A 113,678-nucleotide genomic window follows, 5' to 3' on the forward strand; every position below is an offset into this window, starting at 1 on the left:
GTCGAAGAACTGCGGGCGGAACAGCACGCTCTCCACCGTCTCGTCGCCGCCGCGCCAGTACACCGCGGAGAACGAGCGCACCACAGGGTGACCGGGCGCCACCGCGGCCATCGTCCGCAGGATCGCGGTGGCGGTGAACAGGTCGTTCGACGGTAGCTTCAGGAGGTTGACGCCCTTGGTGAGGGCGCCGCGCACGACGGACATCGCCGCGACTCCGGGCGCGTTGCCGGCGATGATGTGCACCAGGCGTGGCGGGAACGCGCGGACGGCGGCCGTCCGGTCATCGGGCAGTCCCACCTCGCGCCAGCCGTCGAGCACGTCCGTCCCGCCGAGTTCGTGGTCGATCTGGGCATACAGGTTGGGTCGTCGGAAGCTGCGCCACAGCACGGCGTAGGCGCGCTCGAGCACCTGCGCCGGCAGCGGGCTGACGCGGACCATACGCTCCAGCGCCTCGGCGAGCAGGCCCGCGCGGTCCGCGCGGAGGGCCTCGCCGGTCTCCACCAACAGGTCGACGATCTCCGCGACGGGCACCTGGAAAGCGGGGCCGGGTTCGCTGCGGGGCCACACCAGACGGTCCAGGTCGAGGGCCGGTGCGGTGAAGGCCGCGCCCGGGCGGCCGTGGGTGGTCTGGGCGCCGTGGTCGACCTCGCCGCGGACGATGTGGACGACAGCCACCGAACCCGCCGCAGTGCCGGCCACGCCGTCGAGCGTCGTGTCGCTCATCCGTGGATCATCCCCCGCACATAGGAGTCGAGAGTCGCGGCGCAGGTGATCTTGTCATCGCCGCCGAGGTCGCCGTAGCGCTGGATGTCCGGCAGGACGACCGGTCCCGCTCTGCCGCACTCGCACGGGGAGAAGTCCACCAGGACGCGGTCGCCGCTGATCAGCCCGCCCCAGCGGCCCTCCAGGGAGACGTCGAGGAAGGCGAACCGCCCTTCCACGACGCCGTGTTCGGCGTTCAGCAGTGTCTCGCCCGGCTCGTCGAGCACCAGGGGGATCACCCACGGCGGTATGTGGTACCTGCTCTTCTCACAGGCGAGGCAGGAGCCCTGGAGCTCCGTCATGCCGTAGCTGCGCACGCGCCGTACGCCGGCGTAGAAGGCGGCGAACTGCTGCTGGTAGTCGTCGGGCAGCGCGCGGCCCTTGTTGCCGCCGCCGCTGAGCACCAGCGTGTCCGGGTGGAGGCTCCCGTCGGGCACACCGCGGGCGCGCAGCGCCTGGATCAGCGAGAACTGCTGGTTGTTCATGCCGGCGATCAGCAGCGGCTCGTCGCGGTGCGCGGCGATGTCCTCGACGATCCGGGCCAGGGCCGCGCCCAGTTCCCGCTCGCGGGTCTCGGACGCGGACTCGAAGGAGCTGATCTCCCGGGGGGTCGCGGTGCCCTCCGCCATCCGGCGGCGCAGCAGCGCGCTGCTCATCAGCTCGGACACCCGCATCGGGTCCTCGGTCAGCAGCCGGGTTTCCTCGGGCCGCGCGAAGACCTCGGCGTGCCACCGGAAGCCGTCGATGGAACGCATCGGGCCGCTCGCCGGTGCGAGCAGATAGCCGCGGCGGACGGGCTTCGGCGGGAGCGGGTCCGGCCAGCAGGTGAGCTGCTCCAGGATGTCGTGCAGGAAACTCAGGTCGCTCGCGTCGCAGTTGAGGAAGGAGACCTTCCCGGAGGTGCCGCTGGTGATGTACGGGCGGTGGCCGGCGGCGGTGACACGGTCCGTCCATTCGTCGATGTCGCGCACGCCGTCCACGTCCACGTCGTCAGGTTCGACCGCCGAGACGGTGGTGTACCAGCGCAGGAGCCGGTCCCATCGGCCGGCGGTGATGAGGGAGACGGGGTACGACTTGTAGCTGGTGTGCGAGAAGAGCAGCGGCACGAGGTCGTCGAGACTCGTGATCTCGCGGACGCCGGTCTCCTCCGCCCGGGTACGCAGCAGCGGGATCCGCTCGCGATGGGCGGTGAAGGTCTCCCGCGCGGCCTCCAGCCGCAACTCCTTCAGCTCATCGGCGGGTTGGTCGAAGGGGTCGCCGGACAGTACGAGGGATCGGATCTGCTCGCGGGCGCTTGCCACGGCATTCACCTCAATCAGTTGCATGAATTGTCTTTTCCGCGAGGTACGACGACTCGATCGCGTCCAGGTCCGCGCGCAGTTCCGCCGGGGTGCCGGTCATGGTGACGCGGCCGCGGTGCAGGACATACACGCGGTCCGCGATGTCCAGCACCTTGCGCACGTGCTGTTCGACCAGCAGCGCTCCCATTCCGCGGTCCGCCGCCTCGCGTACGGCGCGCAGGAGCCGGTCGACCACGAGCGGGGCCAGGCCCAGCGACAGTTCGTCCGCGAGGAGCATCCGGGGGGCACGGCACAACGCGCGGGCCAGCGACAGCATCTGCTGTTCGCCGCCCGACAGCATGCCCGCGCCGGTCCTCAGGCGCTTCGCGAGCTCGGGGAAGAGCTCCAGCGCCTGCTCCGTCGTCACCCGGCCGACCCGCAGGTTGTCCGCGGTGTCGAGCCGGGTGAAGACCGCCCGCTCACCGACGTACGCCAGGCCCTGCCGGGCGCGGCGGTGCAGCGGTGCGCGGCTGGGCTCGCCCAGCCAGTGTGCCTCGCCGTGCATCGGGAGCAGGCCGCCGGAGAGCGCCCGGAGGGTGGTGGTCTTGCCCGCGCCGTTGGGTCCGAGCAGGGCGACCACCTCACCGGGGCGGACCTCGAGTTCGAGGTCGCGTACGACGGGTCGGCTGCCGTATCCGGCGGACAGGGCGCGGGCTTCGATCAGGGGCACATCGGTGTCGTGCACGGGCTCTCTCCTCAGCCGGACGACGCGGCCGTCAGCACCTTGCGGACGTCGACGAAGGTCGATCCGGCCTTGGCCCACTCGATCTTCCCGTCGTGGATGGTCAGTTCGGTGGCGGTGGTGTTGTGGATGCGGTTGAGACCCTTGATCGGCAGGGCCGTCGCCGCCTTCCAGGTCAGCGGCGGCGTCAGGCCTCCGGTGTCGATGCCCGACGTGGTGTCCAGCTCCTGCACCAGCGCCTTCGCCGTGATCGTCGGCAGCCGCTTCACGGCCTCGGTGAAGACCTTGAAGGCCACCCAGGTGGTCCCGTTGGCGCCGTTGGTGGTGTCGATGTCCTTGTCGCCCTTGGTGGCTGCGAGGAAGTCCTTCCAGGCGGCGTCGGAGGTCGGCGGGTAGTAGCCGGTGATCGCGGAGCCCTCCAGGGGGCTGCCGCTCCCGCCGGTGCTCTCGGCCAGCTGCGGGGTGAGGTTGCCGACGACGCTGCCGAGTCTCGTCTTGGCGCCGGACTGCACATAGGACTTCACGAACAGGTCCGAGTGGGTGCCCAGGATGACGCTCACGCAGTCGCTGCCCTTGGTCGCGGCGGCCACCTGCGGGGCGAGGTCGGTGGCGGTGACCGGCACCTTGAGGTCCTTGGGCGCCGATCCTCCGGCGGAGGTCACGCCGAGGGTGAGGAACTGCGAGACGATGGCGGCGGCCGCCAGGTCGTACCGCACCCCGGAGATCTTCTCGCAGCCCTGCTCCACCAGCTGACGGCCGTGCGCCGCGAAGACCACCGGGGTACCGCCGTTGACCGGGAACGACAGCGGGTTGGAGAACTCCGCCGCCGAGACGCCGGTCCCGCCGAGGTACGGGATGCCGGCCTTCTCCAGGATGGGCATGTAGCGGTCACCCGCGAGGCTGTACGACCCCACCACCGCGACCACCTTCTCGGCGACCGCCTGCTGCGCGCACTTCTCGGCCTCGTCCGGGTCGTTCTTCTCGTTGCAGGTGAGCACCTTGAGCGGGGCGCCCTTGATGCCGCCGTTGGCGTTGATCCACTTCTCGTACGCCTGGGCGGTGAGCCGGACTCCGGGCTGGGCGCTGCCCTGGGTGTCCTCCGGCGTCCAGACCATCACCTTGACGGGTGTGCCCTTGAGCGAGGAGGTCTCGGCCGAGCTGCCGGACGCCTCTCCCCCACAGCCGGCGGCGAGCAGGGCTCCGGTCACCGCGAGACAGCTCGCTGCGGCGGTTCTGCGTCGGCGTGAGTCGTTCATGGTTCCTCCGCGGGGCTCGTCGTCGAGATGGCGAACAGCATGGGGTGCGTTTTCGGGTTAGTGAAGTACTCTCGGCACAATTATTTAAATGAATGTGCTGTCTGGCCCCTGCTACTGGGAGGTTCCCCGATGGACGACATCCTGCGGTTCGCGCTGCTCGGCCTGGGGCTGGGCGCGCTCTACGCGCTCACCGCGCACGGCATCGTGCTGGTCTACCGGGGCTCCGGCGTCCTGAACTTCGCGCACGGCGCGATCGGGATGACCGGCGCCTACGTCCAGTGGGAGCTCGCCGGCCGGCAGGGCGTGCCGTACTGGCCGGCCACCGCGTGCGGCGTGCTCGCCTCCGCCACGCTGGGCGTGCTCACCCATCTGCTGGTGCTCCGTCCCCTGCGCAGGGCGTCCTCGCTGGCCCGGCTGGTCGGCACCCTGGCGGTGTTCATCGTGCTCACCGCGATCGCCGTCAAGCGCTACGGCGACAGCCTTCAGCTGGTACCGGGCAAGCTGCCCACCCGGCTGCTGACCATCGGCGGCGCGACGGTGACCGAGGACCGCGTCTGGCTGCTCGGCATCGCGGTGGCCGTGACCGCGGCCCTGCATCTCCTCTACAAGCGCACCCTGTTCGGCCTCGGCACCTCCGCGGTCGCGGAGAACGAGGCCACCGCCGCCTCCCTCGGCTGGTCCCCGGATCTGATCGCCACCGGCAACTGGGCGCTGGGCTCGGCGCTCGCGGGACTGACGGGCATCCTGATCGTGCCGGTCATCGGTCTGTCGGTGACCGGGCTGACGACCCTCCTGCTGAGCGCCCTGGCCGCCGCCCTGGTCGGCAGGTTCTCGTCGTTCCCCGCCACCCTCGCGGGCGGTCTGGTCATCGGGGTCGTGCAGTCCGAGCTGACCCGCTTCGGCTCCGACGTCACCGGGCTCGCCTCGTCGGTACCGTTCCTGTTCATCGCCCTGGTCCTGATCGCGCGCGGCCGGGCGCTGCCGCTGCGCGGCACGTTCCTGGAGCGTCTGCCCGCCCTGGGCACCGGCCGGGTGCGCCCCGTGCCGCTGGCTCTCGCCGCCGTGGTCGCGCTGGTGCTGGTGAGCCTGTCGACACCGCTGTGGGCCGACGCGATCACCACCACCCTGACGCTGTCCCTGATCATCCTGTCGATCGTCGTGGTCACCGGGTACGCGGGCCAGGTCTCCCTCGCGGCCTACGCCCTCGCCGGGACCGGCGCCTTCATCGCCGGGCATGCGGCGGCCGACTGGGGATGGCCGTTCGAACTCGCCCTGCTGGTCGGCGTGTTGGGCACGGTGCCGATCGGGCTGCTGTTCGCACTGCCGGCGGTCCGCACGCGCGGCGTCAACCTCGCCATCATCACGCTCGGGCTCGGCACCACGCTGGAGGCGATGGTCTTCCAGAACACCGACCTGTCGACGACCCCCGGCAGCGACGGCATCGCGGTGGGCAAGCAGACCCTGTTCGGCATCAGTATCTCCGGAGTCGACCATCCGCAGCGGTACGCCGCCGTGGTGCTCCTGCTGTTCGTCGCCACCGCGCTCGTGGTCGCCAACGTGCGGCGCAGCCGGACCGGCCGCCGGCTCGTCGCCGTACGGGCGAACGAGCGGGCCGCCGCCGCGCTCGGCATCGACGTCCGCGCGGCCAAGCTCTACGCCTTCGGCCTGTCCGCGGCCATCGCCGCGCTCGCCGGCGTACTCACCGGCTTCCGCTCGACCTCGGTGGTCTTCTCCGACTTCGCCAGCTTCGACTCCATCACCGCGCTCGGGCTCGCGGTCATCGGCGGCGTCGGCTTCCTCGTGGGCCCGCTGTTCGCCGCGACCTTCGCGGCCGGTACGGTCGGGGCCCGGTTCGGCGACCTGGTGCTGCCCGGTCTGAGCGAGTGGATGCCGCTGATCGGCGGGATCATCCTGGTGCTGACCCTGGTGGGCAACCAGGACGGCATCGCCAAGGAACTCGGCGGCCGGGCGGCGGGCGTCCGGCGCAGGCTGTCCCCGAGGCGGGCACCGATGGTCCGGCAGGAGGCGTCGGCCGCCGTCGCGGACGTGCCCCGCGCCGCGCCCCTCCCGCTCCAGGTACGTGACCTCACCGTCCGCTACGGCGGTGTCGTCGCCGTCGACGGGCTCTCGCTGGACGTGGAGCCGGGCCGGATCGTCGGGCTCATCGGCCCCAACGGCGCCGGCAAGACCTCCGCCATCGACGCCGTCACCGGCTTCACCCGGGCCGCGTCCGGCACCGTGCGCCTCGGCGACCGGGACGCGACCCGCCTCCCGGTGCACCGGCGGGCGGCGGCCGGGCTGAGCCGGTCCTTCCAGTCGCTGGAGCTGTTCGAGGACATGACCGTCCTGGACAACCTGTACGCGGCCTGCGACCGGCCCGGCCGATGGGCGTACCTCACCGACCTGGTCCGGCCAGGCAGCCGCCCGCTCCCCTCCCATGTGCTCGTCGCGGTGCGGGAGTTCGGCCTCCAGGACAGTCTGGACCGGCCGGTGGGCGACCTGTCGTACGGCGAGCGGCGGCTGCTGGCCATCGCCCGCGCGGTGGCGGCCTCGCCGTCCGTGCTGCTCCTCGACGAACCGGCCGCGGGGCTGTCGGACGACGAGACGCGGGAACTGGCCCGGCTGGTGCGGCGGCTGGCCGAGGACTGGGGCATGGGAGTGCTGCTGGTCGAGCACGACGTCGACATGGTCATGAGCGTCTGCGACCAGGTCGTCGTCCTGGACTTCGGACGCCGGATCTGCGCCGGACCGCCGGAGGAGGTGCGCCGCGATCCGGCGGTCCGGGCCGCCTACCTGGGCGACCTGGAACCGGAGGCGCTGTCCTGACCGCGGTTCACGCGTCGCGGAGGTCCGCCACATACGGCTGGTGGGACAGCAGTCCGCCGTCCACGCGCAGGGTGTGCCCGGTGATGAACGCCGACTCGTCGGAAGCGAGGAAGACGACCGCCGACGCGACGTCCTCCGGGCGCCCCAGCCGCGGTGTGAGGTGATGACGCAGCATCGCCTCCCGGATCGCCCCGTGCGCCGAACCGGCGCTGGCCGGCGTGACGATGAAGCCCGGCGCGATGGCGTTGCACCGGATTCCCTGCTTGCCGTACTGGGTGGCGACGTACTGCGTGAGGTTGACGAGGGCGGCCTTCGAGGCGCCGTACGCGGGGTTGCGCAGGTCGCCCGCGAGGCCCGCCCCCGACGAGGTGTTGACGATCGAGCCGCCGCCCCGGGCGATCATGTGGGGGACGGCGGCCTGGATGGCGACCATCGTCCCGCGGAGGTTGATCCGCATCGTGTCGTCCCAGACCCCCGGATCGGCCTCCACGACGGCGAGGTCCCGGCGAGCGGCCAGGTGCGTGGCCGCCGCGTTGTTGTGCAGGACGTCGAGGCCGCCGTACGTCTCGAACGCGGCGGCCACCATGGCCCGTACGCTCTCGACGTCACCGAGGTCGACGGGGACGGCCGTCGCGGTGCCCCCGGCGGCGCGGATGTCCTGCGTCACCGCCTCGGCGCCGTCGAGGTTCAGGTCGGCGACCACCGTGTGCGCGCCCTCGGCCGCCAGGCGACGCGCGGTGGCCGCGCCGATGCCGGACGCGGCCCCGGTGACCACGGCCACCTTGTCTTCGAGTCGTCCCATGGCCGAACCGCCTTTCTCAGTCGGTGAGTTCGCTGCCGACGACGGAGACGAACGAGACGCATTCACCGGGTCCGCCGCCGAGGTTGTGCGTCAGGGCGAGCGAACGCCCCTCGGCCACGGACCTGACCGTCCGCTCGGGCGGTGCCTCGCCCCGCAGTTGCAGCCAGGCCTCGAACATCATGCGCAGTCCCGATGCGCCGATGGGGTGGCCGAAGGCCTTCAGGCCGCCGTCCGGGTTGACCGGCAGCGGGCCGTCCAGGTCGAAGACGCCGCTGGTGACGTCCTGCCAGGCCTGCCCGCGTTCGGAGAAGCCCAGGTCCTCCATGAGCACCAGCTCCGTGGGCGTGAAGCAGTCGTGGACCTCGGCGAGGGCGAGCTCGGCGCGTGGGTCGGTGATGCCCGCCTGCCGGTAGGCCTCCCGCGCGGAGGCGACGACCTCGGGGAAGGTGGTGAAGTCGTACGCCGGGTCGAGGAGCCCGTCCGCGGGGCCGGCGACGAAGGAGAGCGCCTTCACGTAGACCGGCCGGTCCGTGTACTTGTGGGCGTCCTCGGCCCGTACGACGATCGCCGCGGCCGAGCCGTCCGAGACGCCCGAGCAGTCGAACACGCCGAGCATGCCGGCGACGATCGGGGCCGACCGGATGCGCTCCGGCGGGACCTCCTTGCGGAACTGGGCGCGGGGGTTGCGGGCCCCGTTGACATGGTTCTTCCAGGCGATGCGGGTGATGACGTCCTTCAGCTCGTCCTGGGCCAGTCCGTACTTGGCGGCGTAGGCGGGGGCGAGGAGGGAGAAGTTCGCCGGCGCGGTGATCTCGCCGCGGCTGTCGTCGCCGGCACCCGGGATGACGGTGCCGGACAGCCCGGACATGCCGGAGTCCTTGAGTTTCTCCACGCCGACCGCCATGGCCATGTCGTACGCGCCGGACGCGACCGCGTAGCAGGCGTTGCGCAGGGCCTCGGAGCCGGTGGCGCACATGTTCTCCACGCGGGTGACCGGCTTGTGGGGCAGGTGGAGCGCCCGGCTCAGGGTCAGCCCGGACACGCCGGAGGCCTGGGTGCCGAACCAGTACGCGTCGATGTCGTCGAGCGTGATGCCGGCCGAGGTCACCGCCTCGCCCACGGCATCGATCAGGAGGTCGTCCGCCGATCGGGTCCAGTGCTCGCCGAAGGGCGTGCAGCCCATGCCGACGATCGCGACCCGGTCCCGGATTCCGTGTGAGCTCATCCGCGTGCCTCCCCAGTCCCGCCCGCGCGCACCGGCCGGGCCTTCCAGAAGTAGTTGTGGACGCCGGCGGCGGTGACGGTACGCCGGAACGTCATCTCCACCCGGGCGCCGATGACGGCGTCGGCCTCGGTGGCGTCGGTGAGCTGGCAGCGGAACCGGCCGCCGTCGTCGTAGTCGACGACCACGACGAGCATCGGCGGACTCGGGGTGTGGGCCAGCCGGTCGACGGTGAACGTGGCGACCGTGCCGCGCACCTGCTCCATCGGCTCGGCGGTCATGGCGTCGACACTCCGGCAGGAGGTGCACACCCGGTCCGGCGGCAGATGCCGGGCACCGCACTTCTCGCAGCGGGAGGCGACGAAACCGTACTTCCAGCCGGAGCGGCGGTGCGCGGGCGGCGCGCAGGGGGGTTCGGGGTCCGGCCGGCGGGGTGGTTCGCGGTCGAGGAGGCCGCGCCAGGAGAGGTAGGTGGCGTACGGCATGGGGGCGCCGCCCGCGGCGATCTGGGCGGCGACGGGGCGGGCGCCGCGATGGGCGGGCAGCGCGTCGGTGGTGCGCAGCAGCAGGACTCCGGCGCCGTCGCCGAGCACCACGAGCGCGATGGTCTCGCCGGGCCGGGCCCGGTCGAGGACGTCGGCGAGGAGCAGACCGGGCTGGGCGGTGCCGGCGTTGCCGATCGTCCCGGTGAGGTCCGGGGTCACCGCCTCGGGCGCCACGCCCGCCGTGCGCCGTACCGACGCGCACGCGCGCGCATGCAGGCCGGAGACGACGAAGTGGTCGATCGCCTCCCGTTCCAGACCCGCCTGCTCGAGGGCGCCGCTCAGCGCCTTGTCCGCGAGGGACACGTAGATCTCCTCGGCGAAGCGTTCCTCCCAGACCCGGGAGGCGGGCGCGCCCGGCAGCCGCCAGCGGTCGAGGATCTCGTCGCTGACCGTGTCGTGGGCGAGCAACTCCGCCAGGACGGGGGCGCCGTTGCGGTGTCCGCCGAAGACGAACGCCGCGGCGCCGTCGCCGCCGGCGACCTCGTCGCCGCCGCCCGGCAGACCGGTGCGCAGATCGGACAGGACCGTCAGGGTCGCCACCGGGGAACGGGCCGCCGTCACCAGGGCGGCGAGGCCGGAGCGGACCGAACCCGCCATGTCGGCGGCGAGCACGTGCTCGTCCAGGCCGAGCGCGGCGTGCACGGCGGTCGCGTTCGTCTTGTCCAGGTAGGCGGGGGCGGCGGTGGCGAGGAAGAGCTGGCCGATGCGGGGGCGCAGTCCGTCGCGGGCGAGGGCGCCGCGGGCCGCCTCGACGGCCATGGACGTGGTGTCCTCGTCGTAGCCCGCGACCGCGCGGGTCCCCTTGCCCGCCCCCGTGCCCAGGACGGCGGCTACATCCGTCCGCGCGAGACGGTGGTACGGCACGTAGGCGCCGTATGCGATCAGTCCGGCCATGTCAGCGTCCTCCATGAGCGTTGGTTGCGTCCGTCGGCCGCGCGAAGACCGCGGCCAGGCCCTGGCCACCGCCGAGACACATGGTCTCCAGGCCGTATCGGGCCTGGCGGCGGTCGAGTTCGCGCAGCAGGGTGGCGAGGATGCGGCCGCCGGTGGCGCCGACGGGGTGGCCCAGCGAGATGCCGGAGCCGTTGACGTTGAACCGCTGGAAGTCGGTCTCGGTCAGGCCCCATGCGCGGGTGCAGGCCAGTACCTGGGCGGCGAAGGCCTCGTTGAGTTCGATCAGGTCGATGTCGGCGAGTTTCAGTCCGGCCCGTTCCAGGGCCCTGGCGGTGGCGGGCACCGGCCCGATGCCCATCGTCTGCGGCGGTACGCCGACGACGGCCCAGGAGACCAGACGGCCCAGCGGGCGCAGGCCGAGTTCGGAGGCCCGCTCGGGGTGGGTCACGACGCAGAGCGCGGCTCCGTCGTTCTGCCCGCTGGCGTTGCCGGCCGTGACGGTCGCCTCCGGGTCCTGGCGGCCGAGGACGGGCCGGAGCCCCGCGAGTTTCTCCAACGAGGAGTCGGGGCGCGGGTGCTCATCGGTGTCGACGACCGTCTCGCCCTTCCGCGTGCGTACCGTGACGGGCACGATCTCGTCGGCGAACCGGCCCTTCCGCTGGGCCGCGACGGCCTTCTCGTGTGAGCGCAGGGCGAGTCGGTCCTGCTCCTCGCGGGGGATGGCGTACGCACGGCGGAGGTTCTCGGCGGTCTCCAGCATGCCGCCCGGAACGGGGTGGTTGACGCCCCCGGAGGTGACCCGGCCGCGGGCCAGCCGGTCGTGCAGCGTGGTGCCCGCGCCGCGCACGCCCCAGCGGAGGTCGGTGCTGTAGAACTCGGCCCGGCTCATGGACTCGACGCCCCCGGCCAGGACGAGATCGCTCGCGCCGGTCTGCACCTGCATCGCCGCGGTGATGATCGCCTGGAGTCCGGAGCCGCACCGGCGGTCGATCTGGAGGCCCGGCACCTCCACCGGGAGGCCCGCGTCCAGGGCGGCCACGCGGCCGATGGCGGGAGCCTCGCCGTTGGGGTAGCACTGGCCCAGCAGGACGTCGTCCACGGCGGCGGGCGGTATGCCGGTGCGCTCCAGCACGGCCCGTACGACCGTGGCCGCGAGCTCGGCCGCGGTCACGTCGCGGAAGACGCCGCCGTAGCCGCCGACGGGGGTGCGCACGGGTTCGCAGATCACCGCGTCACGCAGGAGAGCGGGCATCAGGCATGCCTTTCATGAGTGATCACATGTACCGGCCGCCGGTCACCTCGACCACGGCTCCGGTGACGTAACTCGCCAGGTCGGAGGCGAGGAAGAGGACGACCTGGGCGACCTCGGCGGGTTCGCCCGCGCGGCCCAGGGGGATCTCGGCGAGCTTGGCGTCCCAGGCGGCCTCGGGCATCGCCTCGGTCATGGCGGTGCGGATCAGACCGGGCTGCACGGCGTTGACGCGGATGCCCGCCTTCGCGAGCTCCTTGGCGGAGGCCTTGGTGAGGCCGACGAGTCCGGCCTTGGCCGCGCTGTAGTTCGTCTGGCCGAAGTTGCCCACCTTGCCGGCGATGGAGGAGATGTTGACGATGCTGCCGCCCCGGCCGTGCGCGCGCATGGCCTCGGCGGCGTACCGGGTGCCGTTCCAGGCGCCGGTCAGGTGCACGTCGACAACGGCGCGGAAGTCGGCCAGGGCCATCTTGCGCAGGGTCGCGTCCCGGGTGATCCCGGCGTTGTTCACCATGACGTCGACCGGTCCGAAGGTGTCGGTGCAGTGGGCGACCAGGGCGGCGACCTCGTCCTCGTCGGTGACGTCGCAGCGCAGCGAGGTGGCGGCCACACCGCGCTCGGCCAGGCGTTCGGCGGCCCGCGCGGCGGCCTCTTCGTGGATGTCACCGAGGACGACGGCCGCGCCCTCGGCGCCGAGGACCGCGGCGATCTCCAGGCCGATGCCCTGTGCGCCGCCGGTGATCACCGCGTTCCGGCCGTCCAGCAGTCCCATGTCAGCCCGCTTCCGACTCGCCGCTATTCCCCTTAAATAGATAACCTATTATGCTGAAACAATCAATACAGCGATGAGCTGTGCCAGCGGGGCCGGACGAGGAGACAGACCAGGTGGACATCCGCTATCCCCCGGAGACCGAGACGTTCCGCACCGAGGTCAGGGCGTTCCTCACCGAGACACTGCCGGCGGACTGGAAGGGCATCGGCGCCCTCGACGAGGGCCCGGCCCGGGACTTCGCCCGCGACTGGCGCCGACGGCTCGCCGAGCGCCGGTACCTCTCCCTCACCTGGCCCGAGCGGTACGGCGGCCGGGGCCTGTCCAAGCTCCACCAGGTCGTCCTGATGGAGGAGCTCGCCCTGGCCGGTGTGCCGTTCGGGCTGCCGCAGGACACCTTCGGCGTGAAGATGCTGGCGAACACGCTGCTGCGCTGGGGCACGGAGGAGCAGAAGGCGCACTTCCTCCCCCGCATCCTCAGCGGCGAGGACACCTGGTGCCAGGGGTACTCGGAGCCGGACGCGGGCTCGGACCTGGCTTCGCTGCGCACCCGAGCGGTCCTGGACAAGGGGGGTGCGGGGAGCGAGGGGGGCGAGTGGGTGATCGACGGTCAGAAGGTGTGGACGTCCGGCGCCCATCACAGCGACTGGATCTTCGTCCTCGCCCGCACGAACCAGGACGTCTCGCCGCACCGTGGCATCTCCTTCCTTCTCGTCCCGCTCGGTCGGCCCGGGGTCGAGGTGCGGCCCTTCCGCATGATGAGCGGGCAGCTGCACTTCAACGAGGTCTTCTTCACCGGCGCCCGCACCCGTGCCGATCTCGTCGTCGGCGGCGTCGACAACGGCTGGGCGGTCGCCCAGAGCCTGCTGGGAGTGGAGCGCGGGGAGGAGGCGGCGACCAACCCGATCCTGTTCAAGGCCGAGGTCGAACGTCTCGTCGAGCTGGCTCGCCTGCACGGCAAGGACCGGGATCCCGTGATCCGGCAGCGGATCGCCTGGTGCTGGTCCAAGGTCGAGATCATGCGCTACCTCGGCTACCGGATCCTGACCGGCTGGCTCAAGGGCGCCGATCCGGGCCCCGAGTCGTCGATCGCGAAGCTGTACTGGAGCGAGTACCACACCGCGGTCACCGATCTGGCGATGGACATCATGGGTCTGCACGGCCAGGTGCCGGTCGGCCGGCCACCGCTGCGCACCTACCGCGCCGACGACCCCGGCGCCGCGAACTCGTCGGCGTCCTGGTCGACGACCTATCTGATCGCCCGCTCCGGAACCATCTACGCGGGTACCTCGCAGGTGCAGCGGAACATCCTCGCGGAGAAGGTGCTGGGGCTGCCGCGCGAGCCGCGGGTCACGAGTCCGTAGGCGGTTCGAAGGTGCTGAGCTCCGGGACCGGGCGCGGGCCGGTCCCCGGGAGCCAGCCCGCGTCGAGCTTGCGCAGGCCGACGCCGTCCGGCGCCCAGATGTGGCAGCTGTTCAGCACCCCGGCCGTGGAGCGCGGGCCATGGGCGGGCTCACCCGCGTCACGCCGCCGCGCGTTGGCGGCCATGGCCGCCTGCACGACCGCCGGGCCGAGCACCCGGGTGAGCTCGTAGAGGTGGGAGCAGCCGGATACCCCGCGAAACCGCTCCTGGATCGCCCGGTTGTACCCGGCGGCGACACTGCGCCCGACCAGGCCGTCGAAGACCGGGGTGACGAGCGGGCACTCGGCGTGCGGAAAGGTCCGCATGTCCGCGTCGGCGGCCACGACGACCATGTCCGCGAGCCGGACACGCACCGTGAGCGTCATCCGGTGCACGACGGCGGCCGACGGCTCCGCCCATGGCCGCTCGTCGCGCAGCTCCGCGGCCACCGAGATCTCGTCGCCGCCCTCCTCCTCGTAGGAGGTGACGGCGATGGTACGGCGGTGCAGCGGGGATTCGGCCCGGGTCATGACGCGGTCTCCGGCTCCGACCGGGACGCGGAGCCGCCGGGGACCGCCGCGGTCTCCCCCAGCCCCGCGAACTCCGGTGGCCGGCGCTCGATGAAGCTGAGGACGCCCTCGCGGTAGTCCGGGGCGCGCTTCGCCGTGGCCAGCAGCGCGGCCGCACGGTCGCGGCTGCCGGTGAAGGTCCGCGCCTGGTCGTCGGCGAGCTGCCGCTTGATGAGCGACATCGCGTACGGGCTGGCCGAGCGGGCCAGTTCGGTCGCGTACGCGAGTGCGGCCGGCAGCAGGTCCTCCGGTTCGGCCAGGCGGTTGACCAGGCCCATCGCCAGAGCCTCCGTCCCGGTGATCCGGCGTGAGGACAGCAGCAGATCGGCGGCGTTGCCGTAGCCGACCAGCCGGGGCAGGAGCCAGGACACGCCGTCCTCGGCCACCAGCCCGCGGGCACTGAAGGCGGCGGCGAACTTGGCGTGCGGCACGGCGAACCGGACGTCGCACATGAGCGCCTGATTGAACCCGATGCCCGCGCAGGCGCCGTTGACGGCCGCGACGACGGGCTTCGGGAAGGACATGGGGCGGGTGCGCGGAGGCAGCTGCTCCGTGGGCCACGGACGGGCGCCGGACGACGCCCCGTCCAGCACGCTCATGTCCATCCCCGGGCAGAAACCGCGTCCGGCGCCGGTGAGCACCACGGCCCGAACCCCCGGATCCGCCTCCGCACGGTCGAACAGCTCGTTGTAGAGCAGCTCCATCTCCAGCGTCCAGGCGTTGTGCCGGTCGGGCCGGTTGAGGGTGAGGAGCATGACCCCGTCGTCGGTGTACTCGGTGAGGATCACCGGGGTCGGATTCTCGGTCATCGAGGTCACTCCCACGGGCCCGTCGGCCTTGCGGCCGGCTCAGCTTATAGCTAGATGAATCATCTATATACCACCGGCAGCCCGGGCGCCAGATCGGGCCCGGACCGGCTGCCGCGAACAGAGGATCACCCATCCCTTGACCTGGTACCCTCGATGCACTAAGACGATTCATTTTGCTATATGAGGAGAGCCCACCGTGGCCGAGGCAGCCCGCGCAGCAGTACCGGCGACCGTGCCCGCCCCCTCCCGCAACCGGGTCGGACGCCAGGTCCGAGTGCCGAAGACCGCCGAACTGGTCGCCGCGCACCTGCGCCGCCAGATCGTGCGGGGCGAACTGAAGCCCGGCGACGCGCTGCCGCCGGAGTCGGGACTGATGGAGCAGTTCGGCATCTCGCGGCCGACGCTGCGCGAGGCGTTCAGGGTCCTGGAGTCGGAGTCCCTGATCACGGTGCGCCGCGGCGCCCACGGCGGCGCCCGGGTGAGCGCGCCCGACGCGGAGGTCGCCGCCCGCTTCGCCGGCCTGATCCTCGAGTACCGCGGCGCCACGCTGGGTGACATCTACCGTGCGGCGGCCCTCATCGAGCCGCCCTGCGCCCGCCAACTCGCCCTCAAGCACACGGCGGACGACATCGAGCGGCTGCGTGCCGCGCTGGCGGCCGAGAAGGCCGTACTGGACGACGCGCTCGACCTGGTGGACGCACAGGACGCCTTCCATGCCCTGCTGATCGAGCTCACCGGCAACCAGACGCTCATCCTGCTGTGCAGCATGCTGCGCAACATCATCGACCGGGCCAATGCCTCCTACACCGCGGGCGCCGCCGACGCCGACGCCCAGAAGGCGCAGGCCCTCAAGGGACACCGGGCCCATGTGCGGCTGGTCGGCCTGATCGAGTCCGGCAAGGCCGACGAGGCCGAGAAGCTCTGGCAGCGGCACATCTCCAGCGCCGACGACGTCGTGAACGCGGCCGGACCGAAGACGGTGCTCGAGCTCCTCGACTGAGCCCCGGCGACAAGCCGCCCTCACTCACCCCCGGCGACCCCTTGCGCTCTATAAACAGTTAGATAATTATAGAAGGCGTACTGAATAGCTCCTGGGGTCCGGAGGCGACGGCCATGGCCGAACAGCGCAAGCGCATCTTCGACTGCGACCAGCACATGTACGAGGAGCGGGACTCCTTCACCCGCTACCTCCCGAAGGAGTTCCTCGGTGCGGCGGTCGCACCGGTGACCCTGCCGGACGGGCGGGAGGTGATCCTCGCCGGGAACCGGATCGTCGTATGCCTGGAGCCGGAGTTCGGGCAGGTCTACCGTCCCGGTTCACTGAAGGAGATGCTCAAGGCGATGGCCTCGGGCAACCCGGAGGAGACGTACCAGTTCGAGCCGATGCACGAGTCGTACCAGAACCGCGACGCCCGGCTGCGGGTCATGGACGAGCAGGGCCTGGACCAGACGATCATGTACCCGGGCGGCTGGGCGCTGGTGGCGGAGGAGTACGTGAGCGGCGTCGAGCCGCTCTACGCGAACTACCACTCGTTCAACCGGTACATGAACGAGGTGTGGGGCTTCGACCACCAGGGCCGCATCTACGCCCCCGCCCTGCTCTCGCTGCGCGATCTGCCCAGCGCGGTAAAGGAGCTTGAGTACGTCCTGGAGCAGGGCGCCCGCTTCATCCTGATGCCCACCGGCCCGGTGTACGGCCGCTCGCCGGGCGACCCGTACTTCGACCCGTTCTGGAAACTGGTCAACGAGGCCAAGGCGAGCGTCTGCTACCACATCAGCGAGTTCTACTACAACTCACAGGTGGCGCCCGCCTGGGGCTACGACCCCAGCCCCATCCACTTCCGGATGTCGGCCTGGCAGTGGCAGAACACCTACGGCCGGCGTCCCATCGAGGAGACGCTGTCCGCGCTGATCTTCGACAACCTCTTCGGCCGCTTCCCCGACATCAACGTCCTGGTCTCCGAGTTCGGCTCCGAGTGGGTGCCGCACTTCGTGCGCCACATGGACAAGAGCCGCGGGATGGGCCGCAACGGCCCCTGGATCGGCGGGCAGTTGGACGAGCGGCCCAGCCAGATCTTCCGCCGGCACGTCCGTGTGGTGCCCTACCCGGAGGACGACATCGTGAACGTCGTCAGGCGCCTCGGCCACCACGAGTCCATCGTCATGGGCTCCGACTTCCCGCACGCCGAGGGCCTGGCCAATCCGGCCGACTTCCGCAAGCTCATCGCGGAACTCGACGAGTCCGCCCAGGACGACATCATGTTCCACAACGCCCAGCAGCTGATCACCCGCTGAGCCCGCGGGAACAGGCCCCGAGCCCGGTACCGGAAGTGCGGTACCGGGCTCAGTCCGTGAGATCCGCCGCGAGGTTCGCGATGTTCGTGAGCAGGGCCGTGCCACGCCGGGAGTGGTCGTAGCCGGCGAGCGGGTAGCCATTGCTCAGACACGCGAAGGACAAGCCGGTCTCCGGGTCCATGAACCCGAGTTGGTACGCGGCTCCGGCGCTGCCGAAGAGGGCGGGCGACCCGGTGGACGGCAGATTACTGCCGGCGTCGGGGCCGGCCACGGTGACGAACAGCCCCATGCTGGTTCGGCGGCCGGAGCCGCCCCCGTAGAGCCGGTCCCCGTACGGATGCTCCGTCAGCCGGATCCGGGTGCCCTCCGCCACCGCCTCCGGCTTCCACAGGCCCGAGTGCTCCAGTGCCTGGAAGTACAGGGCGACGTCGGCGGCCGTGGCGACCAGCGCGTGGCTGGGCTCCCCGGCCGCGAGCACCCGCGGATCGGACAGATACCAGGGGCCCCAGGGGTCGGCCTCCTGGTCGTCGCTCGAGCGGTCGGTTGCCGTCATCGGCGCGACGCTCCCTGGCTGCCGGTCCACCGGGACACCGAGTTCGAGCGAGGACAGGCCGAGCGGCCCGGCGATCCGCTGCCGCAGATACGCGGCGAAGGTCAGGCCCGTACGCCGTTCGACGATCTCGGCGATCAGCCAGGCGGCCGAGGTGAGATGGAACTGGAAACGGCTGCCCGGAGGCTGGTCGAGCCGCCAGCGGCCGAAGGCGGCGAGCCGCTGCTCGCGGTCGAGTGCCTTCGAGAGACCGAGCGGCGCGAAGGGGAAGCCCGCGGTGTGCGTGAGCACCTGCTCGACCGTCACCGTCTCCTTCCCGTTCGGGGCGAACTCCGGGACGATCGCGGCGACTTGCTCGCCCACGTCCAGGAGACCCTCGCCGATCAGCTTCCACACCACTCCCGCGACGATCGACCGCCCGACCGACTGAAGGACGTACCGGGTGTCCGGGGCCGCGTCGCCCCAGGTTTCGAAGGCCACCAGCCGGCCACCTCTCGCGACGGCCACCTGGGCGGACGGCAGCGGTCCGTGGTCGACTTCCAGGCGGATCCGGCGCAGGAGTACGTCCAGTCGGTGCGGATCGACACCCACGGTGTCCGGGCCGACCGGCGAGCGGTCGATCATGGGTTCCTCCTTGGGGCGGGTTCCCGAAGACTTCGGCGTACGACCTTGCCGTTCGCGTTGCGTGGCAGATCGGGCACGAACCACCAGCGAACCGGGACCTTGAACCCGGACAGCCGGGTGCGGGTGTGCGCCCTGAGCGCCGCCGGGTCGGGCGGGGCGTCGGGGTCGGACGGCACGACGAAGGCGACGACGGTCTGGCCGAGCCGCTCGTCCGCAACGCCGGTGACCGCCACGTCCGCCACGCCGGGATGCGTGGCCAGGATCGTCTCGACCTCCAGCGGATGGACGTTCTCACCACCGCGGATGATCATGTCGTTGTGCCGGCCGAGGAGGTAGAGATACCCGTCCTTCGCCATACGGCCGAGGTCGCCGCTGTGCAGCCAGCCCTCGGTGTCGGTCCGGAAGAGGTGATCGGCGCGGGCGTGGATCTCACCGACGCCGTCCGGTCCGGCGTCCGCGACCCTGACCTCGACCCCGGGGGCGGGCCGCCCCACGGACCGCAGCAGCTCGGTGCGTCCCGCGACCGCGTCCCGGTGGTCCTCGGGGGTGAGCACGCTGATGGGCGAGCCCTCGGTCTGTCCGAACATGTTCAGCATCCGGACGCCGGGCATCGCCTCGTACGTCTGCCGCAGGGTGCCGGGACGGACGGGCGCGCCGCCGTACTGGAGGACCCGCAGGGTGCCATGGCGGGCCTCGCCCGCCGCCAGCAGCGTCTCCAGCATCGCCGGGACCATGCTGGTGTGGGTGGTACCGAGGTTCCGCAGCAGGGTCCAGCCCTCGACCGTGAAGCGGGGCAGGCCGGTGATCAGCGCGCCGGCGGCGAGAGCGACGGCGAGATTGCCGAGGCCCGCGATGTGGTGGAAGGGCGCACTGCCGCCGTAGAAGCTGTCGGGGGCTAGCAGGCACAGGCTCCCGTTGACCCGGGCGCGGGCGGCCAGTCGGCGCTGGGTCATGGGCACGGGTTTGGGGAGTCCTGTCGTGCCGGAGGTATGCAGGACGGCGGCCAGGTGGTCCGGCTCAGCCGTCAACTCCCTTTGGATTGTGCACAGTTCGGGTACGACAGCCAGCCGTCGGCCGGAGAGGGCGGCGACCTGTCGGCCCAGATCCGCGAACTCGGGCTGGGTCAGCAGGACTTGGGAGTCCATCGCCTTCACCACCTCGGCTGTCTCGTACGCCGTCATGCGGACGCCGAGCGGTGCGAGCGGGTGGCCGGACCCGGCGCCGCCGATCACCAGGGCGAGGGCGTCGGCGGAGGTGGCGACCAGGGCGGGCACCGGTTCGCCGGGTTCGAGGCCGAGGCCGTCGAGCCGTTCGGCCGCGCCGCCCGCCCGGTCGAGGAGTTCGCGTCCGGTCCAGGTCCGCTCGCCGAAGCGGACGGCGGGGCGGGCATGGTCGTAGGCGCGGCTCACCATGGCGGTCCAGGTGACGGTCGTCGCGCCGGCCACCGGCTCAGGGCTCCAGGAGGGCTGCCGCGGTGCCGGTGACCACCTCGACGCCGTGCTGGTTGACCGTACGCACGGAGAAGTGCGCGACGGGGCCGTCCAGGGTGTCCTCGAACGACTCGACGGTGGCCGTGGCGGTGAGGGTGTCGCCGGGCCAGACCTGGGCCTTGAAGCGCACACCGAAGCGGAGAAGCGCCTCGGGGCCGACCCAGTCGGTGAGGACCCGGCCGGTCATGCCCATCGTCAGCATGCCGTGGGCGAAGACACCGGGGTAGCCGGCCGCCTCGACAGCGAACCTCTCGTCCGAGTGCAGCGGGTTGAAGTCACCGGAGGCGCCCGCGTACTGGACGATCCGGGTCCGTTTCAGGTCGTCCACCAGGACGCTCTCACGGGTCTCGCCGACCTTGATGTCGTCCGTACTCAGGCTCATCGGGTGTCCTTCGGGGTTGCGGGGCCCTCGGGCACGACGGCCACGGTGACGGCGCTGACGACGCGCTCGCCGTCGGCGTCCCGGTACTCGGTGACGCGCTCGCTGAACAGCAGCCGGCCGGTTCGGCCCTGCTTCTCCCAGCTGCGTCCGGGGACGGTGTGCGCGTACAGGGTCTCGCCGGCGCGTACCGGCCGGTGGTACTCGAAGTGCTGCTCGGCGTGCAGCCCGCCGCCGCCCTCCGGCATCGCGCCGGGGCCGCCGCCGGAACCGAACCACTCCTGACCGGGCTTGGGCCGCAGATGGTATTCGGGGTCGTAGTGGGCGCTCGCCATGGTGAAGGTGGGCGGCGCGAACGCGGCCTCGCCCCGGTACGCCGGGCTCTCGTCGCCGATGGCGCGGGCGAACAGCATGATGTGCCCGGCCTCGACGGGGAACGGCTGCCCTGTCATCGTCGTGCTCCTCGTTCGGTACAGCGGGTGAGTACGGCAGGTCGGTCCGGCCGGTCAGTACGGCAGGAAGGCGTCGCGGGTGGCCTCGGCCGGGTCGAAGTCCGGCGGCAGTCCCTCGAACTTCGGCTCCCGCTTCTCCATGAAGCTCGCCACGCCCTCGCGGAAGTCCGGCGAGCCCGCGAAGTACTCCATGGCGGAGTAGGAGCGGGCCAGGGCGTCGGTGAAGGTACGGTCCAGGTCGCCGTACACCTGGTGGCGTACGACGGCCATGGCGCGCGGGGAGCAGCTGCGGGCGATGTCCCGGGCGTAGGCACGGGCGGCGCCGAGCAGGTCCGCGGGTTCCACGACACGGCTGACGAGGCCGAGGTCCTTCGCCTCGTCGGCGTCGAAGATCCGGCCGGAGAGCAGCAGGTCGAGCGCGTTCTCCAGGCCGACGACGCGCGGCAGGACGTACGGCAGGTTGTACTCGCCGGCCAGACCGCGCCGGGTGAAGGCCGTGGTGAAGCGGGCCCCGCGGGCGGCGAAGCGAATGTCGCAGATGAGGGCCTGGACCAGGCCGATGCCCGCGCAGGCGCCGTTGACGGCGGCGATCATCGGCTTCGGCATGTCCCGCCTGCTGTACATGGGGACACGGGCCCGGAGGTTCAGCGACTGGCCCGGCCGCGCGTTCTGCTCCAGTCGCTCGACGTCCATCCCGGGGCAGAATGCCTTGCCCGACCCGGTGACGATCACGACCCGGACGGCCGGATCGTGCGCGGCCTCGTCGAGGAGCGCGAAGAAGCGGCGCTCCATGGGGATGCTCCACGCGTTCCTGCGCTCGGGCCGGTTGAGGGTGACGACGGCGACGCCGTCCTCGTCCACCTCGTACAGCACCAGGTCCGGGTCCTGGGGAGACGGCACGGGCTCCTCGGGCATCACGTCACTCCTCGTCCAGCGGTTCGATGGGGTCGCCGACGCCCGGCCGTTCCCCGGAGATGGTCACCACCACCTGACCCCGGGCGCAGATGCGTCCACCGGTCATCACGTCGACGTCGGCGAAGTGCACCCTGCGGCCGCGTCGCACACAGCGCCCGTAGGCGACGGCTTCCGGGCCCCGGGCGGGCGCGAGGTACTGGACCGACATCGACACGGTGCTGAGCCGGCTCCCGTTCGCGAAGTCGTGCCCGGCGATCACGGCTCCGGCGCCGGCGGTGTCGATGAGGGCCGAGATCACCCCGCCGTGGAAGATCTCCTCGTGTGCGGAGAGGGTCTCGGCGTAGGGCAGTACGATCTCGACGCCGTCCGGCTCCCAGCGCGTCACGCGGATGCGGCAGAGCCGGTTGAAGGCGACCCCGCGCTCCCAGCGGGCCCGGAACCACGCCCGGCGTTCGCGCTGTTCCTGGTCGGTGAGGGTCCTTGCCGCGACGGTCATCCGCACGCCCTCCGGTCTCGGCCTGTCGGCCGATTTATATAGTTACATGAATTGGATAGTTGAGCAATCACAGGGGGACACAGGCAGCAGCCTAGTTGTATTATTTATATAACTGATTAGCTCGTCGAGACCAGAGGGAGAACCCGATGCCGTCAACTGCCCTGGCCGGGATCCGCGTCCTCGATCTGTCCCGCGTCCTCGCCGCGCCGCTGGCCACCCAGATGCTGGCCGACCTGGGCGCCGAAGTGATCAAGGTGGAGCGCCCCGGAACGGGCGACGACTCACGGACGTACGGCCCGCCCTTCGCGCACGGCCCCGGGGGCGAGCGGACCGACACCGCCGCCTTCTACCTCTCCTGCAACCGCAACAAGCGGTCGGTGACCGTCAACCACGCCACCGCCGAAGGACAGGAGCTGATCCGGGCTCTCGCCGCCCGGTCGGACGTACTGGTCGAGAACTTCCGGGCGGGGACGCTGGCGAAGTACGGGCTCGACCACGAGAGTCTGCGCGCGGTCGACCCGCGGCTGGTCTACCTGTCCGTGACCGGCTTCGGCCAGACCGGGCCGTACGCCTCGCGCCCCGGCTACGACGGCATCTTCCAGGCCATGTCCGGGATGATGAGCGCCTCCGGGCACCCTGAGGAACCGATGAAGGTCGGCGTCAGCATGGTCGACATCCTCACGGGGCTCTATGCCTCCACGGCCGTGCTGGCCGCCCTGCGGCACCGCGACGCCACCGGTGAGGGCCAGTTCATCGACCTGTCCCTGCTGGACTGCGGCCTGGCCTCGCTGTCGCACTTCGCGATGAACTACCTGGTCTCCGGCGATGTTCCGCGGCGGCGCGGAAACGGCGGCTACGGCGGGATCCCGTCGCAGGCGTTCCGCTGCAAGGACGAGCCGCTGTTCCTGGTCGCGGGCAACGACAAGCAGTTCGCCGGGTTCTGCGCGGCGGCCGACCGCACCGACCTCCTCCAGGACGCCCGGTTCGCCACGACCTCCGCCCGGATCGCCCACCGCGAGGAGATCCTGCCGGTGCTGGAGTCGATCCTGCGCACCCGGACCCGCGACGAGTGGCTTGCCGTACTCGACGAACACGGGGTCCCCGCAGGCCCGTTCAACGAGATGCCCGAGGTCTTCGCCGACCCGCAGATACGGCACCGGGGGATGCTGGTCGAGGTCGAGGACCCGGTGTCGGGGCGGTTGCCGCTGCTCGCCAATCCGATCCGGTTCACGGCGACGCCGGTCGAGGGCTACACGGCGCCGCCCGCCTTGGGTGAGCACACCGCCGAAGTGCTCGCCGACCTCGTGGGAGTGACGGATCATCATCTTGCCGGGCTGCGGGCCCGCGGGGTCGTGTGACGGCGTCAGCCGAGCAGGGTCCGGCCGCCCTCCAGCATGAGGGTCGCACCGGTCAGATAGGCCATGTCGTCGCTGACGAGGGCGGCCACCGCCCGGCCGATGTCCCCCTCCGGGTCCCCGAGGCGGCCCAACGGGATCTCCCTGGCGAGTTCCTCCGCCTTCTGCGGATGCGCGGCGAGATACTCCTGCGCCGCCGGGCTCAGCGCCGCCGGGCAGATGACGTTCACCCGGATCCCGTACGCACCCCACTCCCGCGCGGCCACCCGGGTCAGGCCGCGGATCGCCTCCTTGGCCATCGCGTACGCCGCGAAGGTCGCCTCGCCCTGCACCGCGGCCGAGGAACCGAGGTTCACTACGCTGCCGCGGCTCTCCTTGAGATGGGGCAGGGCCGCCTGCATCGCGTGGAAGGCTGCCAACGGGCCACTGCGGTAGGTGAGTTCGACATCGTCGTACGACGTCTTCTCCAGCCGCCGCTGCACCGAGGACTGGGCGTTGTTGACCAGCACGTCGAGTCCGCCGAACGTCCGTACCGTCTCGGCCACCATGCGGTCGACGTCGTCCCGCTCCCCCACGTCCCCGATCACGCTGTGCGCCCTGCCGCCCCGCCCACGGATCTCTCCCGCGGCGTCCCTCAGCTTGCCCTCGGTGCGGCCGGTGATCACCACCGCCGCCCCCTCGGCCGCCAGCGCGAGCGCGATACCGCGCCCCACCCCCTGCCCCCCGCCGGTGACCAGGGCCGTCTTCCCGGCCAGCCGTGTGCCTCGCTCCATCACGTCTCCTTCCAGAAGGCCGCCCAGGTGGGAAAGGCCGTGGGCAGCGCCGGCGTGCCGGCTCCCGCCCAGCCGGTGAAGTCCACCGCCTGGGGGCGCTCCGTCACGTCGGCCGCGTACCAGTGCCGCTCACGCCGCCGGGAGAAGTACCACTCCCCGTCCACGCGCGCGTAGTCGTCCCGGTAACAGATCGCCATCACGATCCAGCGGTCCCCCACCTCGTGCTCGGCCCGGCAGTAGACGGCACCGGTCGCGGTGTCGCGGCCGGTGAACTCGACGCGGTGGCCGCAGATCTGGTGGACGGACCGGCAGAAGCCGCGGAGCAGGGGCTCGATGTGCTGCCGCAGGACCTGCCGGCCACGGCCGTGGCGCCCCATGTCCACGTCCGGCCGGAAGCAGCCGGCCCAGGCGTCGAGGTCACGGCCGTCCACGGCCAGCGCGTAGCGGACGGGCAGTTGCTGGATGGCCAGCTGCGACTCGATGCGGTCGACGCGCTCCTCGATGGTGGTCACGGCCGTGGCTCCTTCGGAAGGCCGAGGATCTGCTCCCCGATGATGGTGCGCTGGATCTCGCTCGAACCGCCGTAGATCGTCTCCGCGAGCGAGAGCAGAAAGGAGCGCTGGCGGGTGTCCAGGCCGTAGTCCTCGCCGACGATCTGTCCGGCCGGGCCCGCCAGTTCCAGGGCCAGGTGCCCGAGTCGCTGGTGCCGCGTCGATGCGTACAGCTTCGCGGTCGTGGCCTGCGCGCCCGGGGTGCGGCCCGCGGTCAGTTCGCCGATGGTCCGCAGGTTGGTGGTACGCATGATGCGTACGGAGATCCAGGCGTCGACGATCCGGCGGCGCAGCATCGGATCGTCGAGCGCGCCCCTTTCGCGGGCCAGGCCGATCAGCGCCTCGGCCTCCCGCTCGAAGGTGAGCTGCTGGGGCAGGAGCGTGGTGCCGCGTTCGATGCCGAGCGTGGCCATCGCCGTGCGCCAGCCCTGGCCGACCTCGCCCACCACCATGTCCGCGCCGGTCCGCGCGTCGGACAGGAAGACCTCCGCGAACTCGTCCTGACCGGCCAGGTTGCGGATGGGGCGGATCTCCACACCCGGCTGGTCCGTGGGCAGGAGCAGCATGGTCAGGCCCTTGTGGCGCACGGATCGCGGGTCGGTGCGGGTGAGGACGTAGAGCCAGTCGGCGTGGACACCGAACGAGGTCCACACCTTCTGTCCGCTGACCACCCACTGCTCGCCGTCGCGCTCGGCCCGGGTGCGGACCGACGCCAGGTCGGAGCCGGCGCCGGGTTCGCTGAAGCCCTGGCCCCACAGCTCCTCGACGGCGAGGACCGGTGGCAGGAAGCGCTTCTTCTGTGCCTCGTCGCCCATCGCGAGGAGCATGGGTCCGAGCAGGTCGAGGGCGTTGACCGTGGCCCGGTAGGGGGCGTCGGCCCGGGCGTACTCGTACTCGAAGACGATCTCCTCCAGGAGCCCGAGCCCGCGGCCCCCGTACTGCCGCGGCCAGCCCACGCCCAGCCAGTTCCCGGCGGACAGCTCGCGGTCCCAGGCGAGGCGGACCTCCCAGGCCGCGCCGTCCGTCGGGCCGCCCACGCCCCGGTGCTCGGCGAACTCCCCCACGAGGTGGTCCGCGAGCCAGTCCCGCAGTTCGTCGCGGAATTCGCGTACCGCGGGGCCGAAGTCCAGCTCCATGTCTGCTTCTCCCTGGGGTCTCAGATGCCGAGCCGGGTGGCGAGCAGTTCCCGGTGGTACGACGGTGTGCCGAGCAGCGTCTCCGAGCTCTTGGCCCGCTTGAAGTACAGATGCGCGGGGTGCTCCCAGGTGAAGCCGATCCCGCCGTGCACCTGGATGTTGTCGCCGGCGGCCTTGACGAAGGCCTCCGAGCAGAAGGTCCCGGCAAGGGCCGCCGCGATCGCGATCTCCTTCTCGTCGCCCGCGTCCAGGGCCCACAGTCCGCCGTACGCCGCGGAACGGGCGGACTCGATCTCCACGAGCAGGTCGGCGCACTTGTGCTTGACCGCCTGGAACGAGCCGATGGGCCGGCCGTACTGCTCGCGGATCTTCGCGTACGCCACGGCGGCGTCCAGGGCGGCGGCCGCTCCCCCGACCTGTTCGGCGGCCAGGAGGACGGCGGCGGTGGCGAGGGTGCGTTCCAGCGCCGGCCAGGCCCCGCCCTCGGTGCCCAGCAGGCGGGCCGGAGTGTCCGTGAACTCCACCCTGGCCTGCTTGCGGGTCTGGTCGAGGGTGGGGAGAGGGGTACGGGCGAGGCCCGGCGCGTCCTCGGTGTCGACCGCGAAGAGGCTGATGCCGGTGGGGGTGCGGGCCGCGACCAGGAGCAGGTCGGCGAGGTGCCCGTCGGGGACGTACGTCTTCGCGCCGGTCAACCGCCATCCGGCCGCGGTGTCGCGTGCGGTGAGGCGGATGCCGGGCTCGTCCCAGCGGCCGCTGTCCTCGGTGAGCGCCAGCGTGGCCACCGTCTCGCCGGACGAGATGCCCGGCAGCAGGTCGTGTCGTGCCTGCTCGTCGGCACAGCGCAGCAGCGCCTCGGCGGCCAGGGCGACGGTGGCGAAGTACGGGCCGCACAGCAGCGCGCGGCCCGCCTCCTCGAAGACGATGCCGAGGTCGACGTAACCGAAGCCCGAACCGCCGTACTCCTCCGGCACGGCGAGCCCCTGGAGGCCGAGTTCGCCTGCCATCCGCCGCCAGACGACGGAGTCGTGACCCCGCGGGTCGGCGGCCAGGCGGCGCACCTGCGCCTCGTCGGAGTGCTTGGCGAGGAACGACCGTACGACCTTGCGCAGTTCGTCCTGTTCCTCGCTGAACGTGAGATCCATGCCGGGCATCCCGTCCTCGGTGCGGGCGGGCCTGCCACCCGCTTGCCGCCCACCGCTCGATACAGTTAGATAATTATAGTATCCGCACTGAATACACCAGGAGCGCGACGTGACCGATCTCTACGCCCCGTTCACGAGCCTGACCTTCGAGCGGCCCGCGCCCGGCGTGCTCCGTATCGTGCTCGACGCCCCGAACCTCAACGCCGTGGATCCGCGGATGCACGGTGAGCTCGCCGACATCTGGCCCGTCGTGGACCGGGACGAACGGACCCGCGCGGTCCTGGTCCAGGGGGCGGGCAGGGCGTTCTCGGCGGGCGGGACCTTCGATTCCATCGAGGCCATGACCGGGGACTACGCGGTGCGGGCCCGGGTGATGCGCGAGGCACGGGACATGGTCTACGGAGTGATCAACTGCTCCAAGCCCGTGGTCTCCGCGATCCACGGCCCGGCGGTCGGCGCGGGGCTGGTCATCGGCATGCTGGCGGACATCTCCGTCGCCGCCCGCAGCGCGAAGATCGTCGACGGGCACACCCGACTCGGGGTCGCGGCCGGTGACCACGCGGCCATCTGCTGGCCGCTGCTGTGCGGCATGGCGAAGGCCAAGTACTACCTGCTGACCTGCGAGACGCTCACCGGCGAAGAGGCCGAGCGGATCGGACTGGTGTCGAAGTGCGTGGACGACGCGGACGTGCACGCCGAGGCCCTGCGGGTGGCGACCGCGCTGGCCGCCGGGCCGGCCAGCGCCATCAGCTGGACCAAGCGCTCCCTCAACCACTGGTACCGCACCGCTCAGCCGCTCTTCGAGGCCTCGCTGGGGCTGGAGTTCTTCGGGTTCGCGGGACACGAGGTCGTCGAGGGACTCGCCGCCCACCGCGACAAGCGCACCCCGGACTTCGAGGGCGTGAGCGGCAGACACCCGCTCGACCTGTGACCACCGTACGAGAGGAACCGATCATGGCGCCGGAACAGCTCAGCACCGAAGTCGCCCCGCTGGTGAGGGGCCTGACCTACGAGGAGATGCCGGTCGGGCAGGTCTTCCGGACCGCCCGCCGCACCGTCACGGAGACCGACCTCGTCAACTTCGTCACCTGGGGCGGCTTCACCGAGCCGCTCTTCTGGGACGCCTCGCACGCCGCGGACGGCGGCTACACGGGCCGGCTGGTCCCCGGAGCGCTGACGTACTGCCTCGCCGAGGGACTCGTCCTCCAGACGAACGTGCTGCACGGCACGGGTCTCGCCTTCCTGCACATGGAACTCACCGTGCGGCGGCCGGTGTACGTCGGGGACACCCTGTACGCCGTCGTGGAGACCATCGGCTCCCGCCCCTCCGGGAAGCCCGGCCGGGGCGTGGTGACCAGCCGTGTCACCGTACGCAACCAGCGGGACGAGGACGTCCTCGTCTACACCCCGGTGCGGCTGATCCGCGGCAGGGACTACGAGGCTCCGGCGCCCTGAGCCGGGGGCGCGGCCGGTACCAGGCGCAGACCGGCCGCGCGGCCCGCCTCGGGTACGGCGGCGCCGGCGAACGTGCCACGGCTCAGCCAGTCGGAAGGGATCGGCGGGCGCGGCGGGGGCTCGTGGTCCGGGACCGCCATCGCGTACAGGCGGGTGTAGCGGAACTTGGCCTCCAGATTGTCGAGGACCGACCAGTACTCGTATCCGCGCACGTCCACGCCGGCCGCCACGAGTCCTGCCAGCCAGGAGAGCCGGGCGCGCAGCAGGGCCCGGCGCCGGGCGTCGTCGCTGTGCCCCGTGTCGTCGACCAGGTCCAGGTCGCCCATGCCGTTGTCGATGACGGACAGCGGCGGCAGCAGTTCCCCGTACAGATCGTGCAGGCCGGCGATGGCGTCGGCAAGTCCTTCGGGGATGATGGGCCAGCCGTAGGCGGTCGTCTCCACGTCCTCGAACGGGACGATCGCGAAGCCGAGGCCCACGAGCAGGCGGTTCACCTCGTTGAGGGCGCTCTGGCAGTTCACGGTGGGCAGCACGCGCGGCAGGTTCTCCGGCGCGGTGACCCGGAACGGGGTGTGCCAGGACAGGCCCAGCAGGTCCTGTCCGGTGGCGATCGTCGCCAGGTCGCCGGGGCGTACGCAGCCGGTGGCCCCGACCGGTGAGACGTCGTCCTCGGTCACCATGTGCTCGCCGAGCAGCAGGGGGTCGAGGAAGAGGCGGTTGGTCCAGCTCTCCAGGCGCTCCAGGGCGAGGCGGTCGTAGGGATCCTCGGTGGCGGTATAGCCGCCGACGAGGGTGACCGTGGTGCCGATCCGGCCCTTCGCGCCGACCGCCCTGAGGGCCTGGGCGGCGAGCCCGTTGGCGAGCAGGATGTGGTGGACGGCGGGCAGCCCCGCCAGGCCGATGCCCCGGCCCGGTGGATACATTCCGGCCACGTGGTCCGCGAGCGTCGGCCCGGCCAGGTCGGACGAGGTGATCCAGCGTTCCACCCGGTCACCGAAGCGGCGGCCCAGTTCGGCGGCGTACCCGGCGAAGTGCTCGGCGGTGTCGCGGGCGAGCCAGCCACCCCGGTCGTCCAGCCACGGCGGCAGGGTGCGGTGGAGCAGCGTCAGGCCGGGCCGCAGACCCTGCGCGAGCAGGGAGTCGAGGGCCCGGTCGCAGCGGTCCAGGGCGTCCGGGTCCCAGCTGCCGGGGCCGTCGGGCTGAAGCCGCGGCCATCCGGCGACCATGCGGTGCGTGTCCGCGGTGGCGCCGGTCACGTGCCGGAGGTCGTCGGTCCACTGCCGGAAGTGGCCGCCGCGCTCGGCGGCGGGCGGCGGTGGGGCCGCGATCATGTCCGCGGTGGCGACCCCCCAGTCGACACCGCGAAGGGATGCGTGCGGGAAACCATCGTTCATGGTTACCGTCCAGGCGGGGGTGAATGGTTCAGCGCATTCAACTGAATGACCGCCGACCGGACGCTAACACTCCGAGCAAACTACGACAATGTTTCGGCCAGATCTCGCCACCTACGTCCCGAGGGGCCGGAACTCCTCCTCGTCCCACCAGGGGTATACGGGCGGCAGGTCCGTGCTGACCCGGCCCGGGAACGCGGGCGGTCGCTTGGCGAGGAACGACTCGACACCCTCCCTGGGGTCCGGGCCGCCGCCGATCTGGCTCATGATCCGCGAGTCGAGCCGGTGCGCGGCCATCGGATGGGGCTCGCCGAGCATGCGCCACATCATCTGGCGCGCGAGGGCGACCGAGATAGCGGAGGTGTTCTCGGCGATCTCCCGGGCGAGCCCGTACGCCGCCGGCAACAGCTCCTCCGGAGGGTGGACGGAACGGACCAGACCGGCCGCCAGCGCCTCCTCGGGCCCGAAGACGCGGCCGCTCGCCACCCATTCCATGGCCCGCTGGATGCCGACGGCCCGCGGCAGGAACCAGCTCGCCGCGGACTCCGGCACGATGCCGCGCCGCGCGAAGACGAAGCCGAACTTCGCCGAGGTCGAGGCCAGCCTGATGTCCATGGGCAGGGTCATGCTGGCCCCGACGCCCGCCGCGGGGCCGTTGACCGCCGCGATCACCGGCTTGGTGCTGGAGAAGATCCGCAGCGCCACCCGTCCGCCGGTGTCCCGGTGCCACGCACCCGCCTCGCGGTGATCGAAGGACGAGCCTGCGGAGCTGATGTCCGCACCGGCGCAGAAGCCGCGGCCGGCGCCGGTCACCACGATCACCCGCACCTCGTCGTCGGCGTCCGCCGCGTCGAGGACGTCGAGCAGGTCGGCCATCATCCGGGGGTTGAAGGCGTTGAGCCTCTCGGGCCGGTCGAGCGTGACGGTGAGGATCCGGTCCGCCACCTCGGCTCGCACGGTCTCGTACTCCTGCTGCGGCATACGCGTCCTCCGTCACTCCGCCGAGCCGTTTCCAGAAAGCTTAATTAGTTATAGCATTCAACTCTACTAACTCGTTGATGACTGATGGCGGTGAAGATGACGGACCTCTTGGTGACGGCCGTCGGGCCGGTCCGGCTGATCGAGCTGAACCGGCCGGACCAGCTCAACTCGATGAGCGAAGAACTGCACTCCGCCCTCGCCTCGGTCTGGGACACGGTCGCCGGGGATCCGGAGGCACGGGTGGTCGTGCTCACCGGACGCGGCCGGGCGTTCAGCGCCGGCGGCGACTTCGGCATCATGACCCGGGTCCAGCGCGACCGCGCCTTCCGGGAGCGGAACGTCGACGAGGCCCGGCGGATCATCACCGGCATGCTCCACTGCCCGCTGCCGGTGATCGCCGCGGTCAACGGCCCCGCCGTGGGCCTCGGATGCAGCCTCGCCCTGCTCAGCGACCTCGTGCTGATCGCCGACGACGCGCACCTGGCCGACCCGCACGTCCAGGTCGGGCTCGTCGCCGGCGACGGCGGAGCGCTGATCCTGCCTTTGCTGGTGGGGCCGGCCCGCGCGAAGGAACTGCTGTTCCTCGGCGACCGGGTGAGCGCCGACGAGGCGGTCCGGCTGGGAATCGCCAATCGTGCCGTACCGAAGGACAAGCTCCTGGACGAGGCCATGGACCTGGCCGGGCGGCTGGCCGCACTGCCCGCGCAGGCGTTGCGCGAGACCAAGCGGGCGGTGAACCTGCATCTGGAACACGCGCTCGCGACCGTGCTGGAGACCGCCCTGCTGGCCGAGCGGGACAGCATGCACTCACCGGACCACATCGCCGCCGTCGAGAAGATCATCGCGTCCCGCGGTCGTCGCCGAGCCCACGCGGAGGGCTGACCGATGGACTTCGCGTTCAGCGACGAGCAGGAGGAACTGGGGCGCACGGTCAGGGCGTTCCTGGCGCACACCTCACCCGAGACCGAGGTCCGGCGCCTGATGGAGACCCCGGAAGGATTCGACCGGGCGCTGTGGCGCCGGATGGGATCGGAGCTCGGCCTCCAGGGACTGGCCGTCCCCGAGGAGTACGGCGGTGCCGGATACGGGCCGGTCGAAGTGGGCGTGGTCATGGAGGAGATGGGCCGTGCCATGGTGTGCGCGCCGTTCCTGTCCTCGGCCGTGCTCGCGACGACCACGCTGCTGCGCTGCGCCGACGAGGGCGCCCGCAAGCACCTGCTGCCGGGCCTGGCCTCCGGTGAACTCGTCGGGACACTGGCCCTGACCGAGGACTCCGCGCGTTGGGACACGGCGGGCGTCCGGCTCACGGCCCGTGAGAGCGGCGGGAGTTGGCTGCTCTCCGGGCACAAGACGTTCGTCCTCGACGGCGCGGCCGCCGACGTCGTCCTCACCGTCGCCCGCACCGGCGACGGCATCGGTGTCTTCCGGGTGGCGGGTGACGCGGTCGGCCTGACCCGTACGCCCCTGCCCACGATGGATCCGACCCGCCGGCAGGCACGCCTCGACTATCACGACGTACCGGCGACCCGGCTGCGGACGCACGGAAACGGCTGGGACCTGGTGGCGGAGGTACTCGACCGGGCCGCGGTGGCACTGGCCGCCGAGCAGGTCGGCCTGGCCTCCCGCGCGCTCGACATGGCGGTCGGGTACGCCAAGGTGCGGCACCAGTTCGGGCGGCCCATCGGCTCGTTCCAGGCGGTCAAGCACCTCCTGGCCGATGTCCTGCTGGAGGTGGAGTCGGCGCGCGCCGCGGCCCATTACGCGCTGCTCGCCGCCGAGAGCGGGGACCCGGAGCTGCCCGCCGTGGCGAGCCTGGCCAAGGCGTTCTGCTCCGAGGCCGGTCTCCGGGCGACGGAGGCGAACATCCAGGTGCACGGTGGCATCGGCTTCACCTGGGAGCACCCGGCCCACCTCTTCCTGAAGCGGGCCAAGACCTCACAGCTGCTGTTCGGCGACCCGGCGTACCACCGGGAACTGCTCGCACGGCGCATCGGGATGGACACAGGCACCGGCACGTGCGAAGGAGCGGCATGAAGGTCGACGGCAAGCTCAGTGTGTGGCGCACCGCGGAGGTCGTGGCGGAGGCCCGGCACCACGAGAAGGCCGGCTACGACGGCCTGTGGGCGTCGGAGTCCAAGCACGATCCCTTCCTGCCGCTCGTGCTGGCGGCCGAGCACACCGAACGGCTGGAGGTCGGCACGGCCATCGCGGTGGCCTTCGCCCGCTCCCCCATGCAGCTCGCGTACACCGCGCACGACCTCCAGACCTACGCCGGCGGGCGGTTCTCGCTCGGCCTCGGCAGCCAGATCAAACCGCACATCGAGCGGCGCTTCGACATGCCGTGGAGTCGGCCCGCGGCCCGGATGCGGGAGTACGTGAGCGCGCTGCGCGCCATCTGGGCCGCCTGGAACGAGGGCGAGCGGCTCGACTTCCGCGGTGACTTCTACACGCACACCCTGATGTCGCCCTTCTTCTCTCCCCCGCCCGCTCCCGGCGGCGCGCCCAGGGTGTTCGTGGCCGCGGTCGGCGAGGCGATGACCCGGGTCGCGGGCGAGGTCGCCGACGGGCTCCTCGCGCACGGCTTCACCACCGAGCGGTATCTGCGGGAGGTGACCCTGCCGACCGTGCAGGCGGGACTGGCCACGTCCGGCCGGACCCGGGACGACTTCTCCGTCTCCCACCTGCTGCTGACCGCGACCGGCCGGACGGAGGAGGAGATGGCCCGCGCGATCGAGGGCACCCGAGCTCAGATCGCCTTCTACGGCAGCACCCCCGCCTACCGCGGGGTGCTGGAGCTGCACGGGTGGGGTGACCTCGGCGACGAACTGCACGCGTTGTCGACGTCCCGGCGCGAGGACAAGTGGCAGGCGATGAGCGGGCTCGTGGACGAGGAGGTGCTGCGCACCTTCGCGGTCGTGGCGGAACCGGAGCGGGTCGCGGGCGAGATCCGGCGCCGGTACGGGGCACTGGTCGACCGGGTGTCCTTCTACACCGCGTACGAGAGCGACGCCGAGGTGTGGGAGCCGATCGTCCACGAGCTGCGCGAGGCCGCCTGACGGTCAGCCGAGCAGGTCCAGGACCGTCGTCATGGACCTGCTCCGCAACAGGTAGTCCTCGGCCTCCTGGAGGTGGAGGCGCCACAGTTCCTCGGCCGCCTCGGCCCGGCGCGCGGCCACCAGCTCGACCAGCGCGCCGTGCGCGCGGAAGCCCCGGCGGTTGGCCCGGACGTTCTCGGGGCTGCCGGCGTCGAGGTCGACATGGGACCAATTCGCCTGGTCGATGATGTGCCGGACCATGCCGTTGAGGACGCTCAGCGTCTCGTTGCCCGCCAGCTCGACGACCAGGGCGTGGAACTCCATGTGGGCGCGGATGAATGCCGACGGGTCGTCCATGAGCCGTTCGGCCTCGGCGACGGCCGCGCGCAGCCGCGCCAGGTCCTCGTCCGTGCGGCGCCCGGCCAGCAGACCGGCACACGGAGCCTCGATGACCGTGCGGGCGTCGTAGACGTCCTTGAGCGTGGTGCCCCGGTATTCGAGGACCACCCCGGCGTAGCGGGCCGCGACCGTGCCTTCCGGGGTCTGCACCCGGGCCCCGCCCCGGGCGCCCCTGCGCACGCTGATCAGGGACTCCGACTCCAGTACCCGGAACGCCTCGCGCAGCGTCGGCCGCGAGACGGCGAACTCCGCCATCAGCGCCGTCTCGGCCGGCAGCGCCTCCCCCTCCGCCAGCTCCCCGCGCACGATCTTGCGGCGCAGCTGTGCCGCCACCAGCTCGGCCATCTTGGGGACCCGTACCGGCGTGTTCGCCACCGCGCCCACCTCCGCCCTCATTCGGTTGCCGCTCGCTCGTGTGTCGTGTCCGGTACGAAGTACGGAAGCGTGATCTCGTCCGTGAAGTGCCGGAAGGCCACGCGAACCCGCATGCCGATGGCGACGTCGTCCGGATCGCCGGCGTCGACGTGGGAGAGCAGGGCGGCGCCGTCGTCGAGGTCGATCACGGCGAGCGCGAAGGGTGTGTCGAACCCCGGGCCGGGAGCGCGGTGGACGACGGTCACCGAGTAGACCGCCCCGCGTCCCGCGCTCGGCACGTACCGCCAGTCCCGCGCCATGCACCCGGGGCAGGCCGGCTCGGGGACGAAGAAGCGCAGTCCGCAGGTCGGGCAGTGCGGGACGACGAGGTCGCCGCGCCGGGCCGCGTCCCAGAAGGGCCGGGAAAGCTCCGTGGGGACGGGGACGGGCCGGTCGCCGAGGGAGCTCATCGCATCCTCCCGAGCACGCTCATCTCGTAGTGCTGCGCCCCGGAGCCGGCGTTGCCGACGACCGCCAGCTCCGCGCCCTCCACCTGGTGCACGGCGGTCCCCCTCAACTGCCTTACGGCCTCGACGACTTTGAGCGTCATCTGCTGCGTGCCGTTCCACGCGTACGACAGACAGCCACCGTCGGGATTGACGGGATGCCTGCCCTTCACGGCGATGGCACCGCCGGCCGCCAGTGGTCCGCCCTCGCCCTCCCCGCACAGGCCGAGGATCTCCAACTGCCGGATGATCTCGAAGGAGTTGGGGTCGTAGAGGGAGAAGACGTCCACGTCGTGGGGGCTGACGCCGGCCATCGCGTAGGCGCGGCCGGCGGCCTCCCGGCCGAGCTGACCGACCTCCCGGTACAGCGCCGGGTTGGCGTACGCGGCCTGGTGGTACTCCATTCCGCCGCCGAGGACGGCCACGGGAGGGTGCGGGAGGTCCCGGGCCCGTTCGGCCGTGGTCACCACGAGGGCCGCGCCGCCCTCGCCGACGATGCAGCAGTCCAGCAGGTGGAACGGTGTGGCCACCAGCCGGGAAGCGAGCACGTCGTCGGCGGTGTACGGGCCGCGGCCGTACATCATCGCCTCGGGGTTGGTGGTGCCGTTGTTGCGGATCGTGGCGGCGACCTCCGCGAGCTGGCGGGAGGTCGTCCCGTACTCGTGCATGTGCCGGGCCGCCACGAGGGCGAACTGGGGAACCACATAGCTGCCCCACACATCGGCGAACTCCAGTGGCACCCCGGCCCCGACGGGTCCCGCCCCGCGTGAGACCAGCTTGCAGCCGCCGACCACGACGGTGTCCGCGAACCCGGCACGGACCGCTGCCGCCGCCTTCAGCAGACCCCGCGAGCCCGCGTTGTCGAGCATCGAGTCGCTGGTCCAGCGCAGACCCCGGCCGAGCAGACGGGCCCAGGAGCTGCCCTCGCCGGGCACGCCGCCCGGGCCGGGCCAGTCGACCTGGGCCCCGTCGACGTCCGCGCGGGTGAGTCCGGCGTCCTCGATCGCGCCGCGCACCGCCTCGAGGGCGAGGTCCATGGCGGAGCGGTCGGGGAGCCTCAGCGCCTGTTCGGTGGCGTGGACGCCCACGATGACGGGACGGCGGCCGGTCATGCGCTCACCGCCCCGCGCCGAGCGTTTCGCCACCGGGATATCCGCCGCCGCCGAAGCGGTCGTCGAGCGCCTCGTAGTCCTTGGCGAAGTCCTTGGTGCGGGGCAGCGCCTCGACGAACTCCACCGTCTTCGGCTTCTTGTACGAGGCGATCCGCTCCCGGCAGTGCCCGATGAGGTCCGCCGCGGTGACCCCGTCGGCGTCCGGGTGGAGCACCACGACCGCCTTGACGTCCTGGGCCCAGCGCTCGTTGGGCACACCGATCACGGCGGCTTCCTTGACCGCCGGATGCGCTTCGATGCAGTTCTCGACCTCGGCCGGGAAGATGTTCTCGGCGGCCGACTTGAGCATGCGGGTGGTGGTCCCGAGGAAGCTGATCGTGCCGTCGGGCTCGCGCCGGCCGAGGTCGGTGGTGTGCCACCAGCCGAAGCGGAAGCGTTCCTCGTTGAGCTCGGGCCGGTTCCAGTAGCCGAGATGCACGAGATCACCGCGGACGCAGATCTCACCGGCCTCGCCGGCCGCGCACTCCTTGCCGGCGCCGTCCAGGACGCGTACGGCGGCGAAGGGGCCCGGCCGTCCCGCGTTGCCGGCGCCCTGGCCACCGTAGGCGCCGGTCACGGCGAAGCCGGTGACCTCGGTCTGCCCGTAGCCGCGTCCCTCGCCGCCGCCGTTGCGGGTGAACCGGCTGCTGTCGGTGGGCACGGTGCCCTGCCACAGGGGTGCGGCGACGCTGGCCCGCAGATGGGAGAGGTCGTGGCCGGCCTCGCGGTTCAGCGCGACGAGCCGCGCGATGGTCGGGGGCATCAGATACGCGTGGGTGCACCGCTCCGCCGCCAGCAGGGGGAGCAGTTCCTCGGCGACGACCCGGCGGGCGATCACGTTCTTGCCGCCGTGGACGAAGGCGGGGACGCCCCAGAACTGGTAGTTGCCGATGTGGAACATCGGTCCGGCGCCGAGGAAGGCGGTCTCCGTGCCGATGTCCCCCATCCAGGCGGCGCCGGCGCCCATCGCGAGCAGGTTGCGGTGCGAGAGCATCGAGCCGGACTGGCGTCCGGTGATCGCCGCGGTGTAGATGACCAGGAGCGCGGAGTCCGGGTCAACGTCGACAGCGGGGTCCTCGGGCGAACCGGCGGCCAGGAAGGACTCGTAGCCGTCCGGGCCGTCGGTGTCGTGGCGGAGCCACAACGCCCGGTGGTCGTCGCCCAGTTCGGCGCGTGCCTTGCCGACCGTGTCGCCGATCTCCTCGTCCTGCCAGACGACGACCGCGGGGTCGAAGTCCTGGACCGCGAAGACCATTTCCGGAGCGGCCCACCGCCAGTAGCCGGGACAGACCATGGCGCCGATCTTCGCGGCGGCGCCGAGCAGCTCCCAGATGCGGAAGGAGTTCTGGCCGAGCCACAGGATCCGGTCGCCGGGGCCGACACCCCGAGCCACGAGGGCGTTGGCCAGCCGGTCGGTGCGCTCGTCCAGCTGTGGCCAGGTCAGCCGGACCTCGCCGTCGACGACGGCCACGTTGTCGGGGAAGGACCTTCGGTGCTCACGGATGATGTCGCCGAACGTCAGGCGGCGGGCGGGATGCATGCTCTTTGCTCCAAAAGGGCTTCGGAAGGCGGGAGTCAGACGCGGCTGATGCCGACACCCTTGACGTTGAGGAACTCGTCCAGACCGGCCTTGCCGCCCTCCCGCCCGAACCCGCTGAGGCCGACCCCGCCGAACGGCGTGGCAGGTGAGGTGATCGGGTTCGGGCCGGGATTGACGTAGACCGTCCCGGCCTTCAGCCGCGACACCAGGCGGTGGACGCGGGCGACGTCCCGGGACTGGACGTAGGCGGACAGGCCGTACTCGGTGTCGTTGGCGAGGGCGACCGCCTGGTCCTCGGTGTCGAACGGGGTGATGGCCAGGACCGGGCCGAAGATCTCCCGCTGGGCGAGGTCGCTGCGGTTGTCCACGTCGGCGAAGACGGTCGGGGAGACGAAGTAGCCGTCGCTGTCGATGCGTTCGCCGCCGTACACGAGCCGCCCCGCCCCGCCGTCGATCGCCTTGTCGATCACGCCCTGGACGCGGTCGCGGGCGGCCGCGTCGATGAGGGGGCCGATGTACGTCGCCGGGTCGAGCGGGTCGCCGACCGGAAGGTGGGCCACCACCCCGGCAACGCGCGCGACGACCTCCTCGTAGACCGGGCGCTCGACGAGCAGGCGGGTCGGCAGGGCACACCCCTGACCGGTGTTGCTCATGGCGAAGGCCGCGCAGTACGGGACGACGGTGTCCAGGTCGGTGTCGGCGAAGAGCAGGTTGGCGGACTTGCCGCCCAGCTCGAACACGACGGGCTTCAGGCTCGGTGCCGCGTCGGCCATGATGCGGCGGGCGGTGGCGGGCCCGCCGGTGAAGGAGATCTTGTCCACGCCGGGGTGGGTCACCAGGGCGGATCCCGCGTCGCCGAGCCCGGTGACGACGTTGACGACCCCTTCGGGGAGGCCCGCCTCGCGGGCCAGGTCGGCGAAGAGCAGTGCGGAGAACGGCGTGGACTCCGCCGGTTTGATCACCACGGTGTTCCCGGCGGCGAGCGACGGCGGGACCTTCATCGCCAGGGACAGGGCGGGCGAGTTCCAGGTGATGATGTGGCCGATCACGCCGTACGGCTCGGGGATGGTGTACTCGACGTTCTCGTGCGGGCTGAAGGCCGCGCCGACCATGCCCTCGATCTTGTCGGCCCAGCCGGCGTAGTACTCGGTCCACTCGGCGACGTGCGGTCCGACGCTCGTGGCCCAGCCTCCGATACAGACGCCGTTCTCCAGCGGACAGACGGCCGCGAAGTCGGGGATGTGGTCGCGCAGCAGTCCGGCGAAGCGGGTGAGCAGGCGGCGGCGCTCGGCGGGGCGCATGGTGCCCCAGACCTCGAAGGCCCGGCGGGCCGCCCCGACCGCCTGGTCCACCTCGGTGGGGCCTGCGAGCGGGATGTGGGCCTGGACCAGACCGGTCGCCGGGTTGCGGTGCTCATGGACTCCACCGGAGGCGTCCGTCACGTCCTTGCCGCCGATGACGAGCCGGGGCCGTGGCAGATCGCGCTCGGCTCTGTCCTGGTGCAGCTGCACATCGACCGTGACCACGGATGCCTCCTCGGAGCCGCACACAGGTTGAGTCTAAATAGCTAACCTATTTATCCAAGCTAGTCAATGACTCCCGCCTGGAGCCCCAGCGACCGGCCCACGATCTCCTGCATGATCTCCGAGGTGCCGCCGAACACCCGCTGCACCCGGCTGTCCCGCCAGATGCGCGCGATCTCGTACTCGTTGACGTAGCCGTAGCCGCCGTGCAGCTGCATACAGCGGTCGATGACCTCCCAGCAGGTCTCCGTGGTCCAGTACTTGGCCGCGGCGGCCTCGTCGGCGGTCAGCTCGCCCCCGACCAGCGCCATGATGCAGCCGTCGAGGTACCCGCGGGCAGCGGCGATCCGGGCCTTCATGTCGGCGAGGGCGAACCGGTTGGCCTGGAACTCGCCGATCGGCCGCCCGAAGGCGGTGCGGTCCTTGGCGTAGGCCAGAGTGACGCCGAACGCCTTCTCGGCCGAGGCCAGCGAGGAGACGGCGATGGCGAGCCGCTCCGTCGGGAGGTTGCCCATCATGTGATAGAAACCGCGCCCCTCCTGCCCGATCAGATTATCGGCGGGCACACGGACCTCACGGAAGAAGAGCTCGGCGGTGTCCTGGGCCTTCATCCCGACCTTGTCGAGCTTGCGCCCGCGCTCGAAGCCCTCGGCGCCGCGCTCGACGACGATCAGGCTGATGCCCTTGTGGCCGGCCTCCGGGTCGGTCTTGCACGCGACGATGACCAGGTCGGCCAGGATGCCGTTGGTGATGAAGGTCTTGGAGCCGTCGATCACCCACTCGTCGCCGTCCCGGCGGGCGGTGGTGCGGATGCCCTTGAGGTCGGACCCGGCGGACGGCTCGGACAGCGCGAGCGCGCAGATCGTCGCGCCGCTGATCACGCCGGGCAGCCAACGGGCCTTCTGTTCCGGGGTGGTGAGGCGCATCAGATAGGGCGGGACGACGTCGTTCTGGAGCCCGAGCCCGATGCCGACCGCGCCGGTGGCCGCCATCTCCTCGGCCATGATGGCGTTGTAGCGGAAGTCCACGACTCCCTGGCCGCCGTACTCCTCCGGGAACTGCCAGCCGATGAGCCCGGCCTTGCCCGCCGCCAGCCACGCGGCCCGGTCCACCTGGCCGTCACGCTCCCACTGCTCGGCATACGGGACGCATTCGCGCAGGTAGAAGGTGCGGGCGGTCTCGCGGAACAGCTCGTGCTCCTCGGTGAAGATCGTGCGACGCATACTCGGCTCCACTCATGCATCTCGCTTATTTAGCTGAAGTAGTTATACGATAGCGCTGTATCGGGAGCTGGGCGAGGGAGGGCGCGTGAGCGTACGGGACAAGGTGGCGCTCGTCACCGGAGCGGGACGCGGCATCGGCGAGGCGATCGCCGACCGGCTCGCCGCCCACGGGGCTGCGGTCGCCGTCTGCGACCTGGACCCGGCGGCCGCCGACAAGGTCGCGGTCCGGCTCGCGGAACGGTATGCGGTGCCCACGACGGGGGTCGGCGCGGACATCTCCGACAGTACGGCCGTACGCGCGGCCGTACAGCGGGTGACCGCCGAGCTGGGTCCGGTGGACGTGCTGGTCAACAACGCGGCCGTCGACGTCATCGGCCGCTTCGTCGACAGCGGCGAAGAAACCTGGGACCGGATCATCGCCGTCAATCTGCGGGGCACGATCACGATGACCCGGGCCGTCCTCGACTCCATGATCGAGCGCGGCGGCGGGCGGGTCGTCCTCATCGCCTCGGACGCGGGCCGCGTCGGTTCCTCCGGCGAGGTCGTCTACTCCGCGACGAAGGGCGGGGTCATCGCCTTCGGCAAGGCCCTGGCCCGCGAGGTCGCCCGGTACGGCATCACCGTGAACAGCGTGTGCCCCGGGCCGACCGACACCGCATTGCTCGGGCAGGTCGCCGAGTACAGCCAGAAGATGTACGACGCGACCGTGCGGGCGATCCCGCTGCGCCGCGTCGCCCAGCCCGCCGAGATCGCCGGTGTGGTGGCCTTCCTCGCATCCGACGACGCCGCCTACATGACCGGGCAGACGCTCTCGGTCAGCGGCGGCCTCACGATGGTCTGAGGTGAGCACCGTGCTGCGTGTCGAACTCCGCGACAGGATCGCCGTGTTGACCCTCGACCGGCCGGAACGCCTCAACGCCGTCGGCTCCGGGACGGTGGACCGGCTCACCCGGGCGCTGAACGACATCCGCGACAACGACGACGTACGGGCCCTGGTCGTGACCGGGGCGGGCCGGGCCTTCTCGGCCGGTGCCGACCTCGGTGAGATCGAGTCGTTCACGACACCGGGGCAGTTCCGTGCCTTCGTGGGGCGTCTGACCGAGGCGTACGCGCTGCTGGAGGACTTTCCCAAGCCCTCGGTCGCGGCCGTTCACGGGTTCGCCTTCGGCGGCGGCCTGGAGCTGGCGCTCGCCTGCGACCTGCGGGTCGCCGAGCGGGGCGCCCTGCTCGGCCTGCCGGAGATGAAACTCGGGGTGCTGCCGGGCGCGGGCGGCACCCAGCGGCTGCCACGTCTGGTGCCGCCCGCGGTCGCCAAGCAGATGATCCTCACCGGCGAGCCGATCGACGCCGAACGGGCCCGGGAACTGGGGCTGGTCAACGAACTGGCCGAACCCGGTGCTGTGCTGGAGACCGCGCGGGCCCTGGCAGCCCGGCTGGCCGCGGGCGCCCCGCTGGCTCTCGCCGCCGGCAAACGGCTGATCGACTACGGCCTCGGCATGGACCTGGAGGCGGCGGTCGCCTACGAGCGCGAGACCGTCTCGGTGCTGTTCTGCACCGAGGACCGGACCGAGGGGCTCAAGGCCTTCCGGGAGCGCCGACCGGGCGAGTTCCGCGGCATGTAGCAGGCGTTCCGACAGATCTGGAGGTGGGCCGTGCGGCCACTGGAGGGCATTGCCGTCGTCGAGCTGGGCATGTGGGTGGCGGCACCGGCCGCGGCCACCATGCTCGCGGACTGGGGCGCGGACGTGGTGAAGGTGGAGGCGCCGACCGGGGACCCCAACCGGTACACCCTCCGGCATGTCGGCCAGGACATCGACAGCGCGCCGCCGTTCGAGACCGACAACCGCGGCAAGCGCGGAATCGTCCTCGACCTGCGCTCGGAGGACGGCAAGGAGGTACTGGAGCGGCTGCTCGAACGTGCCGATGTGTTCGTGACGAACCTCCGGCCGGGCGCTCTGGAACGGCTGGGTCTGTCCCCGGACGAGGTGCGTGCCCGCCATCCCCGCCTGGTCGTCGGCACGTTGACGGGCTACGGCTGGACGGGGGCCGAGCGCGACCGGGCGGGCTACGACGTCTCCGCCTTCTGGGCCCGGCCCGGCATCGCCGCCATGCTCAATCCGGCCGGGGAGCCGCCACCCGGTATCCGGCCCGGCCTCGGCGACCGTACGGCCGCGTCCAATCTGGTGGCCGGGGTGCTGGCCGCGCTGCTGCGCCGTGAACACACCGGCGAGGGCGCCGTGGTCGACGTCTCGCTGCTGCGCTCCGGGACGTACGCCAACGGCAATGACCTCGCCCTGCACAACTTCTTCGGCAGACGCGGGCGTACCCGTCACCGCACCGAGCACGAGTCCCCCCTCTACAACTGCTACCGGGCCGCCGACGACCGGTGGTTCTGGCTGGTCGGCCTGGAGGGCAGCCGGCACTGGCCCGGTGTGGTCAAGGCGCTCGGGCGAGAGGACCTCTCGGCCGACGAGCGGTTCGCCACGGGCAAGGCCCGGCGTGGGCACGTACGCGAACTGATCGCCGTGTTCGACGAGGAGTTCGCGACCCGGCCGCTGGCCGAGTGGGCCGGGCGGTTCGACGCCGAGGGCGTGTGGTGGGCGCCCGTGCAGACGCTGGCGGAGGTCTCGGCCGACCCGCAGGCCGAGGCGGTCGGGGCGTTCGTCGAACAGCCCGGCATGGGTGACGCGCCGACGCTGCGGACGGTGGCGACGCCCGTCGCCTTCTGGGGCGTCGACGACAAGCCGCGCGGCGGCGCGCCGACGCTCGGCGAGCACACCGACGAAGTACTCCGCGAACTCGACAACCCCGGGAGGTAGAGGGTGGGCATCCTCGACGACAAAGTGGCGATCGTGACCGGCGGTGGCCGGGGCCTCGGCCGCGCACACTGCCTGGCGCTCGCCGAGGCCGGGGCGACCGTGGTGGTCAACGACCTCGGCGCGGGCGTACACGGCGAACGGACCGGTGACTCCCCGGCCGACGACGTCGTCGCCGAGATCACCAAGCTCGGCGGGCGGGCGGTCGCCAACCACGCATCGGTCGGCGACTGGGGCGCGACGGAGGCGATGATCGCGGACACCGTCGCGGAGTTCGGGCGGCTGGACGTCGTCGTGAACAACGCGGGGATCGTGCGTGACCGCATGCTGTTCTCGATGAGCGAGGCCGAGTTCGACGCGGTGATCGCCGTACATCTGAAAGGCACGTTCGCGCTCACCCGGCATGCCTGCGCCTACTGGCGCGAGGCCTCCAAACGGGGTGAGCGGGTCGCCGGCCGGATCATCAACACGACCTCGGGAACAGGCCTGTTCGGCAACCAGGGCCAGTCCAACTACGGCGCCGCCAAGGCCGGGATCGCCGGGCTGACGATCCTCACCGCGCTGGAGATGCGCCGCTACGGCGTCACCGCCAACGCCATCTCGCCCATCGCGGCGACCCGGATGACGGAGGGACTCGAGGTCGGCGCCGAACTGGAGGCCGGCGTCGGCGGCTTCGACCCGCGCGATCCCGCCAACGCCTCCGGGGTCGTCGTCTACCTGGCCTCCGACGACGCGTCCTGGCTGACCGGCCAGGTACTGCGCATCGAGGGCAACCGGCTCAACCGCCTCGAGGGCTGGACCGTTTCGGGCGTCTACCCCAGCAGGTCGGGCGAGGCACTCACCCCCGAGGAACTCATCGACGCCGTACCGCGGTTGTACGGCGCCGCGCCTGCGGGCCGCGCCACCGGGGTGGGCCAGTGAAGGGCCAGGACGCCGCCGCGCTCGCGCTCCGCGCGACGCTCGGTCCGATGCTCTTCGCCCACGGCTGGAACAAGGTCGCGGGGCCGGGCGGGCTGAAGGGCACCACCGGCTGGTTCGAGGCGCTGGGTCTGCGGCCCGCCGGGGTGCACGCCCGGATGGCGGCCGGCACCGAGATGGCGGCGGGGGCGGGCATCGCCCTGGGACTGGCGGGCCCGCTCCCCGCCGCGGCCACCGTCGGCCTGATGGCGGTGGCGGCCCGCACCGACCACCGCGGCAAGGGCTTCTTCGTCTTCAAGGGCGGCTGGGAGTACGTCGGTGTGGTGGGAGGCGCGGCCGTGGCACTGGCCGCGCTGGGCAACGGCCGGTACTCGGTGGACGGACTGCTCGGACGCCGACGGTCGGGCGCCGGGCCCGCGTTGTTCGCGGCCGGGCTGGGCGTGGTGAGCGCGGCGGCACTGCTGGCGGCCTGCTACCGGCCCGACGAGAAGCCGAACGGGACAGACGAGTGAGGGGCAAGGGAGACCACATGGACGCGGACGACTTCACAGCGGTGCTGTCGGAGGTCCGGCGCTTCGTCCGGGAACGCGTCGTGCCGCTGGAGGCGGAGATCGACGAGAAGGACGAGATGCCGACGGACATCCGCGAGGCGGCGAAGAAGATGGGCCTCTTCGGCTTCGCGCTGCCCGAGGAGTACGGCGGGCTGGGCCTGTCGATGTACGAGGAGGCCCGGCTGATGTTCGAACTGGGCTACACCACCCCGTCGCTGCGGTCGATGTTCGGCACCAACAACGGCATCGCCGGACATGTCCTGATGGTCGGCGGCACGGAGGGCCAGAAGGCGGAGTGGCTGCCCCGGATCGCCTCCGGCGAGGTGCTGGCGTCCTTCGCGCTCACCGAGCCGGACGCCGGTTCCGACCCGTCGACGCTCACCACCCGCGCGCACCGGGAGGGGGACACCTGGGTGATCAACGGCGCCAAGCGGTACATCACCAACGCGCCGCTCGCCGACGTCTTCATGGTCTTCGCCCGGACCGACCCCGACGCCCCGCGCACCCGGGGCATCTCCACCTTCCTGGTCCCGGCCGGCACGCCGGGCCTCACGGTGGCGCCCAAGGACCACAAGATGGGCCAGTTCGGCGCCTGGACCGCCGACGTGTACTTCGACGACGTACGCGTACCGGCCGAGGCCCTCGTGGGCGGCGAGGACGGTCTGGACCGTGGCTTCCACACGGCGATGGGCTGTATCGCGCACGGCAGGGTGCACATCTCGTCCCTCTGTGTCGGCATGGCCGAACGGCTGGTCGACGAGTCGGTGGAGTACGCCCGCACCCGCAGACAGTCGGGGAGGGCCATCGGCTCCTACCAGCTCGTCCAGGGCCTGATCGCCGACTCGATGACCGACTACTACGCCGGACGTGCCACGGTCCTGGAGGCGGCCCGCGCCTTCGACGCCGGCACGGACACCAAGATCGGGCCGTCCTGCGCCAAGTACTTCGCCAGCGAGATGGTGTGGCGGGTGGCGGACCGCGCGGTACAGATCCACGGCGGCGCGGGCTATATGCGCGGGGTCGCCGTCGAGCGCTTCTACCGCGACGCCCGGCTGTTCCGCATCTACGAGGGGACCAGCCAGATCCAACAGGTGATCATCGCGAAGGCACTGCTCGGCGAGGCCGCCCGCGGCTGAACCCGCTGAGGCGGCCCACCCGCCGCCTCAGATGCCGAGCCGGTCCAGCAGCCGCTCGTGGTAGACGGCCGGACCACCGAAGAGCAGCTGGGAGGACTTGGCCCGCCTGAAGTACAGGTGGGCCGGGTGCTCCCAGGTGAAGCCGATACCGCCGTGCACCTGGATGTTCTCCATGGCCGCGACCATGTACGCCCGTGAGCAGCAGGCGTGCGCCACCGCCGACGCGACCGGGAACCCCTCGGACTCGTCGTCGGCCAGCCGCGCCGCCTCACGGGACGCCGCCTCGGCCAGTTCCACCTGTACCAGCATGTCGGCGCACTTGTGCTTGACCGCCTGGAAGGACCCGATCGGCCGGCCGAACTGGTGACGGACGCGGGCGTGGTCCACGCTCGTCTCGAGGCAGCGGCGCGCCCCTCCCGCCTGCTCGGCGGCCAGCCCCGTCGAGGCGGTGTCCAGCACCCTGGCCATGATGCGCCCGCCCGCCCCCTCCGCGCCGACGAGCGTCGCGGGCACGGCGTCGAAGGTCAGCCGGGCCATGGCCCGGGTGGCGTCCAGGGTCTCCATCGGTTCCGCCGTCAGCCCCGTGGCCATCCGGTCCACGGCGAAGAGCGAGGGGCCGGCCACAGTGCGGGCGACGACGAGGATCAGATCCGCCGTTGTGCCGTCGACGACGAAGCTCTTGCGTCCGCGCAGCTTCCACCGGCCGTTTCCGGCCGGTACGGCGCGCGCGGAGACCATGGCGGGGTCCCAGGAGCCACTGTCCTCGGCCACGGCGAGGGTAGCCGTGGTCCGACCGGCCGCGATGCCGGGGAGGTGCTGCGCGCAGGCCGCCGCGTCGCCGGCGGCGAGCAGCGCCTGAGCGGCGAGAACCACGGTGGCGAAGAGCGGGGCACACCACAGGGCGCGGCCCGATTCCTCCAGCACGACGCCGAGTTCGACCATTCCGAAGCCGTCGCCGCCGTACTCCTCGGGGAGGGCCAGTCCCGGCAGCCTCAGTTGGTCGGCCGCCTGCGCCCACACCGCCGGATCGAAGCGCGGCTCGCTCTCCATGAGCTTGCGCACGGCTTCCTCCGGCGACTTGTCCTCCAGGAACTCCCGTACGGAGGACCGAAGTTCGCGCAGTGCGCTTTCGTCGGCGGTCATGGCCGCACCTCCTTGGCAGCGGTGGTCGCCGGTTCCTTGGGCAGACCGAGGACGCGTTCCGCGAGGATGTTCTTCATGATCTCCTCGGTGCCCCCGAGGATCCTGAGTGCGGGGGTGGCGAGGAGCAGCTCGGTCCAGGCGTACGTGCCCCACTGACCGGTGTCGGCGATCGCCCGCGGTCCGAGGGCGTCTGTGACGAAGTGGGCCGCCCTGGTGAGGTTCTGACCGTACATCAGCTTTGAGACGGACATCTCGGCGCCCGGCGACACCCCGCTGCGGAGCTTGCGCAGGGCGCGTGCGTTGAGGTGTTCGGTGGCCAGGGCGTCCACGAGGAGTTCGGCGAGGCGGGCGCGCAGGGCGCGGTCGTCCCAGGTCCAGGTGGCCCGCATGAGTGCCGAGAGGCGGTCCGGGGACAGGGCGGCAGCCACCGGGCCCGCGCCCTCGCTGCCGACCGTGGCCCGCTCGTTCATCAGGGTGGTCAGGGCGACGGTCCAGCCGCCGTCGACCTCGCCGAGGCGGTGGTCGTCGGGGACGCGGACGTCGGTGAGGAACACCTCGTTGAAGTCCGCGCCGCCGGTCATCTGGCGCAGCGGGCGGACCTCGACGCCGGGGGCGTCCATGGGGACGAGAAACGCGGTGATCCCGCGGTGCTTGGGCGCCTCCGGGTTCGTACGGGTGAGGGCGAGGCCGATCTGGCTGTGCTGGGCGACCGAGGTCCACACCTTCTGCCCGTTGAGCACCCACTCTCCCCCGCTCCCCCGGACCGCCCGGGTGGCCACGCTCGCGAGGTCGGACCCCGCGCCGGGTTCGCTGAACAGCTGGCAGGCGATGGCGTCCCCGCGGTACATCGCAGGCAGCCAGCGGTCCTTGACCGGGGATTGGGCGTGGGCCAGGATCGTCGGTCCGATCATGCCCAGTCCGACCACGCCGAGCACGCCGGTGTCGGCGACGTCGTACTCGGACTCGATGGCGTCGTAGAGCAGGTCGTGGACGGGGGTCAGGCCCCGGCCGCCGTACTCCTGCGGTCCCGTGATCCAGCCGAAGCCGTTCTCGTGACGGATCCGCTGCCACTCCCGTGCCCGCCGCACCTGTTCGCGCTCCTCCTCGGGCGGGAGACTGCTGAAGTACGCCATCGAGTCGTCGCCCTCGCCCCAGGTGAGAGCGGTGCGGTCGGGGGTCTTCGCCACGTGCGCGTCGAGGAAGCGGCGTACCTCGGCGGCGAAGTCCTGCATGTCCTGTCGCATAGCGGGTTCCCTGTGCTCTCAGGTGGAGAGGATCGTCACCGCCGACGCACCGGGCGCGCCGTACAGGTGGGTGTAGCCGACGCGGGGTGTCCCGGGGATCTGTCGCGAGCCCGCCGCACCGCGCAGCTGGAGCACGATCTCGTGGATCTGGCGCAGCCCGGACGCGCCGATCGGTTCCCCGTTGCCGAGCAGACCGCCGTCCGTGTTCACCGGGAGGCGTCCGCCGATCTCCGTGGCGCCCTCGGCGACGAGGCGTTCCTGCTCGCCGTCCTTGCACAGGCCGTTCTCGGCCATGTGGATGATCTCCGACCCGGCGTCGGTGTCCTGGAGCTGGGCGACATCGACGTCCTCGGGCCCGATGCCGGCCCGCTCGTAGGCCTCCCGTGACGCGTCCACCGTCGGGCTCGCCACGGGTTCCCCGACCGGGAACGACGGGCTCTGCACCTCGAAGGCGCCGAGCCGGCGGCTGCGCAGGGCGGTGGCCCGGATCCGTACGGGGGTGGCCGTGTACTTGTGGGCCTGGTCGGCCCGGCACAGCACGAGGGCCGCGGCGCCCTCGTTCGGGCCGCAGTACATGAACTGCCGGAGCGGGTGGTTGAGGACCGGGGACGCGAGTATCTCCTCCGGGCTGAGGGGCGTGCGGCGCCAGGCCTTCTCGTTCCCGGCCGCGTTGCGGAAGTTCTTCGACGCCACGCGCGCGAGCGTCTCGTGGGAGATGCCGTGGTCGTGCATATAGCGGTTGATCTTCATGCCGAAGAAGTGGGTGGTGAGGAACAGGCCGGTCTGCCCGTACCAGGAGGGGATGCCGGCCACGGACGGATCGGCGGCGAACGCGCCCCGCGGGTGCTTGTCCAGGCCGATCGCGATGGTCAGGTCGTGCTCGCCGGTCTCGATCGCGCGGGCGGCCAGCGCCACCGCGGTACCTGCCGTGGCACAGCCGTTGAACACGCCGCGCAGCGGTATGCCCGTCAGGCCGAGCCGCCCGACGATCGCGTCCGGGTTCGCGACCTCGTAGCTGCCGATGTAACCACCCTGGACCTGCGGCCAGTCGACGCCCGCGTCGGCGAGCGCCAGCCGTACCGCGTCCGCGCCCATGTCCAGCGCCGGCTTGCCCGGGAAACGGCCGAAGGGGTGGAGCCCCACGCCGATGACGACTGCCTCGGTCACGGTGTCTCCTGTTCGGACTCGGCGGGATCTTCGGCGGGGGCGAACGCGAACGTCACGACCTCGGTGCCGTCGTCCCGGACGGTGTAGGGCACGAGCGTCAGCAGCATGTGCTGCCCGATCCGCAGCTTCTCCGGGTCGGGTTCGGTGAGCCGGGCCTCGACCAGCAGCTCGGGAAGCTCGACGTACCCGACCGAGTAGGGCTCGAAGGCCCGGGGGCCGTCGTACGGCGGGGAGGGCGGGCGGAAGTTCTGGGTCGTGTACGTCCACAGCGTGCCGCGGTCCGACAGGAGCCGTTCCTTCGACTCCGTGCTCGCGCACCTGACGCAGTCCGGGGAGGCCGGGAAGCTCACCAGGCCGCAGGCCGTGCATTCGGAGCCGATGAGCCGGAGGGGGGCGGACCCGGTGGGCGGCCAGGTGAACAGGCCTTCGGCGACCGGCTGGGTGGTCGTCATGTCACGCCCCGTTCCGGTTGCCCAGGGCGTCGGCGTTCGGAGCCGCCTTGGCCACCAGGTTCGGGACGACGGAGGACAGCTCGTCGGGCGTCCACCGGGTGTCGGCGCCCACGCCCGGGCCGTTGACCCAGCCCTCGAGCACGGTGATCCGGTTGCCGACGACACCGAAGACCCGTCCGGTGACCTCGCGCGAGGCCGCGGAGCCCAGCCACACCACAAGGGGGGAGATGGCCTCGGGGGTGAGGTCCTGGGCCTCGGCGGCCCGCTTCATCATCTCGATGTCCTCGGTGAGCCGGGTGAGGGCGGTGGGCGCGATGGCGTTCACCGTCACGCCGTAGCGGGCGAGTTCGGCCGCGGCGATGATCGTGAGGCCGGCGATGCCCGCCTTGGCGGCGCCGTAGTTCGACTGGCCGGGGTTGCCGAAGATGCCGGACGGGGAGGTCGTGTTGATCACCCGGGCGTCGTTGCCGTGACCGGACTTGGCGCGCTCGCGCCAGTACGCGGCCGCGTGGTGCAGGGTGGCGAAGCTGCCCTTGAGATGGACGGCGAGGACGCTGTCCCAGTCCTGCTCGGTCATCGACACGATCATCCGGTCGCGGAGGATGCCGGCGTTGTTCACCAACACGTCCAGACGGCCGTAGGTGTCGACCGCCTGGCGGACGAGCCGGCCCGCGCCCTCCCAGCCGGAGATGTCGTCCGTGTTGGCCACCGCCGCACCGCCGGCCGCGACGATCTCGTCGACCACGCGCTGGGCGGGACCGGCCGAGGCGCCCGCTCCGTCGCGCGCGCCGCCCAGGTCGTTGACCACGACTTTCGCTCCGTGCGCGGCGAACGCCAGGGCGTGTGCCCGGCCGATCCCGTTGCCGGCGCCGGTGACGACCACGACCCGGCCGTCGACCACTCCTTGTGACATCCTCAACTCCTCTGTGGGGAAAGCCCGCCGGCCTCGCCGAGCAGGACCCGCGGGTCGTCGCTGCCGCAGCCGCACCGACCGGTGACGACCCGGCCCGCGATGGCGAGCGGTGTCTCGGGAAGCGGCGACGCGCGCCCCTCCCCGGCCGCCAGGGACAGCTGTCCGTCCTGTTCACCGACCCGCCATTCGGCGGCGTTGACGTGCGCACCGCACCGCTCGGGGCATTCGAGGGCGAGAGCCGGCCCCACGGCCGAGATCACGGCGGCGGTCACGCCCACTCCACGCAGCTGCGGTACGGCGGCAGGGCGGGCCAGCAGCACGGACGTGGACCGGAACATCTCGCCGAGGTCGGCGGTGCCGGCGAGCCCCTCCAGGGTCTGGGCCGAGATGCCGATCACCACGTGCGGGTTCAGTTCGCGGTGGAAGACCGCGGTGCGGCGGTGGTCCCAGCCCATCGCCTCCGCGATGCCGTACGTCACCTTCAGCGTGCGCAGGGCGCCGATCACCGCATGGCCCCAGAAGCCCTCGAAGCCGGACGCGGTCAGCAGGGCCCGCTGCCCGGTGGCGAGGCCGTGGTCGCGCAGCCTTGCGGTGACCCAGTCGGTGTCGCGGGCGAGTTCCGCCCAGGTCAGTTCCATGTCCCGGATGCCGTCGGCGGTGGGGAAACGTACGAGGTAGGCGAGTTCGGGACGGTCGAGTTGCCTGGCGCGGGCCAGGGTGTCGGCGCGGGCCATCAGCTCTTCACCACCCGAGGGAACTTGGCGACGCTGGTCATGGTCTTCAACAGGTCCTCCTCGGGGCGCATGTCGAGCACCGGCTTGACTCCGGTCCGCTCGTGCACGGCCTCGCCCAGCCGGCCGGCCAGCGCGTCGACGTCTGCGGTGAGCGCGGGGTCGTAGCCGACGCGCAGCCGCAGTTCGTCGACCTCGCGGCGGTCCCGGACGATCTGGAAGACTCCGGCCACCGTCTCCGGCTGGTCCTCCACCGCCTGCCAGACGTCCCGCAGGACCACGGACCGCCCCTGGACCAGGGTCTCGTCGCCGCGTCGTCCGGCCACCCACATCCGGGCGTGGGTACGGCCGCAGCCGCAGCGGTCCCGTGACAGGCGGACGAGGTCCTCGCTGCGGTAACGGATCAGCGGCGCGGCCCGGTTGTCCAGGTCGGTGGCGACCAGTTCGCCCAGATCGCTCTCCGGGACGTCGCGCCAGCCGTGCTCGTCGACCTCGACGCACTCGGCGAAGACGGTGTCCTCCCAGAGGTGGAAGCCGTCGTGCTCGCGGCACTCCCAGGCGGTGCCGGTGTCGGCGGCGCTGGTGTACTCGTAGACGTCGATGCCCCAGTCCTCGCGGATCCGCTCGCGCATCTTCCGGCTGAGGGGCTGCCCGGCGCAGGAGGCGCCCTTGAGGGAGGAGAACGCCTCCTTCAGGTCCGTCTTCTCGGCCAGGTGCTCCAGCTCGACCATCTGCGGATACATCATCTGGAGATAGGCGGGGCGGTAGGTGCGCAGGGCCTCGACGACCTCGTGCATCTTCCCGAGCCAGGTGTCCACCTCGATGACCACCGCGCCGAGGGCCTGATAGCCGGGGTCCATGAGGTTGCGGAAGGTGCCCGGCGGGCTCAGCACCCGGTCCCCCGGCCTGAGCCCGAGCTCCCACAGGTCGCGGACCTGCGCGGTCACCAGGGGCGGTGCGTCCTGCCAGATCTCGGCGAAGAACTCCGGGTCGCCGGTGGTGCCCGAGCTGGAGGAGACCGAGGTCAGCTCCTCGACCGGGACGCAGAGCAGCCCGCCGAAGGGATCTCCCGTGCGGGCCCGGTAGGCGCGCACCATGTCCTTGGTGACGAACGGCACCCGCTCCCGGAAGTCCTCCAGGGACCGGATGTCGCGCGGGTGCGTCCCGTGCTCGTCCCAGAGCTCGCGGTAGAAGGGCGAGTTGCCGTAGGCGTACTCGACCAGCTCCAGGACCCGTTCCTCCTGCCGCGCGCACAGTTCCTCGCGGGGCATGGTCTCCACCCGGGGCTCGAAGTACCTGTCCCCGGTGTCCCTGTCACCGCCCATGACGCCTCCTCGCGGCTCGGTGCCCAGATCTTCCAGCTATCAGCGCAATCAGTCAACCAATTCGACGGATTCAAGGCGAGGCCTCACATCCAGACGATGGATATAGTTAACTATTAGCACTCATTCTCCAAGCAGAGGGCACCGTGAAGATCGGATCGAGCGGCGCCGGAGCCGATCTCCCACCCTCCCGGCCTTCCCTTCGGCCAGCCATACAACTAAAATCGCTAACTGATTACATCCATTGACCCGAAGGAGCGTCATGTCGAAGATCTGGGTCAACTCGGGCGACTCCCATGTGATGGAGCCCGCCGACGTGTGGACCGAGCGGCTGCCGGCCCGGCTGGGCGCCCGTGCCCCGCGCAGCGAGCGCGGCGAGAAGTACGAGATGCTCTACATCGACGGCGAACGCATCGACCGCCAGCTCGGCGACTTCATGGACGCCATGCGTCCGCCGGGCGCCTGGGATCTGAAGGTCCGTCTCAAGGACCTCGACCAGGAGGGCGTGTGGTCCCAACTGGCCTTCCCCTCGATGGGGTTCTGGCTCGTCTCGATCACCGACCGCGAGCTCGCCCGGGAGACCGTCCGGGCCTGGAACGACTGGGCGCACGAGGAGATCCTCAGCAAGAACAAGCGCGTCATCACCACCGCCTGCGTCTCGACGGCCGACATCGACGACGCGGTCGCCGAGGTGGAGCGGGTCGCGGAACTGGGCTTCAAGGCGATCTTCCTGCCGTGTTCGACACGGGAGGGCGAGGAGTACGCGCTCGACCGCTGGGAGCCGCTGTGGACGGCGGTGGAGCGGGCCGGTCTGGTGCTCGGCTTCCACATCGGCACGGGCGGGCAGAACGTCGTCTTCCGCGGGCCCGGCGGCGCGGTCGTCAACTACATGGAGACGACCTACCCGGGGATGCGCGTGGTGTCCCACATGGTCGCGGGCGGGGCTCTGGACCGCCACCCGGACCTCCGGATCCTCATCGCGGAGGGCGGCGCCGGGTGGGTGCCGGCCATCGGCGACCGGATGGACGAGGCCTACCGCCAGCACGGCATGTTCGTCAGGCCGAAGCTGAGCCGGCTGCCCAGCGAGATCATCAGGCAGCAGGTCTACGCCTCGTTCCAGCACGACAGGAGCTCCGTGGAGATCGTCGAGTCGACCGGCTACCGCAACGTGATGTGGGGCGACGACTACCCCCACCTGGAGGGCACCTACGGTCACACCCAGTCGACGCTCCACGAGCTGTTCGACGGCGTGTCCGACGACATCCGCGACCGCGTCACACGCGGCACGTTCGACGAGCTGTTCAACCTGCCGGCGCAGACTCCCCAGGAGGCGGCCGTCTGAGCGGCGCCGACGGCGGATCTCCGGTGGCCACTCCCCCGTACCCCGAGGACCTCGAACGGCCCGGACTCGTCAGGACCGGGCGGTCGACCTTCGTCCGGCCCATCCGGCCGGAGGACGCCGACCGCCTGGTCGCCTTCGTCGGCGGCCTGTCCCGGGCCACTCTCGCCTACCGGTCGCTCGGCCCGGTGGTCCGGGCCCGCGACGACGTCATCCGGCGCGGCGCGCAGGTGGACTATCTCAACGAGCTGGCGCTCGTCGCCCTGGCCGGTGACGAGATCGCCGGTCTGGTGCGCTATGTCCGCGACCCGGAGGAACCGGAGCACGCCGAGGTCACGTTCACCATCCGCGACGACCACCAGAGCGAGGGGTTCGGCCGGCTGCTCCTGGAGCACATCGCCGCCGCGGCCCGGGCCCGGGGCATCCGGGTGCTGGAGGCCGACGTCCTCGCCGACAACACCCGGATGATCAACGTGTTCCTCGGCTCCGGCTACCGGACCGAGGCCGGTCCGCCCGGCCAGATCATCCACTTCGAGATCGCCATCGACCCGCAGGCCCAGGCCACGGCCCGGGCCGAGCGCCGCGAGCACACGGCCGTACGGCGGTCGCTCCGGCCCTTGCTCGAACCACGGTCCGTCGCCGTGATCGGCGCCAACCGCGATCCGCTGACGATCGGTCACGAGATCGTGGCCAACCTGCTGCGGGGCGGCTTCGGCGGCAGCGTGTTCCCGGTCAACCCGCGAGCGGAGCGGATCGCCGGGGTGCGGGCCCACCCGAGCGTCCGTGACCTGCCGGAGCCACCGGACCTGGCTCTGGTGGCCGTACGGGCGGGGGCGGTGCCCGAGGTCGTACGCGAGTGTGCGGAGGCCGGCGTCAAGGCGGTGGTCGTCGTCTCGACGGGCTTCGGGGAGACGGGAGTCGAAGGGCGGGCGACCGAGCTGGCGCTGGCCCGCTTCGCCCGTGCCTCCGGGATGCGGCTGGTGGGCCCGAACTGCATGGGCGTCGTCAACACGACACCCGCCGCGCGGCTGGCCGCGACCTTCTCGCCCGCCCTGCCGACGCCCGGCCGGGTGGCGATGTCCAGCCAGTCCGGGCCGCTGGGGCTCGCGGTGCTCGACTTCGCCCGGCGGCTGCGGCTCGGCTTCTCCGGCTTCGTGTCCGTGGGCCACGCCGTGGACGTGTCCACCAACGACCTGCTCCAGTGGTGGGAGGAGGACCCCGGGACCTCGGTGATCCTGCTGCACGTCGAGACCTTCGGCAATCCGCGCCGGTTCGCCCGCGTCGCCCGCCGGATCTCGCCGCGCAAGCCGATCGTCGCGGTGCATCCGGGCCACGCGGATTCGGCGGTGGGCTCGCTGTTCGCCCAGTCCGGCGTGATCCGCACCCGTGGTCTCCAGGAGCTGTTCGACGTCGCCCTGCTGCTCGCCCATCAGCCTCCCCCGCCCGGCAACCGGGTCGCGGTGATCACCAACGCGGGCGGCCCCGCCGCCCTCACGGCGGGGGCGTGCGCGGCGAGCGGTCTGTGCGTACCCGCCCTCGGTGAGCGGACGCGCCGCACGCTCCGTTCGGCCCTGGCGCCCCGCGCGGACGTCGCCAACCCGGTCGACCTCACCCCGATGGCCACCGCCACGCACTACCGGCAGGCCCTGGACGCGGTCCTGGCCGACGACGACATCGACGCGGCCGTGGTCCTGTTCATGCCGCCCCTGGCCGACAAGCCCGACGAGGTGGCATCGGCGATCCTCGACGCGGCCGCGGCCCGGCCCGACAAACCGGTGGTGGCGAGCTTTCTCGGCGGCGCGGGCGTCGCGGACCTCCTGCACCGGGGCGACCTGGTGGTGCCGACGTACACGTTCCCCGAGGCGGCGGCCGTCTCGCTCGGCCACGCGGCGGCGTACCGGACCTGGCGCGCCACCCCCGCCGGCGTCATCCCGGACCTCGCGGGAGTCGACACCGAGCGCGCCCGGTCGCTGATCGCCGACCGTGCTCCGGGCGAGGTCCCGGCGGCGGTCGCCGCGGAACTCCTGGACTCGTACGGAATCGCCGTACGCGACACCGAACCGCACCCCGGCCCCGACGCCTTCCTCTCCGTGCGCGCCGACCCGGTCTTCGGCCCGGTGGTCGCCTTCGGTCTCACGGGGGACTACGCCGACCTCATGGAGGACGTCGCGCACCGCGTCACCCCGCTCAGCGACCGCGACGCCCGGGAGATGGTCCGCTCGCTGCGGGCCGCTCCGCTGCTGGACGGCCGGGCGGGCGGCCCGGGAGTGGATCTCACGGCGCTCGAGGAGACCGTGCTGCGGATCTCGGCGATGGTCGAGGACCTCCCCGAGATCGAGGCGCTGGAACTACGCCCGGTACGGCTGCTGCCGCCCGGGAACGGGGTGGCCGTCGCCCACGCGACGGTCCGACTGGCCGACGACACCACGGGAGGTGGCCGCTCATGAGAGTCGGCATCTACTTCGACCTGCGCAATCCCCCGCCCTGGCGGCAGAGTTGGTCCCGGGTCTACGGGTTCGCCCTGGAGATGTGCGAGGAGGCGGACCGGCTGGGCCTCGACTCGGTCTGGTTCTCCGAGCACCACGGCTTCGAGGACGGCTATCTCCCCCAGCCGCTGACCATGGCGGCCGCGGTCGCGGCCCGCACCCGCCGGGTGCGCCTGGGCACCGCCGTCGTCCCCGCGCCCCTGCACGCGGCTCCCGAGCTCGCCGAACAGGCCGCGATCGTGGACATCATCAGCGACGGCCGTCTGGACCTCGGACTCGGCACCGGCTACCGGGTGCCCGAGTACCGGCTCTACGGAGCCGACCTCACCAAGCGCTACACCACGACCGACCAGCGGGTACGGGAGATCCGCGGCCTGTGGGCCGAATCCGTGGTCACTCCGGGCCCGGTCCAGGATCCGCTGCCGATCTGGCTCGGCTACCAGGGCCCGCAGGGCGCCCGGCGGGCCGGCCGGCTCGGCACCGGGCTGCTGTCGCTCAACCCGGCGCTGCTGACGCCGTACCGGGAGGGGCTCACGGAGAGCGGGCACGACGTGTCGGCGGGCCGGATGCAGGGCTCGTTCACCACGTTCGTCACCGAGGATCCCGACGGCGACTGGCCGGTGGTCCGCAAACACCTCGCCTACCAGTGGGACAGCTACCGCCGGTACATGGTGGAGGGCACGGACCAGCCCGCGCCCCGCCCGATCGACCCCGAGAAGTGGCGGGAGCGCGGTCTGGAGGCGACCGGCGTCGGCCAGTTCCTCTACGGCACACCGCAAACCGTCGCGCACGCCATCAGGGAGTACACCGCCGGGCTGCCCGTCGAGGGCGTGTTCCTGTGGGCCTCCCTGGCCGGCATGCCCGAGGAGATGATCGCCCGCCAAGTGCAGCTGATCGCGGGGAAGTTGCGTCCGCTGCTCGCCGACGCCTGACAGACACCGAGGAGCACATCATGCCGACGACGGGAACCGGCGAGAGCGGAGTGACGGCACCTAACGGGCACTGGGCGGGGACGGGCCTGCCGGAGCCACCCCGAACCGCCGGGGGCGTGACCCTCTGCGGTGGGTGCCGCGCCCTCGGGGCGTGCCGGCTGGGAGTGGAGCGCGAACGGCTCGACGAAGGCGGCGTGGCGCGGTTCGAGCTGAGCTGCCCGCGCTCCCACGAGGGCGGGCCCGATGTCGCGCACGGCGGCTGGACGGCAGCCGTCCTGGACGACTGCCTCGGCCATCTTCCGCTGCTGCACGGCGTGATGAGCGTGACGGCCGAGCTGACGGTGAGCTTCGTGAAGCCGGTGCCGGTGGAACGGCCGCTGGAGCTGCGGGTGTGGGCCGACCGGCGGGAGGGATCGCGTTGGTACATCGCGGGCGAGATGACGCTCGCGCCGGGCGGGGCCGTACTGGCCCGTGCCTCCGGAATCTGGGTGACCCGCGACCGGAGCCACTACGCGCGGCACGCGAAGTGGCTGGCCGGGCAGGTCGAGGCCACCGAAGGTCAGTAACTCCGCAGTCCCATGCTGCGGGCGATCCCGTTGCGCTGGATCTGGCTGGTCCCCCCGGAGATCGTGGCCACGATCGACTCGCGATAGCGGAAGCTCATCACGCTCTCGGTGGAGAAGCCGTGCCCGGCGCAGACCTGCATCCCGAGCCGGGCGGCAGCCACATAGGTCTCCGACCCCTTCAGCTTCGCCATTGAGCCCTCCCGCGAGCACGGCTTGCCCTGGGCCAGCAGCCAGGCCGCACGGTAGGCGAGCAGCCGGGCGGAGTCGATCTCGGTCTGGAGGTCGGCCATGGCATGGGCGAGCGACTGGAAGTTGCCGATCGGACGGCCGAACGCGTGCCGCGCGCGGGAGTATTCGAGCATCTCGTCGAGCGTGGCCTGAGCGGCACCCAGATAGCCGCCGGTGATGATCACCTTCTCCAGTTCGATGTTGGAGAGCATCACCTTCCAGCCCTCGTCGCGCGGGCCGACGAGGTTCTCCTTCGGCACCAGGGCACCGTTGAAGAAGACCTCGTTGGTGCCCAGGATGTGCCGGGCCAGGGTCGGTGTCCGGCGCACCTCGACGCCCTCCGTCGACGGATCGACGAGCAGCAGGCTGATGCCGCTGTGCTTGGGCTCGCGCGGCCCCGTTCGCACATAGGTGGCGATGGTCGTGTCGGGCAGTCCGCCGCCCGTGCACCATGCCTTCTGGCCGCTGACGCGGAAGTGATCCCCGTGGTCCTCGGCGGTGGTCCGCAGCGCCGCGGCGTCGGACCCGCTGTCCGGCTCACTGAGGCCGACGGCGAGCCGGTGGCGCCCCGTCATCACCTGGTCCCGGATGAAGTCGCGCTGCGCCTCGTTGCCCCAGCGGAACACCGTGAGCCCGGGGATGAGCACCCCGATGTAGCACATGGCGACGTCGAAGCTGGCCCGCCCCAGCTCCTCGGCGACGAGGATCAGCTCGAGCGGTCCGCCGCCGTCGCCGCCCTCCGCCTCGCTGAACGGCAGCGAGAACCACCCGAGCTCGGCCATCCCGCGGAACAGCTCAGGCGGTACGACGCCCTGCTCGTCCCACTGCTTGGCCTTCTCGGCCGGGCACACGTCTGCGACGAACTGCCGTGCCGTCGCGCGCAACAGAAACTGCTCGTCGGTCAACCCGAAGTCCACGGCCACTCCTCGCCACCACTAGCCTATTCATCTATCTAATTATTCTATGTTAGCGGATAAGGCGGGGTTCGGCTCGAGCTCTCGCCGACACCGGTCGGCCCGCGGCTAGCGGCGGGCGCTGCCGGACCGCTCCGCGCCGCCGGCACTGGGATCCGCGAGGGGTGTCGCGGTCATCGCGTACGTTCGCTCGAGTGTCCGGCCCAGTCGCCATGACAGCGGTCGCTGCTGCTTCTGCTCGGCCGGTGATCTGATCCCGGCCGGCGGCGACACACCGGCGCTGATGCAACCGACCCACGCCGACGACCTCACGTCGGGCTTCAGCAGCGCCGCGATCGTGGACGAGCGGAACAGGGCCAGACCGGGAGCGACGGCACGTCGTTCGCCCCTCTTCGCCTCGCCGACGGCACGTTGCCCGCGGTCGGCCACAGCACCGCCACCCGTCCGGTCCGAGCGCGGGTGGCGCGCCTGGTCTAGAGCAGGCGCAGGACGCCGACGACCTTCCCGAGGATCTGCGCCTGGTCGCCGCGGATCGGCGCGTAGGCCGGGTTGCGGGGCATGAGCCACACCTGACCGTCCTGTCGGCGCAGCACCTTGACGGTGGCCTCGTCGTCCAGGAGCGCGGCGACGACGTCCCCGTGATCGGCGCTGTCCTGGCGTCGTACGGTCACGATGTCGCCGTCACAGATCGCCGCGTCGATCATGGAGTCGCCGGAGACCGTCAGGGCGAACAGATCGCCGTCGCCCACGACTTGGCGGGGCAGGGCGTAGACGTCCTCGACCATCTCCTCGGCGAGCAGCGGGGCGCCGGCCGCGATCCGTCCGACGAGTGGCACATCCACCCGCATCTCGCTCCTGCCGCCCAGGTCGGGCGCCCACGACGGCCGGACCCGGTAGGCGCGCGGGCGTTGCGGATCCCGGTAGAGCACGCCCTTGCGCTCGAGGGCCATCAGCTGATGAGCGACCGAGGAGGTGCTGGCGAGCTCCACGGCCTGGCCGATCTCCCGCATCGACGGCGGGTAGCCCTGCCGCTCGACCGACTCCGTGATGTAGCGGACGATGGCCGACTGGCGGCTCGTCAGCTCTCCTTCGGCGGTCCGGGGCCCCGGGGGACGGCCCCGGCGGGCGGACGCGGTGTTCTCCATCCGGGGCACCTCCATGCAAGATCGTCGGAATGACCCTAACCTGTCATCCCCCATAAATGGAACACCTTATCGAATCTCGGGGGCTCGGGGGCCCGGGATCCGGGTCTCGGTGACGCTTTCCCGAGGCGCCGGTGAGCCACAGGCCGGCACCCACTGCCGAGGCCCTCCGACGCCGCCTGTCGAGTCCGCGTCGACGGGGCTCGGGCATCACCATGTCGTTCCGCCGGCGTCGGCGACCATGCGGACGAGGGTGTCGATGAGTTCGTCGGCGGTGGTGCCCGACCCGCCCGTGTCCAAGTGGCCGCTGAGCTCCATGTCCGCGCTGCCCGTGGTCACCCGCCTGGTGCGGATGCTGTCCGACCGCGCGCTCGACCGCGTCCTCGCCGCCAACCTGCGCCGCCACTAGCCGAAGGGCGCCGCGGCCTGACCCACCGACCCGACGGCAGGCACCGGAGCGTGGGGCCCGCCGATCACTCGGTGCCGACGGTGCCGTCCTCACGCAGAAGCAGGGCGAGCAGCCCGGGAAAGCGCTCCTCGAACTCCTCGCGGCGCAGTCGGTTGACCCGCTTCGGCCCCTCGTCGCGCTGTTCGACCAGCCCGGCGCCGCGCAGGACCGAGAAGTGGTGACTGAGCGCGGCCTTGCCGACGGGCACGTCGAAGCTGCCGCAGCTGCGCGTCCAGTCGGCGGAGCCCGCCAGGTCGCGGATCAGCTTGATGCGCACCGGGTCGGAGACCGCGGACAGCGCCGTGAGCACGGACACCTCCTGGGGATCCGTGTGCACCGGCGCCGCACGGTGACCACCGCCCGCAGCCTCGTTCGACATGCCCCTCCCGTCTCAACGCCTGCCCGACGGGACACCTCGCGGAGCGTCCCGGCCGGTTGCCGAGTGTTCGACGGATATCTTACAGTCCAAGTGTTCGCTTCCTGTTGAACACTCATCGAAGGATGCGGTGATCCGTCATGCGCGCGGTCGAGTTCCAGGAGTACGGCGCCCCCGAGGTGCTGAAGGTCGTCCGGGCCGAGACCCCCGAGCCCGGGCCGGGCCAGGTCACCATCGACGCCGCCTACGTCGGCGTGAACTTCGCCGATCTCAAGGCGCGCGCCGAGGGATACCGGGTGCAGTCGCTGCCGTTCCGGCCCGGCCTGGAAGTGTCGGGGCGGGTCCGGGCCGTGGGCGACGGCGTCCAAGGGCTGCGGGCCGGGCAGGAGGTCGCCGCGCTGGTCGGTGGTGGCGCCTACGCGGAGGTGGTCGTCGCCGACGCCGTCACCGTCTTCCCGCTCCCCGAGGGCCTGGACCTGCGCACCGCCGCCACCTTGCCCACCGTGGTGCCGACCGCGTACGCCCTGCTCCACGAGGTCGGGCGGCTGCGGGCCGGGGAGACCGTGCTGGTGCAGGGCGCGGCCGGCGGCATCGGCACGGTGGCCGGTCAGCTGGCCCGGGCGGCGGGCGCCGGAGCCGTGTACGGCGTGGTGTCGTCCGCGGCGAAGGCCGAGCACGCGCTCAAGCACGGCTACGACGAGGTGTTCATCGGCGACGCCTTCGCCGCCGACGTCCGCCGCGCCACCGACGGCAAGGGGGTCGACCTGGTGCTCGACCCGGTGGGCGGCGACACCCTGCACCGCGGCCTCGACGCGTTGGCCGTCTTCGGACGTCTGGTGTCCTTCGGCAACGCGAGTGGCGCCGAGCCGTGGCACGTCGGGCAGCCCGAGTTGTACGCCCAGGGCCGTTCGGTCGGCGGCTTCTCCATCCTGGGGCTCGCCCAGTCCGCGCCCGAGACATTGCGCGCCCTCGCCGAGCGCGCCTTCCGCACGGTCTCCGACGGCACCGTGAGCCTCCCGGTCACCGCCGAGTTCCCGCTGGCGGACGCGGCCGAGGCGCACCGGCTGATGGGCGGGCGCACGTCGACGGGAAAGCTGCTGCTGCGGGCGGCCGACTGAGAGCGGTCCCCGCACGCACCCGCCCCGCGAGGCGCGAATGGCGCACAGGAGTCGCACATCTGTACTGATAAGTTCTGAATATCCCATGGCTGGATTTCCGCCAGTAGGGTGAGCGGGCGGTCGAGCGAAAGACACACCGCCACCGGGGAGTTCCGGATGTGCCGCCCTTTCGTCTGCCGCTGTTCCGGAACTTCGGGCGGCCGGGCTGTTGTCGCGCCGCCCTGTGCCACGAGGGGGGCAAGCCATGCGGGTGCTCGCGGACAGATACGAACTGGTCGAGGCGGTCGGACGCGGAGGAATGGGGGAAGTCTGGCGCGCCACCGATCGGGAGCTCGGCCGCACCGTCGCGGTGAAGGTGTTGCCGCCGGAACTCACCCGGCACGAGGAGTTCCGCGTCCGGTTCCGCCGGGAGGCGCGCACCGTGGCGTCGCTGAACCACCGGAACGTCGCCGTGCTGCACGACGTCGGCGAGGACACCACCGACGGCGAGACAACTCCGTTCCTGGTCATGGAGTTCATCGAGGGGCGCACGCTGACCGCCGCGCTGGCCGAAGGCGCGTTCACGGTCGTCAGGGCGCTGGCGGTCGCCAGGGACATCGCGGACGCCCTCGCCCACAGCCACGCCCAGGGCCTGATCCACCGCGACATCAAACCGTCCAACGTCATGCTGACGTCCGAAGGCGCCATCAAAGTCCTGGACTTCGGGATCGCGAAGGTCGTCGCGGAGACCACCACCCGCCTCACCGCGACGGGCATGACGGTGGGCACCCCCGCCTACCTCTCCCCCGAGCAGCTCACGGGCGGGCCGGTGGACGGCCGCTCCGACCAGTACTCCACGGGCTGCCTGCTCTACGAACTGCTCACCGGCCGCCCCCCGTTCCTCGGTGACTCCCCCTTCGCGGTGATGCACCAGCACATCAGCCAGGAGCCGGTCGCGCCCTCCCGGCTGCGCCCGCAGATCCCGGCCGCGGTGGACGACCTCGTGCTGCGGACCCTGGCGAAGGACCGTGAGCAGCGGCTCGGCAGCGCGGCGGAGCTGCGGGACGCGCTGGCGGCGACCCGCACCGCAGTGAGCGCCCCGGCGGCCGCGCCGCAGCCGCGGACCGCCGCCCCGGCCCCGGGCGCGCCGCCCGCGCCCACCGTGCCGCCCGCGCGTACGAAGGCCGACACCAAGGCGGGTCCCGGGCACACGGCGCTGGCGCAGCAGGAGACCCGTACCGCACTGACACCGCCCAGGCCCGCCGTCCCGCCTCCCGGTGGACCGGTCGACTCGGCCGTGCCCGGCGTCGCGGACGGTGCCGCCCGGACGCCGTACACGGCGCCGACTAGCGGCGGACCGTCGTCCTCGCCGGGCGAGCGGCGGTTCACCCTCACCACCGGCAGGCTCATCGCCCTGCTGGGCCTCGTCGTCTCCGGCGTCGTCACCATCGGCTACCAGGACGCGTACGCGGACGCGTCCGACGAGCTCGTCGGTGTGTGGGTGGCCGCCGTCGTGCTCGGGCTCGCCCTGTTGCGCTGGCTTCCCCTCACCTCGACCCTGCTGTGGTGGGGGGCCGGGGCCCTGGTCATGGCGAGCGTCGCTGTCGGCGGCGGGGTCGACGACTACGACTACACCTCGGTCACGGAGACCGACTTCGGCACCCTCTACTACTACGACTCCTCCTACGGCGCCTACTACGAGCTGCCGGCCGACTCCTCCGGCCACCGGCTCTTCGAGGACGACTACAGCGGCGGGTACGATCCCGCGCAGGCCGAGGTCAGTCACGACTACACCGCGCACGACAACATCGAGATCCTCGCCGTTCCGGCCCTCGCCCTGGCCACGCTCTGCCTCGTCCGCGCAGTGAGCCGCCGACGCCCCTCGCCCCTCGCGGCGGCCGCCGGCCTGACCCTGGGCGGCCTGGGTGTCGGCTGGCTGGCCCTCGGTTCGGACGAGCAGACCGGGGTGTTCTCGGTGGCCTGGGCCGTGATCGTCATCGTCGCCGTCGTCCAGGAGATCCGCGCCCGCAGGAACGCCCCGCCTCGTGTCCGCCGCCGTCTGCGGTTCGTCACGGCCGGGTAGCCGGCCGGGGTCTTGCGGGATGCGGGGAGCCGCGTCCCGCTCCGGGGCCTCCTCGGTCCCGGGACGCGGGTCTCACGAGGTCGGTACCACCCGGTCGCCCGGGGCGGCGAACTTCGCGATCGCCGCCGGGGTGACCGGGGTGAAGAAGTTGACGAGATTGCCGTCAGGGTCGCGGAACAGCAGCGACCGGTTGCCCCAGGGCATGGTGGTGGGCTCGTTGACGAAGTCGGTCACGAAGCCGGTCAGGTTCCCGTGCACACGGTCCACGTCGTCGACCAGGAACTCGAGGATCACGCTGTGATTGTCGGCCGGGCGGGACGAGCCCGGCGCGAACAGCGGGACCGTACGGGTGCCGGCGATGGCGAGGGTGGCGCCGGGGGTCTTGAGTTCGGCGAAGTCCTCGGTGAACCACGTCGCCGGCACCCCGGTGGCCTTCTCGTAGAACTCGACGAGGCGTGCGACGTCGCCGGTGATGATCCGGATCGAGACGAAGTCCATGGTGTTCTCCCTGGTTCGTGAAGCCGTTGCGCTCCGCACGCTAGAACAAATAGTGGACAGAATCGGTCCACTAGTGGCGTTAGGGTCGCAACATGTCCCGACCCACCGGCCGCGTACTCACCCTCCTGGAACTGCTCCAGTCGGGCGGCACCCGGACCATGCGCGAACTGGCCGACCGGCTCGGCGTGGACGGCCGCACCGTGCGGCGGTACGTGGACCAGCTGATCGACCTCGACGTGCCCGTCGAGTCGGTGCGCGGCCGCTACGGCGGCTACCGCCTCGCCCCCGGCTACCGCCTGCCTCCGCTCATGCTCAGCGACGACGAGGCGATCGCCGTACTGCTCGGCCTGGTCGCCGGCCGCCGAGCGGGGCTGACGACGACGACAGCCACCGCGAGCGAGACGGCGGCGGCCAAGATCCGGCGCGTGCTGCCCGAGCGCCTCGCCCGCCGGCTCGACACGGTCCTGGAATCCCTCGCCTTCACGGAACCGCCCGGCGAGTTCGCCACCCCTGACGCCGGGGTGCTGCTCACCATCGCCGACGCGGTACGTCACCGCCGGCCGGTCTCGATCAAGTACACCGACCGCGACGGCCGGCGCAGCGACCGCACGCTGCACCCGTACGGGGTGGTGGCCCATGCGGGCCGGTGGTACGTCACCGGCACGGACCCCGGGATCGGGGAGGAACGGACCCTCCGACTCGACCGCATCACCGACGCGAGGACCCTGCCCGGGTCGTTCGAGGCACCCGCCGGACCGGACCCGGCGCAGCGTGTCCTGTCCGGGTTCGCCACGGCGGCGTACCGGCACGAGGTGACCTTGCGGATCCACGGGACGGTCGAGCAGATCCGCGCCCGGCTCCCCGCGAGCGTCGCGAGCGTGGAGGATCCCGCGTCGACGGCGGGCGCGGACCCGGCGACCGAGCGCTGGCTGCTCGTCGAACTGCGGGCAGAGCGACTCGACTGGCTGCCTCCGGTACTCGCCTCCCTCGACCGGCCGTTCACCATCGAGCGCCCCGACGAGCTGCGCGACCTCGTCATCGCACTCGCGGACCGCCTCGCGACCCACGCCCGGGGGACCGCGTCCCGCTGACGAATCGGGTGCGGTTCGTTGATCAAGGAGTCCTACGACCCCGCAGGGTTTCGGGCTCGAAAGCCGCCGCCCCGCACCCGATCGTCACTCGGTGTCGCGCCTCTCGCGCGCACGATCCGGATCAACGCGGCCGACTCCCCGGCGCACGGGCTCTCAGCGCCTCCAGCAGCAGGTCGATGGCCTCCTCGAAGGAGCTTTCCCCCATGGCGTGCAACTCTCGGCGCGCGGAGGTCAGCGCGGGATACGACGCGGGGTCCAGCCCTTGGTACACCTCGCTCCACGCCCGGTGGTCGCTCTCGCGCTGCTGCCGTGGGAGCGCCTGGAACGCGGCGTCCATGGCCGCGTGACTCAGCACGGTGTCGATGAACGTCAGATACAGGCGCGTCGCGTCGGCCGGTCCGAAACCCGCGGAGAGCAGGAGACCGATCCCGGTCTCCACGGCCCGGATCTCGTTCTGCCGCCGGGTCACCCGGTACGAGGCGAAGGCGGCCGCGCGGGGGTGGGCGAGGTATCCGGCGCGGACCCGCCGGGCCATCTCGCGCAGTGCGGCCACCCAGTCGTCGCCGGGGGCGAAGCCTGCCATGGCGTCGCCGATGATGCGGTCGGCGATGGCGAGCACCAGGTCGTCTGTGCCGTGGAAGTAGCGGTAGAGGGCGCTGGGGTCGCAGCCGAGGGCGGTGCCGAGCCGGCGCACGCTGAGCGCCTCCGGGCCGTGCTCGCCGATCAGCCGCAGGGCGGTTGCCACGATCAGCTCCTCCGACAGCAGCACCCCCGAGCGAGTGGGACGACGGCGGCTGCGCTCCTGCGGGACACGGGTGGTCATGGCGGGTGCTCCTGTCGGTCGGGGCCGCGTAGCAGCAGTGAAGGGGGCCCGCACCCTTATGTCAACGGGATTGACGCAAGACTCGCGCGAGGTGTTCCATCACAGTCCCGCGCGGCTCTTCCCCCGTCCTCCCTCCCCGCGAGGAGCCCTTCATGCCCTCCCTGTCTCCCCAGCCGTCCACACCGCCCGCTCCCCCGTCGCCCGCCCCGTCCGGTGGACCGGGCACCGGACTGCGCCGCTCCCTCGGCGTCGTCGACGGTGTCGCCATCGCGGCCTCCAGCACGGCCGCCACCACCAGCATCGCCATCGGCATGGGCACGATCGCCACCATCGTGGGCCTCCAGGCCCCGGCGCTGCTGCTGCTCGCCTTCCTGCCCGTGCTCGGTATCGCCACCGCCTACGCCCGCCTCAACCGCTCCGAACCCAACTGCGGCAACGGCTACACCTGGGTCGGCAGGACCCTCGGCCCCTGGCCGGGATTCCTGACCGGATGGGTCACCGTCGTCGGCTCGGTGATCTTCTGCGCCTACACCAGCGCGGTCATGGGCTCGGTCGTCCTGATCTTCGCCGGCAAGGCCGGTCTGCACAGCGTGGCGGGCATCGCCCTCGATCCGGCGTCCACCGGCGTCAGTACGGCCGTCGGGCTGGTGCTGCTGCTCGGCCTCACCGCCCTCGCCATCACGGGCACGCGCGCCACCACCCGCTTCCAGTTCGTGCTGCTGGTCTTCGAGTACGCCGTGCTGCTGGGGTTCTGCGGCTGGGCCCTGATCACCGGCGGGCAGTCCTTCTCCCTCTCCTGGTTCAACCCCTTCGAGATCACCGACGGCACCGCCTTCGCCCAGGGCATGGTCCTCGCGGTGTTCTTCTTCTGGGGCTGGGACGCGGCCTTCAGCGTCACCGAGGAGACCAGGAAGCCGGGCGACGCGGCCCGCGGCGGTCTGATCGCCCTGTTCGCGATGCTCGGCCTGTTCCTCTTCGCCTCGGTCGCCTTCCAGCGGGAGATGAGTCTGACCGAACTCATCGAGAACGGTCCGCAGGCCCTGCCGTACCTCGCGCAGAAGCTGGCCGCCGAGCCCTGGGCCACCCTGCCCGTGGTCGCCCTGATGTTCTCCGCCGCGGCCTCCGTGCAGTCCACGCTGATCCCCACGGCGCGCGGACTGCTCGCGATGGGCCGGGACCGCACCATGGGCCCGGTGTGGACCCGGGTGCACCCCCGGTACGGCACCCCCGCCGCCGGTACGGTCGTGGTCCTGGCCATCGCCTCCGCGATCGCCCTGCTGGCGGTCGCCATCCCGCGGCTGAGCGACATGCTGCTGGCCGCCGTCAACGCCATCGGTCTGCTCGTCGCCCTCTACTACGGGCTCACCGCGCTCGCGTGCGCCGTCCGCTTCCGCTCCGCCGGGCGCGAAGGGCTGCGGACGGCGGTGCTCGCCGTGGGGGTGCCCGCCGTGTCCGGTCTGGTGCTGCTGGGCCTCGGCGGCTATCTCGGATACTCGTACCTGACCATGAGCGACCACTTCGAACTCAGCCCCGACAACGGCTGGTTCATGTTCTCCCTGCCCGCCGTCATCGTCCTCGCCGGCCTCGGTATGGCCGCGGTCGCCAAGTACGGCCGCCGTTCGCCGTACTTCACCACCGGACGCGGCACCGACGCCGAGGCCATCGTCCTCCCCATGGACCGCACAGCCGTCTGAGTCGCCGCCCGATCCCGGCCGGCCGCTCCGCTCCCTCTCCGCCCTCATCCCCCCATGGAGTCCACACCCATGTCGCAGTCCCAGGTCACGGGCCCCGCCGAGCTCGTCCTCACCGGCGGACCCGTCCACACCGTCGATCCCGCCCGCAGCCGCGCCACCTCCGTGGCCGTGCGCGGCGGGCGGATCACGGCCGTCGGCCACGACGAGGTGCACGCGCTGATCGGTCCGGGTACCGAGGTCGTCGACCTCGCCGGCAAGCTGTTGCTGCCCGGCTTCCAGGACGCCCATGTGCACCCGCAGGGCGCGGGCCTGGAACTCGGCCTGTGCCACCTCGCCGACACGGTCGACCCCGCCGAGTACCTGCGGCGGATCCGGACGTACGCCGACCGGCACCCGGACGCCGAATGGATCACCGGCGGCGGCTGGTCCCTGGAGGCCTTCCCCGGCGGCGCCCCCACCGCCGCGGCCCTCGACGCGGTCGTCCCCGACCGGCCGGTCTTCCTGCCCAACCGCGACCACCACGGCGCCTGGGTCAACACCCGGGCGCTGGAGCGGGCCGGCCTCGACGCCCGCACCCCCGACCCCGCCGACGGCCGCATCGAACGCGACGCGGACGGAAACCCGACCGGCATGCTCCAGGAGGGAGCCGTCCACCTGGTGGGCCGGCTGGTGCCCGACCCCACCCCCGAGGAACAGCTGGCCGCCCTGCTGCGCGCCCAGGCCGTGCTGCACTCGCACGGTGTCACCGCCTGGCAGGACGCCATCGTCGGCGCCTACGCCAACATGACCGACCCGGCCCCCTCCTACCGCACGGCCGTGGACCGAGGGCTGCTCACCGCCCGCGTCGTCGGCGCGCTGTGGTGGGACCGCGCACGCGGCGCCGAGCAGATCCCCGAACTCGTCGCGCGACGGCAGGAGTTGAGCGTGGGCCGGTTCCGCGCCGGCGCGGTGAAGATCATGCAGGACGGCATCGCCGAGAACCACACCGCGGCCATGCTCGATCCGTACCTCACCGGTTGCGGCTGCGCCTCGGACACCAGCGGCATCAGCTTCGTCGAACCCGGCGAGCTGAAGAAGTACGTCACCGAACTCGACGCGCTCGGCTTCCAGGTCCACTTCCACGCCCTCGGCGACCGCGCCGTGCGGGAGGCCCTCGACGCCGTCGAGGCCGCCCGGACCGCCAACGGCCCCCTGGACACGCGCCATCACCTGGCGCACCTCCAGGTCGTCCACCCCGACGACGTACGACGGTTCCGGGCGCTCGGCGCCACCGCGAACCTCCAGATGCTGTGGGCCGCCCACGAGCCGCAGATGGACGAACTCACCCTGCCGTTCCTGGGCCCCGAACGCGGCGCCCGGCAGTATCCCTTCGGCGATCTGCTGCGCGCGGGAGCGACGCTCGCGGCGGGCAGCGACTGGCCGGTGAGCAGCCCCGACCCGCTCCAGGCCATCCACGTCGCCGTCAACCGCGTCTCCCCGGACGCCCCCGAGGGCACCCCGCGGTTCCTTCCCGGACAGCGCCTCGACCTCGGCGCCGCCCTCGCCGCGTACACGGCGGGCAGCGCCTACGTGAACCGCCTCGACGACCTCACCGGCAGCATCACCGTCGGCAAGGCCGCCGACCTGGTCGTCCTGGACCGGGACCCGTTCGCCGGCCCGCCCGAGGAGATCGCGGCCACCCGGGTCCTCCAGACCTTCGTGGCGGGGGAACGCGTCCACGCGGCACCCGACGCCTGAAAGCATGACTCACCGGGATGCGTTCACCCGTATTCCACGGCCGCGTCCAGCAGCCAGTTCGTCAGGTGGTCGGCGAAGGAGGAACGCACCAGCACCCAGAACCCCGCCCTGGGCTCGTCGCGGGCCACGAGGACGACCTGGGTGCGGGCCAGCGTCGTCTGGGCGCACCGGCCGGGGCCGAAGGCGCGCGGGTGCAGATCCAACCGGCAGCCGTGGGACAGCAGGTCGCGGGCGCGCGGTCCGCCGACCAGGACGGTGGTGCGCTGGGCGGAGACGTCGGTGACGGAGACGGGCGCGTCCCCGGCCGCCGAGCGGATCCGGCTCTCCAGGTCCCGCTGGGTGCCGGGCAGGCCCACCACCAGCCACTCGTCGGGGCCGAGCCAGACCGCGCGCAGGTCCCCTCCGCGCACGGCGGTGTCGGGCTCCAGGGGCAGTTGAAGCCCGAGGGCGAGTCCGACGGCGTCCGCCGCCGGGCTCTTGGCGTCGAGCCGGACGTTCAGCTGGGTCAGGAATGGGACTTCGGCCAGGCGGATCGCGCCCCCGGAGGAGCGCGTCGCGGCGGCGAGGCGGTCGACGGCATGCGCCAGGGGGCTGCGCTGCCGTGCGGTCGAAACGGTGTCAGCCATCGCGGCGGGCTCCCTCGGGGTCGTAGAGGACGGGGCTTGCGACCGTCACCGGAACCAGCCGGTCGCCCACGGGCGCGTAGAGACGTTCACCGATACGGTCCCGGCCGCCCTTGACCAGGGCGAGCGCGAAGGTACGGCCGAGGGCGGCGCTGCGGTAGCTGGAGGTGACGTGGCCGAGCATCGGGACGGGCGGCGCGGGCAGCACACTGTCGGCGACCAGGTGGGTGCCCTCCGGCAGGAAGGTCCCCGGGTCCTCGGGGAGCAGGCCCACCAGGTGCTTGCGGTCGGCGCGGACGGTGTCGGCGCGGGCGTACGAGCGCTTGCCGATGAAGTCGGGCTTCTTCTTCGACACCGCCCAGCCCATCCCGAGGTCCTGCGGGGTGACGGTGCCGTCGCTGTCCTGGCCGATGATCGGGTAGCCCTTCTCGGCCCGCAGGACGTGCATGGTCTCCGTGCCGTAGGGCGTGATGCCGTACGGGGCGCCCGCCTCGTACAGCGCCTCCCACAGGGCGAGGGCCTCCCACGGTGACACGTTGATCTCGTAGGCGAGTTCACCGGAGAAGCTGATCCGGCACACCCTCGCCTCGATGCCCGCGACCGGCGCGTCCCGCCATGCCATGAACGGGAAGTCGTCGTTGGCGACGGCCAGCCGGGGTGCGAGCGAGCCGAGCACCTCGCGGGAACGCGGGCCGACCAGGGCGACGGTGGCCCACTGCTCGGTGACCGAGGTGCAGTGGACGCGGAGTTCGGGCCACTCGGTCTGGAGCCACTCCTCCATCCAGTCCAGTACGGCGGCCGCGTTGCCCGTGGTGGTGGTGACCAGGAAGCGGTCCTGGGCGAGGCGGATGACCGTTCCGTCGTCGAAGATCATGCCGTCCAGACGGCACATGACGCCGTAGCGGATCATGCCGACCTTCAGGGTGCTCATCATGTTGGTGTAGAGCCGGTCGAGGAATACGGCGGCGTCCGGGCCCTGGACGTCGATCTTGCCGAGGGTGGAGGCGTCCATGAAGGCGACGCCCTCCCGGGCGGCCGCGCACTCGCGCAGGACGGCCGCCTCCATCTCCTCGCCGTCCCGCGGGTAGTACCAGGGCCGCTTCCACTGGCCGACGTTCTCGAACAGGGCGCCGTGCGCGACATGCCACGCGTGGACGGCGGTCGTGCGGATCGGGTCGGACAGCACGCCGCGGTCGCGGCCGGCGAGGGCGGCGAAGGAGACGGGGGTGTACGGCGGCCGGAACGTGGGCAGGCCGAGCGCCGAGATGTCCACGCCGAGGAGTTCGGCGACGATCCCGCTCGCCAGTGCCCCGCCCGTCTTGCCCTGGTCGTTGGCGGTGCCGGCCGTGGTGTAGCGCTTGGTGTGCTCCACCGAGCGCAGGCCCGCCCCGGTCGCCCGCGCCAGGTCGTCGACCGTGACATCGCGTTGGAGGTCGACGAACCGGGGGGCTCCGGTGGAGGCGGGGACGGCGAACACCTGCATGGGCGGGGTGTGCGGCGTGCCGACGACGGCCGGGAGGGCCGGCGCCTCGGCGGGGTGCCCCTCCGCCTCGACCGCGCGGGCGCCGGCCGCCGCGCCCTGCGCGAGGGCCGTGGCGAGATCGAAGGCCCCGTTCGCACCGCCCGCGACCTCCACCGCCTGACGGCAGCTGTCGGGAACGAACGTGCCGAGTACGTCGTCGTGGCGGAGCTTGCCGCCCGCCTGGCTGAACAGATGTGCGACGGGGTTCCAGCCGCCGGAGACCAGGAGCAGGTCGACGGCGAACTCCCGTGGTGCCGACGCCACTTGCTGTCCCGGCGTCACTCGCTGTTCCGCGGACTCCCCGTACGGGGCGACCGTGACGGCGGTGAGGCGGGCCTCGCCCTCCGTGTCCGTGACCGCGTGTCCGGCCAGCACCTCGATCCCGGCGGACCGGGCGCGCTCGGCCCACTCCCCCGGCTCGGACCGGGTGTCGACGATCGCCGCGACGTCCACTCCCGCCGCCGCCAGGTCGAGCGCGGCGGCGTAGGCGCTGTCGTTGGTGGTGAACACGACCGCGTGCCGGCCGGGCAGGACCGAGTACCGGTGGAGGTACGTACGGGCCGAGGCGGCCAGCATCACGCCGGGTCGGTCGTTGTCGCCGAACGCCAGCGAGCGCTCGTGGGCGCCGGTCGCGAGGACCACGCGGCGGGCGCGGATCCGCCAGACACGCTCGCGGGAGACCTGCTCCGGGGCCTCGGCGCCGAGGTGGTTGGTGCGGCGCTCGACGGCGAGGAGGTGGTTGTCGTCGTAGTGGCCGAAGACGGTGGTGCGCGGCAGGACGCGTACCTCGGGGGCGGCTTCGAGCTGTGCGCGCGTCGCCTCCACCCAGTCGAGGTGTTCGCCGGTGCCGAGCAGGCTGCCGCCGGATTCCGGCTGGTCGTCGGCGAGGATGACGCGGGCGCCGCTGCGTGCTGCCGCCGCCGCGGCCGCGAGGCCGGCCGGACCCGCGCCGACGACCAGCAGGTCGCAGTGGGCGTGTACGGCGTCGTAGCGGGCGGGGTCCGGATCGGTGGCCAGGCGGCCCTGGCCGGGGAGGCTGGTCGCGACGAGGCCGTCGTACAGCTCGACCGTCGTCGCGGGGAGCATCGGCTCGGGGAAGGGTTCCTCGATCTGGATGACGGCGTTGGGTTCTTCGACGCCGGCGGAGAAGATGCCGCGGGGGCGGCCGAGTTTGATGCTGGTCGCTGTCGCGATGACGCCGTTGGCGAGGAGGGCGGAGGCGAGGGTGTCGCCTCGGTAGCCCTGGTGGTCGATGCCGTCGAAGGTGAAGGTGAGGGGTTCGTCCCGGTGGATTCGGCCACCGGTGGCCAGGCGGTGCGGTTGGCTCTCGAGCCGTGCCGGGGGCTCTGCCCCCAGGCCCCCGTTCGGCCCTGAAGAGGCCTCGTCCTCAAACGCCGGAGGGGCTGAGACGGCAGACCTGGGCTCCAAGGGGGCCGGACCGGCTGAGACGGTCGGCCTGGGCTCCATGGTGGTCGGGCGTTCCTCCCCCGACCGGTACACCGCCAGGACCTCGTTCGTCGAGGTGTCCCGCACCGCGTTGAACCACTTGCGGCAGCCCGCCGCGTGGCTCCAGCGTTCGGCGAAGGGGCCCTTGGGGTTGTCGCGGAAGAAGAGGTAGCGCGCCCACTCCTCGTCGGTGAGGGCGGCGGAGTCCTCGGGGTAGGGCACGTGCGCCTGGCCGCCGTAGTGGAACTCGGCCTCGTCGCGGGGCCCGCACCACGGGCAGGAAATGAGCAGCATCGTTCGGCTCCCTAGTGGGCCACCGCGGCCGCGCCGTGCTCGTCGACGAGCGCGCCGGTGGTGAAACGGTCGAGCGAGAAGGGGGCGTTGAGGGCGTGGGGGGTGTCGTGGGCGATGGTGTGGGCGTAGACCCAGCCGACGCCGGGGGTGGCCTTGAAACCGCCCGTGCCCCACCCGCAGTTGAGGTAGAGGTTGTCGACCGGGCTGAGGCCGACGATCGGCGAGGCGTCCGGGCTGACGTCGACGATGCCGCCCCAGGTGCGCAGCACATGGGCGCGGGCGAAGACCGGGAAGAGTTCCAGGGCGGCGGACATCTGCTCTTCGATGATGTGGAAGGCGCCGCGCTGGGTGTAGGAGTTGTACGCGTCGATGCCGGCGCCCATCACCAGTTCGCCCTTGTGCGCCTGGCTGACGTACACGTGGACGGCGTTGGACATGACCACCGTGGGGTGGACCGGCTCCAGGAGCTCGGAGACCAGTGCCTGCAACGGGTGGCTCTGGACAGGGAGTTCGATGCCGGCCATGGCGGCGAGGACCGAGGTGTGGCCGGCCGCGCACAGGGCCACCTTGCCCGCGGCGATGGGGCCCCGCGTGGTCTGTACGCCAACCACCCGGCCGCCCACCACGTCCAGGCCGGTGACCTCGCAGTTCTGGATGATGTCGATGCCGGCGGCGTCCGCGGAGCGGGCGAATCCCCAGGCGACGTAGTCGTGCTTGGCGATGCCGGCGCGCGGCTGGTAGGTGCCGCCGAGGACCGGGTAGCGCACGTCGGGTGAGATGTTGACGATCGGGCAGACCTCTTTGACCTGCTCGGCGTCGAGCCACTCGGCGTCGACGCCGTTGAGGCGGTTGGCCTCGACACGGCGCACGCTGTCGCGGACGTCCTGGAGGCTGTGGGCGAGGTTCAGCACGCCGCGCTGGGAGAAGAGGATCGGGTAGTCGAGTTCTTCCGCCAGCCCTTCCCAGAGTTTGAGGGCGTGCTCGTAGATGCCGGCGCTCTCGTCCCACAGGTAGTTGGAGCGGATGATCGTGGTGTTGCGGGCCATGTTGCCGCCGCCCAGCCAGCCCTTCTCCAGGACCGCGACATCGGTGATGCCGTGGTTCCTCGCCAGGTAGTGGGCGGTGGCCAGGCCGTGGCCGCCGCCACCCACGACGATCACGTCGTACGACCGCTTGGGCTCGGGATTGCGCCAGAGCCGGTCGGGGTGGTCGGGGAGGTCGGCGCCGGGGGTGCTGGGGCTCATCGGACGGCTCCGTCGTGCGAGAGGTGCGGATAGAGCGGGTGCTTGGCCGCGAGGGCCTGGGTGCGGGCGCGCAGTGCGGCGATGTCCGGCTCGGGCTGGAGGGCCGGCGCGATCACGTCGGCGACCTCGGCGAAGTCCTCCTCGGTGAAGCCTCGGGTGGCCAGCGCCGGGGTGCCGATGCGCAGGCCGGAGGTGACCATGGGCGGGCGCGGGTCGAAGGGGACGGCGTTGCGGTTGACGGTGATGCCGATCTCGTGCAGGAGGTCTTCGGCCCGCCTTCCGTCGAGTGCGGAGTCACGGAGGTCGACGAGGACCAGGTGGACGTCCGTGCCGCCCGTCAGGACCTTCACTCCGGCCGCGGCCGCGTCGGGCCGGGTGAGGCGCTCGGCGAGGATGCGGGCGCCGGCCAGCGTGCGGGCCTGGCGTTCGGCGAACTCGGGCGATGCCGCCACCTTGAAGGAGACGGCCTTGGCGGCGATGACGTGCTCCAGCGGGCCGCCCTGCATCCCGGGGAACACCGCCGAGTTGATCTTCTTGGCGAGGTCGGCGTCGTCGGTGAGGATGACGCCGCCGCGCGGGCCGCCGAGGGTCTTGTGGGTCGTCGTGGTCGTGACGTGGGCGTGCGGGACGGGGCTGGGGTGCAGTCCGGCGGCGACCAGGCCCGCGAAGTGCGCCATGTCGACCATGAGGAGGGCACCGACCTCGTCGGCGATGCGGCGGAAGGCCGCGAAGTCCAGCTGCCGTGGGTACGCCGACCAGCCCGCGATGATCATCTTGGGCCGGTGTTCCTTGGCGAGCCGCTCGACCTCCTCCATGTCGACGAGGTTGTCCGTCTCGGCGACGTGGTACGGCACGACGTTGAGCATCTTGCCGCTGTAGTTGAGACGCATGCCGTGGGTGAGGTGGCCGCCGTGCGCGAGGTCGAGACCGAGGATGGTGTCGCCGGGCTGGAGGAGGGCGAAGAAGACGGCGGTGTTCGCCTGTGCGCCCGAGTGCGGCTGGACGTTGGCGAAGCCCGCCCCGAAGAGGGACTTGACGCGCTCGATGGCCAGCCGCTCGGTGACGTCGACGTGTTCGCAGCCGCCGTAGTAGCGGCGGCCGGGGTAGCCCTCGGCGTACTTGTTGGTCGCGACCGACCCCTGGGCCTCCATCACGGCGGAGGGCGCGAAGTTCTCGGAGGCGATCATCTCGAGAGTGGACTGCTGGCGGTGCAACTCGGCGCGGAGGGCGGCGTGGACCTCGGGGTCCAGCTCCGCCAGGGGGGTGTTCAGCGCGTTCATAGGATGTTCGCGTTCCTCTCGGCGGCCTCGACGACGTTGGCGAGCAGCATCGCCCGGGTCATGGGTCCCACTCCCCCGGGCATCGGCGCGAGCCATCCGGCGACCAGGGCGGCGTCCGGATGTATGTCGCCGGCCAGCCTGTTGTCGGTGCGGGTGATGCCGACGTCCAGGACGGCCGCGCCGGGGCGCAGCATCTCCTTGGTGATCAGCCCGGGCGAGCCCGCGGCCGCGATCACGATGTCGGCCTCGCGGACGTGCCAGGCCAGGCCCTTGGTTCCGGTGTGGCAGAGGGTGACGGTGGCGTTCTCGGACCTGCGGGTGAGCAGCAGTCCCAGGGGCCGTCCGACGGTGATGCCGCGTCCGATCACGCACACGCGGGCTCCGGCGATCGGCACCTCGTACCGGCGGAGCAGCTCGACGATGCCGCGCGGGGTGCACGGCAGCGGGGCCTCTACGCCCAGGGTGAGCCGGCCGAGGTTGACGGGGTGCAGGCCGTCGGCGTCCTTGGCCGGGTCCATGCGTTCCAGTACGGCGCCGGCGTCCAGGTGCCGTGGAAGCGGGAGTTGGACGATGTAGCCGGTGCAGGCCGGGTCGGCGTCGAGCTCGTCGATGACGTCCTCGACCTGCTGCTGGGTGGCGTCGGCGGGCAGTTCGCGGCGCAGCGAGGCGATGCCGACCTGAGCGCAGTCGCGGTGCTTGCCGACGACGTAGGCGTGGCTGCCCGGGTCTTCGCCGACCAGGACAGTGCCGAGGCCGGGCGGGCGGCCACCGATGGCGGTCGACTTGGCGACGCGTTCGGCGAGTTCACGGCGAATGTCGGCGGCGGTCGCCTTACCGTCGAGCAACTGTGCGGTCACCGACCGTACTCCTTCCTACGAGCCTGAGCAGCAGCGCCCTCAGGGGGCGCGGGGAACTGCGCGACCGGACACAGCGCACCCGCAGACGAATGACGACCCATCGCGGCACCCCCGGTGAATCGCTCAGCCACGGAGGCGGGACATCGTCGGGTCGAACAACGGCTCCTCGGCCACGACCGCCTCGACCCGTTGGTCGAAGTAGCCGATGTGGACCGCCGTTCCGGGGACGGCGAGTTCCGCGGGGAGCCAGGCGTAGGCGATGCCCTTGCCGATCGTGTAGCCGTAGGCGGCGCTGGTGACGTAGCCGACCGCGCGGTCGCCGTCGTAGACCGGCTCCTTGCCCAGGACGACCGACCGCGGGTCGTCGATGGTCAGACAGGTCAGCTTGCGCCGGACGTCTTCCTTGCGGCGCTCCAGGGCGGCCTTGCCGAGGAAGTCGCCCTTGTCGAGCTTGACGGCGAAGCCGACGCCGGCCTCGTAGGGGTCGTGCTCGAAGGTCATGTCGGTACCGAAGGAGCGGTAACCCTTCTCCAGGCGGAGGCTGTTGAAGGCTCCGCGGCCGGCGATGACACCGCCGAGCGGCTTCGCCGCCCGCCACAGGGTGTCCCACAGTTTCAGGCCCTGGTCGGCGGTGGTGTAGAGCTCCCAGCCGAGCTCACCGACGTACGACAGCCGCATCGCCGTGACCGGTACCGAGCCGATGTAGGCGCGCTTGGCGCGGAAGTACTTCAGGCCGTCGCCCGAGAAGTCCTCGTCCGTCAGCGGCTGGAGGACCTTGCGGGCCAGTGGGCCCCACAGGCCGATGCAGCACGTGCCCGGGGTGATGTCGCGGACCTGGACCGTGCCGTCGGCCGGGAGGTGGCGGGTGAACCAGTCGAGGTCGAGGTTGCCGTTGGCGCCGACCTGAAAGAGGTCGCGGCCGAGGCGGGCCACGGTGACGTCGCTGCGGATGCCGCCGTCGTGGTCGAGGAGCAGGGTGTACGTCACCGAACCGACCGACTTGGCGACCTTCCCGGTGGTCAGCCCCTCCAGGAAGTCCGCGGCACCCCGGCCGCTGACCTCGAGCCGCTTGAGGGCCGTCATGTCGTACATCGCGACCGTCTCGCGGGTGGCCTGTGCCTCGGCGCCGACGACGGGCGACCAGTACTGCGCGGCCCAGTCGTTGGGGGTGGGGATGTTACGGCCCTCGACCAGCCCCGCGTTGGCCTCGTACCACTGCGGGCGCTCCCAGCCGTTCGCCTCCAGGAAGAACGCGCCGTACTCCTGCTGGCGGGCGTGGAAGGGGCTCGTGCGGATCGGACGCGGGTCACCGGACGGCTGGAGGGGGTGGAGGATGTCGTAGACCTCGACGAAGTTGCGGCAGTCGCGGGCCAGGACGTACTCCGGGGACAGCTGGTGCGGCTCGAAGCGGTTGACGTCGCACTCGTGCAGGTCGAAGGACGAGCAGAAGCCGTCGACCAGCCATTCGGCCATGGCCCGGCCGACGCCCGCCGAGTGCGTGACCCAGACCGCCTCGGCCACCCAGAAGCCCTTGACGTCCGGGGACTCGCCCAGCAGCGGGAAGTTGTCGGTGGTGAAGGAGAACAGGCCGTTGATGCCCTCCTCGACCTTGGCCTCCTGGGTCGCGGGGAGCAGGGACCGGGTCTCGGTCCAGGCGTCGGCGAAGTCGTCCTCGGTGAACTTCAGGACCGACGGCATGTCGTCGGCCTCGTCGACGGAGAGGATGTCGTCGGCCGAGACGGGCATCGGGCGGTGGCCGTAGTAGCCGATGCCGATGCCGTCGAAGCGGTCGCGGTAGTAGAGGTCGGCGTCCTGGTGGCGCAGGATCGGCCGCACCGCCTCCTCCATCTGGCCCGCAAGCGCCGGCACCGGGCCGGTCCAGGCGAGCTGGTGGGCGAGCGGGGTCAGCGGGAGGTTCATGCCGACCATGCGGGCGATCCTCGGGCCCCAGATGCCGGCGCAGCACACGACGATGTCGGCCGCGATCTCACCGCGGTCGGTGAGGACACCGGTCACCCGGCCCTCGCTCCGCTGTACGTCCAGTACTTCGTGGCGGGCCAGGAAGGTGACGCCGCGCTCGGTGGCCCGGCGGATCTGCGCCTCGACGGCGAGGACGGCCTTGGCTATCCCGTCGGTCGGGATGAGGAGGCCGCCGAGGACCCGGTCCGGGTTGACCAGCGGGTGCTGCTCGACGCACTCGTCAGCGCTCAGCAGGCGCGCCTCGATGCCCCAGGCGGTGATCCAGCCGTGGCGGCGGTGCAGTTCCGCGAGGCGTTCGGGGGTGGTGGCCACTTCGAGGCCGCCGACCTGGAGGAAGCAGGGCTTGCCGTCGACGTCGAGGGAGCAGAACTTCTCGACGGTGTAGCGGGCCAGCTCGGTCATGGTCTTGGAGGAGTTCGTCTGGAAGACCAGGCCCGGGGCGTGCGACGTGGAGCCCCCGGTCGCGGGGAGCGGGCCCTGGTCGACCACGGTCACTTCGGTCCAGCCGCGCGCGGAGATCTCGTCCGCGAGTGCCGCTCCCACGACGCCCGCTCCGATGATCACCACTCGGGGTCCCGCCATCGCCGCACCTCCGGATCGAAAACCAGTCGAGTTGCTTTCTGCGCAACATGGTTCAGGTTGCGCAACTCAATGTGCCTGCCGCGGACAGGGGGTGTCAAGAGGTCCGGTGACGTCGGGAAACAGCCCGAAACGCGGCAATGCCCGGCGGGCGGCGCACACAGGTGCACACCGCCCGCCGGGCATCTCGGACCGTCCTGCCGACGTGGGTTACTTGATCCAGGCGTCGACCTTGGCGCGGTTGGCCTCCACCCACTTCTTGGCCGCCGCGTCCGGCGACAGCTTGTCCACCGCGATGTACTTGGCCACGGTGTTCTGGTCGTCGTTCGTCCAGTTGAAGCTCTTCACCAGGTCGTAGGCCGGGCTGCCGGACTTGGCGAACTTGGCGCTGACGATCTTGTCGAGGTCGTAGACGGGATAGTCGCAGGCGATCTTCGCCGCATCGGCGTCGCACCCCGTCGTGTAGGCGGGCAGATCAACCTTGACCAACGGCACCTCGGACAGGAACCACTGCGGCTCGTAGAAGTAGCCGATCACCCATTCCTTGTTCTTCTCCGCCTTGCGGAAGGACTGGATGAGCGCGGTCTCGCTGCCCGCGTACACCACCTTGAAGTCCAGCTTCAGGTTCTTCACCAGCGCCTCGTCGTTGGTGACGTACGACGGGTCGCCGTCCAGCAGCTGGCCCTTGCCGCCGGACTCGGAGGTCTTGAACTCGGCCGCGTACTTGTTGAGGTTCTTCCAGTCGGTGATGTCCGGGTGCGCCTTGGCCAGCCACGGCGGCACGTACCAGCCGATGATGCCCTTGTTGCCGGTCGAGCCGGCCGCCACGGCGGTCTTCTGGTCGGTGATGTACTTCTTCTTCAGATCGTCGTGGCCCCAGTTCTCCAGGACGGCGTCGACCTCGCCCGTCCCGAAGCCCTGCCAGGCGATCTCCTCCTTCAGGTCCTTCTTGTTGACCGTACAGCCGAGGTCGTGCTGTGCGACGTAGGCGACGACCGCCGCGTCCGCCTCGTAGCCCACCCACGGGTTGACGGCGAGGTTGAAGGTGCCGCACTTGCCCGAGCTGCCCGAATCCGCGGAGTCGTCACCGACCTTCGCGCCGCCGCAGGCGGTGAGGGTCAGCCCGATGACAGTCACGACGGCTATGCCGGCCACGCCGGTTCTCTGTCGTACTTGTGTTGCCATGCTGGTGCTCCTTATGAGCTCGCGCGTCGCGCCGCTGCCTGGGTGATCCGGTCGAACATGACTCCGAGAAGGACGATGGCGAGTCCCGCCGCGAGTCCCTTCCCGTACAGCTGCCCCTGTGAGAAGCCGGCCACGACGTCGTAGCCGAGGGCGCCCGCTCCTACCAGGCCGCCCACAACAACCATCGACAGCACGTAGATCAGGCCCTGGTTGGTCGCGAGCGTCAGGGCACTGCGTGACATCGGCAGTTGAACCTTGGTGATGATCTGCCAGGTGTTGCACCCGGCGGACGTGGCCGCCTCGACGGTGGTTTCGGGCACGGCCCGCACCCCGTCAGCGATGATCTTGATGGCGACCGGCGCCGCGTAGACGATCGCGGCGACGATGGCCGTGAAGCGGGTCGCGCCGAACAACGCCAGGAACGGCACGAGATAGACGAACGGCGGCATGACCTGCGCCGCGTCCAGGGTGGGCCGCAGCAGCCGGTCCACGAGCGGGCTGCGCCCCATCCACACCCCGAGGACCATGCCGAGCAGCATGACCAGCACCGTCGCCACGAGGGTCGACGCCAGCGTCGTCATGGCGTCCGACCACAGGCCGGTGCCGACCAGCAGGACCAGGCAGACGGACGTGGTGACACCGGCCCGCCAGCCGCCGAGCACCGCGCCCAGCGCGATCAGCACCGCGCAGACGAGCCACCACGGGGAGTCGGTGAGCAGCGACTGGAACGGGTTGAGCAGGCCGTTGGTGATGCCGTCGCGGAAGGCGTTGGTGAGGCCCGACAGGTTGTCCTGCGCCCAACTGGTCGCGGTGTCCGCCGCGCTCGCGATGGAGCTGCCGATGCCGCCGTCGCCGGGGAACTCCGCCGCCCACAGATAGGTGTGCGACAGATAGACGAGGACCGCCGTGACCGCCGCGCCCGCACCCAGCAGCGGCCGCCGCCATGTGAGGAAGCGGTTCTTCGAACGCCGGGCCGTCTCCGCGCGGGCGCTGGCCGCGGTGGTGACCCGGTCGAGGACGATCGCCATGACGACGATGGCGAGCCCCGCGTTGAAGGCCGTTCCCACGTCGAGCGACTGGAGTGCCTGGACGACGGTCTTGCCGAGGCCGGGCGCGTCGATCAGCGCGGCGATGGTCACCATGGCCAGGGCGGCCATGATCGACTGATTGACGCCCATCACCACGGTCCGCTTGGACATGGGCAGCAGGACCTTCAGCAGGGCCTGCCGTCGGGTCGCGCCCAGCGATTCGGCGGCCTCGACGGTGGTCTCCGGCACGGAACGGATGGCGTGCGCCGTGATGCGGATCGCGGGCGGTGCCGCGTAGATCACGGTGGCGATCGTGGCGGAGGCCCCTCCGATCAGGAAGAACAGGGTCAGCGGGGCGAGGTAGACGAAGGTCGGCATCGTCTGCATGAAGTCCAGAAAGGGCGTCACGATCCGGTTGACCCGGTCCGACAGCCCCGCCCACACCCCCAGCGGGATCGCGAACAGCAGCGCCACGAAGACCGCGGAGAGCGTGAGCGACAGGGTGTCCATGCTCTCCTGCCACAGCCCCTGCAAGCCCAGGAAGGTGAAGCCCGCCACGGCCAGCAGGGCGACCCGCCAGTTGCCCACGGCCCAGGAGACGTAGCCCACGATGCCGACGACGCCGAGCCATCCGATCTGCGGAAGGGGGCGGCCGGCGGAGGGCTGTGAGATCAGGTGCTGGATGAAGGTCACCAGGTTGTCGATGACCAGGCGGATCTCGTTGAAGAAGTAGAGGAACAGCGGGTTGGAGTTGCGGTCCGCGCCGATCGAGTCGTTGACGTCGTTGAACCACCGGTGCAGGTCGGTGAGGTCCGCCGCCGCCAGGGTCAGGGTCTGCCTTCCGCGGAGGACGACGAAGAGGAGCAGCCAGGCCACCAGGATCGCGGCCACCACCGTGCGCCGGCCGACCTTGCGGACGCCGGCCAGGGGCGCGGACTTCTCCAGGGCGACGGCCATCACGCCCCGCCTTCGTGCCCGGCGACCACCGCGAGGATCTCCTCGTCACCGACGATGCCGAGCAGCTTGCCGTCCTCCACGACCTTGACCGGCTTGTCCGCGGCCAGTACCGCCCGGGTGGCCTCCTTCACCACGACGTCCGGGCCCAGCTCGGGACCGTCCAGAGCGTCGTCGGGCTCCGCCGGGCGCATGATCCACCGGAGGGTGAGGACATCGCCGCGCGGCACGTCCTTGACGAACTCGCGTACGTAGTCGTCGGCCGGGGCGCCCACCAGCTCGTCGCCGGTGCCGCACTGGACCATCTTGCCGTCGCGCATGATCAGGATGCGGTCGCCCAGCTTGAGCGCCTCGGAGAGGTCGTGGGTGATGAACACCATCGTCTTGCCGACCTCGTGGTGCAGCCGGATGACCTCGTTCTGCATGTCACGGCGGATCATCGGGTCGAGCGCCGAGAAGGGCTCGTCGAAGAAGAGCACGTCCGGGTTGCCGGCCAACGCCCGGGCGAGGCCGACGCGTTGCTGCATACCGCCGGAGAGCTGGTCGGGGTAGGAGTTCTCGTACCCCGAGAGGCCGACCAGTTCGACGACCTCCAGGGCCCGCTTGCCGCGTTCGGCCCGGCTCATGCCGCGGATCTCCAGGCCGAAGGCCACGTTGTCGACGACCCGGCGGTGCGGCAGCAGCCCGAAGTGCTGGAAGACCATGGAGAACTTGCGGCGCCGCAGGTCGCGCAGGCGTCTGGCGTCCGCTTCGCGGATGTCCTCGCCCTCGAAGACGAGCTCGCCGGCGGTGGGTTCGATCAGCCGGGTCAGACATCGCACCAGCGTGGACTTGCCCGAACCGGACAGACCCATGACGACGAACACCTCGCCCTTGCGGACGTCGAAGTTCACGTCGCGTACGGCGGCGGTGCAGCCGGTACGGTCCATGAGCTCGCGGCGGGTGAGGCCGCACAGCTCCTCCGAGTCCGGCACCTGGTCGGCCTTCGGCCCGAACACCTTCCACAGCCGGCGCACGGATATGACCGGAGTACCGTCCGAATCCTCGGGCGCGCCGCGCCGCTGCGGCACCTCGGTCTGTGTTGGGGTCATGATCGACCTCTCTTCGGCGTTCAGCCGCGGAACCAGTGTTGCGGCCGGGGTTGGATGTTCTGCCAGATGTGTTTGGGCTCTCGGTACTCGTCCAGGCCGGTCGGTCCCAGCTCCCGGCCCACGCCCGAATGCCCGAAGCCACCCCATTCCGCTTGCGGCACGTAGGGGTGGTAGTCGTTGATCCACACCGTGCCGTGACGCAGCCGCCGGGCCACCCGCTGGGCCTTGCCGGCGTCCTGCGTCCACACGGCCCCGGCGAGTCCGTACTCGGTGTCGTTGGCGATCCGCACGGCGTCGTCCTCGTCGGTGAAGCGCTCGACGGTGAGCACCGGCCCGAAGGACTCCTCGTGCACGACGCGCATGTCCTGCCGGCACTCGTCGAGGACGGTCGGGGGGTAGTAGAAGCCGTCGGCGAGGGCGGGGTCGTCGGGCCGTTCACCGCCGCAGCGCAGCACGGCGCCCTCGGCGAGGCCCGCCGCGACATACGCCTCGACCTTCTCCCGGTGCTGCGCGGAGATCAGCGCTCCGGTCTCGGCCTCGGGGTCGAAGGGCCCGCCGAGGCGGATCTCCCGGGCGCGCCGGACGACCTCGTCGACGAGCCGGTCGTGCAGCGAGTCCTCCACGATCAGCCGCGCGCCGGCCGAGCAGACCTGCCCGGAATGCAGAAAGACGGCCGTGAGGGCGAAGTCCACGGCCGTCTCGAAGTCGGCGTCGGCGAAGATCACGTTGGGGTTCTTGCCCCCGAGTTCCAGCGCCACCTTCTTCACGGTCGCCGCGGCGGTGGCCATGATCCGTTTGCCGGTCTCCAGGCCGCCGGTGAAGGAGACCATGTCCACGGCGGGGTCCTCGGAGAGCGGGGCGCCGACCTCGGGCCCGGCGCCCAGGACGAGGTTGGCGGCGCCGGCCGGGAGTCCGGCCTCCGCCAGCGCCTTCATCAGCAGGATCGAGGTGGAGGGAGTGAGCTCACTGGGCTTGAGGACGATCGTGTTGCCGGCGAGGAGGGCCGGGGCGACCTTCCAACTCGCCTGGAGCAGCGGGTAGTTCCAGGGGGTGATCAGCCCACACACGCCGATCGGCTCGTGGACGACGCGGCTGACGGCGTCGTCTCGGCCGGTGTCGATCACACGGCCGGCGTCGGTGCCGCCGATCCCACCGTAGTAGCGGAAGCAGGAGACGACGTCGGCGATGTCGTACTCGCTCTCCACCAGCCGTTTGCCGGTGTCCAGCGACTCCGCGCGGGCGAACTCCTTGGCATCGCGCTCGACGATGTCGGCGGTGCGCAGCAGCACCGCGCCGCGCTCCCGCTCGGAGGTGTGCGGCCAGGGCCCCTCGTCGAAGGCGCGGCGGGCGGCGGCGATCGCCGCCTCGGTGTCGGGACGCGTCCCTTCCGAGACGGTCGCGGTGAGGGAGCCGTCAGCGGGGCAGCGGATCTCCCGGCGCCCACCGGCCGACGGGTCCCGCCATTCCCCACCCACATACAGGTCTGCCACGCGCCAATGCCCTTCAGCCGAAATGCGTTGCGCATCATGCATTCAATTGCTTGTGGTGAAACACCTTGACGAACGCCACAGACCTGCGTCAAGGGGTTGGCGGATGACGATTTCGCCATGCGGGTACTTATGCGGCCGCCCTTGACCGAAAGCGGAGTCGAGTCGACCATGTTGCGTATCGCTCACCATGTTGTGCAATACGCACCGACGGAGGTCGCTGTGTCCCCTAAGTACCCTCGTCCGCAGCCCGGTCGTGAGTACGTCCTCACCCTCTCCTGTCCCGACAGCGCCGGCCTGGTCCACGCCGTGAGCGGCTTCCTCGTCAGGAACTCGGGCAACATCCTGGAAAGCCAGCAGTTCGATGATCGGCTCCAGGGCCGTTTCTTCATGAGGGTTCACTTCGACGTTTCCGACCCGGACGCGAATGTGAAAACACTGCGTTACCGATTCGGTCCCGTCGCCGAGGCGTATCGCATCTCCTGGACCCTGAGCGAGGCGTCGACGCCGACCCGGACGCTGATCATGGTGTCCAGGTTCGGTCACTGCCTCAACGATCTGCTGTTCCGCCAACGCACCGGCGCACTCAACATCGAGATCCCGGCGATCGTCTCCAACCACCGGGACTTCGAGGGCCTGGCGGAGACGTACGGCATCCCCTTCCACCACATACCCGTCACCAAGGACACCAAGGCCGAGGCCGAGGCGCGCCTGCTGGAGCTGGTGAGGGAGCTGGACGTCGACCTGGTGGTGCTGGCCCGCTACATGCAGATCCTCTCCGACGACCTCTGCAAGCAGCTCGAGGGTCACGCCATCAACATCCACCACTCCTTCCTCCCCAGCTTCAAGGGCGCGCGACCCTACGACCAGGCCTACGACCGTGGCGTGAAGCTCGTCGGCGCGACGGCCCACTATGTGACCCCGGACCTGGACGAGGGGCAGATCATCGAGCAGGACGTGGTCAGGGTGGACCACTCCCTCGACCCCGGGGACCTGGTCACGGTCGGCCGGGACGTGGAGGCACAGGTGCTCGCGCACGCGGTCAAGTGGCACAGCGAGAGCCGCGTCATGGTGTACGGCAACCGCACGGTGGTCTTCCGCTGAGCGGTGCGACACCGGGGCGGGGTCGGAAGTCCGGCCCCGCCCCTCGTCTGTTCTGTATACAAGCGCCGCACAGGTGATTCAGCCCGTCCGGCGCTTGAGGTCGAGGCCCGTTCAGGGCCGAAGGGAGGTCCTGGGGCACAGCCCCCGGCAAGGTCCGCTGAGCCCACCTCAGCCGCCGAGCCGCTCCCGCACGGCGCAGCGCCACCGTTCCGTCTCCGCGATCTGGTTGAACGTGAACAGGTGCAGCCCGGCCACGCCCGCCGACGGCGCGGTGAGCGCCTTCTCCGTGCGCGCCAGCAGCCTGTCGGGTGAGTACCCGCCGGGTGTCGCGAACCGCAGGAACCACGAGGCGTGCTTGGTCAGGAATCGGGTCGACTCCCCCACCCCGATCTTCGCCGCCATGGACAGCAGCTTCGCCCGTTGTACCGGCCCCGCGACGCCCAGGTGGACGGGCAGCGTGATGTCCCTGCGCCGGATCCGGACGACCCAGTCCTCCAGCACCCGTGGGTCGAAGCAGAGGTTGCTCACGATGTACGTGGCGTGCTCGCGCTTGTCCCACATGGCCTGAACGGTGATGTCGTCGTGGATGAGCGGATGGCTCTCGGGATAGCCGGCGATGCCGACGTGAGCGAAGGGCCTGCCCAGTTCGCTCAGCCTGCGCAGCACCGGCAGCGACCCGTCGTAGGCCCCGGCCGGCGGGTCGGCGTCGCCCGCCGGGACGAAGACGTCGTCCACGCCCGCCTCGCGCAGCCGGTCGGCGACCTCCTTCAGGTGCACCTCGTCCCGCAGCAGCCGCGCGGGCACATGCGGGACGACGCGGTAACCGTGCAGCGCGAGCCGGGTGGCGAGGTCGAGGGTCGGCTCCAGGCCCTTGACCGGCGACGCCGTCACGGTGACGACGACCTCGCGCGGGACATGGGCGAGGACTTTGTCCTCGGTCGCCTTCGCGGGAAGCACCTCGTAGCGGACGCTGTCCAGCAGCGCCCTCAGCCCTGAACCGGCCAACGTCTACCCGGCCTGCTGCTGAGCGTCGCGGTGACGGTAGTACACAGCCTTCGACGGCGCCTGCGGCTCCTTGCCCAGGATCAGGTCGGCGGCCTTCTCGGCGATCATCATCACCGGCGCGTAGATGTTGCCGTTGGTGACGTACGGCATCACCGAGGCGTCCACCACGCGCAGCCCCTCCACGCCGTGCACCCGCATGCTGGTGGGGTCGACGACGGACATCTCGTCGGTGCCCATCTTGCACGTACAGGACGGGTGCAGGGCGGTCTCGCCCTCCTTCGCGACCCAGGCGAGGATCTCCTCGTCCGTCGCCACCTTCCGGCCGGGCGAGATCTCCCCGTCGTTGTAGGGGGCGAGCGCGGGCTGGTCGAGGAGCTTGCGGGCCACCCGGATCGCCTCGACCCATTCGCGGCGGTCCTGCTCGGTGGAGAGGTAGTTGAAGCGCAGCGCCGGGTGCTCGCGCGGGTCCTTGCTCTTGATCTTCACCGAGCCGATGGCGTCGGAGTACATGGGGCCCACGTGCACCTGGTAGCCGTGGCCGCCGGCCGGCGAGGAGCCGTCGTAGCGGACCGCGATCGGCAGGAAGTGGAACATCAGGTTGGGGTAGTCCACGTCCTCGTTGCTGCGGGCGAAGCCGCCGGCCTCGAAGTGGTTGGTCGCGGCGGGCCCCTTGCGGAAGAGCCACTGGAGCCCGATGAAGGGGGCGCGCCACTTGGCCATGTACGGCTGCATGGAGACCGGTTGCTTACAGGCGTACTGGACGTACACCTCCAGGTGGTCCTGCATGTTCTCGCCGACGCCCGGAAGGTCGTGGACGACGTCGATGCCGAGGGCGCCCAGCTCCTGAGCGTTGCCGACGCCGGAGAGCTGGAGCAGCTGCGGGGAGTTGATCGCACCGCCGCAGAGAATGACTTCCGCGGCGCGGACCTGCTGGGGTGCGCCCCTGCCGCGCCGGTACTCGACGCCGACGGCCCGCTTGCCCTCGAAGAGCACCCGCGTGACGAGGGCGCGGGTCCTGACCGTGAGGTTGGGCCGCTTCCTGACGGGCTTGAGGTACGCCTTCGAAGCCGACAGGCGACGTCCGCGGTGGACGTTGCGGTCGAACTTGGCGAACCCTTCCTGCCGGAAGCCGTTGACGTCGTCGGTGGGTGCGTAGCCCGCTTCCTGGGTGGCCTTGAGGAAGGCGCCGAAGAGCGGGTTGGTCGCGGGACCGCGCTCGAGGACGAGGGGGCCGTCGTGGCCGCGGAACTCGTCGTCCGGGTCGGCGGCGAGACAGTTCTCCATGCGCCGGAAGTACGGCAGACAGTGCGCGTAGTCCCAGGTCTCCATGCCGGGGTCGGCCGCCCAGCGCTCGTAGTCCATCGGGTTGCCGCGCTGGAAGATCATGCCGTTGATGCTGCTGGAACCGCCCAGCACCTTGCCGCGCGCGTGGTAGACGCGCCGGCCCCCCATGTGGGGCTCGGGCTCGGACTCGTACTTCCAGTCGTAGAACCGGCTGCCGATCGGGTAGGTCAGCGCCGCGGGCATATGGATGAAGACATCCCACGGGTAGTCGGAACGGCCGGCCTCCAGTACCAGCACCCGGTTCGCCGGGTCCGCGGAGAGTCTGTTCGCCAGTGCGCTGCCGGCCGAACCGCCGCCGACGATGACGAAGTCGTATTGCAGGGGAGCCATGGTGCCTCGTCTCGCTCGCGCCGTAGATACGCGAGGCATGCTAATACCGGTAGCGTCATGCGCACCAGGTTGCGAACGACGCAACTTGCAAGGTCTTTGTTTCGGCTTCGTTGCTTGCAGTCGTGTTGTTTACTGCGCGTATAGTTGTGTCGTGAGCAACCACAGCCAAGACACCGAAACGACAAGTTCGCAGGCCGGCGGAGTGCAGTCGGTCGACCGCGCCATCAGCGTCCTCGAGATTCTCGCCCAACGCGGCGAGGCGGGCGTCAGTGAGGTGGCCGCCGAGATCGACGTGCACAAGTCCACCGCGTTTCGTCTGCTCGGCGCCCTGGAGACGCGCGGCCTGGTGGAGCAGGCGGGCGAGCGCGGCAAATACCGTCTCGGCTTCGGGATCGTACGCCTGGCCGGTGCGGTGACCGGCCGCATCGACATCACCCAGCAGGGCCGCCCCGTGTGTGAGCGTCTCGCCGAGGAGATCGGCGAGACGGTCAACATCGCCGTCATGCAGGAGCACTACGCGATCAACCTCTACGAGGTGCGCGGCCCCGGCGCGGTCACCGCGCACAACTGGGTCGGCGAGCTGACCCCGTTGCACGCCACCTCCAGCGGCAAGATCCTGCTGGCCCACCTCCCTGCCAAGGAACGCGCCGCGCTGCTGGCCGAGGCCGGGATGAAGAAGGTCACCCCGCACACCATCACCGCCAAGACCAAGATCGAGAAGAACCTCGCCGAGGCCCGGGAGCGCGGTTACGCCTGGACCCTGGAGGAGCTCGAGGTCGGCCTGCACGCCATGGCCGCACCGGTCCGCAACCGTGACGGAGAGGTCATCGCGGCGCTGAGCGCCTCGGGGCCCGCGTACCGCTTCACCGAGGAGCGCCTGCACGAGCTCTCACCGGTGCTCCTCAAGGGCGCCCAGGAGATCAGCCACCGGATGGGCTACCTGGGCTGACCGGCCCGACTACCGCGGGCCGCCGCCCAGGCGCTCGTTCACCCAGTCGTGGAAGGCGCCGATGTGGTGCTCGCTGGGTACCAGCACCCCGCCCTTGGCGTACATACGGGAGCTCATCCCGGGCTGGGTGCGCTCGCATGCGTCGAAGTCCTGCCGGTTGACCCGGTCGAAGAGTTCCACGGACCGGCTGACGTCTTTGCCGCTCTCGACGACATGCGGGAGGTAGAGCCAGTCGCACTCGACGATCGTGCGGTCGACGGCCACCGGGTACATCCGGTGGAAGATGACATGGTCGGGGACGAGGTTGACGAAGACCTGCGGCCTGACGGTGATCGCGTAGTAGCGGCGGTCCTGGTCCTCCGCGACCCCGGGGATGCGGTCCAGTCCCTCGGAACCGTCGACGGTGAACCCCTGCACCTCCTCGCCGAACTCGGCGCCGTGCCCGACGTAGTACTGCGCGGCGTATCCGTCGGCGAACTCGGGGAGCACCTCGGTGAGTTCGGGGTGGATCGTGGCGCAGTGGTAGCACTCCATGAAGTTCTCGATGATGAGCTTCCAGTTCGCCTTCACGTCGTAGACGATCCGCCTGCCGACCGAGAGGTTGTCGATGTCGTAGCGCTCGATCGACTCCACGTCGCCGAGGCGGGCGACGACATCGCCGATGACGGCCTCCTCGAAGGACGGCGGGTCCTCCGCGAGGCACACCCAGACATAGCCGAGCCATTCGCGCACCGCCACGGCGACCAGACCGTACTCGGTACGCCCGACGTCGGGCATCTTGGTGAGGTTGGGCGCCGCGACGAGCTTGCCGTTCAGGTCGTACGTCCAGGCGTGGTACGGGCATTGGAAGGCCCGCTTGACCTCGCCGGCCTCCTCGGTGCAGAGCTTGGCTCCGCGATGCCGGCACACGTTGAAGTAGGCACGAACGGCGTTGTCACGCGCGCGGGTGACGAGGATGCTCTCGCGGCCCACGTCGACGGTGCGAAAGGCACCGGGCTTCGCCAGCTCCGAGGAGCGCGCGACACAGAACCACATGGTCTCGAATATGCGCTCCTGCTCCTGGGCGAAGATCGCCGGATCCGTGTAGGAGGAGCCGGGGAGGGTGGCGATCAGGCTGTCCGGCAGACTGGTCGAGGTCACAGGGCACTCCTCGGGAAACGTCGTGGAGGGGACATTCACGCGCCGGGAAGAGCGACTCCGGACGGCGTTGTGTATGAGGCAACGCTGCGTGCCATATGCAACCGCAGCATGGGATGCCACAGGGGCGGTGTCAAGACGTGGCGGCGGCGAGCTGCTTGCGCCAGCGCGTGAACAGCCGCGGCTGGTTCATGCCGAGCACCGCGACCGGATCTCCGGCGCGCCGGTAGACGGCCAGGACGTTGCGGTCGTCCACGGCGCCTTCCTCGACGGTCACGCTGTCGGCGCCGGCCGCGTGACCGGCGAACTGGATCCTGACGCCGTACTGGTCGGACCAGAAGTACGGCGGCCGTGGCACACCCGGCGCCACCGCGCCCCCCGCCAGCAGCGTGGCGACGGCGGCGTCGGGGCGCTCCCGCGCGCCGGTCCAGTGCTCGACGCGTCGGTGGGCGCCGGCACGGGGGTCGTACCAGTTGGCGCAGTCGCCGACCGCGACCACCCCGGCCAGGCCGGTGCGGCCGTCGGCGCCGCACTTGACGCCGTTGTCGAGCTCGACACCGGATCCCTCGAGCCACTCCACGCACGGGCGGGCACCCACACCGACGACGACGATGTCGGCCGGGATGCTGCGGCCGTCCTCGAGCAGAACGGCGTCCACATACCGCTCCCCGCTCAGCCCCTTGACGCCCACTCCGCACAGCAGCCGTACGCCGTGGTCCGCGTGCAGCCCGGAGACGATGCCGCCCATGGTCGCGCCGAGCGGCCCGGCCAGTGGCGTCGGGGCCACCTCGACGACCGTCACGTCGAGCCCCAGGGCGTAGGCGGTGGAGGCGACCTCGGCGCCGATGAATCCACCGCCGATCACCACCAGCCGTCCGCCCCGGGCCAGTTCGTCGCGCAGGGCGCGGGCGTCGTCCAGGGTGCGCAGGACGTGCACGCCGGCCAGGCCGTCGGCGCCCGGGAGCCTGCGCGCGGCGGCGCCGGTCGCGATGACGAGGCCGTCGACACGGACCTCCCGCCCGTCGGCCAGCCGCACGGCGCGGTCGGTACGGTCGAGGCCGGTGGCCCGGGTGCCGAGCAGCCACTCCGCGCCCAGGTCCTCGTCGTGCGCCTCCAGCGCGAGATCCGCCTCGCCCAGGGTGCCGGCCAGGAACTCCTTGGACAGCGGCGGCCGGTCGTACGGGCGATGGAGCTCGTCGCCGATGACGACCAGCCGTCCGTCGTAGCCCTGCTTCCGCAGCGAGCGCGCCGCCGACAGTCCGGCGAGCGAGGCGCCCACCACGGCCACGGTCCTCACGCGGAACCCCCGGCGAGGCGGGACGCGACACAGGGCGGCAGGTTGGGGGCGTCCGTCGACACCCGGACGTGGATCATGCCGTCCTCGACGACGACCTCGTGCGTGCGCACCGGGAGCTTGGCCGGCGGGGCGTCGACGGCGCCGGTGCGCAGGTCGAACTTCGAGGCATGCAGCGGGCATTCCACCTCGCAGCCCTCCAGCCAGCCGTCGGCGAGCGAGGCGTCCTGGTGGGTGCAGGTGTCGTCGATGGCGAAGAGCTCGCCGTCGTCGGTATGGAACACCGAGACCGGCGGATCGATGTCGAGCCGGAAAGCCTCACCTCGCGGGAGATCCGCGAGACGGCACGCGGGAATCTTCATGACACCTCGGTGCGTATAACGAAACGGATTGCGGTAAGCGCAACATCAGTCTGAAGTCGGCCCGAACCCTTGTCAAGGCATTCACGGGCCGTACAACTCGGCACATGGAGTTGCTACTGACGCAATGCAGTGCGCCATAGGCAACATAGCGAGTGGTTGCCCCACCCGTGCCGGGGACATGAAGGCGGCCCGCCTCCTCGGCCCGACGGGCCGGGAAACGGGCGCGTCGCCCTCTGCCCACCGGACGGTCAGAAGCCCTGGTCGATCCACTCCTGAAGGTGCGGAGCCTCGGCGGCGATGGTGGTCGTCTCCCCGTGCCCGGTGTACACGACGGTGTCCCGGGGCAGCGTGAGCAACCGGTCCCGGATCGAGTCGACGATGGTGGGGAAGTCGCTGTACGACCTTCCCGTCGCCCCCGGCCCGCCCGCGAAGAGCGTGTCGCCGCCGAAGAGCGCCGTCAGCGCCGGCACGTGAAGGCAGATCGCGCCGGGGGCGTGGCCTGGGGTGTGCAGCACGGCCAGGGAGACGCCGGCCACCTCGAGGACCTGCCCTTCGGCCAATTCGCCGTCGGGCGCGCGGTCGGGGTGGGTCTGCTTCCACAGCGGCAGGTCGTCGGGATGGAGCAGGACCGGGGCGCCGGTGCGCGCGGCGAGAGCGGGCGCGGCGTCGATGTGGTCGTTGTGGGCGTGGGTGCACACGATCGCCCGCAGGGTGCGGCCGCGGAGGGCTTCGGCGATGGCCTCGGCGTCGTGCGCGGCGTCGACGACGATCACCTCCTCGTCGTCCCCGATGATCCACACGTTGTTCTCGACGTCCCAGGTGCCGCCGTCCAACGAGAACGTCCCCGAGGTGACCAGGTGTTCGATGCGGGCGCCGGTCATCAAAGGACCACCACCGAACGCAGGACCTCGCCGCCGTGCATCCGGTCGAAGGCCTTCTCCACCTCGTCCAGCCCGATGGTCTCCGTGACGAAGGCGTCCAGATCCAGCCGCCCCTGTAGATAGAGGTCGATGAGCATGGGGAAGTCGCGGGACGGCAGACAGTCTCCGTACCAGGACGACTTCAGCGTGCCGCCGCGCCCGAAGACGTCCAGCAGCGGCAACTCGAGCTTCATCTCCGGGGTCGGCACGCCGACCAGGACGACCGTGCCGGCGAGATCGCGGGCGTAGAAGGCCTGCCGGTACGTCTCCGGGCGGCCCACCGCCTCGATGACGACATCGGCGCCGAAGCCGCCGGTCAGCTCGCGGATCGCCTCGACCGGGTCGGACTGCCTGGAGTTGACGGTGTGGGTCGCGCCCAGCTTCCTGGCCGTGGCCAGCTTCCGGTCGTCGATGTCCACCGCGATGATCTTCGCCGCGCCCGCCAGTCGCGACCCGACGACCGCCGCGTCCCCGACGCCGCCACAGCCGATGACGGCCACGCTGTCACCGCGTCCGACGTTCCCGGTGTTGATGGCGGCACCGATGCCCGCCATCACCCCGCAGCCGAGCAGTCCCGCGGCGGCCGCCGACGCGGCCCGGTCGACCTTCGTGCACTGCCCGGCCGCCACCAGGGTCTTCTCCGCGAACGCGCCGATGCCCAGCGCCGGGGACAGCTCCTGCCCGGTCGAGGCGAGGGTCATCTTCTGCTCGGCGTTGTGGGTGTCGAAGCAGTACCAGGGCCGTCCGCGCCGACAGGCGCGGCACCGGCCGCACACCGCACGCCAGTTGAGGATGACGAAGTCGCCGGGCGCCACATCGGTGACCCCCTCCCCCACCGACTCCACGACCCCTGCGGCCTCGTGCCCCAGCAGGAAGGGGAAGTCGTCGTTGATGCCGCCCTCACGGTAGTGCAGATCGGTGTGACAGACCCCGCAGGCTTCGATCTTCACCAGCGCCTCGCCCGGTCCGGGATCCGGCACGATGATCGTTTCCAGGCTGACGGGGGCACCCTTGCCCCGCGCGACGACAGCACGGACCTGGTGCGTCATGGCCACTCCTCGGCTGGTACGAGACCTCGGCTGATGTTGCTCATTACGACACGCATCTCACGTGCCGCAACGAAGCATCGTCGAGCGCCAACGGGAGGTCAAGGCCCCTGAAGCCCGACAGCGCTCGGACGAGGAGCGGCGATTCCGATTCGGCGGCCACCCTGGTTCACGGAAAGATCGCGCCGCGCGAATCCGAGACGAAAAGCAGAGCAATTCTTGATTTGCAAAACCAAGAAAAGTGTGAGCAATGCCCTTACCGAGGAATCCGCGTTGCTCACATGTCGCCCGAAAAAGCAAATCCCAACAGCGCATGTTCCCAGGCCTGTTGAGCGGATGTCGACGGAAACGTCAAGGGCGAGAATGACCACATCCATCGAACCGTTTCCCAGGCCCCATCAGAATCGAACGGAGTGCTATGGTCTGCCTCGCATTCCCACGGATCAGCGGGGCGTTCTCCCCATCCGACGCTCTCGGGAATGTATTTGCCCACCACTCTCTGGAGTTCCTCCATGCCTTCCGACAGTGCGACTGTCACCGCTTCGGCCGACGCGGACACGCGTTCCGGCTCCCCCGGCGGACGCCATCTGCGCCTCGCCCTGATCGTGCTCGCCGCCGCCCAGTTGATGCTGATCCTCGACGCCACCATCACCAACATCGCCCTGCCGAGCATCCAGACCGAACTCGACGTGTCCGACGCGAATCTCGCCTGGATCGTCAACTCGTACGCCCTGGCCTTCGGCGGGCTGCTGCTGCTCGGCGGGCGGGCCGGTGACCTCTACGGGCGGCGGCGTCTCTTCCGCGCCGGCATCGCCGTGTTCACCCTGGCCTCCCTGCTCGGCGGCCTCGCCCCCGACGAGGGTCTGCTGATCCTGGCCCGCGTGCTCCAGGGCGTCGGCGCGGCGCTCGCGGCGCCCAGCGCGCTGGCCCTGATCACCACGACGTTCCCGGCGGGCAGGGAACGGAACAAGGCGATGGGCGTCTACGCGGCCATGGCCGGCATCGGCGCCACCGTCGGCCTGCTGCTGGGCGGGGTGCTGACCGACGTCCTGGACTGGCGCTGGGTGTTCTTCGTCAACATCCCCATCGGTGTGGCGGTCCTGGCCGGCACGCGGCTGCTCGTCGAGGCCGAGCGCCACCCCGGACGTCTGGACGTGCCCGGCGCGGTCACCGGAACCGGCGGACTGATCGCCCTGGTCTACGGCATCACCCGGGGCGGCGAGCAGGGCTGGACCGACAGCCTCACACTCATGTCCTTCTTCTCCGCCGCCGTACTGCTGGGCGTCTTCCTCCTCGCCCAGCGGCGCGCCGAGCACCCGCTGATGCCGCTGCACCTGTTCAGGGACCGTACGCGCACCGGCAGTTACGCCACGATGCTGTTCATCGGCGCCGGCATGATCGCCTTCTTCTACTTCCTCACCCTCTACATGCAGCTGATCCTCGGCTACAGCGCCGTCAAGACGGGCTTCGCCTATCTGCCCTTCAGCCTCGGTATGGGCATCGCCGCCGCCACGAGCTCCAAGCTCGTCACCCACGTCGCCCCGCGTCTCGTGGCCGCTCCCGGTCTGCTGATCGCCGCCGGCGGCATGTTCTGGTTCACCGCCCTCACCCCGGACTCGTCCTTCACGACCCACCTCATGCCCGCGATGTTCGTGACCGCTCTCGGTCTCGGCATGAGCTTCGTGCCGATGACCCTCGGTGCGGTCCACGCCGTCACGCATCACGAGACGGGCATCGCCTCCGCGCTGCTGAACACCGCCCAACAGATCGGCGGCGCGCTCGGCCTCGCCGTCCTGTCGACCGTCTCCACCAACGCCGCCGACGACCGGCTCCCCGGGGCGGCCTCCGCCCTCTACCGGGGCCTGGCCACCGGCGACTCGGCCCTGATCGGGAAGGCGAGCGAGGCACTGACCCACGGCTACACCGCGGCCTTCGCCATCACCGCGGTCATGTTCCTCGCCGCGCTGGCCGTCACCGCGGCCGCCATCAACGCGAAGAAGCAGCAGCACGCCGAGGGCGCACCCGCCGTCCACCTGGGCTGACTTCAGCCCCGCACGCCGAAGGAAGCCGCCTGGCCCACGCGGCCGGGCGGCCCTTCCGCAAGCCGCGCCCGGAACGACGTCCGACTCCGCCCCGCCCCGCCCCGGCGACTACAGTCCGAGTGACTACAACCGCGTAGACGGTCTACAGCACTGTGGACGGCGAACGAGAGTCGAGGGCGTTCCCATGCCAGAGGGACACGAAGACCGGTCGGCCGGCGGGCGCCCGGAGCGTCGTCCCGCGGGCGAGCTGGAGGCGAGTGTCCTGGCCGCGCTCTGGGCCGCCGACGGCCCGCTCACCCCGATCGCTGTCCAGCTGGCACTCGGAACAGACCTCGCGCGCACGACGGTGACGACGATCCTGACGCGCCTGCACGCCAAGGGCACGGTCACCCGCAACCACACCGGCCGCGGCTACGCCTACGCCCCCGCCCAGGACCCGCCCGGCCTCACAGCCCGCCGCATGCACGCCGAACTGAACAAGGACGCCCACCGCGACACCGCCCTCGCCCGCTTCGTCGCCGACCTCGGCCCGCAGGACAAGGAGCTCCTACGGACCCTGCTCGACGAGGGTCACGACGACGGCGCGGCTCACGGCGGGACGACGATCCGGACATGAACGAATCCCGCACGAGTGGCTGGTTCAGGGCTTCGACGACGGTGGAACGGCGCCGATGTCCGGGGCGGCCCGCGGTGCAGCCGGGATCTGTGGCCGCTCTGGTGACGGCGCGTCGGTCGGATACTGCGCCGTTGTCGATGATGTTCCCGCCGTAGCCGTCCCGCTTGGCGCGGGCCGTCGGCTATTCGGACAGTTCGTCCAGGGACTCCCCGATCCCCGACAGCAACGGGGCGTGGTCCGGTGAGCCCGCCAGCCACGGCAGGAGGAAGGTCCACAAGTGTGTGACGCGGTCCACCGAGAGCCAGTCGCTGTCGGTCGCGCCCAACACCTCGAATCCCGCCGTCGCCGCCACGATCACGGTCGTCGCGGCGTCGACCGATACGTCCTGGGCGAGCTCCCCCTCGCGCTGTGCCTGGACGATGAGATCGTGCACCCACGTCCGCCACCATTGCAGCATCTGCGCCCCGTTCTTACGGGACGGGTCACCGCTGAGCCGGAACCCCGCCCTGATCACCGGATCGGTGACCACGGCCAGGAGCAGGCTGCAAGCCGTGTGCACCAGGGACTGCAACAGGGTGTCCGCCGCGCTGCGGCATCGTTCCGCCAGTTCCTCCACGGAGTCCGCCGCCGCCCTCTCCACCTCCCCGGCGAGATCGCTCTTGCTGGCGAAATGGAAGTGCAGGGCTCCGGTGCTCACACCGGCCCGCTCGCTGATGACGGGAAGGGAAGCCCGCGCATACCCCTCGGTGGCGAACAACTCGGCAGCCGCTTGGACAAGAGACTGACGTGTGCGCACCGCTCGCGCCTGCATGACCATCAGGTCTCCCTCCCTCAACCTGTACAGGACGACGCGGGACCGGGCCCGCCCGCCCGGAACGTGGAGAGCATCCCACCGGTGATCTACAAGTAAACCGCGCGTTTGGTATTTTTATACAGTAAGACATCCGCCCGATCGCCACCGGGGCTCGAAGTGCGAGACAGGCAGGGTGGGTTGCGGACTCAGGCGATGCCGCCGTTCGCGAAGAGGACCTGTCCGTTGACCCAACGCCCCGGGCCGGCCAGGAAGGCCACGGTCTCGGCGATGTCCTCGGGTGTCCCGAGCCGTTCCAGCGGGGGCTGCGCGGCGAGGCGGTCGATCGTCCCCTGGTCCTTGCCCTCGAGGAAGAGCGGTGTGGCCGTGGGGCCGGGCGCGACGGCGTTGACGGTGACGTCCCGACCGCGCATCTCGCGGGCCAGCACCAGCGTCATGGCCTCGACGGCGCCCTTGCTCGCCGCGTAGGGCGCGTACCCGGGGAAGGCCAGCCGGGTCACCGAGGTGGAGAAGGTGACCACCGCCCCGCCGTCGCGGACACGGCGCGCCGCCTCCCGGGCCACGACGAAGGCGCCACGGACATTGGTCCGCATCAGCCGGTCGAACGCGTCGAGATCGAACTCGGCGATCGGCCCCAGGGTCATCACACCGGCGGTGTGGACCACGACGTCGATCCCGCCGAACGCCCCCTCCACCACGGAGAAGGCGTCGGCCATGGCGTCCTCGTCGGCGACGTCACCGGTGACCGCGACCGCCCTGCCGCCGGCCTCCTCGACAGCGGCGACGGTCTCCTCCGCCGCCGCCTTGTTGCCCGCGTAGTGCACACCGACGGCCATGCCCTCGGTCGCGAGCCGCCGGGCCACGGCCCGGCCGATCCCCCCGGACGCGCCGGTGACGAGTGCGACGCGTGTGGTCTCGGACACGATGCTGCCTCCAGCTCATTTATGAACGCTGAGTCCATATAACCACGTTGTGAACGCTGCGTCCATATGCCAGGCTGTGGCCCGTCGGACGATGCCTGGAGGTCGGCGCAATGCAGGAACGGTCGGAACTCGAAGCCGCCCCCAGACCTCGGCGCGGCCGAGGCCGACGCCCCGCCGGAGAGGTGCGCGCGGACGTCCTCGACGCGGCCGGCGGTCTGCTCCTCGACAGGGGCATGGGCACGTTCACCATCGAGGCGGTCGCCGGGCGGGCGGGGGTCAGCAAGACGACGATCTACAAATGGTGGCCGTCCAAGGGCGCGCTCGCCCTCGACGGCTACTTCCACGTCGTGGAGGCCGTGCTGGCCTTCCCGGACAGCGACGATGTCGAGGCCGACCTCACCACGCAGCTCCGCGCGTTCGTGCGGATACTCACCGAGACGCCCGCCGGGCGGGTGATCGCCGAGCTCATCGGCCAGGCACAGACCGATCCGGAGCTGTCCGCCGCCCTGCTGGAACGTTACTCGGGCCCGCGGCGGGACCTGGCGGTCCGACGGATGCGGCGGGCGCAGGCAGAGGGTCAGCTGCGGGCCGACGTCGATCCCGAGGTCCTCGTGGACCAGCTGTGGGGCGCCTGCTACCACCGCCTGCTGATGCCCATCCTGCCCGTCACCGAGGAGTTCGCGACGAGCCTGATCGCCAACCTGCTGCGCGGCGTCCGCCCCTGACGAGGGACGGAAGACCACCGGCGCGGCTCTCCGCTCCGGACGCGGGCCCCCGCTTCTTCCGGCAACGCGTTCGCTCCCGGCTCTGGCCCCGGCGACCTACCGGGCGGTATACAAGCCCAGTCGAACGGTACGCCGACCGTACGGGACGGCGTCGTCGACGGGGCGTGGGCTTCAAGGGGGAGGAACTCGATGCAGCGCGAGGTTCGCACGGGAGTACCGGCCGATCGTCGCCGAAAGGGCGTCACCTTTCTTGCCGCACTGGGGAGTTGTGCCCTGGTCGCCGCTTCCGCGGCACCGGCCGCGGCGCACGGCGGAGGCGGGGGTGGCGGTGGCAGCCGGTACGTGGCGCTCGGCGACTCCTACACCTCCGGCCCCCTCATCCCCCGGCAGGTCGACGCCAACTGCGCCCGCTCCGACCACAATTACCCGTCGATCGTGGCCGGGCGGCTTCGGACGGCCACGTTCAAGGACGTCAGCTGCGGCGGGGCGACGACCGAGCACATGTGGAAGGCGCAGGGGACCAACGGCCCCCAACTCGACGCGGTGGGACGGAACAGCGACATCGTGACCGTCCAGATCGGCGGCAACGACATCGGCTTCGGCTCCATCATCGGCACCTGCGCCCAGCTGTCCGCGCAGGACCCGACCGGCAACCCGTGCCAGCGCCACTACGGCGCCTCGGGCGTCGACCAGCTCACTGTCGCGATAGCCAGAACCGGCCCCAAGGTCGCCCGGGTGCTCCAGGCCGTGCACGACCGGGCCCCGCACGCCCGGATCCTCGTCGTCGGGTACCCGGACCTGCTGCCCGACGACGGCAGCGGCTGTGCGCCCTCGGTGCCGTTCGCGACGCAGGACTTCCCCTACCTCCGGGACACCGGCAAACGGCTCAACCTGATGCTCCGTCTGGTGGCGCGCTGGAACCACGCCGAGTACGTCGACACCTACGGCCCCACCATCGGCCACGACATGTGCAAGCCCCCGGCGGAGCGGTGGATCGAGCCGTTGCAGCCCACGTCCCCCGCGGCTCCCGCGCACCCCAACGCCAAGGGTGAGGCAGCCATGGCGGGGGCCGTGTGGCAGCGCCTGACGCACGGGCGGGGCGGCCGCTGACCGGCGGAGTCCGGCGGACGGCGGACGGCGGAGTCCGGCGCCGTCCGCCGTCGCGCCGGTCCGCTCGGGCGGGGTCGCGGCGCGGCCCCGCCTCGTGCGGTCGGCTCACACGTCGGAGTCGATGCCGGTGACCACCGCCGGTCCCAGCGGCGCGCTGGTGTCGTCGAGCCCCGCGGCATGCAGGGCGGAGTCCGCGAGCCTGCGGGCGTCCTCCTCCGCGTGCGGACCGCTGTCCGCTTCGACGGCGAGCCGGATGGTGAACGTGTCGTCCTCGTTCACGGTGAGCGGGTCGAGGTCCTGCGCGCTGCCCATCCGCGTGTGGTGCGGATCGGCCGGGCGCAGGGCCTGACTCAGCCGCGTTCGCGTCTCGTCCTCCACCGCGGTGGTGAAGGTGCCGGGCACGGTGATCACGTACGTCGTCATGGTGTTCCCTTCCTCGGGTCCTCGGTCCTCGGGTTCCCTCCCGCATACCCCGGAGCGGGGCGGTCGATCTCCGCTCTCTTCGGGTAGGCCCCGCCAGCCTGCTCCCTGTCTCCTCGGGACGGGGCGAGCAGGGCGGCGGCGCCCGCCTGCGTGACCACCCGACCCGCGCGACACTGAAAGCCGCGGATGATCCTCGGGTGGCGCGCGGAGAGGAGCGCTGATGCCCAAGCGGCCGTCGCTCGCCGAATCCGTCCGGGCCGGCCGGCGTGCGACGCGGGTCACGGTCGCCGCGGCGGCCGGGTTCTATCCGGCGGCGTATCTCCTCGATCAGCCCGTGACCGCGGTCTACGCCCTGTTCACGCCCATCGCGTTCGGCGTCCTCTCGCCGGTGCCCGGGTCCGGTCGCCGACGCGCCGTGACCGTGCTGCGTGCCTTGCCGGCCGCCGCTGTCCTCACCGCCGCCGGCACGGCCCTCGCCGTGCAGACCTGGTCGGCCGTGGCGGGCATGCTGACCGTCGGGTTCGTGCTGATGTTCGGCTCGGTGTGCGGCCCGCGCCTGGCCGGCACCGTCCCCGGGCTTCAGCTGTTCTACATCCTCGCCTGTTTCCCGCCCTTCGCCCCGGAGACGCTGCCCCAGCGGCTGACCGGGGTCGCCATCGGCGGGATGTCGCTCGTCCTGTGCGAGGTGGCGGTGCTCCCGGATCCGCCGGATCCGTCGTACCGCGACCGACTCGCCGACACCCTGGACCTCGCGGCCCGGGCCACCCGCTCCCTGATCCACACGGACGGCCCGGAGCCCGGTCTGGCCGAACGGCTGAGGGCGGCCGGGCGGGGCCTGCGTTTCTCGCAGCAGCCTGCCGGCGCCCGCCCGACCGGAGCGGGAAGGGCGGACCGCGCGCTCGCCCAGGCGGGTTCCGCGACCCGGCGGCTTGTCGACCAGCTGGCCGCCCTCACCGAGATGCACTCCGCGCCCTCGGACACGGCCTCGCAGAACCTCCTGCACGGCATCGCGGCGGCCTGCGCCGAAACGGCCGGCACGCTGCGCCGGTCGCGCCCCGCGGTGGGGCCCGAGCTGATCGAGGAGATGATTGCCCAGTTCCTGACCGCACGCGACGGCGACCCCACCGAGCGCGTCCCCCGCCCGCACCAGGTGCTGCTGCGGCAGTCGACGGTGCTGACGATCGCGGTCGCCGCCGTGACCGTGCGCACGGCCGTCGCCCTGGCGCTCGGCGGCCGTCGGCCGGTGCCCGGTCTGCCCCGGGAGCAGTTCTGGTACGCGCGGACGCCGACGGTCCGCCTGTTCAGCATCCGCCTCACCGGCAATCTGACACGGCGCTCCGTCGTCTTCCAGAACGCGCTGCGCAGCGCGTGCGGTCTCGCACTCGCCCGCCTGGTGGCGGGCTCACTCGACCTGTCGCACGGCTTCTGGGTGCTGCTGACCGTGCTGACGCTGGGGCGGACCACGGCGGGTGCCACCTGGTCCGCCGTCCGCGCGGCCGTCGTGGGCACACTGGCCGGTGCGCTCGCCGCCGGGCTGCTCCTCATCGGGGCGGGCCAGGCCACCGAGGTGTACGCGTACCTGCTCGTACCGATGATGCTGATCGCCTTCGCGGTGGGACCCCTGGAAGGGCCGGCCTGGGCGCAGGGACTGTTCACCCTGGTCGTCTCCACGGCGTTCGCGCAGATCGCGCCCGTGACGTGGCGGCTCGCGGAGATGCGGGTCGTGGATGTGCTGACCGGGAGCGCGGTCGGGCTGCTGTGCGGTGTGCTCGCCTGGCCGTTCGGGGCCCGCGCCGAGACGCGGCGCAGCATGACGGCGCTGCTCCGGTCCGCCGCCCCCGTGGTGCGGGCCACCACCGCCGCCGTGACCGGTGACGGCCCGGCAGGCCGCGGCGACGGCGCCCACCAGGCCGTCCGGCTGACCCTGCACCGGCTTCGTATCGCGGAGGGCTCGTACGCGCAGTACCGCACCGAGCCCTCCGCCCGTGCCCGCGAGCCCGAACCCGACTACCTCGCCGCCCTCAACTTCGGCTCCCGTGTCCTGCTCGGCGCCTATTGGCTGCCCCGGACGGACCGTCCGCCCGAGCTGCCTCCCGCCGCCCTGCGCTGGGCCCGGCACATCAGCGAGGAGACGGAAACCGCCATCGTCAGGGCGGCCGAGTTCCCGCCGGGCGGCATCCATGTCCGGCTGACGCCGCCGCCCTCCCTGCCGTCCGAGGTCCCGCCACGGGTCCTGTCCCTCCTGACCGACATCGAGGTGTGGCTCAACGCGCTCGCGGCGGACCTCCGAACCAGTACCAGTCACCGGACGATCCGGACGGCCGCCTCCTGAACGGCCGCCCGGCCGAGACGCTCCGCGCCGGAGGACCGGTCGTGAACCCGCGTGCCCTAACCCGCCAAGGTCGCGACGGTGGGGCCGTCGGGGCGGACGGTGATGCCGTACGCCGCCTTGGTGGGGGTCGAGGAGAAGGCCAGGGTATGGACCGGCAGCAGGTGTTCGAGCAGGACGGTCGACTCGCGGAGCGCGAACTGCACACCGAGGCAGGCACGGGGACCGATACCGAAGGGGAAGTAGGCGCCGAGGTGCGCAGGCCGGCCGTCCGGAGTGACGAACCGCCCGGGTTCGAAGTGCTCCGGGTCCGGCCACAGTTCGGGATCGCGGTGCGTGAGGTACGGGCAGACGAGGATGTCGGTGCCCGCCTCGACGGTGTAGCCGGCGAGGACGTCGTCCTCGGCGGCGTGGCGGGGCAGGATCCAGGCGGACGGATAGAGCCGGAGCGTTTCGTGGATCAGGGCCTGGATGGCCTGGCGGCGTTGCGGCGAGCCTTCGCCGCCGGCGGCGAGAGTCTGTTCGCGGGCGGCGGGGTGCCGGTCGAGGAGCAGATACAGCCAGGTCAGAGTGGTCGCGGTGGTTTCGTGCCCGGCCGTGAGCAGCGTGACCAGCTCGTCACGGATCAACTGGTCGGTGTACTCGGGATGCTCGGCGCCGGCGTCGGTCAGGACACGCAGCAGGCCCGGTCCGTCCGGGCCGGCCGCCCCGTTTCGGGCGGCCTCGATGGCGTGCCCGGCGACCGCGTCGATCCGGGCGAGATCGGCGGCGACGGCGTTCCGGGCGTCGGAGGCATCGGCGGGCAGCGTCGGAAGGGCGGTAGCCACGGCTGCCACGGCGTCCAGTTCGCGCTCGGTCCCGTCGTCGAGGGGGTGCCCGGTGAGGGAGCGCCAGATGGCGTCCAGGGCGAAGCGGCGCATCTCCCGCCCGACGTCGAAGCTCTGCCCGGTACGGGCGTACCCGGCCCAGCGCTCGGACGTGGTCCGGGCGGCCTCGGTGATCCGCTGTTCGTAGCGGCGCATCCCGGTGCCGGTGAACTGGGACTGCAACAAGCGGCGTTGACGCTTCCACGCCGTACCGGTGGCGGCGAGGACTCCGTCGCCGATCAGCAGACGGGCGCGGTGGGAGCGCTTGACGTACCGCTCGGGGTACCGGGCGAGTACGTGCTGGACCGCCGACGGGTCGGTGACGAGCACGGTGGGAGACGGCCCGAGCCGGAAGGCGGCGACGCCGCCGCACCGCGCACGCACCTGGGCGAGCAACTCGACCAGCTCGCCTCTCTCCGAGCGCCACCGCTCCACGAGCCCGGACTCGATTTCGGGGACCGGCCGTCCCGTTCCCGAATCGAGCGAGAGAGAGCCGTGACCGGCTTCGGATTCCATGATTCTTCTCCTGGTCGACCGCCGTACCGAGCTGCGCGAGGGAGCACTCACACTGTGCGGACTGTACGGGATCGGACACCTTCGGTGACAGCGCACCGAAGCCGCCCCGAGACTGCCGCGCGTGGCTCCGCCCTGCCGCCTGACGCACCGTGATGTCAGGACGACGCCAAGGCCCTGGAGTGAGGGATCACCTGGCGGCTCGCCCGATCGACCCGATCACGGTGAACACGGGCACAGCCCCGCTCGTACCCACAACGGAGCCACCACTGAAGGGGCTTCACAGGCCCCGCCTAGGATGATCCCGATGAAGAGCCGCGAGCAGCAGCACCTTGCGCGACCGCCCGTGCGGCGGTGGCGGGCGCTGCTCGTGCTCGGACTGCTCGCCGGGCTACTGGCCATGCACGCCCTGGCCCCCGGCGGCACCGTCCACGAACAGGCCGGGCCACAGCACATGACGGCCGTCCCGGTCAGCGCCCATGACGACTGCGCGGGGGACGGCGGGGACTGCGGCGGAGGACACCTCCAGCACGCCGACCCGACCTGCCTGGCTGCCGCGGTGAGCGGTGCGCCGGTTCTGCCCGCGCTCGTTCCCGACCCGGTGACCGTCCCCGTACGTGCCGACGCCGTCCGCCCGTACGCGGCCGAGGACCCGGACAGCGCACGCGCGCCACCCTCCCTGGCGGAACTCCAACTCCTGCGGATCTAGACACCACGCGACACCACGTCACCGGCACGGCGACGCGGTGCGCCTCGACATGTCCCGATCCGATTTCGCACAGCCCAGCAGGAGTCTCAGCATGCGCAACACCCGTACCCTGACCCGCCGCGCCGCTCTCACGGCCGCCTCTGTCACCGCCGCGCTCGTCCTCGCCGCCTGCGGCAATGACAACAGCGGCGGACACGCGGGCGGTCACAGCTCCGTGTCGTCGTCGGCGAGCGCCGACGCCACGGCCGGAGCGCACAACGCCCAGGACGTGTCCTTCGCGCAGGGCATGATCCCCCACCACCAGCAGGCCCTCGAGATGGCGGAGCTCGCCGCGGACCGGGCCTCGTCCGCCGAGGTCAAGGACCTCGCCTCACGCATCGAAAAGGCGCAGGACCCGGAGATCAGGACCATCGGCGGCTGGCTGACGTCCTGGGGCGAGGACGTCCCGACGTCGTCCGACAGCACGAAGGAATCCATGCCCGGCATGGACCACTCGGCCGGGGCCGGGATGCCCGGCATGATGGACGGCTCTGACATGGACGAACTGGAGAAGGCGTCCGGCACGGACTTCGACACCATGTTCCTGACCATGATGATCGACCACCACGAGGGCGCCGTGGCCATGGCCACCACCGAGAGGAGCAAGGGCGAGTACGGCCCCGCCACGTCCATGGCCGACGACATCATCACCGCGCAGACGGCCGAGATCGCCAAGATGAACAAGCTCCTCGGCAACAGCTGACGAACGGGGGGAGGGGGCCGGATCACACGCCGGCCCCCTCTGCCCCTGTCACCCGGGAGCCCGGCCAAGGGATTTTCCATGGGCCGACCTCGCACCAGGCCCTGCCTCGGACGCTCGGCCGGGCAAACACCTGGCAGGCCCGTGGACGGAGAGATCATCATGTGAGGATGCCTCAGAATTCATCCTCGGCGGCTCCGACCGCGGTACGGCTCCTTCGGTACACGAGGGCGGAGCAGGACGAGATCCTCGGCGGCGGTGACGACCCCTTCGGTGTCGCCGCGACCGGGTTGAGCTGGCTGCCCAAAGAAGATCACTTCGGCGTCAGAGACGGCGACCGGCTGGTGGCACACGCCGGCCTGCTACGGCTGTCCGTCGCGGTCGGCGACACCGAGACGGAGGTCGTGGGCGTCGGAGGAGTGGCCGTCGCACCCGATGTACGAGGCCAGGGGCTGGCTCGGCTGGTGATCGCGGCGGCACTCGAGCACGCTCGCACGATGGGTCCTCGACACGCGCTCCTGTTCTGCCGGCCCCCACTCGTGCCGCTGTACCAGCGCCTCGGGTGGCGTCCGCTCGACGACGACGTACTCGTCGAGCAACCCGAAACCGATTGGTGACCATGCCGTTGCACACCATGGTGACGCCCCTGCACGACAACGCGCACTGGCCTTCGGGGCCGGTACGCCTGTTCTCCCTCCCCATGTGACGCTGTGACGCAGGCACCGCGCGGTCGGGCGACCGGCTCAGACGTGGCGCACCTGGGCGGAGCCGTCCAACCAGTGCCAGTTCACCAGGCTCACGGCCCTGAATGCGCGAGCTGTCACGCGGTGGCCCGTCGTCGTGCGTACGCCTCGATCTCGATCTTCATGCGGGGATCGGCGAGGCCGCACACCAGCATCGTGGCGGCCGGTCGGACCTGCCCGAAGGCGCGACGCAGGACCGGCCAGCACGGCTCGAAGTCGGCCCGCTCGGGCAACAGATAGCGCACCCGCACCACGTCGGCGAAGGTGCACTTCGCTTCGGTCAGCGCGGCCTCGATGTTGCTCAGGCACTGCTCGGCCTGTTCCACGACGTCATCGGAGATCGTCATGGTGGCGTAGTGGAATCCGGTGGTCCCGGACACCTGGACCCAGTCGCCGTCGACCACGGCGCGGGCATAGCCGATCTGCTCTTCGAACGTCGAGCCGCTGAGGATGGAACGTCGCTCCGTCATGCGCCGGACGCTAGGTGACCAGCACAGATACGTCCAATACGGCTTCAGGCATGGGGTGATATCTCTAGGCGTATGGAGCGCCCCGAACTTCCCCTTCAGCAGCTGCACGCCTTCGTGGTACTCGCCGAGGAACTCCACTTCGGCCGCGCCGCCACCCGCCTGGGCATCGCCCAGCCGCCACTGAGCCAGCAGATCCGGCGGCTGGAGGACAGGGTCGGGCACGCGCTGTTCAGCCGCGAGCCAGGGCGCATCGGCCTCACCCCGGCGGGCCGCGAACTCCTCCCCCCGGCCCGGCATGCCCTCACCGGCCTCGCGGACGGCCTGGCCGCAGCCCGCGAAGTCGGCAGCGGCAGAGCAGGCCGCCTGCGGATCGGCTTCGCCGCCTCCCTGGCCCTGACCGTCCTGCCCGGCCTGCTGCGCACCTTTCGGGAACGGTTTCCCGCCGTGCAACTGGACATCCAGGAAATGACCACCACACCGCAACTGGCCGCTCTGCGCGAGAGGACCATCGACCTCGGCCTGCTGCGCGAGCCGCCTGCCCACGACGCGGAACTCGGATTCGGGACCGTGCTGACCGAGCGGTTCGTGGCCGTCCTGCCGTCCGCGCACCCATTGGCGGCGCAACGACTCGTCCGCGTCGAGCAGTTGGCGGGCTGCCCCTTTGTGCTCCTGCCTCGCGCCGTCGGCCCGCCGCTGTACGACCAGATCACCGGCCTGTGCGTCGCGGCGGGCTTCACGCCCCGGGTGGCTCAGCACGCCGTGGAATGGCAGACCGTCTGCGCCCTGGTGGAAACCGGCCTGGGCGTGTCACTTGCCCCGGAGAGCATCCGCCGTATCCGCCTCAAAGGCGTTGCCTTCCGACGGATCGAGCCCGGCATCGCTCGCACACGAGTCGCCGTCGCCTGGCGTAAGAACGACTCCAACCCCCTGGTCCCACGCCTCCTGGCGGCTCTCGACCAAGAGCCGCCGGTCTGACGGCCCTGGCCCGAACGGCCACTCTGCCTCAGGAAAGGTCGATCGGACCGGTGCGGTCGATGAAACGTCCCGAGCCGGCGCCGGGCGCCTCGGTTGCGAGGCGGACGATCGCGTCGGTGCCCTCGGTGACGGACTGCGGGCCGCTGTGGCCGTTGAGGTCGGTCGCCGTGTAGCCGGGATCGGCGGCATTGACGCGGATGTCCTTCAGCCCCTTGGCGTACTGGGTGGTCAACATGGTGAGGGCCGCCTTCGAGGCGGTGTACAGAGGGGCGACGACCGAGGACTCGGCCCGCGACGGGTCGTGCGTGAGGGCGAGCGACCCCATGCCACTACTGACGTTGATGATGACCGGGTCGGGCGACCGGCGCAGCAGCGGGAGGAAGGCGGTGGTCGTGCGGACCGCGCCGAAGACGTTGACATCGAAGACGCCCAGAGCGTCCGCGCCGGTCAGGTCGCCGGGATCGCCGTGCGGACCGTGCACGCCGGCGTTGTTGATCAGAACGTCGAGTACGCCTTCGTGTGCGGCGACATCGGCCGCCGCGGCGTCGACGGAGGCGTCGTCGGTGACATCGATACGGACGAATCGCGCGCCCAGCGTGGCCGCGGCTGCGGCGCCCCGCTCCGGGTCGCGGGCTCCCACGATCACGGTGTGACCGAGTTCGACGAGGCGGCGGGCGGTCTCGTGGCCGAGGCCCTTGTTGGCTCCGGTGATGAATGTGGTGGTCATGCGTCGATCGTCCCCACCGCGGCGGGCCCCGGCCAGGGACGCTTCGACCGTAGGAACGGCAGTACCAGGATCACCGCGATCACGGGCGGGGAGGGAGTGGGGCAGGATGGGCGCCATGGCGACGAAAGCGGGAGCTGGACTGGGTGCGACGATCCGCGCCTGGCGAGAGCGGCTGTCCCCGTCGACCGTGGGGCTGCCGTCGGCCCGGACCCGCCGCGCGGCCGGGCTGCGTCGCGAGGAACTCGCCGAACGCGCCGGTGTGTCGGTCGACTACGTGGTGCGTCTGGAGCAGGGGCGGGCCACGGCCCCTTCGGCCCAGGTGGTCGCCTCTCTCGCCCGCGCCCTGCGACTGACCGTCCCCGAGCGCGACCACCTGTACCGCATGGCCGGGCTGGTCCCCCCGCACGACGACCTCATCCCCGACGACATCCCGCCGGGCGTGCACCGCGTGCTGAACCGGCTCGGAGACGTCGCGGTCGCCGTGTTCGCCGCGGACTGGCAGATGATCTGGTGGAACCCCGGATGGGCGGCGCTGCTCGGCGACCCGTCGACCACGCCGCCGGAGCTGCGCAACTTCGCCCGTGAGCGGTTCCCGGTCGGTTCCGACGCCGTGCGCATCGCCTCCTGGCCGGTGGCCGTGCGGAACAGCGCCGACTCGGACCTCGCCATCGTGTCCGACCTGCGCCGCGCCACCGGTCGTTTCCCCGACGACGCACGCCTGGCCGAGCTGATCCGTGTCCTCACCGTGGGCAATCCGACCTTCGCCCGGCTGTGGGCGAGCGGCGCGGTGGGAGCCCACCGCGAGGACCACAAGACGATCGAGCATCCTGAGGTCGGTCCTGTCGAAGTGGACTGCGACGTCCTGACCGACGGCGAGTCGGACCTCAAGATCGTCATCTTGAGCGCACTGCCCGGCAGCGCGCACGCGGCCAGATTGCGGCTCGCGTTGGCTGCCGACATCGACAGCGCGCCCTCGCGCACCTGCTGACCACCCTCGAACGTGCTCACGTACGTGGGCAGATCCGGCAGGTCCAGCAGGTCCGGCAGGTTCGGCAGGTCCGACTGCCGCCGGTCGCGCCGGGAAGCCGCCCGGTGACATGCCTCCGGCCGTTCGCGGAACGATCCGCGAACGGCCGGAGGGGCCAGGAGGGCTTGGCGTCAGCGCGCGGCGAGGAGTTCGAGGGTGTCGATCACACGGTGGGAGAAGCCCCACTCGTTGTCGTACCAGGCGACCACCTTGACATGGCGGCCTTCGACACGGGTGAGGGCCGAGTCGAAGATCGACGAGGCAGGGTTGCCGACGATGTCGGACGACACGAGCGCGTCCTCCGAGTACTCGAGGACGCCGGCGAGCGGGCCCTCGGCCGCGGTGCGGTACGCCGCCAGCACGTCCTCGCGCGTCACGTCGCGGGCGACGGTCGTGTTGAGCTCGACGATCGAACCCACCGGGACCGGCACCCGGATCGAGTCCCCCGACAGCTTGCCGTCGAGGTTCGGCAGCACGAGGCCGATCGCCTTGGCGGCGCCCGTCGTGGTCGGCACGATGTTCACGCCGGCGGCACGGGCGCGGCGCGGGTCGCGGTGCGGACCGTCCTGGAGGTTCTGCTCCTGCGTGTAGGCGTGCACCGTCGTCATGAAGCCGTGCTCGATGCCGGCGAGGTCGTCGAGCACGGCGGCCAGCGGCGCGAGCGCGTTGGTCGTGCACGACGCGTTCGAGACGATCGTGTGCAGCTCCGGGTCGTAGGCGTCGGTGTTGACGCCGTACGCGAGCGTGACGTCGGCGCCGTCCGAGGGGGCGCTGACCAGGACCTTCTTCGCGCCCGCGTCGAGGTGGGCACGGGCGTCCTTGGCCGAGGTGAACCGGCCGGTCGCCTCCAGCACGATGTCGACGTCGAGCTCGGCCCACGGCAGTCGCGCCGGTTCGCGCTCGGCGAGCACCTTGATGCGACGGCCGTCGACGACAAGGACGTCGCCGTCGACGCTGACCGGGCGACCCAGCCGGCCGGCCGTCGAGTCGAAGGCGAGCAGTCGCGCGAGCGTGGCGGGTTCCGTGAGGTCGTTGACGGCGACGATCTCGAGGTCGCTGTCTCGCTGGAGGAGCGCGCGCAGCACGTTGCGTCCGATGCGGCCGAATCCGTTGACGGCGATGCGAGTCATGAAAGTGATGTCCCTTCGGTCCTTCGGTTCGCCACCAGCCTCGCGTGTGGCGGCCATCGGTGACCTGGGCGTGAGCGCCATGGTTCGAAAGGATCTCGCCACGTCGCCACGCGGCGTACCCGGCGTACCCGGCCTGTCCGGACGGGCCCCCGTCGGCCCGGGCGTGCCCCGCCCGTCCGGCGTACCGGCTACTCGCCCTTGGCGAAGGTGCGCCGGTATTCGCTCGGTGTGGTGCCGAGGATCTGCTGGAAGTGCGTCCGCAGATTCGCTCCCGTACCGAGTCCGACGTCCCCGGCGATCTGCTCGACGCTGCGCTCGGAGCGTTCGAGCAGCTCACGGGCCATGTCGATACGGGCGCGCATGACCCACTGCATGGGCGTGTACCCCGTGTCCTCGACGAAGCGCCGCGAGAAGGTGCGCTCCGAGACGGCGGCGTGCCGGGCCAGTGTCTCGAGGGTGAGGGGCTCGTCGAGTCGGTGCAGCGCCCACTCCCGGGTGGCGGCGAACCGCTCGCCCAGCGGCTCCGGCACGCTGCGCGGCACGTACTGCGCCTGGCCTCCGCTGCGGTAGGGCGCGGCGACCAGGCGCCGGGCCGCGTGGTTCGAGGCGGCCACCCCGAGGTCGCGGCGCAGGATGTGCAGGCACAGGTCGATCCCGGAGGCGGCGCCGGCCGACGTCAGCACGCTGCCCTCGTCGACGAACAGGACGTTCTCGTCGACCTGGACGAGCGGGTGCTTCGCCGCCAGCGCCCGGGTGTAGTGCCAGTGGGTCGTGGCACGCCGGCCGTCGAGCAGGCCCGTGGCGGCCAGCGCGAAGGCCCCCGTCGAGATGGCGGCCAGCCGAGCGCCCCGGGCGTGGGCGGCCAGCAGCGCGCGCAGGACCGCCGGCGGCGGATCGTCGAGGTCCGGAAATCGGTAGCCGGGAAGAAACACGACGTCGGCCCACTCGAGCGCGTCCAGACCGTGCGCCACGTGATACGACAACCCGTCCCCGCCGGTCACCAGACCGGGCGCCGCGCCGCACACCCGCACCTCGTACGGCATGCTGGC

At 71.3% G+C, this 113,678-nt stretch carries 103 protein-coding genes and 1 pseudogene (2 of these 104 cut by a window edge); 37 read left to right on the forward strand and 67 right to left on the reverse strand.

What is annotated here, in order from left to right; genetic code table 11:
* The 4 genes in view from G9272_RS02435 to G9272_RS02450 are tightly spaced (at most 11 nt apart) and all read right to left on the reverse strand, a layout consistent with a single transcriptional unit that may run on beyond the window.
* Positions 1-723 carry the 5' portion of an acyl-CoA reductase gene (locus G9272_RS02435; RefSeq protein WP_171394957.1) on the reverse strand. The gene continues 687 nt to the left of window position 1, outside the view, so 723 of the gene's 1,410 nt are visible here — the first part of the coding sequence; its start codon is at positions 721-723; the stop codon falls past the left edge of the window.
* Positions 720-2,063: a hypothetical protein gene (locus G9272_RS02440; protein WP_171394958.1), complete on the reverse strand. Its 1,344-nt coding sequence runs from the start codon at positions 2,061-2,063 to the stop codon at positions 720-722. The genes G9272_RS02435 and G9272_RS02440 overlap by 4 nt, the downstream gene beginning before the upstream one ends.
* Before the next feature lie 10 nt (positions 2,064-2,073).
* Positions 2,074-2,787 (reverse strand): ABC transporter ATP-binding protein, encoded by a 714-nt coding sequence (locus tag G9272_RS02445; RefSeq protein ID WP_171394959.1) that lies wholly within the window; start codon positions 2,785-2,787, stop codon positions 2,074-2,076.
* 11 nt (positions 2,788-2,798) lie between these two features.
* The gene (locus G9272_RS02450; protein WP_171394960.1) at positions 2,799-4,040 is read right to left on the reverse strand and encodes an ABC transporter substrate-binding protein; all 1,242 of its coding nucleotides are present in this window, start codon (positions 4,038-4,040) and stop codon (positions 2,799-2,801) included.
* A 129-nt stretch (positions 4,041-4,169) separates the two neighbouring features.
* Between G9272_RS02450 and G9272_RS02455 the strand changes: the two genes are divergently transcribed.
* Positions 4,170-6,866: an ABC transporter permease subunit gene (locus tag G9272_RS02455; RefSeq protein ID WP_171394961.1), complete on the forward strand. Its 2,697-nt coding sequence runs from the start codon at positions 4,170-4,172 to the stop codon at positions 6,864-6,866.
* A 7-nt stretch (positions 6,867-6,873) separates the two neighbouring features.
* On the opposite strand, the gene G9272_RS02460 is transcribed toward G9272_RS02455, so the two are convergent.
* The 5 genes from G9272_RS02460 to fabG are packed head-to-tail and all read right to left on the reverse strand — an operon-like array spanning position 6,874 to position 12,350.
* Positions 6,874-7,668 carry an SDR family NAD(P)-dependent oxidoreductase gene (locus tag G9272_RS02460; RefSeq protein WP_171394962.1) on the reverse strand — a complete coding sequence of 265 codons (795 nt, stop codon included), beginning with the start codon at positions 7,666-7,668 and terminating at the stop codon, positions 6,874-6,876.
* A 16-nt stretch (positions 7,669-7,684) separates the two neighbouring features.
* On the reverse strand, positions 7,685-8,893 hold the full coding sequence (locus G9272_RS02465) for an acetyl-CoA acetyltransferase (RefSeq protein ID WP_171394963.1): 1,209 nt from the start codon (positions 8,891-8,893) through the stop codon (positions 7,685-7,687).
* Complete coding sequence (locus G9272_RS02470) at positions 8,890-10,329, reverse strand: OB-fold domain-containing protein (RefSeq protein ID WP_171394964.1); 1,440 nt, start codon at positions 10,327-10,329, stop codon at positions 8,890-8,892. The genes G9272_RS02465 and G9272_RS02470 overlap by 4 nt, the downstream gene beginning before the upstream one ends.
* A gap of 1 nt (position 10,330) precedes the next feature.
* Complete coding sequence (locus tag G9272_RS02475) at positions 10,331-11,581, reverse strand: acetyl-CoA C-acetyltransferase (RefSeq protein ID WP_216377797.1); 1,251 nt, start codon at positions 11,579-11,581, stop codon at positions 10,331-10,333.
* Between the two features lie 22 nt (positions 11,582-11,603).
* Positions 11,604-12,350 (reverse strand): 3-oxoacyl-ACP reductase FabG, encoded by a 747-nt coding sequence (gene fabG / locus G9272_RS02480; RefSeq protein WP_171394965.1) that lies wholly within the window; start codon positions 12,348-12,350, stop codon positions 11,604-11,606.
* A 113-nt stretch (positions 12,351-12,463) separates the two neighbouring features.
* Between fabG and G9272_RS02485 the strand changes: the two genes are divergently transcribed.
* Positions 12,464-13,711: an acyl-CoA dehydrogenase family protein gene (locus G9272_RS02485; RefSeq protein WP_171394966.1), complete on the forward strand. Its 1,248-nt coding sequence runs from the start codon at positions 12,464-12,466 to the stop codon at positions 13,709-13,711.
* Here G9272_RS02485 and G9272_RS02490 read toward each other — a convergent pair.
* The gene (locus G9272_RS02490) at positions 13,698-14,279 is read right to left on the reverse strand and encodes a DUF2889 domain-containing protein (RefSeq protein WP_171394967.1); all 582 of its coding nucleotides are present in this window, start codon (positions 14,277-14,279) and stop codon (positions 13,698-13,700) included. The genes G9272_RS02485 and G9272_RS02490 overlap by 14 nt on opposite strands.
* Entirely contained in the window at positions 14,276-15,127 is an 852-nt protein-coding gene (locus G9272_RS02495) for an enoyl-CoA hydratase-related protein (protein ID WP_171394968.1), read from the reverse strand. Before G9272_RS02495 ends, G9272_RS02490 begins: the two co-directional genes overlap by 4 nt.
* Before the next feature lie 196 nt (positions 15,128-15,323).
* Between G9272_RS02495 and G9272_RS02500 the strand changes: the two genes are divergently transcribed.
* Positions 15,324-16,127, forward strand: coding sequence for a FadR/GntR family transcriptional regulator (locus tag G9272_RS02500; RefSeq protein ID WP_171394969.1), 804 nt, complete (start codon positions 15,324-15,326; stop codon positions 16,125-16,127).
* A 113-nt stretch (positions 16,128-16,240) separates the two neighbouring features.
* Positions 16,241-17,422 carry an amidohydrolase family protein gene (locus G9272_RS02505; protein WP_171394970.1) on the forward strand — a complete coding sequence of 394 codons (1,182 nt, stop codon included), beginning with the start codon at positions 16,241-16,243 and terminating at the stop codon, positions 17,420-17,422.
* Between the two features lie 49 nt (positions 17,423-17,471).
* On the opposite strand, the gene G9272_RS02510 is transcribed toward G9272_RS02505, so the two are convergent.
* From G9272_RS02510 to G9272_RS02535, 6 genes are read right to left on the reverse strand one after another with little or no spacing between them, the layout of a single operon-like run.
* Positions 17,472-18,596, reverse strand: coding sequence for a serine hydrolase domain-containing protein (locus tag G9272_RS02510; protein WP_171394971.1), 1,125 nt, complete (start codon positions 18,594-18,596; stop codon positions 17,472-17,474).
* Positions 18,593-20,041 (reverse strand): class I adenylate-forming enzyme family protein, encoded by a 1,449-nt coding sequence (locus tag G9272_RS02515; protein ID WP_253267682.1) that lies wholly within the window; start codon positions 20,039-20,041, stop codon positions 18,593-18,595. Before G9272_RS02515 ends, G9272_RS02510 begins: the two co-directional genes overlap by 4 nt.
* Positions 20,042-20,045: 4 nt before the next feature.
* Positions 20,046-20,468, reverse strand: a complete 423-nt coding sequence (locus G9272_RS02520) for a MaoC/PaaZ C-terminal domain-containing protein (protein WP_171394972.1) — start codon at positions 20,466-20,468, stop codon at positions 20,046-20,048.
* Positions 20,465-20,917, reverse strand: a complete 453-nt coding sequence (locus tag G9272_RS02525; protein ID WP_171394973.1) for an FAS1-like dehydratase domain-containing protein — start codon at positions 20,915-20,917, stop codon at positions 20,465-20,467. Before G9272_RS02525 ends, G9272_RS02520 begins: the two co-directional genes overlap by 4 nt.
* Before the next feature lie 54 nt (positions 20,918-20,971).
* Positions 20,972-21,832 carry an enoyl-CoA hydratase-related protein gene (locus G9272_RS02530; protein WP_171394974.1) on the reverse strand — a complete coding sequence of 287 codons (861 nt, stop codon included), beginning with the start codon at positions 21,830-21,832 and terminating at the stop codon, positions 20,972-20,974.
* A 4-nt stretch (positions 21,833-21,836) separates the two neighbouring features.
* Positions 21,837-22,328, reverse strand: a complete 492-nt coding sequence (locus G9272_RS02535; protein WP_171394975.1) for a PaaI family thioesterase — start codon at positions 22,326-22,328, stop codon at positions 21,837-21,839.
* A 146-nt stretch (positions 22,329-22,474) separates the two neighbouring features.
* Between G9272_RS02535 and G9272_RS02540 the strand changes: the two genes are divergently transcribed.
* On the forward strand, positions 22,475-23,686 hold the full coding sequence (locus G9272_RS02540) for a CaiB/BaiF CoA transferase family protein (RefSeq protein WP_171394976.1): 1,212 nt from the start codon (positions 22,475-22,477) through the stop codon (positions 23,684-23,686).
* Positions 23,687-23,691: 5 nt separating this feature from the next.
* Here the strand turns inward: G9272_RS02540 and G9272_RS02545 are convergent, their stop codons facing one another.
* The 4 genes from G9272_RS02545 to G9272_RS02560 are packed head-to-tail and all read right to left on the reverse strand — an operon-like array spanning position 23,692 to position 27,285.
* A complete protein-coding gene (locus tag G9272_RS02545; RefSeq protein WP_171394977.1) occupies positions 23,692-24,456 on the reverse strand; it encodes an SDR family NAD(P)-dependent oxidoreductase in 765 nt (254 codons plus the stop codon).
* Entirely contained in the window at positions 24,456-24,968 is a 513-nt protein-coding gene (locus G9272_RS02550; RefSeq protein WP_171394978.1) for a nuclear transport factor 2 family protein, read from the reverse strand. The genes G9272_RS02545 and G9272_RS02550 overlap by 1 nt, the downstream gene beginning before the upstream one ends.
* Entirely contained in the window at positions 24,965-26,143 is a 1,179-nt protein-coding gene (locus tag G9272_RS02555) for an acyl-CoA dehydrogenase family protein (protein WP_171394979.1), read from the reverse strand. Before G9272_RS02555 ends, G9272_RS02550 begins: the two co-directional genes overlap by 4 nt.
* A gap of 20 nt (positions 26,144-26,163) precedes the next feature.
* Complete coding sequence (locus tag G9272_RS02560) at positions 26,164-27,285, reverse strand: acyl-CoA dehydrogenase family protein (RefSeq protein WP_171394980.1); 1,122 nt, start codon at positions 27,283-27,285, stop codon at positions 26,164-26,166.
* Between the two features lie 109 nt (positions 27,286-27,394).
* On the opposite strand from G9272_RS02560, the gene G9272_RS02565 reads away from it, so the two are divergent.
* Positions 27,395-28,216 (forward strand): enoyl-CoA hydratase/isomerase family protein, encoded by an 822-nt coding sequence (locus G9272_RS02565; protein ID WP_171394981.1) that lies wholly within the window; start codon positions 27,395-27,397, stop codon positions 28,214-28,216.
* A 23-nt stretch (positions 28,217-28,239) separates the two neighbouring features.
* Positions 28,240-28,740, forward strand: a complete 501-nt coding sequence (locus G9272_RS02570; RefSeq protein ID WP_171394982.1) for an FAS1-like dehydratase domain-containing protein — start codon at positions 28,240-28,242, stop codon at positions 28,738-28,740.
* Here G9272_RS02570 and G9272_RS02575 read toward each other — a convergent pair.
* On the reverse strand, positions 28,719-30,134 hold the full coding sequence (locus G9272_RS02575; protein ID WP_171394983.1) for a glycoside hydrolase family 1 protein: 1,416 nt from the start codon (positions 30,132-30,134) through the stop codon (positions 28,719-28,721). The genes G9272_RS02570 and G9272_RS02575 overlap by 22 nt on opposite strands.
* Positions 30,135-30,245: 111 nt before the next feature.
* Positions 30,246-31,112, reverse strand: coding sequence for a crotonase/enoyl-CoA hydratase family protein (locus tag G9272_RS02580; protein ID WP_171394984.1), 867 nt, complete (start codon positions 31,110-31,112; stop codon positions 30,246-30,248).
* Positions 31,113-31,208: 96 nt separating this feature from the next.
* Here G9272_RS02580 and G9272_RS02585 point away from each other — a divergent pair, with 96 nt between their 5' ends.
* From G9272_RS02585 to G9272_RS02595, 3 genes are read left to right on the forward strand one after another with little or no spacing between them, the layout of a single operon-like run.
* Positions 31,209-31,994 (forward strand): enoyl-CoA hydratase/isomerase family protein, encoded by a 786-nt coding sequence (locus tag G9272_RS02585; RefSeq protein ID WP_253267683.1) that lies wholly within the window; start codon positions 31,209-31,211, stop codon positions 31,992-31,994.
* A 3-nt stretch (positions 31,995-31,997) separates the two neighbouring features.
* The gene (locus G9272_RS02590) at positions 31,998-33,146 is read left to right on the forward strand and encodes an acyl-CoA dehydrogenase family protein (protein ID WP_171394986.1); all 1,149 of its coding nucleotides are present in this window, start codon (positions 31,998-32,000) and stop codon (positions 33,144-33,146) included.
* On the forward strand, positions 33,143-34,168 hold the full coding sequence (locus G9272_RS02595; protein WP_171394987.1) for a TIGR03617 family F420-dependent LLM class oxidoreductase: 1,026 nt from the start codon (positions 33,143-33,145) through the stop codon (positions 34,166-34,168). Before G9272_RS02590 ends, G9272_RS02595 begins: the two co-directional genes overlap by 4 nt.
* Positions 34,169-34,171: 3 nt before the next feature.
* On the opposite strand, the gene G9272_RS45870 is transcribed toward G9272_RS02595, so the two are convergent.
* Genes G9272_RS45870 through G9272_RS02625 form a run of 6 tightly spaced genes read right to left on the reverse strand, consistent with a single transcriptional unit; the run spans position 34,172 to position 40,843 of the window.
* Positions 34,172-34,921 (reverse strand): FadR/GntR family transcriptional regulator, encoded by a 750-nt coding sequence (locus tag G9272_RS45870; RefSeq protein WP_301272114.1) that lies wholly within the window; start codon positions 34,919-34,921, stop codon positions 34,172-34,174.
* A gap of 17 nt (positions 34,922-34,938) precedes the next feature.
* On the reverse strand, positions 34,939-35,370 hold the full coding sequence (locus G9272_RS02605; RefSeq protein WP_171394989.1) for a Zn-ribbon domain-containing OB-fold protein: 432 nt from the start codon (positions 35,368-35,370) through the stop codon (positions 34,939-34,941).
* Complete coding sequence (locus tag G9272_RS02610; protein ID WP_253267684.1) at positions 35,367-36,551, reverse strand: thiolase family protein; 1,185 nt, start codon at positions 36,549-36,551, stop codon at positions 35,367-35,369. The genes G9272_RS02605 and G9272_RS02610 overlap by 4 nt, the downstream gene beginning before the upstream one ends.
* On the reverse strand, positions 36,523-38,097 hold the full coding sequence (locus G9272_RS02615; RefSeq protein ID WP_171394990.1) for an AMP-binding protein: 1,575 nt from the start codon (positions 38,095-38,097) through the stop codon (positions 36,523-36,525). Before G9272_RS02615 ends, G9272_RS02610 begins: the two co-directional genes overlap by 29 nt.
* Positions 38,098-38,132: 35 nt before the next feature.
* Positions 38,133-39,623: an aldehyde dehydrogenase family protein gene (locus tag G9272_RS02620; RefSeq protein ID WP_171394991.1), complete on the reverse strand. Its 1,491-nt coding sequence runs from the start codon at positions 39,621-39,623 to the stop codon at positions 38,133-38,135.
* Positions 39,624-39,682: 59 nt separating this feature from the next.
* Positions 39,683-40,843 (reverse strand): acyl-CoA dehydrogenase family protein, encoded by a 1,161-nt coding sequence (locus G9272_RS02625; protein ID WP_171394992.1) that lies wholly within the window; start codon positions 40,841-40,843, stop codon positions 39,683-39,685.
* Positions 40,844-40,928: 85 nt separating this feature from the next.
* Between G9272_RS02625 and G9272_RS02630 the strand changes: the two genes are divergently transcribed.
* Genes G9272_RS02630 through G9272_RS02655 form a run of 6 tightly spaced genes read left to right on the forward strand, consistent with a single transcriptional unit; the run spans position 40,929 to position 46,264 of the window.
* On the forward strand, positions 40,929-41,684 hold the full coding sequence (locus tag G9272_RS02630; RefSeq protein ID WP_171394993.1) for an SDR family NAD(P)-dependent oxidoreductase: 756 nt from the start codon (positions 40,929-40,931) through the stop codon (positions 41,682-41,684).
* A gap of 1 nt (position 41,685) precedes the next feature.
* Positions 41,686-42,465 carry an enoyl-CoA hydratase/isomerase family protein gene (locus G9272_RS02635; protein WP_171394994.1) on the forward strand — a complete coding sequence of 260 codons (780 nt, stop codon included), beginning with the start codon at positions 41,686-41,688 and terminating at the stop codon, positions 42,463-42,465.
* 30 nt (positions 42,466-42,495) lie between these two features.
* On the forward strand, positions 42,496-43,662 hold the full coding sequence (locus tag G9272_RS02640; protein WP_171394995.1) for a CaiB/BaiF CoA transferase family protein: 1,167 nt from the start codon (positions 42,496-42,498) through the stop codon (positions 43,660-43,662).
* A gap of 3 nt (positions 43,663-43,665) precedes the next feature.
* Positions 43,666-44,580 carry an SDR family NAD(P)-dependent oxidoreductase gene (locus G9272_RS02645; RefSeq protein WP_171394996.1) on the forward strand — a complete coding sequence of 305 codons (915 nt, stop codon included), beginning with the start codon at positions 43,666-43,668 and terminating at the stop codon, positions 44,578-44,580.
* Positions 44,577-45,089, forward strand: a complete 513-nt coding sequence (locus G9272_RS02650) for a DoxX family protein (RefSeq protein ID WP_171394997.1) — start codon at positions 44,577-44,579, stop codon at positions 45,087-45,089. Before G9272_RS02645 ends, G9272_RS02650 begins: the two co-directional genes overlap by 4 nt.
* Positions 45,090-45,106: 17 nt before the next feature.
* A complete protein-coding gene (locus G9272_RS02655) occupies positions 45,107-46,264 on the forward strand; it encodes an acyl-CoA dehydrogenase family protein (RefSeq protein WP_171394998.1) in 1,158 nt (385 codons plus the stop codon).
* A gap of 27 nt (positions 46,265-46,291) precedes the next feature.
* Here G9272_RS02655 and G9272_RS02660 read toward each other — a convergent pair whose 3' ends face one another.
* The 7 genes from G9272_RS02660 to G9272_RS02690 are packed head-to-tail and all read right to left on the reverse strand — an operon-like array spanning position 46,292 to position 53,239.
* Entirely contained in the window at positions 46,292-47,407 is a 1,116-nt protein-coding gene (locus tag G9272_RS02660) for an acyl-CoA dehydrogenase family protein (protein WP_171394999.1), read from the reverse strand.
* A complete protein-coding gene (locus tag G9272_RS02665; RefSeq protein WP_171395000.1) occupies positions 47,404-48,651 on the reverse strand; it encodes an acyl-CoA dehydrogenase family protein in 1,248 nt (415 codons plus the stop codon). The genes G9272_RS02660 and G9272_RS02665 overlap by 4 nt, the downstream gene beginning before the upstream one ends.
* Positions 48,652-48,669: 18 nt before the next feature.
* Positions 48,670-49,818 carry a thiolase family protein gene (locus G9272_RS02670; RefSeq protein WP_171395001.1) on the reverse strand — a complete coding sequence of 383 codons (1,149 nt, stop codon included), beginning with the start codon at positions 49,816-49,818 and terminating at the stop codon, positions 48,670-48,672.
* On the reverse strand, positions 49,815-50,270 hold the full coding sequence (locus G9272_RS02675; protein ID WP_171395002.1) for a Zn-ribbon domain-containing OB-fold protein: 456 nt from the start codon (positions 50,268-50,270) through the stop codon (positions 49,815-49,817). Before G9272_RS02675 ends, G9272_RS02670 begins: the two co-directional genes overlap by 4 nt.
* A gap of 1 nt (position 50,271) precedes the next feature.
* Positions 50,272-51,183, reverse strand: coding sequence for an SDR family oxidoreductase (locus tag G9272_RS02680; protein WP_171395003.1), 912 nt, complete (start codon positions 51,181-51,183; stop codon positions 50,272-50,274).
* A gap of 2 nt (positions 51,184-51,185) precedes the next feature.
* Entirely contained in the window at positions 51,186-51,917 is a 732-nt protein-coding gene (locus G9272_RS02685; RefSeq protein ID WP_171395004.1) for a hypothetical protein, read from the reverse strand.
* Positions 51,917-53,239 (reverse strand): phenylacetate--CoA ligase family protein, encoded by a 1,323-nt coding sequence (locus G9272_RS02690; protein ID WP_171395005.1) that lies wholly within the window; start codon positions 53,237-53,239, stop codon positions 51,917-51,919. Before G9272_RS02690 ends, G9272_RS02685 begins: the two co-directional genes overlap by 1 nt.
* Positions 53,240-53,498: 259 nt before the next feature.
* Here G9272_RS02690 and G9272_RS02695 point away from each other — a divergent pair, with 259 nt between their 5' ends.
* The 4 genes from G9272_RS02695 to G9272_RS02710 are packed head-to-tail and all read left to right on the forward strand — an operon-like array spanning position 53,499 to position 58,559.
* The gene (locus tag G9272_RS02695; protein WP_171395006.1) at positions 53,499-54,578 is read left to right on the forward strand and encodes an amidohydrolase family protein; all 1,080 of its coding nucleotides are present in this window, start codon (positions 53,499-53,501) and stop codon (positions 54,576-54,578) included.
* Between the two features lie 23 nt (positions 54,579-54,601).
* Positions 54,602-57,022: a bifunctional acetate--CoA ligase family protein/GNAT family N-acetyltransferase gene (locus G9272_RS02700; RefSeq protein WP_171395007.1), complete on the forward strand. Its 2,421-nt coding sequence runs from the start codon at positions 54,602-54,604 to the stop codon at positions 57,020-57,022.
* Entirely contained in the window at positions 57,019-57,993 is a 975-nt protein-coding gene (locus G9272_RS02705; RefSeq protein WP_171395008.1) for an LLM class flavin-dependent oxidoreductase, read from the forward strand. Before G9272_RS02700 ends, G9272_RS02705 begins: the two co-directional genes overlap by 4 nt.
* Positions 57,994-58,013: 20 nt before the next feature.
* The gene (locus tag G9272_RS02710; RefSeq protein ID WP_171395009.1) at positions 58,014-58,559 is read left to right on the forward strand and encodes a PaaI family thioesterase; all 546 of its coding nucleotides are present in this window, start codon (positions 58,014-58,016) and stop codon (positions 58,557-58,559) included.
* Here the strand turns inward: G9272_RS02710 and G9272_RS02715 are convergent.
* The 4 genes from G9272_RS02715 to G9272_RS02735 all read right to left on the reverse strand — a co-directional run bounded on the left by G9272_RS02715 (position 58,553) and on the right by G9272_RS02735 (position 61,670).
* Positions 58,553-59,704 carry an acyl-CoA dehydrogenase family protein gene (locus tag G9272_RS02715; RefSeq protein ID WP_171395010.1) on the reverse strand — a complete coding sequence of 384 codons (1,152 nt, stop codon included), beginning with the start codon at positions 59,702-59,704 and terminating at the stop codon, positions 58,553-58,555. The genes G9272_RS02710 and G9272_RS02715 overlap by 7 nt on opposite strands.
* 105 nt (positions 59,705-59,809) lie before the next feature.
* Entirely contained in the window at positions 59,810-60,130 is a 321-nt protein-coding gene (locus tag G9272_RS02720; protein ID WP_171395011.1) for a hypothetical protein, read from the reverse strand.
* 44 nt (positions 60,131-60,174) lie between these two features.
* Positions 60,175-60,861 (reverse strand): transcriptional repressor LexA, encoded by a 687-nt coding sequence (lexA, locus tag G9272_RS02725; protein WP_437184243.1) that lies wholly within the window; start codon positions 60,859-60,861, stop codon positions 60,175-60,177.
* Between the two features lie 455 nt (positions 60,862-61,316).
* Positions 61,317-61,670: an ArsR/SmtB family transcription factor gene (locus tag G9272_RS02735; RefSeq protein WP_171395014.1), complete on the reverse strand. Its 354-nt coding sequence runs from the start codon at positions 61,668-61,670 to the stop codon at positions 61,317-61,319.
* Between the two features lie 137 nt (positions 61,671-61,807).
* Here G9272_RS02735 and G9272_RS02740 point away from each other — a divergent pair, with 137 nt between their 5' ends.
* Positions 61,808-62,785: a quinone oxidoreductase family protein gene (locus tag G9272_RS02740; protein WP_171395015.1), complete on the forward strand. Its 978-nt coding sequence runs from the start codon at positions 61,808-61,810 to the stop codon at positions 62,783-62,785.
* Between the two features lie 244 nt (positions 62,786-63,029).
* Positions 63,030-64,847 carry a serine/threonine-protein kinase gene (locus tag G9272_RS02745; RefSeq protein ID WP_171395016.1) on the forward strand — a complete coding sequence of 606 codons (1,818 nt, stop codon included), beginning with the start codon at positions 63,030-63,032 and terminating at the stop codon, positions 64,845-64,847.
* Between the two features lie 72 nt (positions 64,848-64,919).
* On the opposite strand, the gene G9272_RS02750 is transcribed toward G9272_RS02745, so the two are convergent.
* On the reverse strand, positions 64,920-65,345 hold the full coding sequence (locus tag G9272_RS02750; RefSeq protein ID WP_171395017.1) for a VOC family protein: 426 nt from the start codon (positions 65,343-65,345) through the stop codon (positions 64,920-64,922).
* A gap of 92 nt (positions 65,346-65,437) precedes the next feature.
* Here G9272_RS02750 and G9272_RS02755 point away from each other — a divergent pair, with 92 nt between their 5' ends.
* The gene (locus G9272_RS02755) at positions 65,438-66,436 is read left to right on the forward strand and encodes a helix-turn-helix transcriptional regulator (protein WP_171395018.1); all 999 of its coding nucleotides are present in this window, start codon (positions 65,438-65,440) and stop codon (positions 66,434-66,436) included.
* 121 nt (positions 66,437-66,557) lie between these two features.
* Here G9272_RS02755 and G9272_RS02760 read toward each other — a convergent pair whose 3' ends face one another.
* Positions 66,558-67,259: a TetR/AcrR family transcriptional regulator gene (locus tag G9272_RS02760; protein ID WP_171395019.1), complete on the reverse strand. Its 702-nt coding sequence runs from the start codon at positions 67,257-67,259 to the stop codon at positions 66,558-66,560.
* A 152-nt stretch (positions 67,260-67,411) separates the two neighbouring features.
* Between G9272_RS02760 and G9272_RS02765 the strand changes: the two genes are divergently transcribed.
* Positions 67,412-68,953: an APC family permease gene (locus G9272_RS02765; RefSeq protein WP_253267685.1), complete on the forward strand. Its 1,542-nt coding sequence runs from the start codon at positions 67,412-67,414 to the stop codon at positions 68,951-68,953.
* Positions 68,954-69,022: 69 nt separating this feature from the next.
* Positions 69,023-70,690 carry an amidohydrolase gene (locus tag G9272_RS02770; protein WP_171395020.1) on the forward strand — a complete coding sequence of 556 codons (1,668 nt, stop codon included), beginning with the start codon at positions 69,023-69,025 and terminating at the stop codon, positions 70,688-70,690.
* 23 nt (positions 70,691-70,713) lie between these two features.
* Here G9272_RS02770 and G9272_RS02775 read toward each other — a convergent pair whose 3' ends face one another.
* The 10 genes from G9272_RS02775 to G9272_RS02820 all read right to left on the reverse strand — a co-directional run bounded on the left by G9272_RS02775 (position 70,714) and on the right by G9272_RS02820 (position 86,263).
* Positions 70,714-71,316 carry a sarcosine oxidase subunit gamma gene (locus G9272_RS02775; protein WP_171395021.1) on the reverse strand — a complete coding sequence of 201 codons (603 nt, stop codon included), beginning with the start codon at positions 71,314-71,316 and terminating at the stop codon, positions 70,714-70,716.
* Positions 71,309-74,575, reverse strand: a complete 3,267-nt coding sequence (locus tag G9272_RS02780) for a sarcosine oxidase subunit delta family protein (RefSeq protein ID WP_171395022.1) — start codon at positions 74,573-74,575, stop codon at positions 71,309-71,311. The genes G9272_RS02775 and G9272_RS02780 overlap by 8 nt, the downstream gene beginning before the upstream one ends.
* A gap of 11 nt (positions 74,576-74,586) precedes the next feature.
* A complete protein-coding gene (locus G9272_RS02785; RefSeq protein WP_171395023.1) occupies positions 74,587-75,819 on the reverse strand; it encodes a sarcosine oxidase subunit beta family protein in 1,233 nt (410 codons plus the stop codon).
* The gene (gene glyA, locus G9272_RS02790; protein ID WP_171395024.1) at positions 75,816-77,099 is read right to left on the reverse strand and encodes a serine hydroxymethyltransferase; all 1,284 of its coding nucleotides are present in this window, start codon (positions 77,097-77,099) and stop codon (positions 75,816-75,818) included. Before glyA ends, G9272_RS02785 begins: the two co-directional genes overlap by 4 nt.
* Positions 77,096-77,956, reverse strand: coding sequence for a bifunctional methylenetetrahydrofolate dehydrogenase/methenyltetrahydrofolate cyclohydrolase (locus G9272_RS02795; protein WP_171395025.1), 861 nt, complete (start codon positions 77,954-77,956; stop codon positions 77,096-77,098). The genes glyA and G9272_RS02795 overlap by 4 nt, the downstream gene beginning before the upstream one ends.
* 123 nt (positions 77,957-78,079) lie before the next feature.
* The gene (locus tag G9272_RS02800) at positions 78,080-80,518 is read right to left on the reverse strand and encodes a GcvT family protein (RefSeq protein WP_171395026.1); all 2,439 of its coding nucleotides are present in this window, start codon (positions 80,516-80,518) and stop codon (positions 78,080-78,082) included.
* A 207-nt stretch (positions 80,519-80,725) separates the two neighbouring features.
* Positions 80,726-81,700: an ABC transporter substrate-binding protein gene (locus G9272_RS02805; protein ID WP_171395027.1), complete on the reverse strand. Its 975-nt coding sequence runs from the start codon at positions 81,698-81,700 to the stop codon at positions 80,726-80,728.
* 11 nt (positions 81,701-81,711) lie between these two features.
* Positions 81,712-83,685, reverse strand: a complete 1,974-nt coding sequence (locus G9272_RS02810; protein WP_171395028.1) for an ABC transporter permease — start codon at positions 83,683-83,685, stop codon at positions 81,712-81,714.
* The gene (locus G9272_RS02815; RefSeq protein WP_171395029.1) at positions 83,685-84,773 is read right to left on the reverse strand and encodes a quaternary amine ABC transporter ATP-binding protein; all 1,089 of its coding nucleotides are present in this window, start codon (positions 84,771-84,773) and stop codon (positions 83,685-83,687) included. Before G9272_RS02815 ends, G9272_RS02810 begins: the two co-directional genes overlap by 1 nt.
* A gap of 20 nt (positions 84,774-84,793) precedes the next feature.
* Positions 84,794-86,263 (reverse strand): aldehyde dehydrogenase family protein, encoded by a 1,470-nt coding sequence (locus G9272_RS02820; RefSeq protein ID WP_171395030.1) that lies wholly within the window; start codon positions 86,261-86,263, stop codon positions 84,794-84,796.
* Positions 86,264-86,482: 219 nt separating this feature from the next.
* Between G9272_RS02820 and purU the strand changes: the two genes are divergently transcribed.
* The gene (gene purU / locus G9272_RS02825; protein WP_171395031.1) at positions 86,483-87,364 is read left to right on the forward strand and encodes a formyltetrahydrofolate deformylase; all 882 of its coding nucleotides are present in this window, start codon (positions 86,483-86,485) and stop codon (positions 87,362-87,364) included.
* Between the two features lie 168 nt (positions 87,365-87,532).
* Here the strand turns inward: purU and G9272_RS02830 are convergent, their stop codons facing one another.
* Both G9272_RS02830 and betA read right to left on the reverse strand, forming a co-directional pair.
* Complete coding sequence (locus G9272_RS02830) at positions 87,533-88,369, reverse strand: 5,10-methylenetetrahydrofolate reductase (RefSeq protein ID WP_171395032.1); 837 nt, start codon at positions 88,367-88,369, stop codon at positions 87,533-87,535.
* A 3-nt stretch (positions 88,370-88,372) separates the two neighbouring features.
* Entirely contained in the window at positions 88,373-90,043 is a 1,671-nt protein-coding gene (betA, locus tag G9272_RS02835; protein WP_171395033.1) for a choline dehydrogenase, read from the reverse strand.
* Between the two features lie 202 nt (positions 90,044-90,245).
* Here betA and G9272_RS02840 point away from each other — a divergent pair, with 202 nt between their 5' ends.
* Positions 90,246-90,992, forward strand: coding sequence for an IclR family transcriptional regulator (locus G9272_RS02840; protein WP_171401807.1), 747 nt, complete (start codon positions 90,246-90,248; stop codon positions 90,990-90,992).
* 9 nt (positions 90,993-91,001) lie between these two features.
* On the opposite strand, the gene G9272_RS02845 is transcribed toward G9272_RS02840, so the two are convergent.
* The 5 genes from G9272_RS02845 to G9272_RS02865 all read right to left on the reverse strand — a co-directional run bounded on the left by G9272_RS02845 (position 91,002) and on the right by G9272_RS02865 (position 95,754).
* A complete protein-coding gene (locus G9272_RS02845) occupies positions 91,002-92,132 on the reverse strand; it encodes an aromatic ring-hydroxylating oxygenase subunit alpha (RefSeq protein ID WP_171395034.1) in 1,131 nt (376 codons plus the stop codon).
* A 130-nt stretch (positions 92,133-92,262) separates the two neighbouring features.
* Positions 92,263-93,426: an NAD(P)/FAD-dependent oxidoreductase gene (locus tag G9272_RS02850; RefSeq protein ID WP_171395035.1), complete on the reverse strand. Its 1,164-nt coding sequence runs from the start codon at positions 93,424-93,426 to the stop codon at positions 92,263-92,265.
* Positions 93,423-93,785: a bifunctional 3-phenylpropionate/cinnamic acid dioxygenase ferredoxin subunit gene (locus G9272_RS02855; protein WP_171395036.1), complete on the reverse strand. Its 363-nt coding sequence runs from the start codon at positions 93,783-93,785 to the stop codon at positions 93,423-93,425. Before G9272_RS02855 ends, G9272_RS02850 begins: the two co-directional genes overlap by 4 nt.
* 248 nt (positions 93,786-94,033) lie before the next feature.
* Positions 94,034-94,666, reverse strand: a complete 633-nt coding sequence (locus G9272_RS02860) for an MBL fold metallo-hydrolase (RefSeq protein WP_171395037.1) — start codon at positions 94,664-94,666, stop codon at positions 94,034-94,036.
* Complete coding sequence (locus G9272_RS02865) at positions 94,666-95,754, reverse strand: S-(hydroxymethyl)mycothiol dehydrogenase (protein ID WP_171395038.1); 1,089 nt, start codon at positions 95,752-95,754, stop codon at positions 94,666-94,668. Before G9272_RS02865 ends, G9272_RS02860 begins: the two co-directional genes overlap by 1 nt.
* Before the next feature lie 509 nt (positions 95,755-96,263).
* Between G9272_RS02865 and G9272_RS02870 the strand changes: the two genes are divergently transcribed.
* The gene (locus G9272_RS02870; RefSeq protein ID WP_171395039.1) at positions 96,264-97,793 is read left to right on the forward strand and encodes an MFS transporter; all 1,530 of its coding nucleotides are present in this window, start codon (positions 96,264-96,266) and stop codon (positions 97,791-97,793) included.
* A gap of 184 nt (positions 97,794-97,977) precedes the next feature.
* The gene (locus tag G9272_RS02875; RefSeq protein WP_171395040.1) at positions 97,978-98,409 is read left to right on the forward strand and encodes a BlaI/MecI/CopY family transcriptional regulator; all 432 of its coding nucleotides are present in this window, start codon (positions 97,978-97,980) and stop codon (positions 98,407-98,409) included.
* 181 nt (positions 98,410-98,590) lie between these two features.
* Here G9272_RS02875 and G9272_RS02880 read toward each other — a convergent pair whose 3' ends face one another.
* On the reverse strand, positions 98,591-99,220 hold the full coding sequence (locus G9272_RS02880; RefSeq protein WP_253267686.1) for a ScbR family autoregulator-binding transcription factor: 630 nt from the start codon (positions 99,218-99,220) through the stop codon (positions 98,591-98,593).
* Between the two features lie 188 nt (positions 99,221-99,408).
* Positions 99,409-100,143, reverse strand: coding sequence for an SDR family oxidoreductase (locus tag G9272_RS02885; RefSeq protein WP_171395042.1), 735 nt, complete (start codon positions 100,141-100,143; stop codon positions 99,409-99,411).
* A gap of 182 nt (positions 100,144-100,325) precedes the next feature.
* Between G9272_RS02885 and G9272_RS02890 the strand changes: the two genes are divergently transcribed.
* Complete coding sequence (locus tag G9272_RS02890) at positions 100,326-100,868, forward strand: TetR/AcrR family transcriptional regulator (RefSeq protein WP_253267687.1); 543 nt, start codon at positions 100,326-100,328, stop codon at positions 100,866-100,868.
* Between the two features lie 189 nt (positions 100,869-101,057).
* Positions 101,058-101,978: an SGNH/GDSL hydrolase family protein gene (locus tag G9272_RS02895; protein WP_171395044.1), complete on the forward strand. Its 921-nt coding sequence runs from the start codon at positions 101,058-101,060 to the stop codon at positions 101,976-101,978.
* Between the two features lie 105 nt (positions 101,979-102,083).
* On the opposite strand, the gene G9272_RS02900 is transcribed toward G9272_RS02895, so the two are convergent.
* Positions 102,084-102,401, reverse strand: a complete 318-nt coding sequence (locus G9272_RS02900) for a hypothetical protein (protein WP_171395045.1) — start codon at positions 102,399-102,401, stop codon at positions 102,084-102,086.
* Between the two features lie 220 nt (positions 102,402-102,621).
* Between G9272_RS02900 and G9272_RS02905 the strand changes: the two genes are divergently transcribed.
* On the forward strand, positions 102,622-104,733 hold the full coding sequence (locus G9272_RS02905) for an FUSC family protein (protein ID WP_171395046.1): 2,112 nt from the start codon (positions 102,622-102,624) through the stop codon (positions 104,731-104,733).
* A 56-nt stretch (positions 104,734-104,789) separates the two neighbouring features.
* Here the strand turns inward: G9272_RS02905 and G9272_RS02910 are convergent, their stop codons facing one another.
* Entirely contained in the window at positions 104,790-106,112 is a 1,323-nt protein-coding gene (locus tag G9272_RS02910; RefSeq protein ID WP_171395047.1) for a cytochrome P450, read from the reverse strand.
* 304 nt (positions 106,113-106,416) lie between these two features.
* Here G9272_RS02910 and G9272_RS02915 point away from each other — a divergent pair, with 304 nt between their 5' ends.
* The 3 genes and pseudogenes from G9272_RS02915 (at position 106,417) to G9272_RS02925 (ending at position 108,263) form a co-directional block, all read left to right on the forward strand.
* Positions 106,417-106,818: a DUF6153 family protein gene (locus tag G9272_RS02915; RefSeq protein ID WP_171395048.1), complete on the forward strand. Its 402-nt coding sequence runs from the start codon at positions 106,417-106,419 to the stop codon at positions 106,816-106,818.
* A 91-nt stretch (positions 106,819-106,909) separates the two neighbouring features.
* Positions 106,910-107,560, forward strand: coding sequence for a DUF305 domain-containing protein (locus G9272_RS02920; RefSeq protein ID WP_171395049.1), 651 nt, complete (start codon positions 106,910-106,912; stop codon positions 107,558-107,560).
* 167 nt (positions 107,561-107,727) lie between these two features.
* Positions 107,728-108,263 (forward strand): annotated as a pseudogene (locus G9272_RS02925) (GNAT family N-acetyltransferase).
* Between the two features lie 114 nt (positions 108,264-108,377).
* On the opposite strand, the gene G9272_RS02930 reads toward G9272_RS02925, so the two are convergent.
* Positions 108,378-108,770, reverse strand: a complete 393-nt coding sequence (locus G9272_RS02930; RefSeq protein ID WP_171395050.1) for a RidA family protein — start codon at positions 108,768-108,770, stop codon at positions 108,378-108,380.
* A 72-nt stretch (positions 108,771-108,842) separates the two neighbouring features.
* Between G9272_RS02930 and G9272_RS02935 the strand changes: the two genes are divergently transcribed.
* Positions 108,843-109,745, forward strand: a complete 903-nt coding sequence (locus G9272_RS02935) for a LysR family transcriptional regulator (RefSeq protein ID WP_171395051.1) — start codon at positions 108,843-108,845, stop codon at positions 109,743-109,745.
* 28 nt (positions 109,746-109,773) lie between these two features.
* Here the strand turns inward: G9272_RS02935 and G9272_RS02940 are convergent, their stop codons facing one another.
* Positions 109,774-110,472: an SDR family NAD(P)-dependent oxidoreductase gene (locus G9272_RS02940; protein WP_171395052.1), complete on the reverse strand. Its 699-nt coding sequence runs from the start codon at positions 110,470-110,472 to the stop codon at positions 109,774-109,776.
* A gap of 106 nt (positions 110,473-110,578) precedes the next feature.
* Between G9272_RS02940 and G9272_RS02945 the strand changes: the two genes are divergently transcribed.
* Positions 110,579-111,460 (forward strand): helix-turn-helix transcriptional regulator, encoded by an 882-nt coding sequence (locus G9272_RS02945; RefSeq protein ID WP_171395053.1) that lies wholly within the window; start codon positions 110,579-110,581, stop codon positions 111,458-111,460.
* Between the two features lie 170 nt (positions 111,461-111,630).
* On the opposite strand, the gene gap is transcribed toward G9272_RS02945, so the two are convergent.
* Together gap and G9272_RS02955 are read right to left on the reverse strand one after the other, a co-directional pair.
* On the reverse strand, positions 111,631-112,629 hold the full coding sequence (gene gap / locus G9272_RS02950) for a type I glyceraldehyde-3-phosphate dehydrogenase (RefSeq protein WP_171395054.1): 999 nt from the start codon (positions 112,627-112,629) through the stop codon (positions 111,631-111,633).
* Between the two features lie 188 nt (positions 112,630-112,817).
* Positions 112,818-113,678: the 3' portion of a GlxA family transcriptional regulator gene (locus G9272_RS02955; RefSeq protein ID WP_171395055.1), read on the reverse strand. It continues 96 nt past the right edge of the window; the window shows 861 of its 957 coding nt (coding positions 97-957); its start codon lies beyond the right edge, outside the window; it ends in the stop codon at positions 112,818-112,820.

The organism is Streptomyces asoensis (assembly GCF_013085465.1).
Taxonomy (GTDB): domain Bacteria; phylum Actinomycetota; class Actinomycetes; order Streptomycetales; family Streptomycetaceae; genus Streptomyces; species Streptomyces cacaoi_A.

Bases quoted from the DNA above. Each gene is read 5' to 3' on its own strand.
- G9272_RS02510 (WP_171394971.1), bottom strand. From the start codon at position 18,596: ATGATCGACCGCTCGCCGGTCGGCCCGGACACCGTGGGTGTCGATCCG.
- G9272_RS02800 (WP_171395026.1), bottom strand. From the start codon at position 80,518: ATGGCGGGACCCCGAGTGGTGATCATCGGAGCGGGCGTCGTGGGAGCG.
- G9272_RS02815 (WP_171395029.1), bottom strand. From the start codon at position 84,773: ATGACCCCAACACAGACCGAGGTGCCGCAGCGGCGCGGCGCGCCCGAG.
- G9272_RS02605 (WP_171394989.1), bottom strand. From the start codon at position 35,370: ATGAGCTCCCTCGGCGACCGGCCCGTCCCCGTCCCCACGGAGCTTTCC.
- G9272_RS02870 (WP_171395039.1), top strand. From the start codon at position 96,264: ATGCCTTCCGACAGTGCGACTGTCACCGCTTCGGCCGACGCGGACACG.
- G9272_RS02590 (WP_171394986.1), top strand. From the start codon at position 31,998: ATGGACTTCGCGTTCAGCGACGAGCAGGAGGAACTGGGGCGCACGGTC.
- G9272_RS02680 (WP_171395003.1), bottom strand. From the start codon at position 51,183: ATGTCACAAGGAGTGGTCGACGGCCGGGTCGTGGTCGTCACCGGCGCC.
- G9272_RS02530 (WP_171394974.1), bottom strand. From the start codon at position 21,832: ATGCCCGAGGAGCCCGTGCCGTCTCCCCAGGACCCGGACCTGGTGCTG.
- G9272_RS02805 (WP_171395027.1), bottom strand. From the start codon at position 81,700: ATGGCAACACAAGTACGACAGAGAACCGGCGTGGCCGGCATAGCCGTC.
- G9272_RS02760 (WP_171395019.1), bottom strand. From the start codon at position 67,259: ATGACCACCCGTGTCCCGCAGGAGCGCAGCCGCCGTCGTCCCACTCGC.
- G9272_RS02660 (WP_171394999.1), bottom strand. From the start codon at position 47,407: ATGACCGCCGACGAAAGCGCACTGCGCGAACTTCGGTCCTCCGTACGG.
- G9272_RS02905 (WP_171395046.1), top strand. From the start codon at position 102,622: ATGCCCAAGCGGCCGTCGCTCGCCGAATCCGTCCGGGCCGGCCGGCGT.
- G9272_RS02880 (WP_253267686.1), bottom strand. From the start codon at position 99,220: ATGCAGGCGCGAGCGGTGCGCACACGTCAGTCTCTTGTCCAAGCGGCT.
- G9272_RS02540 (WP_171394976.1), top strand. From the start codon at position 22,475: ATGCCGTCAACTGCCCTGGCCGGGATCCGCGTCCTCGATCTGTCCCGC.
- G9272_RS02900 (WP_171395045.1), bottom strand. From the start codon at position 102,401: ATGACGACGTACGTGATCACCGTGCCCGGCACCTTCACCACCGCGGTG.
- G9272_RS02545 (WP_171394977.1), bottom strand. From the start codon at position 24,456: ATGGAGCGAGGCACACGGCTGGCCGGGAAGACGGCCCTGGTCACCGGC.
- G9272_RS02855 (WP_171395036.1), bottom strand. From the start codon at position 93,785: ATGAAGATTCCCGCGTGCCGTCTCGCGGATCTCCCGCGAGGTGAGGCT.
- G9272_RS02765 (WP_253267685.1), top strand. From the start codon at position 67,412: ATGCCCTCCCTGTCTCCCCAGCCGTCCACACCGCCCGCTCCCCCGTCG.
- G9272_RS02505 (WP_171394970.1), top strand. From the start codon at position 16,241: ATGGCCGAACAGCGCAAGCGCATCTTCGACTGCGACCAGCACATGTAC.
- G9272_RS02470 (WP_171394964.1), bottom strand. From the start codon at position 10,329: ATGGCCGGACTGATCGCATACGGCGCCTACGTGCCGTACCACCGTCTC.
- G9272_RS02490 (WP_171394967.1), bottom strand. From the start codon at position 14,279: ATGACCCGGGCCGAATCCCCGCTGCACCGCCGTACCATCGCCGTCACC.
- G9272_RS02685 (WP_171395004.1), bottom strand. From the start codon at position 51,917: ATGGCCCGCGCCGACACCCTGGCCCGCGCCAGGCAACTCGACCGTCCC.
- G9272_RS02450 (WP_171394960.1), bottom strand. From the start codon at position 4,040: ATGAACGACTCACGCCGACGCAGAACCGCCGCAGCGAGCTGTCTCGCG.
- G9272_RS02945 (WP_171395053.1), top strand. From the start codon at position 110,579: ATGGGCGCCATGGCGACGAAAGCGGGAGCTGGACTGGGTGCGACGATC.
- G9272_RS02580 (WP_171394984.1), bottom strand. From the start codon at position 31,112: ATGCCGCAGCAGGAGTACGAGACCGTGCGAGCCGAGGTGGCGGACCGG.
- G9272_RS02810 (WP_171395028.1), bottom strand. From the start codon at position 83,685: ATGGCCGTCGCCCTGGAGAAGTCCGCGCCCCTGGCCGGCGTCCGCAAG.
- G9272_RS02690 (WP_171395005.1), bottom strand. From the start codon at position 53,239: ATGGGCGGTGACAGGGACACCGGGGACAGGTACTTCGAGCCCCGGGTG.
- G9272_RS02895 (WP_171395044.1), top strand. From the start codon at position 101,058: ATGCAGCGCGAGGTTCGCACGGGAGTACCGGCCGATCGTCGCCGAAAG.
- G9272_RS02865 (WP_171395038.1), bottom strand. From the start codon at position 95,754: ATGACGCACCAGGTCCGTGCTGTCGTCGCGCGGGGCAAGGGTGCCCCC.
- G9272_RS02465 (WP_171394963.1), bottom strand. From the start codon at position 8,893: ATGAGCTCACACGGAATCCGGGACCGGGTCGCGATCGTCGGCATGGGC.
- G9272_RS02460 (WP_171394962.1), bottom strand. From the start codon at position 7,668: ATGGGACGACTCGAAGACAAGGTGGCCGTGGTCACCGGGGCCGCGTCC.
- G9272_RS02875 (WP_171395040.1), top strand. From the start codon at position 97,978: ATGCCAGAGGGACACGAAGACCGGTCGGCCGGCGGGCGCCCGGAGCGT.
- G9272_RS02785 (WP_171395023.1), bottom strand. From the start codon at position 75,819: ATGAGCCCCAGCACCCCCGGCGCCGACCTCCCCGACCACCCCGACCGG.
- G9272_RS02570 (WP_171394982.1), top strand. From the start codon at position 28,240: ATGGCGCCGGAACAGCTCAGCACCGAAGTCGCCCCGCTGGTGAGGGGC.
- G9272_RS02675 (WP_171395002.1), bottom strand. From the start codon at position 50,270: ATGACGACCACCCAGCCGGTCGCCGAAGGCCTGTTCACCTGGCCGCCC.
- G9272_RS02770 (WP_171395020.1), top strand. From the start codon at position 69,023: ATGTCGCAGTCCCAGGTCACGGGCCCCGCCGAGCTCGTCCTCACCGGC.
- G9272_RS02935 (WP_171395051.1), top strand. From the start codon at position 108,843: ATGGAGCGCCCCGAACTTCCCCTTCAGCAGCTGCACGCCTTCGTGGTA.
- G9272_RS02655 (WP_171394998.1), top strand. From the start codon at position 45,107: ATGGACGCGGACGACTTCACAGCGGTGCTGTCGGAGGTCCGGCGCTTC.
- lexA (WP_437184243.1), bottom strand. From the start codon at position 60,861: ATGGAGGTGCCCCGGATGGAGAACACCGCGTCCGCCCGCCGGGGCCGT.
- glyA (WP_171395024.1), bottom strand. From the start codon at position 77,099: ATGAACGCGCTGAACACCCCCCTGGCGGAGCTGGACCCCGAGGTCCAC.
- G9272_RS02575 (WP_171394983.1), bottom strand. From the start codon at position 30,134: ATGAACGATGGTTTCCCGCACGCATCCCTTCGCGGTGTCGACTGGGGG.
- G9272_RS02495 (WP_171394968.1), bottom strand. From the start codon at position 15,127: ATGACCGAGAATCCGACCCCGGTGATCCTCACCGAGTACACCGACGAC.
- G9272_RS02615 (WP_171394990.1), bottom strand. From the start codon at position 38,097: ATGCATCCCGCCCGCCGCCTGACGTTCGGCGACATCATCCGTGAGCAC.
- G9272_RS02930 (WP_171395050.1), bottom strand. From the start codon at position 108,770: ATGACGGAGCGACGTTCCATCCTCAGCGGCTCGACGTTCGAAGAGCAG.
- G9272_RS02910 (WP_171395047.1), bottom strand. From the start codon at position 106,112: ATGGAATCCGAAGCCGGTCACGGCTCTCTCTCGCTCGATTCGGGAACG.
- G9272_RS02860 (WP_171395037.1), bottom strand. From the start codon at position 94,666: ATGACCGGCGCCCGCATCGAACACCTGGTCACCTCGGGGACGTTCTCG.
- betA (WP_171395033.1), bottom strand. From the start codon at position 90,043: ATGGCTCCCCTGCAATACGACTTCGTCATCGTCGGCGGCGGTTCGGCC.
- G9272_RS02455 (WP_171394961.1), top strand. From the start codon at position 4,170: ATGGACGACATCCTGCGGTTCGCGCTGCTCGGCCTGGGGCTGGGCGCG.
- G9272_RS02915 (WP_171395048.1), top strand. From the start codon at position 106,417: ATGAAGAGCCGCGAGCAGCAGCACCTTGCGCGACCGCCCGTGCGGCGG.
- G9272_RS02710 (WP_171395009.1), top strand. From the start codon at position 58,014: ATGCCGACGACGGGAACCGGCGAGAGCGGAGTGACGGCACCTAACGGG.
- G9272_RS02740 (WP_171395015.1), top strand. From the start codon at position 61,808: ATGCGCGCGGTCGAGTTCCAGGAGTACGGCGCCCCCGAGGTGCTGAAG.
- G9272_RS02750 (WP_171395017.1), bottom strand. From the start codon at position 65,345: ATGGACTTCGTCTCGATCCGGATCATCACCGGCGACGTCGCACGCCTC.
- G9272_RS02665 (WP_171395000.1), bottom strand. From the start codon at position 48,651: ATGCGACAGGACATGCAGGACTTCGCCGCCGAGGTACGCCGCTTCCTC.
- G9272_RS02705 (WP_171395008.1), top strand. From the start codon at position 57,019: ATGAGAGTCGGCATCTACTTCGACCTGCGCAATCCCCCGCCCTGGCGG.
- G9272_RS02555 (WP_171394979.1), bottom strand. From the start codon at position 26,143: ATGGAGCTGGACTTCGGCCCCGCGGTACGCGAATTCCGCGACGAACTG.
- G9272_RS02735 (WP_171395014.1), bottom strand. From the start codon at position 61,670: ATGTCGAACGAGGCTGCGGGCGGTGGTCACCGTGCGGCGCCGGTGCAC.
- G9272_RS02745 (WP_171395016.1), top strand. From the start codon at position 63,030: ATGCGGGTGCTCGCGGACAGATACGAACTGGTCGAGGCGGTCGGACGC.
- G9272_RS02625 (WP_171394992.1), bottom strand. From the start codon at position 40,843: ATGCGTCGCACGATCTTCACCGAGGAGCACGAGCTGTTCCGCGAGACC.
- G9272_RS02940 (WP_171395052.1), bottom strand. From the start codon at position 110,472: ATGACCACCACATTCATCACCGGAGCCAACAAGGGCCTCGGCCACGAG.
- G9272_RS02695 (WP_171395006.1), top strand. From the start codon at position 53,499: ATGTCGAAGATCTGGGTCAACTCGGGCGACTCCCATGTGATGGAGCCC.
- G9272_RS02775 (WP_171395021.1), bottom strand. From the start codon at position 71,316: ATGGCTGACACCGTTTCGACCGCACGGCAGCGCAGCCCCCTGGCGCAT.
- G9272_RS02560 (WP_171394980.1), bottom strand. From the start codon at position 27,285: ATGGATCTCACGTTCAGCGAGGAACAGGACGAACTGCGCAAGGTCGTA.
- G9272_RS02780 (WP_171395022.1), bottom strand. From the start codon at position 74,575: ATGCTGCTCATTTCCTGCCCGTGGTGCGGGCCCCGCGACGAGGCCGAG.
- G9272_RS02535 (WP_171394975.1), bottom strand. From the start codon at position 22,328: ATGACCGTCGCGGCAAGGACCCTCACCGACCAGGAACAGCGCGAACGC.
- G9272_RS02475 (WP_216377797.1), bottom strand. From the start codon at position 11,581: ATGCCCGCTCTCCTGCGTGACGCGGTGATCTGCGAACCCGTGCGCACC.
- G9272_RS02525 (WP_171394973.1), bottom strand. From the start codon at position 20,917: ATGACAGGGCAGCCGTTCCCCGTCGAGGCCGGGCACATCATGCTGTTC.
- G9272_RS02520 (WP_171394972.1), bottom strand. From the start codon at position 20,468: ATGAGCCTGAGTACGGACGACATCAAGGTCGGCGAGACCCGTGAGAGC.
- G9272_RS02755 (WP_171395018.1), top strand. From the start codon at position 65,438: ATGTCCCGACCCACCGGCCGCGTACTCACCCTCCTGGAACTGCTCCAG.
- G9272_RS02585 (WP_253267683.1), top strand. From the start codon at position 31,209: ATGACGGACCTCTTGGTGACGGCCGTCGGGCCGGTCCGGCTGATCGAG.
- fabG (WP_171394965.1), bottom strand. From the start codon at position 12,350: ATGGGACTGCTGGACGGCCGGAACGCGGTGATCACCGGCGGCGCACAG.
- G9272_RS02595 (WP_171394987.1), top strand. From the start codon at position 33,143: ATGAAGGTCGACGGCAAGCTCAGTGTGTGGCGCACCGCGGAGGTCGTG.
- G9272_RS02920 (WP_171395049.1), top strand. From the start codon at position 106,910: ATGCGCAACACCCGTACCCTGACCCGCCGCGCCGCTCTCACGGCCGCC.
- gap (WP_171395054.1), bottom strand. From the start codon at position 112,629: ATGACTCGCATCGCCGTCAACGGATTCGGCCGCATCGGACGCAACGTG.